The 115,343-nt window shown below is 52.6% G+C and carries 90 protein-coding genes, 1 tRNA gene, 3 rRNA genes, 1 other RNA gene, 2 pseudogenes and 1 other annotated feature (2 of these 98 running past the window's edge); of the genes and pseudogenes, 48 read left to right on the top strand and 49 right to left on the bottom strand.

Translation table 11 applies throughout. The features are described 5' to 3' along the window. From IB196_RS06130 to csiE, 5 genes are all read left to right on the top strand, one after another. Positions 1-977 carry the 3' portion of an ABC transporter permease gene (locus IB196_RS06130; protein WP_040233450.1) on the top strand. It extends 13 nt beyond the left edge of the window, so only the last 977 of its 990 coding nucleotides appear in the window; the start codon falls outside the window, past its left edge; the stop codon is at positions 975-977. A 1-nt stretch (position 978) separates the two neighbouring features. Continuing rightward, positions 979-1,932, top strand: coding sequence for an ABC transporter permease (locus IB196_RS06125; RefSeq protein WP_005130284.1), 954 nt, complete (start codon positions 979-981; stop codon positions 1,930-1,932). 17 nt (positions 1,933-1,949) lie between these two features. Further along, positions 1,950-3,587 (top strand): FGGY-family carbohydrate kinase, encoded by a 1,638-nt coding sequence (locus IB196_RS06120; protein ID WP_188232149.1) that lies wholly within the window; start codon positions 1,950-1,952, stop codon positions 3,585-3,587. Beyond that, positions 3,584-4,183, top strand: a complete 600-nt coding sequence (locus IB196_RS06115; RefSeq protein WP_005130287.1) for an SIS domain-containing protein — start codon at positions 3,584-3,586, stop codon at positions 4,181-4,183. Before IB196_RS06120 ends, IB196_RS06115 begins: the two co-directional genes overlap by 4 nt. A 747-nt stretch (positions 4,184-4,930) precedes the next feature. Then, positions 4,931-6,208: a stationary phase inducible protein CsiE gene (gene csiE, locus IB196_RS06110; protein WP_003037652.1), complete on the top strand. Its 1,278-nt coding sequence runs from the start codon at positions 4,931-4,933 to the stop codon at positions 6,206-6,208. Here the strand turns inward: csiE and IB196_RS06105 are convergent. The 4 genes from IB196_RS06105 to IB196_RS06090 all read right to left on the bottom strand — a co-directional run bounded on the left by IB196_RS06105 (position 6,203) and on the right by IB196_RS06090 (position 13,061). Next, complete coding sequence (locus IB196_RS06105) at positions 6,203-7,351, bottom strand: 3-phenylpropionate MFS transporter (protein WP_005130290.1); 1,149 nt, start codon at positions 7,349-7,351, stop codon at positions 6,203-6,205. The genes csiE and IB196_RS06105 overlap by 6 nt on opposite strands. Positions 7,352-7,439: 88 nt before the next feature. Then, a complete protein-coding gene (locus IB196_RS06100) occupies positions 7,440-8,282 on the bottom strand; it encodes an aldose 1-epimerase (protein ID WP_005130292.1) in 843 nt (280 codons plus the stop codon). After that, positions 8,282-9,721: a sugar porter family MFS transporter gene (locus tag IB196_RS06095; RefSeq protein WP_188232150.1), complete on the bottom strand. Its 1,440-nt coding sequence runs from the start codon at positions 9,719-9,721 to the stop codon at positions 8,282-8,284. Before IB196_RS06095 ends, IB196_RS06100 begins: the two co-directional genes overlap by 1 nt. Positions 9,722-9,794: 73 nt before the next feature. Then, positions 9,795-13,061, bottom strand: coding sequence for a DUF5107 domain-containing protein (locus tag IB196_RS06090; protein ID WP_188232151.1), 3,267 nt, complete (start codon positions 13,059-13,061; stop codon positions 9,795-9,797). 114 nt (positions 13,062-13,175) lie between these two features. Here IB196_RS06090 and IB196_RS06085 point away from each other — a divergent pair, with 114 nt between their 5' ends. After that, positions 13,176-14,369 (top strand): ROK family transcriptional regulator, encoded by a 1,194-nt coding sequence (locus IB196_RS06085; protein ID WP_040233445.1) that lies wholly within the window; start codon positions 13,176-13,178, stop codon positions 14,367-14,369. 3 nt (positions 14,370-14,372) lie between these two features. Here IB196_RS06085 and hcaR read toward each other — a convergent pair whose 3' ends face one another. Further along, positions 14,373-15,266: a DNA-binding transcriptional regulator HcaR gene (hcaR, locus tag IB196_RS06080; protein ID WP_188232152.1), complete on the bottom strand. Its 894-nt coding sequence runs from the start codon at positions 15,264-15,266 to the stop codon at positions 14,373-14,375. A gap of 135 nt (positions 15,267-15,401) precedes the next feature. Between hcaR and hcaE the strand changes: the two genes are divergently transcribed. The 5 genes from hcaE to hcaD are packed head-to-tail and all read left to right on the top strand — an operon-like array spanning position 15,402 to position 19,619. Further along, positions 15,402-16,763 (top strand): 3-phenylpropionate/cinnamic acid dioxygenase subunit alpha, encoded by a 1,362-nt coding sequence (gene hcaE / locus IB196_RS06075; protein ID WP_188232153.1) that lies wholly within the window; start codon positions 15,402-15,404, stop codon positions 16,761-16,763. Continuing rightward, positions 16,760-17,278, top strand: coding sequence for a 3-phenylpropionate/cinnamic acid dioxygenase subunit beta (gene hcaF, locus IB196_RS06070; RefSeq protein ID WP_188232154.1), 519 nt, complete (start codon positions 16,760-16,762; stop codon positions 17,276-17,278). The genes hcaE and hcaF overlap by 4 nt, the downstream gene beginning before the upstream one ends. Then, on the top strand, positions 17,278-17,598 hold the full coding sequence (gene hcaC, locus IB196_RS06065; protein WP_188232155.1) for a 3-phenylpropionate/cinnamic acid dioxygenase ferredoxin subunit: 321 nt from the start codon (positions 17,278-17,280) through the stop codon (positions 17,596-17,598). The genes hcaF and hcaC overlap by 1 nt, the downstream gene beginning before the upstream one ends. After that, entirely contained in the window at positions 17,595-18,407 is an 813-nt protein-coding gene (hcaB, locus tag IB196_RS06060) for a 3-phenylpropionate-dihydrodiol/cinnamic acid-dihydrodiol dehydrogenase (protein WP_188232156.1), read from the top strand. Before hcaC ends, hcaB begins: the two co-directional genes overlap by 4 nt. Before the next feature lie 9 nt (positions 18,408-18,416). Beyond that, positions 18,417-19,619, top strand: coding sequence for a phenylpropionate dioxygenase ferredoxin reductase subunit (gene hcaD, locus IB196_RS06055; protein ID WP_188232157.1), 1,203 nt, complete (start codon positions 18,417-18,419; stop codon positions 19,617-19,619). A gap of 72 nt (positions 19,620-19,691) precedes the next feature. Here the strand turns inward: hcaD and glyA are convergent, their stop codons facing one another. Next, the gene (gene glyA, locus IB196_RS06050) at positions 19,692-20,945 is read right to left on the bottom strand and encodes a serine hydroxymethyltransferase (protein ID WP_188232158.1); all 1,254 of its coding nucleotides are present in this window, start codon (positions 20,943-20,945) and stop codon (positions 19,692-19,694) included. A gap of 325 nt (positions 20,946-21,270) precedes the next feature. On the opposite strand from glyA, the gene hmpA reads away from it, so the two are divergent. Continuing rightward, a complete protein-coding gene (gene hmpA, locus IB196_RS06045) occupies positions 21,271-22,461 on the top strand; it encodes an NO-inducible flavohemoprotein (protein WP_188232159.1) in 1,191 nt (396 codons plus the stop codon). A 101-nt stretch (positions 22,462-22,562) separates the two neighbouring features. Here the strand turns inward: hmpA and glnB are convergent, their stop codons facing one another. From glnB to purL, 5 genes are all read right to left on the bottom strand, one after another. Then, a complete protein-coding gene (gene glnB / locus IB196_RS06040; protein WP_002914032.1) occupies positions 22,563-22,901 on the bottom strand; it encodes a nitrogen regulatory protein P-II in 339 nt (112 codons plus the stop codon). Positions 22,902-22,961: 60 nt separating this feature from the next. Next, the gene (glrR, locus tag IB196_RS06035) at positions 22,962-24,296 is read right to left on the bottom strand and encodes a two-component system response regulator GlrR (RefSeq protein WP_304502307.1); all 1,335 of its coding nucleotides are present in this window, start codon (positions 24,294-24,296) and stop codon (positions 22,962-22,964) included. Further along, positions 24,296-25,039, bottom strand: coding sequence for a two-component system QseEF-associated lipoprotein QseG (gene qseG, locus IB196_RS06030; RefSeq protein ID WP_040233432.1), 744 nt, complete (start codon positions 25,037-25,039; stop codon positions 24,296-24,298). Before qseG ends, glrR begins: the two co-directional genes overlap by 1 nt. A gap of 22 nt (positions 25,040-25,061) precedes the next feature. Beyond that, complete coding sequence (gene qseE / locus IB196_RS06025; RefSeq protein WP_188232167.1) at positions 25,062-26,492, bottom strand: two component system sensor histidine kinase QseE/GlrK; 1,431 nt, start codon at positions 26,490-26,492, stop codon at positions 25,062-25,064. 635 nt (positions 26,493-27,127) lie between these two features. Beyond that, positions 27,128-31,015 carry a phosphoribosylformylglycinamidine synthase gene (gene purL / locus IB196_RS06020; RefSeq protein WP_188232160.1) on the bottom strand — a complete coding sequence of 1,296 codons (3,888 nt, stop codon included), beginning with the start codon at positions 31,013-31,015 and terminating at the stop codon, positions 27,128-27,130. Positions 31,016-31,271: 256 nt separating this feature from the next. Between purL and mltF the strand changes: the two genes are divergently transcribed. Continuing rightward, on the top strand, positions 31,272-32,822 hold the full coding sequence (mltF, locus tag IB196_RS06015; protein WP_188232161.1) for a membrane-bound lytic murein transglycosylase MltF: 1,551 nt from the start codon (positions 31,272-31,274) through the stop codon (positions 32,820-32,822). 12 nt (positions 32,823-32,834) lie between these two features. On the opposite strand, the gene tadA is transcribed toward mltF, so the two are convergent. From tadA to murQ, 4 genes are all read right to left on the bottom strand, one after another. Further along, a complete protein-coding gene (tadA, locus tag IB196_RS06010) occupies positions 32,835-33,299 on the bottom strand; it encodes a tRNA adenosine(34) deaminase TadA (RefSeq protein ID WP_229235875.1) in 465 nt (154 codons plus the stop codon). A gap of 89 nt (positions 33,300-33,388) precedes the next feature. Then, the gene (yfhb, locus tag IB196_RS06005) at positions 33,389-34,024 is read right to left on the bottom strand and encodes a phosphatidylglycerophosphatase C (protein WP_040233423.1); all 636 of its coding nucleotides are present in this window, start codon (positions 34,022-34,024) and stop codon (positions 33,389-33,391) included. A gap of 3 nt (positions 34,025-34,027) precedes the next feature. Further along, positions 34,028-35,392, bottom strand: coding sequence for a PTS transporter subunit EIIC (locus tag IB196_RS06000; protein WP_005130314.1), 1,365 nt, complete (start codon positions 35,390-35,392; stop codon positions 34,028-34,030). A 9-nt stretch (positions 35,393-35,401) separates the two neighbouring features. Then, complete coding sequence (gene murQ / locus IB196_RS05995; RefSeq protein ID WP_040233419.1) at positions 35,402-36,295, bottom strand: N-acetylmuramic acid 6-phosphate etherase; 894 nt, start codon at positions 36,293-36,295, stop codon at positions 35,402-35,404. Positions 36,296-36,412: 117 nt separating this feature from the next. Between murQ and IB196_RS05990 the strand changes: the two genes are divergently transcribed. Together IB196_RS05990 and IB196_RS05985 are read left to right on the top strand one after the other, a co-directional pair. Further along, positions 36,413-37,261, top strand: a complete 849-nt coding sequence (locus IB196_RS05990) for a MurR/RpiR family transcriptional regulator (RefSeq protein ID WP_005130317.1) — start codon at positions 36,413-36,415, stop codon at positions 37,259-37,261. A 55-nt stretch (positions 37,262-37,316) separates the two neighbouring features. Further along, positions 37,317-37,577, top strand: a complete 261-nt coding sequence (locus IB196_RS05985) for a YfhL family 4Fe-4S dicluster ferredoxin (RefSeq protein ID WP_003037590.1) — start codon at positions 37,317-37,319, stop codon at positions 37,575-37,577. A gap of 129 nt (positions 37,578-37,706) precedes the next feature. Here the strand turns inward: IB196_RS05985 and acpS are convergent, their stop codons facing one another. From acpS to rseD, 12 genes are all read right to left on the bottom strand, one after another. Beyond that, positions 37,707-38,087: a holo-ACP synthase gene (gene acpS, locus IB196_RS05980; RefSeq protein ID WP_005130319.1), complete on the bottom strand. Its 381-nt coding sequence runs from the start codon at positions 38,085-38,087 to the stop codon at positions 37,707-37,709. Further along, on the bottom strand, positions 38,087-38,818 hold the full coding sequence (gene pdxJ, locus IB196_RS05975) for a pyridoxine 5'-phosphate synthase (RefSeq protein WP_005130320.1): 732 nt from the start codon (positions 38,816-38,818) through the stop codon (positions 38,087-38,089). Before pdxJ ends, acpS begins: the two co-directional genes overlap by 1 nt. 11 nt (positions 38,819-38,829) lie before the next feature. Then, entirely contained in the window at positions 38,830-39,558 is a 729-nt protein-coding gene (gene recO, locus IB196_RS05970; protein ID WP_003037583.1) for a DNA repair protein RecO, read from the bottom strand. A gap of 27 nt (positions 39,559-39,585) precedes the next feature. Further along, the gene (era, locus tag IB196_RS05965) at positions 39,586-40,491 is read right to left on the bottom strand and encodes a GTPase Era (protein ID WP_005130325.1); all 906 of its coding nucleotides are present in this window, start codon (positions 40,489-40,491) and stop codon (positions 39,586-39,588) included. After that, positions 40,488-41,168, bottom strand: coding sequence for a ribonuclease III (gene rnc / locus IB196_RS05960; RefSeq protein ID WP_003037579.1), 681 nt, complete (start codon positions 41,166-41,168; stop codon positions 40,488-40,490). The genes era and rnc overlap by 4 nt, the downstream gene beginning before the upstream one ends. Positions 41,169-41,406: 238 nt before the next feature. After that, the gene (gene lepB / locus IB196_RS05955) at positions 41,407-42,381 is read right to left on the bottom strand and encodes a signal peptidase I (RefSeq protein WP_005130326.1); all 975 of its coding nucleotides are present in this window, start codon (positions 42,379-42,381) and stop codon (positions 41,407-41,409) included. A gap of 15 nt (positions 42,382-42,396) precedes the next feature. Further along, positions 42,397-44,196, bottom strand: coding sequence for a translation elongation factor 4 (gene lepA, locus IB196_RS05950; RefSeq protein WP_005130327.1), 1,800 nt, complete (start codon positions 44,194-44,196; stop codon positions 42,397-42,399). A 270-nt stretch (positions 44,197-44,466) separates the two neighbouring features. Further along, positions 44,467-44,931, bottom strand: coding sequence for a SoxR-reducing system protein RseC (rseC, locus tag IB196_RS05945; protein WP_005130330.1), 465 nt, complete (start codon positions 44,929-44,931; stop codon positions 44,467-44,469). After that, positions 44,928-45,884, bottom strand: a complete 957-nt coding sequence (rseB, locus tag IB196_RS05940; protein ID WP_188232162.1) for a sigma-E factor regulatory protein RseB — start codon at positions 45,882-45,884, stop codon at positions 44,928-44,930. Before rseB ends, rseC begins: the two co-directional genes overlap by 4 nt. Then, positions 45,884-46,534, bottom strand: a complete 651-nt coding sequence (rseA, locus tag IB196_RS05935) for an anti-sigma-E factor RseA (protein ID WP_005130332.1) — start codon at positions 46,532-46,534, stop codon at positions 45,884-45,886. Before rseA ends, rseB begins: the two co-directional genes overlap by 1 nt. A 31-nt stretch (positions 46,535-46,565) precedes the next feature. Continuing rightward, positions 46,566-47,141: an RNA polymerase sigma factor RpoE gene (rpoE, locus tag IB196_RS05930; protein ID WP_003037573.1), complete on the bottom strand. Its 576-nt coding sequence runs from the start codon at positions 47,139-47,141 to the stop codon at positions 46,566-46,568. After that, on the bottom strand, positions 47,138-47,302 hold the full coding sequence (rseD, locus tag IB196_RS05925) for a rpoE leader peptide RseD (protein ID WP_124022090.1): 165 nt from the start codon (positions 47,300-47,302) through the stop codon (positions 47,138-47,140). Before rseD ends, rpoE begins: the two co-directional genes overlap by 4 nt. Before the next feature lie 263 nt (positions 47,303-47,565). On the opposite strand from rseD, the gene nadB reads away from it, so the two are divergent. After that, the gene (nadB, locus tag IB196_RS05920; protein ID WP_155021425.1) at positions 47,566-49,188 is read left to right on the top strand and encodes an L-aspartate oxidase; all 1,623 of its coding nucleotides are present in this window, start codon (positions 47,566-47,568) and stop codon (positions 49,186-49,188) included. Here nadB and trmN read toward each other — a convergent pair. Beyond that, a complete protein-coding gene (trmN, locus tag IB196_RS05915) occupies positions 49,173-49,910 on the bottom strand; it encodes a tRNA(1)(Val) (adenine(37)-N(6))-methyltransferase TrmN (protein ID WP_040233407.1) in 738 nt (245 codons plus the stop codon). The two genes, nadB and trmN, sit on opposite strands and share 16 nt — an antisense overlap. A 130-nt stretch (positions 49,911-50,040) precedes the next feature. On the opposite strand from trmN, the gene srmB reads away from it, so the two are divergent. Continuing rightward, positions 50,041-51,369 (top strand): ATP-dependent RNA helicase SrmB, encoded by a 1,329-nt coding sequence (gene srmB / locus IB196_RS05910; RefSeq protein ID WP_003037569.1) that lies wholly within the window; start codon positions 50,041-50,043, stop codon positions 51,367-51,369. Positions 51,370-51,386: 17 nt separating this feature from the next. Here the strand turns inward: srmB and IB196_RS05905 are convergent, their stop codons facing one another. Next, positions 51,387-52,283 (bottom strand): LysR family transcriptional regulator, encoded by an 897-nt coding sequence (locus IB196_RS05905; RefSeq protein ID WP_137378420.1) that lies wholly within the window; start codon positions 52,281-52,283, stop codon positions 51,387-51,389. A gap of 102 nt (positions 52,284-52,385) precedes the next feature. On the opposite strand from IB196_RS05905, the gene eamB reads away from it, so the two are divergent. Next, positions 52,386-52,973, top strand: coding sequence for a cysteine/O-acetylserine transporter (gene eamB, locus IB196_RS05900; RefSeq protein WP_188232163.1), 588 nt, complete (start codon positions 52,386-52,388; stop codon positions 52,971-52,973). A 79-nt stretch (positions 52,974-53,052) separates the two neighbouring features. On the opposite strand, the gene grcA is transcribed toward eamB, so the two are convergent. Then, positions 53,053-53,436: an autonomous glycyl radical cofactor GrcA gene (grcA, locus tag IB196_RS05895; protein WP_005121223.1), complete on the bottom strand. Its 384-nt coding sequence runs from the start codon at positions 53,434-53,436 to the stop codon at positions 53,053-53,055. Between the two features lie 317 nt (positions 53,437-53,753). Here grcA and ung point away from each other — a divergent pair, with 317 nt between their 5' ends. After that, complete coding sequence (ung, locus tag IB196_RS05890) at positions 53,754-54,443, top strand: uracil-DNA glycosylase (protein ID WP_188232164.1); 690 nt, start codon at positions 53,754-53,756, stop codon at positions 54,441-54,443. Between the two features lie 33 nt (positions 54,444-54,476). Here ung and IB196_RS05885 read toward each other — a convergent pair whose 3' ends face one another. Beyond that, positions 54,477-55,556 carry a tRNA/rRNA methyltransferase gene (locus IB196_RS05885; protein ID WP_188232165.1) on the bottom strand — a complete coding sequence of 360 codons (1,080 nt, stop codon included), beginning with the start codon at positions 55,554-55,556 and terminating at the stop codon, positions 54,477-54,479. Positions 55,557-55,763: 207 nt separating this feature from the next. On the opposite strand from IB196_RS05885, the gene trxC reads away from it, so the two are divergent. The 5 genes from trxC to IB196_RS05860 all read left to right on the top strand — a co-directional run bounded on the left by trxC (position 55,764) and on the right by IB196_RS05860 (position 61,486). Beyond that, positions 55,764-56,183 (top strand): thioredoxin TrxC, encoded by a 420-nt coding sequence (gene trxC / locus IB196_RS05880; protein WP_003037559.1) that lies wholly within the window; start codon positions 55,764-55,766, stop codon positions 56,181-56,183. A gap of 69 nt (positions 56,184-56,252) precedes the next feature. Next, a complete protein-coding gene (gene tapT, locus IB196_RS05875; RefSeq protein WP_005121220.1) occupies positions 56,253-56,951 on the top strand; it encodes a tRNA-uridine aminocarboxypropyltransferase in 699 nt (232 codons plus the stop codon). A gap of 36 nt (positions 56,952-56,987) precedes the next feature. Then, positions 56,988-59,648, top strand: coding sequence for a protein lysine acetyltransferase (pat, locus tag IB196_RS05870; RefSeq protein WP_188232166.1), 2,661 nt, complete (start codon positions 56,988-56,990; stop codon positions 59,646-59,648). A 114-nt stretch (positions 59,649-59,762) separates the two neighbouring features. Next, a complete protein-coding gene (gene pssA, locus IB196_RS05865; protein WP_005121216.1) occupies positions 59,763-61,118 on the top strand; it encodes a CDP-diacylglycerol--serine O-phosphatidyltransferase in 1,356 nt (451 codons plus the stop codon). Between the two features lie 44 nt (positions 61,119-61,162). Then, a complete protein-coding gene (locus tag IB196_RS05860) occupies positions 61,163-61,486 on the top strand; it encodes a YfiM family lipoprotein (protein WP_005121215.1) in 324 nt (107 codons plus the stop codon). Here IB196_RS05860 and IB196_RS05855 read toward each other — a convergent pair. From IB196_RS05855 to rluD, 8 genes are all read right to left on the bottom strand, one after another. Beyond that, positions 61,483-62,781, bottom strand: coding sequence for an MFS transporter (locus tag IB196_RS05855; RefSeq protein ID WP_149692211.1), 1,299 nt, complete (start codon positions 62,779-62,781; stop codon positions 61,483-61,485). The two genes, IB196_RS05860 and IB196_RS05855, sit on opposite strands and share 4 nt — an antisense overlap. 326 nt (positions 62,782-63,107) lie before the next feature. Next, positions 63,108-63,223 (bottom strand): 5S ribosomal RNA (gene rrf, locus IB196_RS05850). Positions 63,224-63,317: 94 nt separating this feature from the next. Further along, a 23S ribosomal RNA gene (locus IB196_RS05845) occupies positions 63,318-66,224 on the bottom strand. A gap of 221 nt (positions 66,225-66,445) precedes the next feature. After that, positions 66,446-66,521, bottom strand: a tRNA-Glu gene (locus IB196_RS05840). A gap of 85 nt (positions 66,522-66,606) precedes the next feature. Then, a 16S ribosomal RNA gene (locus tag IB196_RS05835) occupies positions 66,607-68,148 on the bottom strand. The 16S, 23S and 5S rRNA genes sit together here with 1 tRNA gene alongside, the layout of an rRNA operon. 438 nt (positions 68,149-68,586) lie before the next feature. Beyond that, the gene (gene clpB, locus IB196_RS05830; RefSeq protein WP_188232263.1) at positions 68,587-71,160 is read right to left on the bottom strand and encodes an ATP-dependent chaperone ClpB; all 2,574 of its coding nucleotides are present in this window, start codon (positions 71,158-71,160) and stop codon (positions 68,587-68,589) included. A gap of 129 nt (positions 71,161-71,289) precedes the next feature. Next, positions 71,290-72,021, bottom strand: coding sequence for a purine nucleoside phosphorylase YfiH (gene yfiH, locus IB196_RS05825; protein ID WP_188232264.1), 732 nt, complete (start codon positions 72,019-72,021; stop codon positions 71,290-71,292). Then, on the bottom strand, positions 72,018-72,998 hold the full coding sequence (rluD, locus tag IB196_RS05820) for a 23S rRNA pseudouridine(1911/1915/1917) synthase RluD (protein WP_005130415.1): 981 nt from the start codon (positions 72,996-72,998) through the stop codon (positions 72,018-72,020). The genes yfiH and rluD overlap by 4 nt, the downstream gene beginning before the upstream one ends. 131 nt (positions 72,999-73,129) lie before the next feature. Here rluD and bamD point away from each other — a divergent pair, with 131 nt between their 5' ends. The 4 genes from bamD to pheA all read left to right on the top strand — a co-directional run bounded on the left by bamD (position 73,130) and on the right by pheA (position 75,886). Further along, the gene (bamD, locus tag IB196_RS05815) at positions 73,130-73,867 is read left to right on the top strand and encodes an outer membrane protein assembly factor BamD (RefSeq protein ID WP_005130417.1); all 738 of its coding nucleotides are present in this window, start codon (positions 73,130-73,132) and stop codon (positions 73,865-73,867) included. A 269-nt stretch (positions 73,868-74,136) separates the two neighbouring features. Continuing rightward, positions 74,137-74,475, top strand: a complete 339-nt coding sequence (raiA, locus tag IB196_RS05810) for a ribosome-associated translation inhibitor RaiA (protein WP_005130418.1) — start codon at positions 74,137-74,139, stop codon at positions 74,473-74,475. Between the two features lie 102 nt (positions 74,476-74,577). Beyond that, positions 74,578-74,703: a sequence feature (Phe leader region), on the top strand. Next, a complete protein-coding gene (gene pheL, locus IB196_RS05805) occupies positions 74,579-74,626 on the top strand; it encodes a pheA operon leader peptide PheL (protein ID WP_100250063.1) in 48 nt (15 codons plus the stop codon). It overlaps the preceding feature by 48 nt. A 22-nt stretch (positions 74,704-74,725) precedes the next feature. Further along, positions 74,726-75,886, top strand: coding sequence for a bifunctional chorismate mutase/prephenate dehydratase (pheA, locus tag IB196_RS05800; RefSeq protein WP_005130419.1), 1,161 nt, complete (start codon positions 74,726-74,728; stop codon positions 75,884-75,886). A gap of 95 nt (positions 75,887-75,981) precedes the next feature. Here the strand turns inward: pheA and tyrA are convergent, their stop codons facing one another. After that, the gene (gene tyrA, locus IB196_RS05795) at positions 75,982-77,103 is read right to left on the bottom strand and encodes a bifunctional chorismate mutase/prephenate dehydrogenase (protein ID WP_005130421.1); all 1,122 of its coding nucleotides are present in this window, start codon (positions 77,101-77,103) and stop codon (positions 75,982-75,984) included. 10 nt (positions 77,104-77,113) lie between these two features. Next, positions 77,114-78,184: a 3-deoxy-7-phosphoheptulonate synthase AroF gene (gene aroF / locus IB196_RS05790; protein ID WP_005130422.1), complete on the bottom strand. Its 1,071-nt coding sequence runs from the start codon at positions 78,182-78,184 to the stop codon at positions 77,114-77,116. A gap of 214 nt (positions 78,185-78,398) precedes the next feature. Between aroF and IB196_RS05785 the strand changes: the two genes are divergently transcribed. The 4 genes from IB196_RS05785 (at position 78,399) to IB196_RS05770 (ending at position 81,164) form a co-directional block, all read left to right on the top strand. Then, on the top strand, positions 78,399-78,773 hold the full coding sequence (locus IB196_RS05785; RefSeq protein ID WP_188232265.1) for a DUF2799 domain-containing protein: 375 nt from the start codon (positions 78,399-78,401) through the stop codon (positions 78,771-78,773). 158 nt (positions 78,774-78,931) lie between these two features. After that, positions 78,932-79,450 carry a YfiR family protein gene (locus IB196_RS05780; protein ID WP_040234078.1) on the top strand — a complete coding sequence of 173 codons (519 nt, stop codon included), beginning with the start codon at positions 78,932-78,934 and terminating at the stop codon, positions 79,448-79,450. After that, entirely contained in the window at positions 79,443-80,669 is a 1,227-nt protein-coding gene (gene dgcN / locus IB196_RS05775; protein ID WP_188232266.1) for a diguanylate cyclase DgcN, read from the top strand. The genes IB196_RS05780 and dgcN overlap by 8 nt, the downstream gene beginning before the upstream one ends. A gap of 12 nt (positions 80,670-80,681) precedes the next feature. Then, on the top strand, positions 80,682-81,164 hold the full coding sequence (locus IB196_RS05770; protein WP_188232267.1) for an OmpA family protein: 483 nt from the start codon (positions 80,682-80,684) through the stop codon (positions 81,162-81,164). Positions 81,165-81,289: 125 nt separating this feature from the next. Here IB196_RS05770 and rplS read toward each other — a convergent pair whose 3' ends face one another. From rplS to ffh, 5 genes are all read right to left on the bottom strand, one after another. Next, entirely contained in the window at positions 81,290-81,637 is a 348-nt protein-coding gene (gene rplS / locus IB196_RS05765) for a 50S ribosomal protein L19 (RefSeq protein WP_002914145.1), read from the bottom strand. A gap of 39 nt (positions 81,638-81,676) precedes the next feature. Next, positions 81,677-82,444: a tRNA (guanosine(37)-N1)-methyltransferase TrmD gene (gene trmD / locus IB196_RS05760; RefSeq protein ID WP_003031232.1), complete on the bottom strand. Its 768-nt coding sequence runs from the start codon at positions 82,442-82,444 to the stop codon at positions 81,677-81,679. 44 nt (positions 82,445-82,488) lie between these two features. After that, positions 82,489-83,037, bottom strand: coding sequence for a ribosome maturation factor RimM (gene rimM, locus IB196_RS05755; protein ID WP_003031230.1), 549 nt, complete (start codon positions 83,035-83,037; stop codon positions 82,489-82,491). Positions 83,038-83,055: 18 nt separating this feature from the next. Next, the gene (gene rpsP / locus IB196_RS05750) at positions 83,056-83,304 is read right to left on the bottom strand and encodes a 30S ribosomal protein S16 (RefSeq protein ID WP_003031228.1); all 249 of its coding nucleotides are present in this window, start codon (positions 83,302-83,304) and stop codon (positions 83,056-83,058) included. Between the two features lie 268 nt (positions 83,305-83,572). Then, on the bottom strand, positions 83,573-84,934 hold the full coding sequence (gene ffh, locus IB196_RS05745) for a signal recognition particle protein (RefSeq protein ID WP_005130432.1): 1,362 nt from the start codon (positions 84,932-84,934) through the stop codon (positions 83,573-83,575). A 165-nt stretch (positions 84,935-85,099) separates the two neighbouring features. Between ffh and IB196_RS05740 the strand changes: the two genes are divergently transcribed. After that, positions 85,100-85,891, top strand: a complete 792-nt coding sequence (locus IB196_RS05740; RefSeq protein WP_040234068.1) for an inner membrane protein YpjD — start codon at positions 85,100-85,102, stop codon at positions 85,889-85,891. An 18-nt stretch (positions 85,892-85,909) separates the two neighbouring features. Next, on the top strand, positions 85,910-87,199 hold the full coding sequence (locus tag IB196_RS05735) for an HlyC/CorC family transporter (RefSeq protein ID WP_005130434.1): 1,290 nt from the start codon (positions 85,910-85,912) through the stop codon (positions 87,197-87,199). A gap of 49 nt (positions 87,200-87,248) precedes the next feature. Here the strand turns inward: IB196_RS05735 and grpE are convergent, their stop codons facing one another. Next, on the bottom strand, positions 87,249-87,842 hold the full coding sequence (gene grpE / locus IB196_RS05730; RefSeq protein WP_005130435.1) for a nucleotide exchange factor GrpE: 594 nt from the start codon (positions 87,840-87,842) through the stop codon (positions 87,249-87,251). 122 nt (positions 87,843-87,964) lie between these two features. Between grpE and nadK the strand changes: the two genes are divergently transcribed. The 3 genes from nadK to bamE all read left to right on the top strand — a co-directional run bounded on the left by nadK (position 87,965) and on the right by bamE (position 91,084). Next, positions 87,965-88,843 carry an NAD(+) kinase gene (gene nadK / locus IB196_RS05725; RefSeq protein WP_005130436.1) on the top strand — a complete coding sequence of 293 codons (879 nt, stop codon included), beginning with the start codon at positions 87,965-87,967 and terminating at the stop codon, positions 88,841-88,843. A gap of 85 nt (positions 88,844-88,928) precedes the next feature. After that, positions 88,929-90,590 carry a DNA repair protein RecN gene (gene recN / locus IB196_RS05720; protein ID WP_040234065.1) on the top strand — a complete coding sequence of 554 codons (1,662 nt, stop codon included), beginning with the start codon at positions 88,929-88,931 and terminating at the stop codon, positions 90,588-90,590. A gap of 149 nt (positions 90,591-90,739) precedes the next feature. Then, positions 90,740-91,084: an outer membrane protein assembly factor BamE gene (bamE, locus tag IB196_RS05715; RefSeq protein ID WP_003826401.1), complete on the top strand. Its 345-nt coding sequence runs from the start codon at positions 90,740-90,742 to the stop codon at positions 91,082-91,084. A gap of 50 nt (positions 91,085-91,134) precedes the next feature. Here the strand turns inward: bamE and IB196_RS05710 are convergent, their stop codons facing one another. Together IB196_RS05710 and ratA are read right to left on the bottom strand one after the other, a co-directional pair. Next, positions 91,135-91,431 (bottom strand): RnfH family protein, encoded by a 297-nt coding sequence (locus IB196_RS05710; protein ID WP_003839823.1) that lies wholly within the window; start codon positions 91,429-91,431, stop codon positions 91,135-91,137. After that, entirely contained in the window at positions 91,415-91,858 is a 444-nt protein-coding gene (ratA, locus tag IB196_RS05705) for a type II toxin-antitoxin system toxin RatA (protein ID WP_040234063.1), read from the bottom strand. The genes IB196_RS05710 and ratA overlap by 17 nt, the downstream gene beginning before the upstream one ends. A gap of 154 nt (positions 91,859-92,012) precedes the next feature. Between ratA and smpB the strand changes: the two genes are divergently transcribed. From smpB to IB196_RS05650, 11 genes and pseudogenes are all read left to right on the top strand, one after another. Then, on the top strand, positions 92,013-92,495 hold the full coding sequence (gene smpB, locus IB196_RS05700; protein WP_003031211.1) for an SsrA-binding protein SmpB: 483 nt from the start codon (positions 92,013-92,015) through the stop codon (positions 92,493-92,495). A 581-nt stretch (positions 92,496-93,076) separates the two neighbouring features. Beyond that, positions 93,077-104,053: a BapA/Bap/LapF family large adhesin gene (locus IB196_RS05695; protein WP_188232268.1), complete on the top strand. Its 10,977-nt coding sequence runs from the start codon at positions 93,077-93,079 to the stop codon at positions 104,051-104,053. 101 nt (positions 104,054-104,154) lie between these two features. After that, positions 104,155-105,564, top strand: a complete 1,410-nt coding sequence (locus tag IB196_RS05690) for a TolC family outer membrane protein (protein ID WP_149692445.1) — start codon at positions 104,155-104,157, stop codon at positions 105,562-105,564. After that, complete coding sequence (locus IB196_RS05685) at positions 105,561-107,747, top strand: type I secretion system permease/ATPase (RefSeq protein ID WP_149692446.1); 2,187 nt, start codon at positions 105,561-105,563, stop codon at positions 107,745-107,747. Before IB196_RS05690 ends, IB196_RS05685 begins: the two co-directional genes overlap by 4 nt. A gap of 7 nt (positions 107,748-107,754) precedes the next feature. Next, positions 107,755-108,918: an HlyD family efflux transporter periplasmic adaptor subunit gene (locus tag IB196_RS05680; RefSeq protein ID WP_149692480.1), complete on the top strand. Its 1,164-nt coding sequence runs from the start codon at positions 107,755-107,757 to the stop codon at positions 108,916-108,918. Positions 108,919-108,990: 72 nt separating this feature from the next. Beyond that, positions 108,991-109,354: a transfer-messenger RNA gene (gene ssrA, locus IB196_RS05675) on the top strand. Positions 109,355-109,519: 165 nt separating this feature from the next. Next, complete coding sequence (locus IB196_RS05670) at positions 109,520-110,749, top strand: integrase arm-type DNA-binding domain-containing protein (RefSeq protein ID WP_188232269.1); 1,230 nt, start codon at positions 109,520-109,522, stop codon at positions 110,747-110,749. A gap of 1,294 nt (positions 110,750-112,043) precedes the next feature. Continuing rightward, on the top strand, positions 112,044-113,282 hold the full coding sequence (locus IB196_RS05665; protein WP_188232359.1) for an ankyrin repeat domain-containing protein: 1,239 nt from the start codon (positions 112,044-112,046) through the stop codon (positions 113,280-113,282). 696 nt (positions 113,283-113,978) lie between these two features. Continuing rightward, a complete protein-coding gene (locus IB196_RS05660; protein WP_188232360.1) occupies positions 113,979-114,860 on the top strand; it encodes a hypothetical protein in 882 nt (293 codons plus the stop codon). 54 nt (positions 114,861-114,914) lie between these two features. After that, positions 114,915-115,154: pseudogene (locus tag IB196_RS05655) on the top strand (IS110 family transposase); the annotation flags it as partial. Between the two features lie 9 nt (positions 115,155-115,163). Beyond that, positions 115,164-115,343 (top strand): annotated as a pseudogene (locus IB196_RS05650) (IS3 family transposase) (its annotated part continues 99 nt past the right edge of the window); the annotation flags it as partial.

Raw genomic sequence — 115,343 nt, 5'->3', positions numbered from 1 at the left:
TTCTGTCCCGTTTAATCGGGCAACATGAATTCTGGCTGGGCCTGCTGGTCGTGGCGCTGGCGGTTGGGCTAAGTGTCAGCACCGATGAGTTCCTCTCGCTCGGCAATCTGACAGATGTGGCCACCAGCTACGCGATTCTCGGCATTCTCGCCTGCGGGTTGTTTGTGGTGCTGATTTCCGGTGGGATCGATATCTCATTTCCGGCGATGACCGCGATTGCCCAGTATGCGATGGCCAGTTGGGTGATCGGCCACGGCGGCAACTTCGCTCTGGCGTTAACCATTGCGATTGCGGTGGGCCTGCTGCTTGGACTTATTAATGGCTTCCTGGTCTACTGGCTGCGCGTTCCGGCAATCATCATTACCATCGCCACGCTGAACGTCTACTACGGCCTTCTGGTTTACGCCACCAAAGGCACCTGGCTGTACGGTTTCCCTGACTGGTTTATGAACGGCATTAACTGGTTCTCCTTCACCGCGGCAGATGGCTACGACTACGGCCTCACCCTGCCCCTGCTGTGCCTGGCGGCGGTGATCATCTTTACCGCTGTGCTGATGAACTATACCCGTCTTGGCCGACAGGTTTACGCTATGGGCGGTAACCGCGACGCGGCCTCGCGTCTGGGGTTAAATCTGCTGAAACTGCATTTCTACGTGTATGGCTATATGGGCATTCTGGCAGGTGTTGCCGCCGTGGTGCAGGCGCAAATCACTCAGTCAGTTGCGCCCAATTCGCTGCTCGGCTTTGAGCTGACGGTGCTGGCGGCGGTCGTACTCGGCGGAACCAGCATGAGCGGTGGGCGCGGAACGTTGACCGGAACCCTGCTCGGCGTTGTCCTGCTGGCCTTCTTACAAAATGGTCTGACGCTACTCAGCGTCTCCTCTTACTGGCACACCGTATTCAGCGGCGCCATTATCCTGGTCAGCATCAGTGCCACGGCCTGGAACGAAAAACGCAAACTGGCAAGGGAGCTTTGAGATGAAAACAATCGCCAGATTTTTACCCGGTGATGCCATCATTCGTCTGCAATGCGTCATTATTGTGGTCGTCGCCCTGGTCTTCTCAGCCCTGCTCGGCAGTCGTTTTTTCAGCGTCGCTAACTTCCAGTCGATAGGCTCACAGTTACCGATCCTCGGCATGCTGGCCCTCGGAATGGGTATGACCATGCTGACCGGCGGCATTAACCTGTCAATTATTGCCGGGGCGAACGCCTGCTCGCTGGTGATGGCGGCGATTATCGTCACCCATCCGGATAACCCGCTGTTTCTGGCGCTGGCGCTGCTGGCGGGCGCTGCCGTGGCGGTGGCTATCGGTACGCTCAACGGCGCGCTGATTGCCTGGGTCGGCGTCTCACCGATTCTCGCCACCCTCGGCACGATGACGCTTATCTCCGGGCTGAATATTCTGCTTTCCAACGGGACAGTGATTTCGGGTTTCCCGACCGCAATTCAGTACCTTGGCAACGCCACGATTGCGGGTATTCCGGTGGCGCTGTTGCTCTTTTTCCTGGTGGCAATCCTGCTGTGGGTACTGCTGGAGCACACCACACTGGGGCGCAGCCTGTATCTCGTCGGCTCCAATGAACAGGCTACCCGCTACAGTGGTGTGAATACCGTACGGGTGCAAATTTCCGTGTACGTGATTTCAGCCCTGCTCGGCTGGGTCGCCGCCATTCTGATGATGGCGAAATTCAACTCGGCAAAAGCCGGATACGGCGAGTCCTACCTGCTGGTCACCATCCTTGCTTCCGTACTCGGCGGCATCAATCCGGATGGCGGCTTCGGACGCATTATCGGCCTGGTACTGGCGCTGATTGTGCTGCAAATGCTGGAAAGCGGCCTTAACTTGCTGGGGGTCAGCAGCTATCTGACGATGGCGCTGTGGGGCGCGGTGCTGATCCTCTTTATCGCATTACAGAATCGTAAAGCCTGATTTCAGGAGAAAAAATTATGGCAAGTTACTTTATTGGTGTGGATGTCGGAACCGGAAGCGCCCGTGCTGGCGTGTTTGATCTCAACGGCAGAATGGTCGGACAGGCCAGTCGGGCCATCGAGATTTACCGTCCGCAGGCCGATTTTGTTGAGCAGTCTTCCGATAACATCTGGCAGGCGGTGTGTAACGCGGTTCGCGATGCGATTAACCAGTCGGATATCAACCCTATCCAGGTGAAAGGTCTGGGTTTTGACGCCACCTGTTCACTGGTGGTGCTGGATAAAGAAGGTAAACCGCTGACCATCAGTCCGTCCGGGCGCAGCGAACAGAACATCATTGTGTGGATGGATCACCGCGCCATTACCCAGGCCGAACGCATCAACGCCCTGCACCACCGGGTGCTGGACTACGTTGGCGGCATTATCTCACCGGAAATGCAAACGCCAAAGCTGCTGTGGCTGAAGCAACATATGCCTAACACCTGGGCCAATGCCGGTTATTACTTTGACCTGCCCGATTTCCTGACCTGGCGCGCAACGGGCGATGACACGCGCTCATTGTGCTCGACGGTGTGTAAATGGACTTATATGGGCCATGAAGACAAGTGGGATGCCAGCTATTTCCGCCAGATTGGGCTGGAAGATCTGCTGGAACACGATGCTGCCAAAATTGGCCGTTACGTGAAAACCATGGGCGAACCGCTTGGTCATGGTCTTTCTGCGCGCGCCGCCAGCGAAATGGGGCTGATTCCGGGAACCGCTGTCAGCGTCTCTATCATCGATGCCCATGCCGGTACGCTCGGCACGCTTGGCGCCTGCGGTGTCTCCGGCGAGGTGGCTGATTTCGATCGCCGCGTCGCACTAATTGGCGGCACCTCCACCGGTCATATGGCGATTTCCAAAGAGCCGCGCTTTATCGGCGGCGTCTGGGGGCCTTACTACTCCGCCGTGCTGCCGGAGTACTGGCTCAACGAAGGTGGGCAGTCGGCAACCGGGGCGTTAATCGACCACGTTATTCAGTCCCATCCATGTTACGAAACCTTGTTGACCCAGGCGAAATCTCAAGGGCAGACCATTTATGAAGTGCTGAATGCGCTGCTGCGTAAAATGGCCGGAGAGCCGGAAGATATCGCCTTTCTGACCCGCGATATGCACATCCTGCCCTATTTCCACGGCAACCGCTCGCCGCGCGCCAACCCAACGCTCACAGGCGCTATCACTGGACTGAAGCTGTCGCGCACGCCGGAAGATATGGCGTTACAGTACCTCGCGACCATTCAGGCCATTGCGCTGGGAACCCGTCATATCATTGAAACGATGAATCAAAGCGGCTACACCATCGATACCATTATGGCCAGCGGCGGCGGGACGAAAAACCCGATCTTCGTTCAGGAGCATGCCAACGCCACCGGCTGTGCGATGCTGCTGCCTGAAGAGAGCGAAGCCATGCTGCTGGGCGGCGCCATGATGGGAACTATCGCCGCGGGCGTGTTCGATACCTTCCCGGAAGCAATGTCAGCGATGAGCCGGATTGGTAAAACGGTTACCCCGCAGACTAATCGCATTAAGCAGTACTACGATCGCAAATATCGGGTGTTCCACGAGATGTATCAGGACCATATGAAATACCGCCAGTTGATGCAGGAGGACGCATGAGTGATTCATGGTCTCAGGCCAGCGGCGTATTCCAGCTCTATAGCGATGCCCTTGCTGGTCTGGGGCAGCATCTCACCGAACCTGTCTGGCAGTTGCTGATGGCGGAGCTGCGCGGTTGTCAGGGCAAAATCGTCGTCACCGGCGTCGGTACCTCTGGCATTGCAGCGCGTAAAGTCGCGCATATGCTTGCCTGCGTGGAACGTCCGGCGATTTACCTCAACGCGACTGACGCAGCACATGGCGATTTGGGCTTCTTACGCGCTAACGATCTGGTGATTATGCTGTCGCGCGGGGGCAATTCAGACGAACTCACCCGGCTGCTGCCAGGGCTGACAGCGAGAAATGTGCCAATCCTGAGCGTGACTGAAAACGCGGATTCGGCCATCGCGAAAGCGTCGAGGCTGGTGATTTCCACCGGCGTACAGCGAGAGGCTGACCCGCTGAACATGTTGGCTACCACCTCGATTTTACTGGTGCTGGCTATCTTTGACGCCGCCTGCGCCTGTCTGATGAGCGAGAGCGGCTACTCAAAGGAGACGCTGTTGTCTGTGCATCCGGGCGGCGATGTGGGATTAACGCTGAGTCGTGAGCAGTAACGCCATCCGGCGTATTGTTACGTTCACCTTATGTTTTTCACTTCTCTGAAACGATACTGCCTGTGAACGTGTTAAGGGTACTATCGCCGTACCCTTAACAATCCCGGCTCCCGGCCTTTCGGAAACACGTCGGCAATTTTCAGCCGGACCAGCCCGCACCTGACCACCTGTATTTTTATTTGAATATATCTGAACAGCAACGCAGATTTAACTGGAAGTCAGAGCGTTGCAGCGATGACCCCGGTCCGGCTGAAAATCGATGAGGCGTTGACGGCTGACCGGGTCTGCCCGCAGGGATGCGGGCAGAGGGGACGGCCTGCAGGGACGCAGGCTCGACCCCGACCCGACAGGCAGACGGAATAAGACGAATACATCGCGTAGCGACGATTTTCCCGCCGGGAGCCTGGGTTGCAAGGGAGGCGGCGGTGAGCCTCCCTTGCACGTTCACGGGTATCAGTGCTTCAGAGAAATGACGCTGCTGAGGTGAACGGAACCCTTTCTCTGCGATAGCATGTTCATACTTCCCTCCGCCAGCATTCCCCCCTCTGGCATTTTTTTATATCTCAACAAAAAGATAAAACAGTGAAAAAGCGGATTAACGCGCTGCGTTCCACTCCCGCTATCTGTTCCGCACGTTAAAAATTCTGTGACGCTCTCCAGCATTCCTGGTGGAAAGCATTCCATTCCTCAAATCTATGAGCAAACTTTAGCTATTCTTATCAAACATACTTACGGGAGACCCTACAGATGATGTCAACGCTTGCTCCGCCATCTGTACTTTCCGCTCCCCAGCGCCGTTGCCAGGTTCTGCTGACGCTTTTCCTGCCAGGGCAAATCGCGACTACACAAACCTTCAGCAGCCTCAATGGTGTCGATGATGCCACGGTTCAGGAAGATATTATTGGCGCAGGGCTCGAAATCCAGCGCTATCACCGGCTCACGATAGCCACCGCGCAGAATGGTGGCTATGCGATCGAAGGAACCCCGCTAAATCAGCGTCTGTGTCTGTTGCAGTGGCTGCGCCGTGGCCTGCGGATTTGCCCGACTTTTATCGCTCAGCATTTCACGCCCACTTTAAAAATTGCTCTTAAACAACAAGGTATCGCACGTACTCTGTATGACGACACCAATCTGCATGCGCTCATCAATCTGTGCTCCCGGCGCTTACAGAAGCCGTTTGAATGTCGTGACATCCAGTTCCTGCGCTTGTATTTACAATATTGTCTGCTACAGCACCACGCGGGGATCACCCCGGAGTTTAATCCACTCCAGCAACGGTGGGCGCAATCCTGCGCGGAGTATCCGCTCGCCGAGGAAATTGGCCGCCACTGGCAGCGCCACGTCATGCAAAGTGCGCCGCTGGGCGAATCGCTGTTTATGGCGTTGTTATTCTCCATGATCCGCATCCCCGACCCGATCCGCGATAATCACCAGCAGGATCGCCGCCTGCGCCTTGCTATTGCGCGGCTGGTGCTGCGTTTTCGCGAGTATGGCAACGTGCGCTTCAGCGACGAGCAAGGGCTGAATGACCAGTTGTATATCCACCTGGCCCAGGCACTGAACCGCAGCGTGTTTGCCATCGGCATTGATAACACGCTACCGGAGGAGTTCAGCCGACTTTATCCCCGGCTGGTTCGAACTACCCGCGAGGCGATTCACGGCTTTGAAGCGGAATACGATGTCCAGTTTTCCGAAGAAGAGATCGGCCTGGTCGCCGTTATTTTCGGCGCCTGGCTGATGCAGGAGAAGGATTTGCACGAAAAACAGATTATCCTGCTGACCGGTAGTAACGAACAACTTGAAGCGCATATAGAACAACAGCTGCGCGAACTGACGCTGCTGCCGCTCAACGTAAAACACATGCCGATGCAGGACTTTCAAAAAGAGGGAGCGCCGCGCGGAGTCACGCTGATTATTACACCGTACACCACGCCGCTACCGCTGTTTTCTCCCCCGCTGATTCATGCGGATCTGGCGCTTACGTCTCACCAGCAGCAGCAAATCCGCAAAATCCTCGAATCATAACGTTGCAGGCTGCGCCGCCACCTTCGGACGCAGAAAGATTGCCGGAAGTGCCACCAGCGCCATCACCCAGAATACGCCGCTGCCCAGGTTCTGGTACAGATAGCCGGCGAAAACGGTCATGATGGCGATACTGCCGCCCATCGCCACCGCAGAATATACCGCCTGGAGACGAATCACCTCACTGCCCTGTCGCGCAGCAATGTAACGCATCGCCGCCAGGTGGCAGACGGTAAACGTTCCGCAATGCAGGATTTGCACCACAATCAGCCATGGTAGCGCTGTGCTCCAGCCCATCAGACCCCAACGCGCCACGCCGCAAACGGCGGAAAGCAGCAGAAGATCGCGAGCGCTAAAGCGGCGGAACAGCTTGTGGCTAAGCGCAAAAATAATCACTTCCGCCACCACGCCTAAAGACCATAAATAACCCACCGCCGAAGCGGAATACCCGGCAGACTGCCAGTAAATAGCGCTGAAACCGTAATAAGCGGCATGCGCGCCTTGCAACAGACTCACGCAAGCCAGAAAACGCCAGCTTTGGGTTATTAGCGCGCGCCAGGCGGGCCATCCCGCGCTCTCCTGCTGACGGTTCTCCCCCGCTGGCTGTACGCTTGGGCGGATCATCATCCCCAGCAGCATTGATGCCACACCAAGCGACAGCAGGACCAGGATAATCCGATAGTCAAACAGGCTCACCAGCTTGCCGGTCAACGCAGAGCCGATCACAAAGGCCACGGATCCCCACAGCCGTACCCGACCGTAGTCCATGGTTATCTGTTTTTGCCAGGTGTTGGCCAGTGCGTCGGTCAGCGGCACCAGCGGCGAGAAAAACAGGTTAAAGCCGACCATCACCACCATCAGCCACGCCACGTTAGTCCCCGCCCAGAAGGCCAGCGCAAACATCAGCGTCAACAAGGCCAGAATACGTAACGCTGAGATCAGACGAGAGGGATCGCTTACGCGCGGCGCAATCAGTAAACTGCCGAGAAAACGGGCAATCAGCCCAGTCCCCAACAGTAAACCAATCGTTTCCGGCGTCAGCCCCAGCCCTTCGAGCCAAACGCTCCAGAAAGGCAGAAAAATACCGTAGCTAAAGAAGTAGGTGAAATAACCGAGCGCCAGCCAGCGCGTGGAATGCAAAGCCATGAATCCCTCCCGTTTGGTGGCGATAGTCTGGCGACAAACGCAGGCTGGCGCAAGAGAGCATTAACAGGCAGATAACATGATATTTGCCCTATTCGACGCAAATTTGCATCGCAAAATGACAGCGTTCACCCTGCGCTAAAACCTGCAACCCCGGCTGCCCCGGCATGTGGTGGGCATTCACCGGATGCGTCTGCGGCTCCAGACACAGGAACGGCTCACCCGACATTCTGAACAGCATCAACCATGGAGTTTGCGCTAAAATCGTGACTTTCATCACATCTCGCTGAATAACGGCCCGTCCGCTCCAGCCGGAATAGCCGACGTTCAGCCAGCTATCCTCACCGTATTGCGCACGCATGAAATCCGCCGCAGGTGGAATGACACGTTGCCATTCCTGCGGCAGATGCTGTTCTCCCTCCGGCCAAAAGCCGCTGGCGGTGAACTGCGCCGTACTGCGTTTATCAAAGGCGAAAAACGGATGAAATCCACAGCCATAGATCATCGGCTGCTCACCGCAATGGGTAAGCGTCAACGAGGCGTGCAGGCTGGACGCTTCCAGTTGATAACACAGCTGCGCCGTATAGTCGTAGCCGCAGGGGTGCCAACTACGCAACTGCAGCAAACAGCCGCTTTGGGTCGCGGTAACCACCTCCCAGCGCTTCAGCCAGCCGTCGCCGTGCAGGAAGAAGGTGTCGTCTGCATCATGCTGAGGTAAAACCACCTGTTCACCACGCAGCAGGAAGCGATTGCCCACCACCCGATTAGCCAGCGGCAGCATAGGGAACATACCGCAATCATCCGGTCGCTGCCCCAGGCCTTCGCGTAAAACGGCCTGTTGATGTTGTACCGACACCAGACTCAGTAGCGAACCGCCCTGCGGATCGACGCACATCCGCAGATGTGCGTTTTGTAGCGTTAACAGACCCTCCATTAGCGGGCGCTTCGCGGTTGGGCTGATGCGACAACTTTCGTATGCTGTGCCGCCAGCTGTTCCTCCAGCGCTTCCAGCGTCACGCCTTTGGTTTCCGGTACATTACGCAGAACATAGATGAAGCCCATCGCGCAAATCACACCGTACAGCAGGAAGCTTCCCGACGCGCCCAGGCTCGCATTGAGCAGCGGGAAGGTATAGGTCAACAGGAAGCAGGCAATCCACAGCGCCAGTGTACCGAGCGACATTGCCAGCCCGCGCACGCTGTTGGGAAAAATTTCTGATAGCAGCACCCAGGTCACCGGCGCCAGCGTCAGGGCATAAATCGCGATTGCCGCCAGCACCAGAACCAGAACCGGCCAGCCCATAATGCCCAACCCGTACGCCCCGGCAATCAGTACGTAGATAACCGTCAATCCTGACGCACCGAACATCATCAGTTTACGACGGCCAATTTTGTCCACTAACGGCAGAGCGGCAAGGGTAAAGACCAGATTGATGATCCCCGTCGCCACAATCGATTTTAAGGTACCGTTGATGTCGAATCCGGCAGAGGCGAAGATCTCTTGTGCATAGTTGAAAATAACGTTGATCCCACACCACTGCTGGAACACCGCCAGCACCATGCCAATAATCACAATCGGCTTGATCTGCGGTTGTAACAGCGTTGACCACGCGACCTTGTGGTTATCTTTTTGCAACGTATGTTCGATCTCTTTCAGCGTTTGCCCGGCATATTCCGTCGAACCAATGCGCTGCAGCATGGCACGAGCACGATCGACTTTGCCTGCTTTCACCAGCCAACGCGGCGATTCAGGCACAAAGAACATCAGCACCAGGAAAATTACCGCAGGCACCAATTCCGCACCAAACATCCAGCGCCAGCCCGTCTGACCGTTCCAGCTTTCCACAATCGCCTGCTGTGTGGCGCCTGTGGCGACAGGTTCAGCAATCATCAGGTTGATAAGCTGCGCCGCCAGTACGCCAATCACGATGGTGAGCTGGTTAACGGCAACAAAGCGACCACGCTTTTCCGCGGGGCTGACCTCGGCGATATACAGCGGACTTAGCGCAGACGCCAGACCAATCCCCACGCCGCCCACAATGCGATAAACAATAAACATATCGAAGTTACTGGCGACGGCGGTTCCCCAGGCGGAAGCGCTAAACAGGATCGCCGAGAGGATCAGCGGCATCTTTCGGCCAAACTTATCGGCGCACCAGCCGGAAATCAGCGCCCCAAAGATACAACCGACCAGCGCGGAACTCATCGCCCAGCCGGATTGCGCCGGATCGGTAATCGAGAAATACGCTTCATAGAAGGGTTTTGCCCCGCCGATCACCACCCAGTCATAGCCAAACAGTAAACCTCCGCAGGCCGCAACCAGGCAGATAGTCCAGACATAACCAATCTTTAAATGTGTCTGCGCGTTATTCATTATGATTCCTCTTTCAGGGAAACGCAGGGTACAGTAGGTTTCGGGTGAGGTTATCCCCCACCCGTTTCGGGTGTTACTGGAAAAGCCTTACGTTAATGGCGTGACGCAGCAGTAATGCCTTATCATGTGCCGGATTGAGTTGCAGGAGTTCATCAAGTTCACGCTGACAGGCGGCGCTATTTCCTAGCCCCAGATGCCCGAGCGCATTGATAAACAGGCAGTGTTGCTGGTGTTTTGCTTGTGCTGAGGTATCCAGCACCACCAGGTCGGGTAGCGATACGGCAAAGAAATCAACATCCGGCACGTTGTCGTGATGCGACTCAACCCATTGCAGGAAGCTATTGAACAGAGCGTCCGCCTCTGCATCATCGCCAAGTTTTCTCTGCGCCATACCCTGCCAGAAGAGATAGTCCACTGGCTGGTCGTTGTAGTAACGTCCGGCATCCAGTGAGCTTCCGCCGCGCGTCGCACGGGAGAAGTAGCGCTGAGATTCTTCGAAATGGCCTTGCAACTGCGCGCAATACCCCAGCAAATACCAGATGTCGTTATCCGTTTGCCCTGGCAAACGGCCCTCGCCGAGGTTTTGCGGATAGTGCAGCGCCTGTTGCAGTTGCGTAATAGCAGTTTGCGGGTCGCCGGACTGCACGGCAGCCAGCGCGCGATGTAATTGATTAAGCAGATATTGCCCGGTGGCTTTACCTTCACCGCCTTCCCACGGATGGAACACCCGCTCACGTAATACTGCGGCGGCATCGTCATAGCGCCCCAACCCATTCCACAAGCTGAGCAGTTCCACCGTCAGATCATCACGCAGGAAGACAATCTCTTTACTGGCTTCCAGCCGCTGCAGGCGCTGTTCAGCCGGTTGTGCCATCAGCTTGTTGAGATAGTCGAGTTCAAACAAGAAGCGGGCATTTTGCGGCTCCAGCGCTACGGCTTGCGACAGATACTGTTTCGCCTGCTGTGCATCGTGCAGTTTGTTCCAGGCGTAAATCCCCAGTAAACGATGCGCCGGAGCGAAATCCGCTTCCTGCGCAAGCGTGAACTGCCAGCAGGAAACCGCCTCGGCATAACGCCGTTTGCTGTACCAGAAACAGCCGAGTAAATAGCGGGCAAATGCGCTCTGCTCAAGGCTTTGCAGCATCTGCACTTCATCCAGCGTATTCGGGAAACGAACGCGGTTTTGCAGGCATGCACGGGCTCGCTCGATGAAAGGTTGTGGATCGTCGCTCAGCGAGGCGCGCCACAGCATCGGCAACGTTTCCTGGCTGTTGAGCAGTTCCAACACACCACGAGCAGCATCCTTTTGCCCCAAAGAGGTCAGCCAGCCTGCCAGCTCACACGCATTGGTCCCGCGACGCCCGGTAATTGCGATCAGCGCAAGCGCTGTCGCCTCGTCCTGGCAGATGGCCCAGCGAGCATAGTACAGGGTGTAGCTCAGCGGATAATCCACCAGCTGTTGGCGGATATAGTCCAGCGCTTGTTCACGACGATTAAGCCTGGCCAGCGCCAGCGCTTTCAGCCCCATCGCCAGGTTATTACTGCCGTTAAAGCGCAGGCTCTGCTCCACCTTTTCCAATGCGCCAGCGTAGTCCTGACGCTTCATCGCCAGACGCGCTAACGACCAGAAAGCCGCATCCCGGCAGTTGCCGCTCCAGCTGGCCTTATAATAATTATCCCACGCGCTGTCATCATCGCCCTGACGTTCCTGTGCGGCGGCCAGCAGCATACTCGCCTCGCCATCACGCGGGTTTTTATTGAGCTTATGCGCTCGCTCCAGCGCTTTGTCCGCGCAATGTTCTGCCAACGCCCAGTCTGCGCGGTTTAACGCCAGCGTTCCCAGCGCCACATTATTGCGGTAATCGAGCGGGTCAACCTCCAGCCCGCGGCGATAATAATCTTCGGCATAGCGGCTGGCGTGGTTGTACTGCTCCAGATGCTGGCCAATAAAATAGAGTTCGTCGGTATTAGACAGCGCTTCTGGTCGTGCTGGCGCGACGGCCGCTGAAGGCAGTGGTAACTCTTGCGCGATGTGCTCTTTGTACTGCAAAAGCGCAGTGCCATCGGCGCCAGTGACAGTCATCGTTACCCGCGCATGGTTATTGTCAGACACATCAGCCAGCCAGCTTTGTCCGGGCTCCAGGGTCAGCGTATGCTCATAGAATGGTTGCCCATCGGCAGAAAGCGTAATCTGCACGTCGCGCAGCGGCGCAATGGCATAAACGCCCACAGAAAGCTGGTTACTCTCACGTACCAGGCGCAGCGCCAGCTGCGTGCTGGCGTTTTGCACCATGCCCAGTTCGCTGTAGGGCAGGAAATTTTGTACGAAGACTTTCTCTTCATACGGCGCAAGCCAGGTGAAATCCGGCTGGTTATCGGTAAAGACCCCGGTCATCAGTTCAATATACGGACCGTTGTCATCGGTAAGGTTACGATCCCAGGCAACGCCAAAGTCGCCATAGCCCCAGGTCCACTGTTTTTTCCCCGGCGAAACGTGGTGATCGGCCACATGCAGCAGCCCGCCTCGCTCACCGTGATGCCATGCGCCAACAAAATCATAATCTGATTTTTCAGCCATGTAGGAGGTCGGTACCGGAACATTTTTGTAGCGCGAGATATCCACGCCAGCCGAGTAGTCCACTTTATAGTATGTGCCGGTGGCGATGGGAAACGCAGAAACATCGCGCTTACCGTGGTCGAATACTGCGGTCACATCTGGCGGAAACACGCTCTGGTGATCGTCGCCGCCCTTCACCGCTGGATTCGCCCACCATAAAAAATGGCGCGGCGTAGCGTTACCGTTAAACACCTTCCCGGTTATCTCGATCAGGGCGCGATCCGGATACAGCGTAAATCCGGTCATCACCTGTAAACCGCGCATAGGTTCTACCTCACCCATCCATACGGTATATTCGCCATGCTCACCCTGCTGCTGCGTAAAATCGACCGGCATAAAAGTGGTTGGGCGATGATGCTGCGGCCAGTTAAATTCAATGCCACCAGAGATCCACGGCCCAAGCAAACCAACCAGAGCGGGCTTCACCACTTCGTTGTAGTAGACAAAATCGCGCTGCTGAACTTTGTCATACGCTCGATGAATACGCCCGCCTAACTCCGGCAACAGCATGACGCGAATGAAGTCATTCTCCATCCACACCGCCTTGTAGTCGCGCATTTCACGTTTGCCGGTCAGCGTATCAATCACGCCATACGGGTACACCGCGCCAGAAGATCCCTGATAAACCCTTTTCTCCAGAAACATGGGGTTAGCGTCTTCTTCACCCGCCGTCCACGTTGGGAGGGTGATCGTTTCTTGCCAGACTTTAACTGAACCGTACATGCCGCTCTCCACTCAATAAACAAAAGTAAAAATTCAACTTGATGCTATTCTGCGGCAGTTAAGTGGCGTTAAAATGCGCAATGCTCACGCAATATAGTTAAGGGAGTTAAGTGAATGCAGCGTTCGGGGTTCAACAACGCCAGGGTTCGTCAGGCGAATAAGCAGATCTTTTTGTCGCACCTGTGGCGGGAAAAGCAGCTCAGCAAGTCACAGTTGGCGCAGCTCACCAGCCTGTCGATCCCGGCGGTCAGTAATATCCTCGAAGAGCTGATGGATGAAGGGAGAATCAGTCATTCGCGAGAAACCTTAAGCCAGCGCGGTTTGAGCAGCGGCAGCTATCATTTGCCAGAAAAAGGCGCATGGACGCTATGTATCAACGTCACCCCTACCAGTATCACCAGCCAACTGGCGGACGCGCGGCTGGTTGCCATCGGCGACTGGCGTCATGAGGTCATTAAACCGGAAACCCCCAAAGCGCTGCTGTCGGCCCTGGCTGCACACTGGCGGGAATACCGTCGACAATTTCCCGAGGTCACGATTAATCTGGCGCTCGGGGTTCACGGTCAGGTTGATCCGATCACCGGCGCATCAAAAACCATGCCCCAGGCTCCATGGAAAACACCGGTGGAGATAAAATATCTGCTGGAAGAGATGCTCGGCGTACAGGTCCGCCTGGACAATGACTGCGTAATGCTGGCGCTGGCCGAAAAATGGCAAAACCCAGCGGCTAACGGTGATTTTTGCGTGATTAACGTTGATTACGGCATTGGTTCATCGTTTGTGATTAACGACAATATCTGGCGCGGTAGTCTGTATGGCAGCGGTCAGATTGGACACACCATCATTCATCCCGATGGAGTTGCCTGTGACTGCGGTCGCTATGGCTGTCTGGAAACGGTAGCGTCATTAAGCGCGTTGAAAAAGCAGGCTCGCGTGTGGATGAAATCGCAGCCGACGCCCCTTTACGATCCGGAAACGCTCACCACCGACCAGCTTATTACTGCCTGGCAGAACGGTGATGTTCGTATTCAGGCCTGGGCCGAGCATGCCGCCAGCGCCATCGGGCTTAGTTTATATAACTTTCTGAATATACTGAATATTAATCAGATATGGTTGTACGGTCGTAGCTGTGCTTTTGGCGATAGCTGGCTCAATACCTTGGTGCAGCAAACTGGGTTTAACCCGTTTGATCACGGTGATAACCCGCGCGCCAGAGCGACTCAGATAAGCTTCGGCCAGCTCAATCGCGCCCAACAACTCATGGGAATTGGCTATCTGTATGTCGAGTCACAGCTCAGCGAGTTGTAACCATTACGCCGTCAGACTCACGGCCAAACGTTCATGTACCGTGGCGATAAAATCGGTCAGTGCCGGTTTGAGCGGTCCTTTTTTCCACGCCATCAGCAACGCAATGGTTGGAGCATCGCCAACAATAGGGCGAAAAACCACCTGTCCGGTATTAAAATTATTCATATAACCGGGTATCAAAGTCACCCCCAGCCCCATACCAACCAGGTTCATGGTCACCAGAATATTGGTCGCCACCTGCACAATATTGGGCTGGCTTTTCTGCTGCTGAAACCAGTTTTTGACAATCTTCGCTAATGCGCCGGAATACGCGGGATCGGTGCTGACAAAGTTCACTCCGTGCAGTTGCTCTGCGGAGATCGCTGGCTCATTGGCTAACGGATGATTCACCGGCAATACCACCACCAACGGCTCATGAATGAGCTCCAGATAGTCCAACTCCGGGCTGTATACCGGGTGGCGCATTAAGCCAACGTCCAGCTCACCGCGCAGGATCCTCTCCTCCTGCTCGGTGGTTATCAAACTCACCAGTTCAATGTGCGTATCCGGCTGCTTTAAACGAAACAAAGGCAGCACCTTCGGTAGCAAATTCACCTCTGCGGAAGGGACAAAACCAATCGCAAAATGGTTATCTTCCTGCACCGTTTTACGGGCGCGAACTTTGGCGTTTTCCGCCTGTTCGAGGATCGCCAGCGCATCCTGTAAAAAGCATTCTCCCGCCGCCGTCAGCGCAACTTTTCGCTTATCCCGCACCAGTAACGAAACGCCTACGCAAGTTTCCAGATCGCGGATCTGGCTGCTTAACGACGGCTGAGAGGTATGCAGCTTTTCTGCCGCTCGGGTGAAATTCAGCGCCTGCGCCACCGCTACGAAATAGCGTAAGTGCCTCAGTTCCATGCCCTTCTCCTTGTTATCGAAAAAATGTCTCAACTGGTAGAAATTTACTATTTCACAGATTGATAACTAACCAGCAACATCCTTAGGGCACAAAAAATGAAGGTCAATACATCTTAGCTTTCAGGATTAAAAAATATGACCACACCCTCAAATTTAGACATCTACCAACTGATCGACACGCAAAACGGTCGCGTTACCCCACGAATTTATACCGACCCTGAAATTTACCAACTGGAGCTGGAACGCATCTTCGGGCGCTGCTGGCTGTTTCTCGCCCACGAAAGCCAAATCCCCAAACCCGGTGATTTTTTTAACACTTACATGGGCGAAGATGCCGTGGTAGTCGTCCGCCAGAAAGACGGCAGCATCAAAGCGTTTCTCAACCAGTGCCGCCACCGCGCGATGCGCGTCAGCTACGCCGACTGCGGCAATACCCGCGCCTTTACCTGCCCGTATCACGGCTGGTCGTACGGCATTAATGGCGAGCTGATCGACGTCCCGCTGGAGCCGCGCGCTTATCCGCAAGGTTTATGCAAATCCCACTGGGGGCTGAACGAAGTGCCTGGCGTCGAGAGCTACAAGGGACTGATTTTCGGTAACTGGGATACCTCCGCGCCAACGCTGCGTGATTATCTCGGCGACATCGCCTGGTATCTCGACGGCGTACTCGATCGTCGTGAAGGCGGCACCGAAATCGTCGGCGGCGTCCAGAAATGGACCATCGACTGCAACTGGAAATTCCCCGCCGAACAGTTTGCCAGCGACCAGTATCACGCGCTGTTCAGCCATGCCTCCGCCGTGCAGGTGCTGGGGGCGAAAGACGACGGGAGCGATAAGCGCCTCGGCGACGGCCAGACCGCCCGCCCGGTGTGGGAAACCGCCAAAGACGCGCTACAGTTCGGCCAGGACGGCCACGGCAGCGGTTTCTTCTTTACTGAAAAACCAGATGCTAACGTCTGGGTCGACGGTGAAGTCTCCAGCTACTACCGCGACACCTATGCGGAAGCCGAACAACGTCTGGGCAAGGTTCGCGCCCTGCGTCTGGCCGGTCACAACAACATTTTCCCCACGCTTTCCTGGCTGAACGGCACCGCCACGCTGCGCGTCTGGCATCCACGTGGACCCGACCAAGTAGAGGTGTGGGCGTTCTGTATTACCGATAAAGCCGCCTCTGATGAAGTGAAAGCCGCGTTTGAAAACAGCGCCACCCGCGCCTTCGGGCCAGCCGGATTCCTTGAGCAGGACGACTCGGAAAACTGGTGCGAGATTCAAAAGCTACTCAAAGGCCACCGGGCGCGCAACACCAAACTGTGTCTGGAGATGGGCTTAGGCCAGGAAAAACGCCGTGAAGATGGCATTCCGGGGATCACCAACTACATCTTCTCGGAAACCGCCGCGCGTGGCATGTACCAACGCTGGGCCGATCTGCTCAGCAGCGAAAGCTGGCAGGACGTACACGAGAAAACCGCCGCTTACCAGCAGGAGGTGATGAAATGAGCACGTTAGTTTCTCTTGAGCTTCATCATCGCATCAGCCAGTTTCTGTATGAAGAAGCGCGTCTGCTCGACGACTGGCAGTTTCGCGACTGGCTGGCGCTGCTGGATGACGACATTCGCTACACCATGCGTACCACAGTCAATGCCCAGACGCGCGACCGTCGCAAAGGCGTGCAGCCACCGACCACCTGGATTTTCAACGACAACAAAGACCAGCTTGAGCGCCGCATCGCGCGGCTGGAAACCGGCATGGCCTGGGCGGAGGAGCCGCCTTCCCGCACCCGTCATCTGATCGGCAACTTACAAATCAGCGAAACCGACGTGCCCGACGTCTTCGCCGTGCGCCTCAACTATCTGCTGTATCGCGCGCAAAAAGAGCGGGACGAGACGTTTTACGTCGGCACGCGCGTGGACAAAGTCCGTCGTTTGCCCGGCGATGAGTGGCGCTTACTGGCGCGTGAGATCGTGCTGGATCAAGCGGTGATCACCTCCCATAACCTGAGTGTACTGTTCTGATGAGCCGTGTATTTGCCTGCCCTGTAGGGGATTTGCTGGAGGGTGAAGCGCTCCGGCTTGATACCTCGCCCGTCATCGCGCTGTTCAACGTTGGCGGCGAGTTCTATGCCATTAACGATCGCTGTAGCCACGGTAACGCCTCGATGTCAGAAGGTTATCTGGAAGACGATGCCACGGTGGAATGCCCGCTGCATGCGGCCAGCTTCTGCCTGAAAACCGGTAAAGCGCTGTGCTTACCTGCCACCGATCCGCTGACCACCTACGCGGTTTACGTGGAAGGTAGCGATGTATTTGTTGATATTCCAGAGGACACCCGATGAGCGATTTACGCGATAACGTGGTTTTTATTACCGGCGGCGGCTCCGGCCTCGGCCTGGCGCTGGTCGAACGCTTTATTGAAGAAGGCGCGAAGGTCGCCACGCTGGAACTGTCGCCAGCCAAAGTCGCCAGCCTGCGCCAGCGTTTTGGCGAACACGTACTGGCGGTAGAGGGCAACGTCACCTGCTACGCCGACTATCAGCGTGCGGTCGATCAGATCCTCACCGCGTTTGGCAAGCTGGACTGTTTTATTGGCAATGCGGGCATCTGGGATCACAACGCAACGCTGGTGAACACCTCTGTTGAGGCGCTGGAGAGCGGCTTTCATGAGTTGTTCAACGTTAACGTGCTGGGCTATCTGCTGGGCGCGAAAGCCTGTGCCCCGGCGCTGATCGCCAGCGAAGGCAGCATCATCTTTACTCTGTCCAACGCCGCATGGTATCCCGGCGGCGGCGGGCCGTTGTATACCGCCAGTAAGCACGCGGCCACCGGGCTGATTCGCCAGTTAGCCTACGAACTGGCGCCGAAAGTGCGGGTGAACGGCGTCGGTCCATGCGGCATGGCGACCGATCTGCGCGGCCCACAGGCGCTGGGGCAAAGCGATACCTCAATTATGCAGTCACTGACGCCTGAAAAAATCGCCGCTATTTTGCCGCTACAGTTCTTCCCTGAACCTGCGGATTTTACCGGCCCGTATGTGATGCTGGCGTCAAAACACAACAACCGCACATTAAGTGGCGTGATGATCAATGCCGATGCCGGGCTGGGTATTCGCGGTATTCGCCACGTCGCCGCTGGTCTGGATCTCTGAGGAGGCGTTATGAACAAAAAAACTATCGCTATCGTCGGCGGCGGTCAGGCTGCTGCTATGGCTGCCGCCGCACTGCGCCAGCAGGGATTTGACGGCGAATTACACCTGTTTTCCGATGAGCCGCATCAGCCGTACGAACGCCCGCCATTGTCCAAAGCTATGCTGCTGGACGACGCCCCGCAGCTACAGCCGGTGCTAAACACGGCCTGGTGGCAGGAAAATAATGTTCATCTGCATCTGAACGTGACTATCCAGACGCTCGGTCGCCAGACACATCAGCTAGTGCTGGCTGACGGCCAGGTTTATCCGTGGGATCAGCTACTGATTGCCACGGGAGCGGCTGCTCGTCCTCTTCCACTGCTGGATAAACTGGGCGATCGCTGCTTTACTCTGCGCCATGCTGGAGACGCCGAACGCCTGCGCGATGTGCTACAGCCGGGTAAGGCTATCGTGATCGTCGGTGCGGGCACCATTGGCCTGGAACTGGCGGCCAGTGCGACCCAGCGCGCCTGCCGGGTAACCGTGGTCGAGATGGCGTCGTCGGTGATGGGCCGCAACGCCCCTGCTCCTGTGCGCGATTACCTGCTTGCCCGCCACCAGCAGGCGGGCGTGCGGGTGTTACTCAACAGCGCCATTGAACACGCCGAAGCGGGAGAGTTTCTCTCGCTGACGCTGCAAAACGGCGAGACGCTGCTGGCCGATGCCGTAGTTTACGGCATCGGTATCGTGGCGAATGATGTACTGGCTTGCGAAGCAGGGCTGGAGACGGCGAACGGCATTATCGTTGATACCGCCTGCACCACGACCGACCCGGACATTTTCGCCGCCGGTGACGTGGCGCTCACTCGCCAACCGGACGGTTCGTTAGTCCGTGTGGAAAGTTGGGAAAATGCTAACTTCCAGGCACAGGTTGCTGCCGCGGCGATGCTCGGCTTGCCGCTGCCCACTGCCACGCCAGGTTGGTTTTGGACCGATCAGTACAGCGATAACCTACAGTTTGTCGGTGAGATGCAGGGAGAACGCTGGCTCATACGCGGCAATTCAGATGCGCATAAAGCAATATGGTTTAACCTGCAGGATGGCGTGATTGTCGGCGCAGTAACGTTGAATCAGGGACGAGAAATACGTTTATTGAGAAAATGGATTCAGGCAAAGAAAAAGCCACCAATGGCGGCTTTAGTCGATGAAACAATGTTGCTTAAGTCAATATAACTGCCGGATAGCACTTCGTTTATCCGGCCTACATGTGAGTTACCTGTAGGCCGGATAAGGTGTTTGTATGGCTTACGCGTAAACCGGGAAGCGTGCGCAGATATCCAGAACTTTACCTTTGACGCGCTCGATTATGGCTTCGTCATTGATGTTGTCCAGCACGTCACACATCCAGCCAGCCAGCTCTTTCGCTTCCGCTTCTTTGAAGCCACGGCGAGTGATTGCCGGAGAACCGATACGGATACCGGAAGTCACAAACGGGCTCTTCGGATCGTTCGGCACGCTGTTTTTGTTGACGGTGATGTTGGCACGGCCCAGCGCAGCGTCAGCTTCTTTACCGGTCAGGTTTTTATCAACCAGATCCAGCAGGAACAGGTGGTTTTCAGTCCCGCCAGAAACCACTTTGTAGCCACGGTTCAGGAACACTTCCACCATCGCTTTGGCGTTTTTAGCAACCTGCTGCTGGTAAACCTTGAACTCAGGCTCCATTGCTTCTTTCAGCGCCACGGCTTTCGCCGCGATCACGTGCATCAACGGGCCGCCCTGCGCGCTTGGGAACACCGCAGAGTTGAGTTTTTTGTACAGCTCTTCATCACCGCCTTTCGCCAGGATCAGGCCGCCGCGCGGACCCGCCAGCGTTTTGTGGGTGGTGGTGGTGACAACGTGTGCGTGTGGAACCGGGTTCGGGTAAACGCCTGCGGCAATCAGACCCGCAACGTGCGCCATATCGACGAACAGGTATGCGCCGATGCTGTCAGCGATTTCACGCATTTTTGCCCAGTCAACAACGCCGGAATAAGCAGAGAAGCCGCCGATGATCATCTTCGGTTTGTGCTCTTTGGCCTGCTTCGCCATGTCTTCGTAGTCAATTTTGCCGGACTCATCAATACCGTAAGGGATGATGTTGTACAGTTTGCCGGAGAAGTTAACCGGGGAGCCGTGAGTCAGGTGGCCGCCTTGTGCCAGGTTCATACCCAGAACGGTATCGCCCGGTTGCAGCAGAGCGGTGTAAACAGCGAAGTTAGCCTGAGAACCAGAGTGCGGCTGTACGTTAGCGTAGTCAGCGCCAAACAGCTCTTTGGCACGATCGATAGCCAGTTGCTCAACGATATCAACGTACTCGCAACCGCCGTAGTAGCGCTTGCCCGGATAACCTTCAGCATATTTGTTGGTCAGCTGAGAACCCTGCGCCTGCATAACACGCGGGCTGGTGTAGTTTTCGGAGGCGATCAGTTCGATGTGCTCTTCCTGACGTACTTTTTCCTGCTCCATAGCCTGCCACAGTTCGGCATCATAATCGGCAATGTTCATTTCACGCTTTAACATCCGCATCTCCTGACTCAGCTAACAATAGAATTTCGGCCTAAAAAGGCAGTCCCTAGGACTTCGGCCAACAGTATAACCGAATCATTCTTCGATAACAGGTCTTGACAAAGGATTTTACGCAAACGATTACCTTCACGGCACGCAAGGCTTTGGAGAACAAAGGTCTGCTGAATTTCAACGGATTTCTTTTCAGGTTTGTGATGCAGATTTTTCACGATGTAACCTTTACAACGCAAAGTTACAAAGAACCATTTACAATGCAGGGGTATTTTTTATAAGATGTATTTGACATACATCATTAAAGTCTCAGATAAAGGAAGACCGTATGCTTGACGCACAAACCATCGCTACAGTGAAAGCCACCATTCCCCTGCTGGTTGAAACAGGTCCGAAGCTGACCGCCCATTTCTACGATCGCATGTTTACGCATAACCCAGAGCTGAAAGAAATTTTCAACATGAGTAACCAGCGTAATGGCGATCAGCGCGAGGCGCTGTTTAACGCGATTGCCGCGTATGCCAGCAATATCGAAAACCTGGCGGCGCTGTTGCCAGCGGTTGAGAAAATCGCGCAGAAGCATACCAGCTTCCAGATTAAACCAGAGCAGTACAACATCGTGGGTGGTCATTTGCTGGCAACGCTGGACGAAATGTTCAGCCCAGGCCAGGAAGTGCTGGATGCGTGGGGTAAAGCGTATGGTGTGCTGGCGAACGTTTTCATCAACCGTGAAGCGCAAATCTATAGCGAAAATGCCAATAAAAATGGCGGCTGGGAAGGTACCCGTCCTTTCCGTATCGTGGCAAAAACGCCGCAAAGCGCACTGATTACCAGCTTTGAGTTTGAGCCTGTCGACGGTGGCGCAGTAGCTGAATATCATCCGGGGCAATACCTGGGCGTTTGGCTGAAACCGGAAGGTTTCCCGCATCAGGAAATTCGTCAGTACTCACTGACCCGTAAACCTGATGGCAAAGGCTATCGTATTGCCGTTAAGCGTGAAGACGGTGGTCAGGTTTCCACCTGGCTGCACAACCATGCGAATGTTGGCGACGTTGTTCACCTGGCCGCACCTGCGGGCGATTTCTTTATGGACGTTGCGACCGACACCCCGGTATCTCTGATCTCCGCGGGCGTGGGACAAACCCCAATGCTGGCGATGCTGGACACGTTGGCAAAAGCGAAGCATACGGCGCAGGTTAACTGGTTCCACGCGGCAGAAAATGGCGATGTACATGCCTTCGCTGATGAAGTAAATGAACTCGGCAAAACGCTGCCACGCTTTAGTGCACACACCTGGTATCGTGAGCCAACCGAAGCCGATCGCGCGAAAGGTGCGTTTGATAGCGTAGGTCTGATGGATTTGAACAAGCTGGAAAGCGCAATCAGCGATCCGGCGATGCAGTTTTATCTGTGCGGTCCGGTTAGCTTTATGCAGTTTGCCGCAAAGCAGCTGGTTGGTCTGGGCGTAAAAAACGAGAACATTCATTACGAATGCTTCGGCCCGCATAAAGTCTTGTAATGTATTACGCGAGTAGGCCGGATAAGGCGTTTATGCCGCCATCCGGCAACCACCCTGCCTGATGCGTTACGCTTATCAGGCCTACAAATTAACGGCGTGGCTTAGATTGCCGCGTCGTCTTCTTCGCCGGTACGGATACGAATAACACGCGCCACATCGAAGACAAAAATCTTACCATCGCCGATCTTGCCGGTCTGGGCAGTACGAATAATGGTGTCGACGCAAGTATCGACAATATCGTCGGTAACCACAATTTCAATTTTTACCTTCGGCAGAAAATCCACCATATATTCCGCGCCACGGTACAGCTCGGTATGGCCTTTCTGACGGCCAAAGCCTTTCACTTCCGTTACCGTCATACCGGTAATGCCGACTTCGGCCAGAGCTTCGCGGACGTCGTCCAGCTTGAAGGGTTTAATAATCGCATCAATCTTTTTCATGCTATTCCTTGAAAAGGTCGCCTGTCTTTTGATCGAATAAAGCTAACATAATCCGCAGATTTATTCTTTGAAATCGTTTGCATCCAGCTCATGACGAGAGAGCAGCTTGTAGAACTCGGTGCGGTTGCGTCCCGCCATTCGCGCCGCATGGGTTACATTGCCCTTGGTGATTTGCAGCAGCTTACGCAGGTAGTTGAGTTCAAACTGGTTGCGCGCCTCAACAAAGGTCGGCAGCGCGGTGTTTTCCCCTTCCAGCGCCTGCTCCACCAGCGCGTCGCTGATCACTGGCGAAGAGGTCAACGCCACGCACTGCTCAATTACGTTGACCAGCTGACGCACATTGCCCGGCCAGCTGGCGGTCATTAACCGCTTCATGGCATCGGTTGAAAAGGCGCGTACGAACGGTTTGTGCCGTTCAGCAGACTGGCGTAGCAGATGGTTTGCCAGCAGCGGAATATCTTCCGTACGTTCAGCCAGCGCCGGGATCTTCAGGCTCACTACGTTGAGGCGATAGTACAAATCCTCACGAAATTCCCCCCGCGCCATTGCTTTGGGTAAATCGCGGTGGGTCGCGGAAACGATCCGTACATCAATGTCGATATCGCGGTTACTTCCCAGCGGTCTGACTTTTCGCTCCTGCAATACGCGCAGCAATTTAACCTGCAACGGTGCTGGCATATCGCCAATCTCATCGAGAAACAGCGTCCCGCCTTCCGCAGCCTGAAACAGCCCTTCACGATTGCTCACCGCGCCGGTAAAAGCGCCGCGCGCATGACCAAATAGTTCAGACTCAAGCAGTTGTTCCGGCAACGCGCCACAGTTAATGGCAATAAAGGGCTTGTGGCTGCGCGGGCTGGCGTTGTGAATCGCCTGGGCAAAAACCTCTTTTCCGGTCCCACTTTGGCCGTTGATGAGTACGCTAACATCCGATTGCGCCACCATTCGCGCCTGTTCCAGCAAACGCAGCATCAGCGGACTGCGGGTGACAATGGACTCACGCCAGCTGTCATCAGTAGCAGGCGCAGACTGTTCCAGCGCTCCGTCAATCGCGTGATATAACGCATCCTTGTCGACTGGCTTAGTGAGAAAACTGAACACCCCTTGCTGGGTCGCCGCAACGGCGTCCGGTATGGAGCCGTGAGCGGTCAGGATAATAACCGGCATTCCCGGCTGCACTTTCTGGATTTCAGTAAACAGCTGCATGCCGTCCATTTCATCCATGCGCAGATCGCTAATAACCAGATCCACTTTTTCGCGATTCAGCACCCGTAGCCCTTCCTGCCCGCTTTCCGCGGTCACGACGCTGTAGCCTTCACTGGTCAGTCGCATTCCAAGTAATTTCAACAGACCCGGGTCATCATCCACCAGCAGCAGATGCGCAGGCTTACGGCTTATCATGGCGTTACCTCATCGGCTGGCGGCGTGGCGCCATTCTCGTCATCGGGCGTGGTGAGTTTATCGTTCCCGTGCGGCGCATCAGGATTGTAGCTCCCGGCGGGTTTGCGCGTGGAAAGCTGGCGCTCAATATCGGTCAGATTCTCCAGCTTGCGGGTCGTGAGATCGAGCTGGGACTGCAAATGCTGTTGCTGTTGACGCAGCGTATCGAGATCGCTGTCTGACGACTGCTGGAGCTTACTGTAGCGCAGGCGCTCTTCGGCAAGCTGTAACTGCAACATTTGATTACGGAACCAGGCCTGATAAAGCGGTCGAACCTGAGTCGGAATTTGTGGGTTTAACGCGTCGAGACGCGTAACTACCTCCCGCCGTTCAGGCGGGGTAATACGGGCGTTATCAAGCAGGATCCCGCGTTTGAAAGCGCCCTGCCAGGAATCCGTGAGTTGAGCACTGGCTTCACTGCGCGCCTGCACCGGCATCATGCGATCGGCACAGTCCATCGCCCGCAGCCAGTACAGCGGGTTGGTTTCTGTGGACTGGCCAGACAGCGACCAGATATCCGTACAGTCGGTTGCAAGGTAGTCCGCCAGTTGATGCGGCGGAATTTTCTCCTGAGAAGGATCGCCGATGATATGATTCACCGCGTTCGGAACGCAGCCAACCAGCGCCAGACACGGCAGGCTTGCGAGGATAACGCGACGGAAAAAATGTCGTTTAAGCATTCGAACAACAACGTAAGGCATACTCACCAGACTTAGGTTTATTTTAGTGATTTTTCGCAGCAGCTAGCGGCAGCTCTATGCGAAAACAAACGTTTTGCGCATGGTCATCAACCAGATACAGTTTGCCCCGCATACGGCGGATGCAATCTCTGGCAATGCTCAGCCCCAATCCGCTTCCTTTTACCGCCCCTTTTCGCTGATGGCTTCCCTGGAAAAAAGGCTCGAAGATCATGGTCTGTTCCGCTTCTGGAATCGGTGTGCCGGTATTCATTACATCAATATATACCGTTGAGCCATGCAAACTGCTGCGGATCCAAATGTTACCGGATTCAGCGCCGTAGTGCACCGCATTGGAATAAAGATTGTCCAGCACGCTCATTAATAGCATCGGCTCAGCCAGGCAGGCGTTCACCGCAAGCGCAACATCAGTATGGATCATTTTGGCGCGGGCGGGCAGGCTATGCGCAGAAACCACGCTTTCCACCAGCGGCACGATTTCTACACTTTCAAGCTCAACCTCATCATCCGCCAGCTTGCGGTTGTAATCGAGAAGCTGCTCAATCAGTTTTTGCAAGTTGCGGCTGCTGTCATCGAGGATGCCGACCACCTCTTTTTGCTCCGGTGTTAACGGGCCCACTACCTGATCGGCCAGCAATTCGGTACCTTCGCGCATACTCGCCAGCGGTGTTTTCAGCTCATGAGAAAGATGGCGTAAAAACTGATGCCGCTGCGACTCAAGCCAGGAAAGACGTTCGCTCAGCCAGATAATGCGCTGCCCCACGGATCGCAGCTCACGGGGCCCGGTAAATAATACGCTATCGCCCAGTGAGCGCCCTTCCCCCAGACGGTTGATCATCCGCTCGATGCCCTTCACCGGGCCGATAATCATGCGGGTAAACAGCAGCACCATCGCCAGGCTAACGAGAAACAGCAGCAGCGCCTGCCAGCCAAAGAACTGACCACGTTCGGCAATTTCTTGTTGTAACTGCTGACCACGCGAGAAAACCACGGTACGTGTGGCCTGCACCATGTCGGTATTCGCATTAGCGAAGGCTTCCAGGCGGGCTGCCGCCACGCTGTCAGGGCCGCTGTTACGACACTGCAATTGAGCGAGATCGTTGAGATCCTGCCGCAACGCCTGGTAGAGCTTGTTGTCCGGCAACACGCCCGCATGTGCATCCAGCATGTCGCTATAACGTTTACGCTGGCTCTGGTAAACCTTTGCCAGCGTCGGATCATCCAGCACACAATACTGTCGGTAGCTACGCTCCATCTCGAGGGCAGCATTGGTCATCGCTTCACTGCGTCGGGCGTCAATCAACGTAGTTCGGTTAGTCAGCGCTGCCTGCGCGCTCAGGGCATTCAGACTTTGCCACGCCTGCCAGGCCAAAACTAACAACGGCAGCAGGATCAGCAAAAATGCCAGCGTCACCAATTGACGTAAAGATCGGGGGAAAACAGACCAGCGCTTCAAGGCGTTACTCTCAATGGACGGAAATAGATTGATGCTAACTGAGGGGAACGTCAGATACAACAAAGCCGGGATTAACCCGGCTTTGTTATGGAATAAGGCGGTGCCTAACTCGACGTTTCGCCCGAAGGTTGATATGAGCTTCGCTAATATCAGATGTTGGACGGCAGGCACCTTGTTGTGCGTCATTCGAAGTTTATGTAGCACGTCCCGAAGGGGCTGACATAAGAAGGTGAATGAGCCACTGGTTAATATTATGCAGCATCTGTGCCAATATTCAAAACACTTTATTAACACAATGATAAATATAGAAAATATGATTATTTATTTGAGAAATGATTTTGACCATTTTTCACCCACACCGTCGCCAATCAGCAACACCTGTAGCATTTAAAAACAAATCATTTATAAATCAAAAAATTAAATGTCTCTTTTTGACGACAACGCCACCTCACCTATGTCGGCATTTCCCGACACTTTACTTTTAGGTGCAAGCGCTGAGTTTATTGCCGGATAGCGGCGTGAACGCCTTATCCGGCCTACAACCGCATTTCCCCGTAAGCCTGATAAGCGTAGCGTCATCAGACGGCAGACAAAAAAAAGCCCCTCACGAGAGGGGCCTGATGATCATAGGCTAATTATCCAAGCTGTTTACGCGCGTTGCGGAAGATACGCATCCACGGGCTATCCTCGCCCCAGTTTTCCGGGTGCCAGGAGTTGCTCACGGTACGGAACACGCGTTCCGGGTGTGGCATCATAATGGTGACGCGACCATTTTCAGTGGTCACAGCAGTAATACCGTTCGGCGAACCGTTCGGGTTAGCCGGGTAAGCCTCGGTCACCTTACCGAAGTTATCAACGTAGCGCAGTGCCACCAGACCTTTGCTCTCAAGCTGAGCCAGATGCGCACCGTCACGCACTTCCACACGACCTTCACCGTGAGAAACGGCAATCGGCATCATCGACCCCACCATATCGGCAAGCAGTAAAGATGGGCTTTGCGTCACTTCGACCAGGCTGAAGCGGGCTTCAAAGCGGTCGGAGTGGTTACGCACAAAGCGCGGCCACAGGTCGCTTCCGGGGATTAGCTCACGCAGGTTAGACATCATCTGGCAACCGTTACACACGCCGAGTGCCAGCGTTTGCGGGCGATGGAAGAAGGTTTCGAACTCATCACGCACACGGTTGTTGAACAGAATTGACTTCGCCCAACCTTCGCCTGCGCCAAGCACATCGCCGTAAGAGAAGCCACCACAAGCCACCAGCGCCTGGAAGTTACCCAGGCCGATGCGTCCGCCCAGCAGGTCGCTCATGTGTACATCGATGGCGTCAAAGCCCGCACGGTGGAAAGCCGCCGCCATTTCGACGTGGGAGTTAACGCCCTGCTCGCGCAGCACGGCCACTTTCGGACGCGCGCCAGTGGCGATGTACGGCGCGGCAATATCTTCGTTGATATCAAACGACAGTTTAACGTTAAGGCCTGGGTCGGCATCGTTGGTTTTAGCATCGTGTTCCTGATCGGCACACTCTGGGTTGTCGCGCAGACGCTGCATCTGCCAGGTGGTTTCCGCCCACCACATACGCATCGTGGTACGACTTTCGCTGAACACCGCATGACCATCTGCTTCAACCACAAAGCGGTCGCCCTGCACGGCTTGACCCAGATAGTGCACGCAATCGGCCAGGCCATGTTGAGCCAGCAACGCCTCAACCGCGTCACGATCGGCTGCCCGAACCTGAATCACCGCGCCCAGCTCTTCGTTAAACAGCGCCGCCAGACGATCGTCACCCAGAGAGTGAATATCAGCTTCAATACCGCAGTGACCGGTGAAAGCCATTTCCGCCAGCGTAACCAGCAGTCCGCCGTCGGAACGGTCATGGTAGGCCAGCAGCTTACGCTGTGCGACCAGCGCCTGAATGGCGTCGTAGAAGCCTTTCAGCTGCTCTACGTTACGCACATCGGCAGGCTTATCCCCCAGTTGACGGTAAACCTGCGCCAGCGCCGTCGCGCCCAACGCGTTGTGACCAAGACCAAGGTCAATCAGCAACAGGGCGTTGTCTTCAGTAGAAAGCTGCGGGGTAATCGTGTGGCGCACGTCTTCCACGCGGGCAAAGGCGGTGATCACCAGCGACAGCGGCGAGGTCATTTCACGCTGTTCGTTGCCTTCCTGCCAGCGGGTTTTCATCGACATAGAGTCTTTGCCCACCGGAATGGTCAGGCCAAGCGCCGGACATAATTCTTCCCCAACGGCTTTTACCGCTTCGTACAGTCCGGCGTCTTCGCCAGGGTGACCTGCAGCCGCCATCCAGTTGGCCGACAGTTTAATACGTTTGATATCGCCAATCTGCGTTGCCGCAATGTTGGTCAGCGCCTCACCTACAGCCAGACGCGCAGAGGCTGAGAAGTCGAGCAATGCGACTGGCGCGCGCTCGCCGAGAGACATCGCTTCGCCGTAGTAGCTATCGAGGCTTGCGGTAGTGACCGCGCAGTTGGCGACCGGGATCTGCCATGGACCAACCATCTGGTCACGCGCCACCATACCGGTAACGGTACGGTCACCGATAGTCACGAGGAACGTTTTCTCCGCGACAGTTGGCAGATGCAGCACGCGGTTAACCGCATCTGCAATCGAGATTTCACTACGATTCAGTGCATCGCCTTTGGCTTTCAGCGTCTGCACATCGCGGGTCATTTTCGGTGTTTTACCCAGTAGCACATCGAGTGGCATGTCGATCGGCTGGTTGTCGAAGTGGCTGTCGCTCAAGGTCAGATGCTGTTCTTCGGTGGCTTCACCGATCACCGCGTACGGCGCGCGCTCGCGCTTACACAGTTCGTCAAACAGCGGTAGCTGATCGGCAGCAACCGCCAGCACGTAGCGCTCCTGGGATTCGTTACACCAGATTTCCAGCGGGCTCATGCCCGGCTCGTCGCTGAGGATGTCACGCAGCTGGAACTTACCGCCGCGGCCGCCATCGCTGACCAGCTCCGGCATGGCGTTAGACAGGCCACCCGCGCCAACGTCATGGATAAACAGGATCGGGTTGGCATCGCCCATCTGCCAGCAGCGGTCGATAACTTCCTGGCAACGACGTTCCATTTCCGGGTTATCACGCTGTACAGAAGCGAAATCAAGATCGGCATCAGACTGGCCAGAAGCCATAGAGGAGGCTGCCCCGCCGCCAAGGCCAATGTTCATCGCCGGGCCGCCGAGGACGATCAGCTTGGCGCCAACGACGATCTCGCCCTTCTGCACGTGATCGGCACGGATGTTACCGATCCCGCCTGCCAGCATGATCGGTTTATGGTAACCGCGCAGCTCTTCGCCGTTATGGCTGTTGACCTTTTCTTCATAGGTACGGAAGTAGCCGGTCAGCGCCGGGCGACCAAATTCGTTGTTAAACGCCGCGCCGCCCAGCGGGCCTTCGGTCATGATGTCGAGCGCGGTGACAATACGATCCGGCTTACCAAAGTCCTCTTCCCAAGGCTGTTCAAAGCCAGGAATACGCAGGTTGGAGACGGAGAAGCCTACCAGCCCGGCTTTCGGTTTTGCACCACGCCCGGTTGCACCCTCATCGCGGATTTCTCCGCCGGAGCCGGTTGCCGCACCTGGCCACGGAGAGATAGCCGTCGGGTGGTTATGAGTTTCTACCTTCATCAGGATGTGGGCTGGTTCCTGATGGAAATCGTAGCGGCCGGTTTTGTGATCGGCAAAATAGCGACCCACTTCAGAACCTTCCATTACCGCGGCGTTGTCTTTATAGGCAGACAACACGTGGTTCGGCGTGGTTTCGAAGGTATTCTTGATCATCTTGAACAGCGACTTAGGCTGTTGTTTACCGTCGATAATCCAGTCAGCGTTAAAAATCTTGTGGCGGCAGTGCTCGGAGTTAGCCTGCGCAAACATATACAGCTCAATGTCGTTCGGGTTGCGTCCCAGTTTGGTGAACGCATCCTGCAGATAGTCGATTTCGTCTTCCGCCAGCGCCAGACCCAGACGCAGGTTAGCGTCGATCAGCGCCTGACGTCCCTCACCCAGTAGATCAACGCTGGAGACCGGTGCTGGCTGGTGATGAACAAACAGTTTTTCGGCATCGTTCAGCGCAGAGAAAACCGTTTCCATCATGCGGTCGTGCAGTTCGTCGGCCACCATCTGCCATTGCTCAGCGGTCAGTGTAGAGGCTTCTACATACCAGGCAATGCCACGTTCCAGGCGGCTAATCTGGTGCAGACCGCAGTTGTGGGCAATATCAGTCGCTTTAGAAGACCACGGGGAGATGGTGCCAGGGCGAGGCGTAACCAGCAGCAGTTTTCCTTCCGGGGCGTGGCTGTGAAGAGCAGGGCCATATTTCAGCAGACGTGCTAGCTGCGCGTGCTCATCCTCATTCAACGGTGCATTCAGATCGGCAAAATGGACGTACTCGGCGTAAATATTGTGGACCTGGAGGTTGGCAGCCTGAAAACGTGCCAGCAGTTTGTTAATACGGAATGCAGACAGTGCAGGTGAACCACGCAGAATTTCCATCATAAGTCTCTCGTCTTCTAAGCTTTCGGTGTGCCCAAGTGGGGAAACGGGCGTCATTATAAAGAATCTACCGCGCCGACGAAACCGTTTGCGTCGAAATAAAATCACGACCGTCACTTATCATCAAATGCGGTCAGATTTCTGAATAAGTTGCCAACTGACGCAAGTTTAAGCAAAATGCCGCTCATTAATGACAACTTCACTTCTTAATCAGCACCACAGCAGGCAGAGAAAACGTACGGTTCAGAGAATTAACTAATTGAAAAAATTAAAGATTAATTATCTGTTCATCGGCATATTAACGCTGTTGTTGGCAGCGGCCCTTTGGCCATCTATTCCCTGGTTCGGTAAAGCCGAAAATCGTATCGCCGCCATTCAGTCGCGGGGAGAGCTGCGCGTCAGTACCATCGACTCGCCGTTAACTTACGCGACCCTCAACGGCAAAAAATTCGGCCTGGATTATGAACTGGCCCAGGAATTTGCCGACTACTTAGGCGTGAAGTTAAAAGTTACCGTACGCCAGAACATCAGCCAGCTTTTTGACGACCTGGATAACGGCAATGCCGACCTGTTAGCCGCAGGCCTGGTCTATAACAGCGAGCGGGTGAAAAATTACCAGCCAGGCCCGACCTATTATTCGGTTTCACAACAGCTGGTGTACCGGGTTGGGCAATATCGCCCGCGCACGCTTGCCACCGTGAACGAAAGCCAACTGACTATCGCCCCGGGGCACGTGGTAGTTAACGACCTCCAGCAGCTAAAAGAGAAAAAATTTCCCGATCTGAGCTGGAAAGTTGATGACAAAAAGGGCACCACCGAATTGCTCGATGATGTAATCGCCGGAAAGCTGGATTACACCATTGCAGATTCTGTCGCCATCAGCTTATACCAACGCGTGCATCCTGAGCTGGCCGTGGCGCTGGACGTCTCTGACGAACAGCCGGTGACCTGGTTTAGTCGTCTGGACGATGACAACACGCTGTCTGCCGCCTTGTTGGATTTCTTTAACACCATGAATGAAGACGGTTCTCTGGCACGGCTGGAAGAGAAATATCTCGGGCATGGCGATGATTTTGACTATGTCGATACCCGCACCTTTTTGCGCGCCGTAGACAGCGTATTACCGGACCTCAAGCCGCTCTTTGAGAAGTATGCGCAGGAGATAGACTGGCGACTGCTCGCGGCAATATCCTATCAGGAGTCACACTGGGACGCGCAGGCGACTTCCCCGACCGGTGTACGCGGGCTGATGATGCTGACCAAAAATACCGCCCAGAGTCTCGGGCTAACTGATCGTACCGACGCCGAACAAAGCATCAGCGGCGGCGCGCGGTATTTGCAGGACATGATGAGTAAAGTGCCGGATACTGTCCCCGAAGGAGAACGCATCTGGTTTGCACTTGCGGCCTACAACATGGGGTATGCGCACATGCTGGATGCCCGGGCGCTGACAGTGAAAACCAAAGGCAATCCGAACAGTTGGTCCGACGTAAAACAGCGTCTGCCGCTACTCAGCCAAAAGCCGTATTACAACAAGCTGACCTATGGCTATGCGCGCGGTCACGAGGCCTACGCCTATGTGGAAAACATCCGTAAATACCAGATTAGCCTGGTGGGGTATCTGCAGGAGAAAGAAAAACAGGCGCAGGAAACGCAGCAACTGGCTCAGAATTACCCTGCGGTGTCACCGACTGAGCTGTTGGGTAAAGATAAATTTCCACTTTCAGCCTTTCTGACTCAGACGTCGTCAAACTATCTGTCGCACTCCCCTTCTCTGCTGTTTTCAGCACAGAAGAAAGAGGACAAGTAGTCTGGTTGGTATTTACTGATTGGCGGATTTTTTCAGCGCTTTGATTTCCTGCCGACGCATGCGGAAAAAATCACTGAGCAGCGTGGCGCATTCATCCCGTAACACCCCTTCGGTCACCTCAACCCGATGATTCATTCCAGGGTGATGCAGCACATCCATTAATGACCCGGCAGCGCCCGTTTTCGCATCGCGTGCGCCAAAAACCACCCGGCCAATACGACTATGGACCATCGCGCCTGCACACATCACGCACGGCTCCAGAGTGACGTACAGCGTGGCATCTAACAGACGGTAGTTTTGTAGTACCAGGCCGCCCTGACGCAGCGCCATAATCTCAGCGTGAGCAGTCGGATCATGGTGGCCGATCGGACGGTTCCAGCCTTCGCCAATCACGCGGTTGTTATGCACTAATACTGCACCCACCGGGACTTCACGCTCATCCCAGGCGCGTTTAGCCAGCGTTAAGGCGTGACGCATCCAGTATTCGTGGCTAAATTCAACTTCAGACAAAGGGGTTACTCCACCAATAAAAGCGGGCGCATTATACACAGACGCTATCGTTTACTCTATTCGAGTTGTTGCAGCTCTCCGCGCGGCGTGACGCGCCAGCGATGCTGGCAAAAAGAGAGCAACGGATTGTCCTGCTTACTGTCGCTATAGCCGCTGTAAAGAGACAGCGGTGCGCCAATCTGCCGCTCCAGTTGAGTGACTTTCTCATGGCCCAGGCAGCGCAGCGTCAGTACCCACCCGCCGTATCCCCGCGCCATTTTGCTGGCGATCAAATTGACACGCGGTAGCCACGGCGTGTCGAAGTAAACCTGCTCGACCAGCGACTGCGGAGAGCCGGTGATAAGCCAAATGTCAGCGTCAGAGCTTAACAGGTAGGTTGTCAGCCGCTGCTGCACGAGCGGAAAGGCCGTCACGTTACTGCGAAACCAGCGCACAAAGTTAGACTGATGCGCTTTCAGACGCGCCTCGCTGCGGCCAAAAGTGCATCCCCACAACAGCAGACTCATTGGCCAGCGGGCGGCGCGCCCTTGTATCAGCAGCGCCAGCGCAATCACCGGTAGCAGAGGCAGCACCAGCAACGCGTTCAGCGGCTGGCGGCGCAGCAGATAACGTATAAAACTACCGAACATATCCTGCTGGTGTAACGTGCCATCCAAATCAAAAAAGACAACGCGGCGCTGGTGATTGGTCAAACCTTAGTCCTCTGGATCGTTGAACCCCAATAGCCAGGTAAACAGGAACCCGGCGATAACTGCTACCAGATAGCCTAACAGATAGAACATCACTTTTCCGGCAACAATCGTCAGTGCCAGCGGTAATCCAGAGATGCCAAAGGTGATAACCGTCGCCACCTTCCAGTAGCTAATCAGCGCCCCACCTACCGCTCCGCCAAGGCAGGCACCGATAAACGGTCTACCTAACGGCAGCGTGACGCCAAAAATCAGCGGCTCGCCAATGCCCAGCAACCCAACCGGCAGCGCACCTTTGATCACTTTTTTAAGCCGTGCGTTACGGGTTTTCATCAGTACGGCAATGGAAGCACCAATTTGTCCGACGCCTGCCATCGCCAGGATAGGAAAGAGCGCGTTATAACCGTGTGCCTGTACCAGTTCAACGTGGATCGGCACCAACCCCTGATGAAGTCCGGTGAGCACCAACGGCAGGAAGGTTCCTGCCAGCACGGCACCGACCAGAAAACCGCCGCGATCGATAGCCCAGGATGCGCCGTGAGCAATAGACTCAGAAATCCAGCCGCCAAGCGGTTGCAGCGCCACAATCGCGATTACGCCGGTAATGATGGTAGTCAGCAGCGGATTAAGGATAAGCTCCAGTGATTCTGGCAACAGCTCGCGGAATTTGCGTTCGATCCAACACATCAACGCCACCACCAGCAGCACCGCGATCACCCCGCCGCGCCCCGGCTGCAACGCTTCGCCAAACAGCGTGATTTGCGCCAGTTGCGGACTGGAGAGGATCCCCGCCATCACCCCGCCCATCGCCAGCGAACCGCCGAAGACTTTGGCGGTATTTACCCCGACCAGAATATTCATGATGGCAAACACGGCGCTGCCAAATATTCCCATCAGCCCAAGCATATTTGGATAGTGGGTCGCAAAATCCCCCACGATATCCGGTCGCTTAAGGATGTTAATAATGCCGGTAATCAAACCGGAGGCGATAAATGCCGGAATAAGAGGGATAAAGACGTTCGCCAGCTTGCGCAGCGCATCGCTCATGGGCGCTTTGTACTTCGCTTTGGCCTCTGACTTCGTGCGCTCGATATCATTCGTATCTGCACCTTCGCCACTATCGGCAATCAGAGAGCGCATAGCATCCACCACCTTGGCCGCTTTACCGGGGCCGACAATGATCTGGTGCTGCGCGCCCTGCTTCACGTAGCCGCTGACACCGGGCAGTTGCCTGAGACGAGGGATATCGAGCTGTCCATCATCCTGAACTTCCACCCTGACGCGGGTCATACAGTTTTCCAGGCGCAGAATATTTTTCTCTCCGCCAACGCCCAGCAGAATATCGCTGGCCAGCACCGCCGTCTTATCCATATACACCTCTTAGTGTTCTAACGCCGCGCGTAAAAAACCCTGGTGAGCGGCAAGCTTTTCGCGGGCGGCAGCGGCATCCAGGCCTGTGAGCGCCATTAAAATAGCCGGCTTGACGTCAAAATCAGTCTGCTTTAGCAGCGCTTGCGCCTGTTCACGCGCAATGCCCGTGGCTTCAACCACCATACGGCACGCCCGATCGACCAGTTTGACGTTGGTTGCCTGCATGTCCACCATCAGGTTCTGATAAACCTTGCCAAACTTCACCATCGCCCCGGTGGAGATCATATTGAGCACCAGCTTTTGCGCGGTACCGGATTTCAGTCGCGTTGAGCCCGTCAGCGCCTCCGGCCCCACCACCGGGGAGATGGCAATATCCGCTTCATGCGCGATAGGGGAATCCGGATTGCAGGAAATAGCCGCCGTCGTACAACCTACCGAACGCGCATATTTCAGCCCGCCAATCACATACGGCGTACGACCTGAAGCCGCCAGTCCCACCACCAGATCCTGTGCGGTAAGATTGAGCGCACGCAGATCGTCTTCACCTAGCTGTGGGTTATCTTCCGCACCCTCAACCGCCTTCAGCAGCGCGCCCGGCCCACCGGCAATCAGCCCAACCACCAGACCGTGTGGAACGCCGAAGGTCGGTGGGCATTCAGACGCATCCAGTACCCCGAGACGCCCGCTGGTCCCCGCTCCCATGTAAATAATGCGGCCACCTGCTTTTAGCGCGTTAGCTGCCGCATCGACCGCGCACGCAACTTGAGGCAGAGTTGCTTTTACTGCTTCGGCTACCAGCGTATCCTGTTGATTAAAACGATGAACCAACTCCAGCGTGGAGAGCGCATCCAGGTCCATGGTCTGTGGATTGCGGGTTTCTGAAACTAATGCACCGAGATTCATTTTTTGTTCCTTAGGAATTTTTAATTCATAATAATCTGCCATAATGGAATATTATATTCATCCAGGCGAATGAAATTTTGTTCTGTAATCGCCATCACGTTTTCGCCAGGAGACAGCATGAACTGTTTAATTCGCATTCGTCAGCGTTACCCGGACCTCGCGCAAAGCGATAAAAAATTGGCGGATTATCTCCTTGCCCAGCCGGATACTGCGCGTCATCTCAGTTCGCAGCAGTTGGCCGCGGAGGCGGGTGTCAGTCAGTCCAGCGTGGTGAAGTTCGCGCAAAAGATGGGTTTTAAAGGATTTCCGGCACTCAAACTGGCGATCAGCGAAGCGCTGGCCAGCAATCCCAACCCCCATTCCATTCCGGTACATAATCAGATTCGCGGTGACGATCCTATGCGTCTGGTGGGGGAAAAGTTGATTCAGGAGAACGTGGCGGCGATGCATGCGACGCTGGACGTCAACAGCGAAGAGAAACTGATGGAGAGCGTCACAATGCTGCGTTCAGCCCGGCGCATTATCGTGACCGGGATTGGCGCATCGGGTCTGGTGGCGCAGAATTTTGCCTGGAAACTGCTAAAGATTGGTTTTAACGCGGTGGTTGAACGCGATATGCATGCCCTGTTGGCGGCAGTGCAGGCGCTTTCGCCCAACGATCTGCTGCTGGCCATTTCGTATACCGGCGAACGCCGTGAGCTCAACCTGGCTGCGGATGAAACGTTGCGCGCCGGAGCCAAAATTCTCGCCATCACCGGATTTACACCGAACGCCCTGCAGCAGCGCGCAAGCCATTGTCTGTACACGATTGCCGAGGAGCAGGCCACGCGTAGCGCAGCGATTTCCTCCACCCACGCGCAAATGATGCTGACTGATTTACTGTTTATGGCGCTGGTGCAGCAGGATCTTGAGCACGCCCCGGAACGCATTCGCCACAGCGAAGCTCTGGTAAAAAAACTGGTCTGAGCAAAGAATGCGCGTATAATGCCCGCCCGATTTGTGATGTTTTGAGAGTTTCCTGATGGCCCTGTTAATCACTAAAAAGTGTATCAATTGCGATATGTGCGAGCCCGAATGCCCGAATGAGGCAATCTCGATGGGTGACAGCATTTACGAGATTAACAGCGACAAATGTACGGAATGCGTAGGCCATTACGACACGCCAACCTGCCAGAAAGTGTGCCCGATCCCCAATACTATTTTGAAAGATCCGGCACATGTCGAAACGGAAGAGCAGTTGTGGGATAAGTTTGTGCTGATGCACCACGCCGATAAACTTTAACCGCGTCGCCATCCGACGATGAAGCCTGATGGCGCTAATGCTTATCAGGCCTACCCAGCCCCCGCAATAATCGTATTACCCGTAGGCCGGATAAGACGCTACGCGTCGCCATCCGGCAACGTGCAGAATCTAACTCTCGATAATCACCGTAGCGCAGGCGTAGTGACGCTCATCGGCCAGCGTCACATGCATATGCGCGACACCCAGTTTTTCCGCCAGTTTTAACGCCTCGCCCCATAACCGCAAACGCGGCTTACCAAGTTCATCGTTAAAAACTTCAAACTGATTAAACGCCAGACCGTTGCGAATACCCGTCCCGAAGGCTTTTGCTGCGGCCTCTTTTACCGCAAAGCGCTTTGCCAGAAAACGCACCGGTTGCTGATGCGTTTCCCAGATGGCCCATTCATTGTCACTCAGGACCCGTCTGGCCAGGCGTTCACCGGAGCGGGAGATCACCGCCTCGATCCGCGCAATCTCTACGATATCCGTGCCTAAACCCAGAATCGCCATTAGCCACGCGCTTCCAGCATCAGGCGTTTCATTTCCACCACGGCATCTTTCAGACCGCTCATCACCGCGCGTCCGATAATGGCATGGCCAATGTTCAACTCATGCATTTCCGGGATCCGCGCAATGGCTTTAACGTTGTGGTATGTCAGGCCGTGACCCGCATTCACCTTCAGGCCAAGGCTGGCGGCAAAAGTTGCCGCTTTGGCGATACGCGCCAGTTCGCTGGCCTGTTCAGCGTCGGTTTTCGCATCGGCGTAACAGCCGGTGTGAATTTCGATATACGGCGCGCCGACTTCGGCTGCGGCCTTAATCTGCTCTTCATCGGCATCGATAAACAGCGAAACCAGAATGCCAGCGTCCGCCAGGCGCTTGCAGGCATCGCGCATCTTGTCTCGCTGGCCGGCGACGTCCAGACCACCTTCCGTCGTGACTTCCTGACGTTTTTCCGGCACCAGGCAGCAAAAATGCGGCTTAGTCTCAACGGCAATCGCCAGCATCTCTTCGGTGACAGCCATTTCCAGATTCATACGTGTATCCAGCGTCTGGCGCAAAATACGTACGTCGCGGTCGGTGATATGACGACGGTCTTCACGCAGGTGTACGGTAATACCGTCCGCGCCCGCCTGTTCAACGATAAACGCCGCCTGAACCGGATCCGGGTATGCGGTACCGCGTGCATTACGTAACGTGGCAATGTGGTCAATATTGACGCCTAACAGTAATTCAGCCATGACAATCCTCATTAATCATTATTTGTTTTTACTGCGCGTTTTGGCATAAATTGCCGGAACAGTTCCCGGCTTTTTAACGGCTTACCACCAAGATACGGCTTTAACGCCATGCGGGTAAAGCGTTTCGCGGCGCGTAACGTATCGACATCGGGAAATTCACGCGACTCAAGCGCTTTGAGATGGCGTCCGGTAAACGTGTTGTTATCAATAACAACGCTGGCAATAAACCCTTTTTCTTCCCGGTAACGATAGGTCATGGTGTCGTCTACCGGCTCGCCGCTGCCCGCACAGTGGGTAAAATCGACGCCGTATCCCAGATGTCCAAGTAAGGCCAGCTCAAAGCGACGCAGCGCAGGCTCTGGCGAACCTGTCGCACCAGCCAGCGCCTGAATACAGTTCAGATAATCGAAAAAGAGTTCAGAAAAGCGGGTCTCGTATTCAAGGACGCGCGAGACAAGCTCGTTGATATACAAGCCGCTGTACAGCGTGATACCGCTAAGAGGGAGTGCCAGAGAAACGGCTTCAGCACTACGTAGAGTTTTGACCTCACCACGTCCACCAAAGCGAAGCAACAACGGGGTAAAAGGCTGGAGTGCGCCTTTCAGATTGGAACGTTTAGAACGTGCGCCTTTGGCGACAAGGCGCACGCGACCCGACTCTTCCGTGAAGACGTCCAGCACGAGACTGGTTTCGCTCCAGGGGCGACTATGCAAGACAAAGGCTCGTTGCCATCCTTCCATATACTCGCCGTGTTTCAGAAGATGGGTTTAGACGTCGTCGCCGTAACCGAGGCTACGCAGCGCGCGTTCGTCATCGGCCCAGCCAGATTTTACTTTCACCCACAGTTCGAGGTGAACGGGCGCTTCGAACATCTCCTGCATGTCTTTACGCGCTTCGATGCCGATGGTTTTAATTTTGGCCCCTTTGTTGCCAATAACCATCTTCTTCTGCCCTTCACGTTCAACGAGGATCAGACCGTTAATATCGTAGCCACCACGCTCGTTGGAGATAAAACGCTCAATCTCAACGGTTACGGAATACGGCAATTCAGCGCCGAGGAAACGCATCAGCTTTTCGCGGATGATTTCAGAAGCCATAAACCGCTGAGAACGGTCAGTGATGTAATCTTCCGGGAAGTGATGAATAGCTTCCGGCAGATGCTTACGTACGATGCCCGCAACGGTATCAACATTCAGGCCAGTCTCGGCAGAGATCGGGACGATATCGAGGAAGTTCATCTGGCTTGCCAGGAACTGCAGGTGCGGTAGCAGATCGGCTTTTTCCTGAACGTTGTCAACTTTGTTCACGGCCAGAATTACCGGCGCTTTACCGTCGCGCAGCTTGTTAAGCACCATTTCGTCGTCCGGCGTCCAGCGCGTGCCTTCGACAACGAAAATAACCAGTTCAACATCACCAATCGAGCTGCTCGCCGCTTTATTCATCAGGCGGTTGATGGCGCGCTTTTCTTCCATGTGCAGGCCCGGGGTATCAACATAAATCGCCTGATACGCACCTTCGGTATGAATACCGACAATGCGGTGACGTGTTGTCTGCGCCTTACGTGAGGTGATGGAAATCTTCTGCCCAAGCAGATTATTCAACAGGGTGGATTTGCCGACGTTCGGGCGACCGACGATGGCAATAAATCCGCAGTAAGTTGTATCGATGCTCATTCCAGCTCCAGTTTTTTCAACGCCTGTTCGGCGGCAGCCTGCTCAGCCTTACGACGGCTCGAACCTGTGCCAACCACCGGTTCACTCAGGCCGCTGACCTGGCAGTGGATAGTAAATTCTTGATCGTGTGCTTCACCACGAACCTGCACCACCAGATAAGACGGCAGCGGCAAGTGGCGACCCTGCAAATATTCCTGCAGGCGCGTTTTCGGATCTTTTTGTTTATCGCCAGGGCTAATTTCATCCAGACGAGTCTGATACCAGTTCAGGATCAGCTGTTCAACGGTTTGAATATCGCTGTCGAGGAAGACGCCGCCGATCAACGCTTCGACGGTATCGGCCAGAATTGATTCGCGACGAAAACCGCCGCTTTTCAGCTCGCCCGGTCCCAGGCGTAAACATTCACCGAGGTCAAATTCACGGGCTAATTCAGCCAGCGTATTTCCACGCACCAGCGTGGCGCGCATGCGGCTCATGTCACCTTCGTCCACACGCGGGAAACGGTGATACAGCGCATTCGCAATAACAAAGCTCAAAATAGAGTCGCCCAGAAATTCTAAACGCTCGTTATGTTTGCTGCTGGCACTACGGTGAGTTAATGCCTGCTGCAACAGCTCCTGATGATTAAAAGTGTAGCCCAGCTTCCGTTGAAGCCGATTAATTACGATGGGATTCATGCGATACCAATAAATGAATGCGTCAACAATTCAGCACACGAAACAGACCTGATATACATCCGTCATTAGAGAAACCAACGCTGTTTCGTGTGCCGTGGCAACCTGACGGTGCCAACCTAAAACTTCGGGGGAATATTCTATACACAACGACAAGGGATGTCGTTAGTCTGAGGGAATTAATCCGAGAAATAATTCACGCTGTTGTTATTAAGACAACAGCGTGAACCATTATCAGCAATTAGTGGATGCCACCAATGCGGCTCAAACGAACGCCTGTTGGCCACTCACCTTCTTGTTTGTCGAAACTCATCCAGATAGCGGTCGCTTTACCCACCAGATTTGCTTCCGGTACAAATCCCCAATAACGGCTGTCCGCGCTGTTGTCACGGTTATCGCCCATCATGAAGTAATGCCCCGGAGGAACGATCCAGGTGGCTAACTGCTGACCCGGCTGACGGTAATACATCCCCACCTGATCCTGCGCGATTGGCACCATCAGAATGCGGTGTGTTACCTCACCCAGCGTTTCTTTACGCTCGGTCAGGCGAATACCGTTGTCTTTCGTTTCATTCAGCGGAACGTCAAAGAAACCGCTGGTCGCTTCCCCGCCGTTGCGGCGAGCAAACGTCTGTACAAAATCACTTGGCTGAACATCAGAGTACGTTACCGGCAGCGCGTTTTCACACGCCTGACCAGAACTGCATCCAGGCTGAATCGTCACCTCTTTCGCCACCGGATCATACGTCACTTTGTCTCCCGGTAAACCGACAGCGCGTTTGATGTAGTCCAGGCGCGGATCTTCCGGGTATTTAAATACCACGATATCGCCGCGTTTCGGATGGCCGGTTTCGATCAGCGTTTTCTGATAAATAGGATCTTTAATTCCGTAGGCAAATTTCTCTACCAGAATAAAATCACCAATCAACAGTGTTGGCATCATCGAACCCGACGGGATCTGGAACGGCTCATAAATAAATGAACGCACCACCAGCACAATAGCCAGTACCGGGAAAACAGACGCACCGGTTTCCAGCCAGCCCGGCTTAGGGGCAACTTTTTTCAGCGTTGCTTTATCCAGTGAATCGCCTGCAGCGGCCTGTGCCGCAGCCTGGCGCTCCCGGCGTTTTGGCGCGAAGACAAACTTATCTACACACCATAAAATGCCCGTCACCAGTGTGGCAATCACCAGAATCAGGGCAAACATGTTCGCCATGCCAACTCCTTAAGATTATTTGCTGTCTTTACCGACATGCAGAATAGCGAGGAAGGCTTCCTGCGGCAGTTCGACGTTACCGATCTGCTTCATTCGCTTTTTACCCTCTTTCTGTTTTTGCAGCAGCTTTTTCTTACGGCTGATATCGCCACCGTAGCACTTAGCCAGAACGTTTTTACGCAGCTGCTTCACCGTTGAACGCGCAATGATGTGCGTACCAATGGCCGCCTGAATTGCGATATCAAACTGCTGGCGAGGGATCAGATCTTTCATCTTCTCGACCAGTTCACGGCCACGGCTCTGGGAGTTATCGCGGTGGGTAATCAGTGCCAGTGCATCGACGCGTTCGTTGTTGATGAGAACATCAACGCGCACCATGTCAGACGCCTGGAAGCGTTTGAAGTTATAATCCAGCGACGCGTAACCACGAGAGGTCGACTTCAGACGATCGAAGAAGTCGAGCACCACTTCCGCCATCGGGATTTCATAGGTCAACGCAACCTGGTTACCGTGGTAAACCATGTTGGTCTGTACACCACGCTTCTCGATACACAGCGTAATAACGTTGCCGAGGTACGCCTGCGGCAGCAGCATATGACATTCAGCAATCGGCTCGCGCAGTTCGTAAATGTTATTCAGCGGCGGCAGCTTGGACGGGCTATCGACGTAGATAGTCTCTTTCGCGGTGGTTTCCACTTCGTAAACTACGGTCGGCGCAGTGGTGATCAGATCCAGATCGTATTCACGTTCCAGACGCTCCTGAATGATCTCCATGTGCAGCAGCCCCAGGAAGCCACAGCGGAAGCCGAAGCCCAGCGCGGTAGAACTTTCCGGCTCGTAGAACAGGGAAGCATCGTTGAGGCTCAGCTTACCAAGCGCATCACGGAAGTTTTCGTAGTCGTCGGAGCTGACCGGGAACAGACCCGCATATACCTGCGGCTTCACTTTTTTAAAGCCAGGCAGGGGTTTATCTGCCGGGTTACGAGCCAGCGTCAGGGTATCGCCTACCGGTGCGCCGAGGATGTCTTTAATAGCGCAAACTAACCAACCTACCTCGCCACACTTCAGTTCTGTACGGTCAACCTGCTTCGGCGTAAAGATCCCCAGGCGGTCGGCGTTGTAAACCTGCCCGGTGCTCATCACTTTAATTTTGTCGCCTTTACGCATGGTGCCGTTTTTAATACGCACCAGCGAGACCACACCGAGATAGTTGTCGAACCAGGAGTCGATAATCAGCGCTTGTAACGGGCCTTCCGGGTCGCCTTCCGGCGGCGGAATATCACGCACCAGACGTTCAAGAACGTCGGTCACGCCAACGCCGGTTTTCGCCGAGCAACGGACAGCGTCAGCCGCATCGATACCGACGATATCTTCAATCTCTTCCGCCACACGCTCTGGATCGGCGGCTGGCAGGTCAATTTTGTTCAGTACCGGCACCACTTCCAGATCCATTTCCATGGCGGTATAGCAGTTAGCCAGTGTTTGCGCTTCAACACCCTGCCCGGCATCAACGACCAACAGTGCGCCTTCACAGGCGGCAAGCGAGCGTGAAACTTCATAAGAGAAGTCAACGTGGCCCGGGGTGTCGATAAAGTTAAGCTGGTAGGTTTCACCATCAGATGCTTTAAAATCGAGCGTCACGCTCTGCGCTTTGATAGTAATACCGCGCTCACGCTCAAGATCCATCGAGTCGAGAACCTGCGCTTCCATTTCACGGTCAGACAGGCCACCGCAGATCTGGATAATACGGTCAGACAGCGTCGATTTACCGTGGTCGATGTGAGCTATGATTGAAAAGTTACGTATGTTCTTCATATAGTGTAATTATTGTGCCTTACGCCTGCCTGGGCAGGCTCTGAGAAGTCGCTGTTCTGAGCTTAACGTCTGTTTTAGTGAAACGCCGCATTCTACACTACATCGCTGAGGCGAGGAAATGTTCATAGAGCAAGGATAGCGGGAACTGGAAACAACTTTGCAAAGTCAGTGAAACTTTTGCCGGATGGCGGCATAAACGCCTTATCCGGCCTACCTCTGCATCTGAGGACGCTGTCGGCCTGATAAGCGCAGCGCCATCAGGCAAAGATATCACTGCTGGGTTTCAACACGAATCAGATCAGGCGGGAGAGCTACGTTGAGAATAACCGGTTGCCAGGCTTTGCGCTCAGCAAGCTTACGGGAATATCCTCGCGCAATCAGGAATCCCCCCACGCCGCCCAGTATCGCCCCGCTGAGTGCGGCGATATCACTGCCAAACAGCACCTGAAACAGCGCAGCAAAAATAAAGAGTCCCGCCAGCGGAGACATATAAACCAGCATCGCCGAGCCTAACAGGCTCCCTTCGGCAATACCCAGTTCAACTTTCTGCCCTGGCGTCAGCGGTTCATCGCTGGGTACCACGATAGTATGCGTTGTTTGCGGCCCCAGTTTGTTCAGCACTCGACTGCCGCATCCAGCCCGCGAGGCGCAGCTGCTACACGATGCTTTAACATCGCAGCTGACCGTTGCCAGACCATTTTGCCAGGAAACAACCGTTGCCCATTCTTTAATCATTGCGCGGCCCTGAACTTGATATTGTCTGCAATACGCTTCGCCGTTTGCGGCGGAAGCTCACCGACGATAGTGATTTCGGCATTATCCCGCACGGTAGTACTGACCGTTCGACGTCCGGTACGCAGCAGCTGATCGGCGCTGTTTTGCGACGCACGGTTTACGTTTACGGAGAAACTGAACAGACCATCGGAATAAAGCCGTGATTCGATCGGCATGTTATCCATCGTCGGCAGCGGGCGTCGACTGCTGGAAACCTCGCTGAAGCCCTGCGGCAACCACGACGGACTCCAGTTAAAGTTGGTTTTCTCACCCGCAGGAACTGACAGTAACGGCGGCAGATTGGCTTTCGCCAGCGTCTGCATGCTATCGCTGACACCGTTGTTAACAGTAAAGGCGATAACGCGGAACTGTTCCAGCGTTTCGCCATCCCGATCGAGGAGATCGACACGCATTGGCAGCTTGGTTTCGGTGTCCATCCAGACGATGTAGCTGTAACGCGTACCGTCACGGGCTACCACGCGGATCACTTCACAGAGTCGGTCGGCAATACGGGTGCGGCCTACAGAGATAAAATCATAGTAGGGAGCAAGACGTTTGAAGTCGGTGTAAATCAGGGATGGCAGAGAGTCAACGATATAGTCGCCGTTCAGCGTGAACGGTTCGAGACCTGGCTCAAAATAGCTGATTTCGTTGCCACGTTGCACCACTTCCCGGCGCGGGCCATCCATTTGCAACAGTTGCGCGAGCGGACGGTTATCCAGGCGGGCATGGCGATAACGTAGGGATTCAACACCCTGCTTATTGATGCTGACAAATGACAGCTCATAGGTGAGCGACTGGCTGGCCAGATTCATCTGCTGCAACAACGCCCCGGACGCAGGATTGGCCGAGGCGTTTACAGAGAAGAACAGGCTACCAGCCACAAGTGACATGGCAAACCAAAGTTGCTTCATTACTGCGATTGCGTTCCTAAAGTTTGAATTCCTGGCACCTGGACAGCGGCTTGCTGTGTTTGCGCCTGCTCAAACTGAAGCTGTTCGGAGTGCAGTCGACGTTGCAGTTCGTAATCCTGCAACATGGCATTAATACGACGACGCTGCTCCTGTACCTGCTGTTGCTGACCGCCGCTGGCCGTCGCGTCAGAAGGTACACCCAGGCTCACCGGACTGGCTTTACCCATCATCGGTAATGTATTAAATACCGGCGTTTCGGGCTGCTGGGACGTTTCAGATTGTCCATTATAGTGCTGGACGCCAACAATAACTGCAAGTGATACACACGCGGCCACACCCATTTGGGTAAGCTGCGCGGCCCACGGACGCATTTTCTTCCAGAATGGCATCTTCTGCCACTGATGCGGTGCTGGCTGGGCCTCAGGAATCAATGGCACCGCCTGACGTACTGGCTCATCTGCGATAGCAGCCATTACGCGGTCGGAAATATCGAAATGGAGAACGTCGGCGGTATCACCTCGCATGGAATCGCGAATCAGGTGATAACTCTCCCAGGTTTTTTGCATTTCCGGGTCATGAGCCAGCTCTTTGAGTAACTCAGTGTCCAGCGTTTCGCCATCCATTAAAGCGGAAAGTTTTTCTTTCTGCATGCCTAATACCTTTTCCAGTATCCCGCTATCGTCAACGCCTGATAAGCGGTTGAACTTTATTATCAATAGCTTCCCTCGCTCGGAAGATACGTGAACGCACCGTACCCACCGGACAATCCATGATAGCGGCTATCTCTTCATAGCTCAGGCCATCCAGCTCCCGCAAGGTTATTGCCATGCGTAAATCTTCCGGGAGGGACTCAATAGTTCGGAAAACTATCTGTCTCAGTTCTTCTGACAACATTAAGTTCTCAGGGTTCGAAATTTCTTTCAGCGCACCGCCACTTTCGTAATTTTCTGCTTCAATCGCATCTATATCACTGGAAGGTGGACGACGCCCCTGAGCGACCAGGTAATTCTTCGCTGTATTGACTGCAATACGATACAGCCAGGTATAAAAAGCACTATCTCCCCGGAACGAGTCCAGCGCACGATAGGCCTTAATAAATGCTTCTTGTACAACATCGGGAACATCGCCCGATGGTACATAGCGGGAAACCAGACTCGCCACTTTATGCTGGTAGCGAACCACCAGTAAGTTAAAGGCTTTCTGATCTCCCTTCTGGACCCGTTCAACCAGGACCTGGTCCGTTAACTGCTCGCTCATCCGAGGTAAAGTCTCCCCAAACCAAATTTCCACGCGCTTTCGAAACGCCACTCCATAAGCTTCACTATGAGCAAGCAAAAGCTTAGAGTGCTCAAGTTTCGTAAAGTTCCGTTACGCATTTGTTTTTGTTTGTCATGTTGTAGACAGGTCTTATCTCTCATTATAAGTCTACATAACCCGATCAACGCACTATCTGTATAGAAATGCCCATTTCACCGCCTGCAGAGTAACCCAACAGCCACTTTATTTCACCTCATAATCTGATGCTAACGGCCTGCTTCACAAAATATTTTTGCTCTTTCACTCATCCACATGCCTTTCCTCTGTGTTTAGCCATTGCAACACGATTAAAAATAAAACGTGCAGTATCGCGCAATGTGGTGCTATGGTGATCAAACACTGTTTAGTAAATTAAACAAAAATCATGAATACGACTCCTGAATTATCCTGTGACGTGCTGATTATTGGCAGCGGGGCTGCCGGACTCTCACTGGCTCTGCGGCTGGCTGAAAAACATCAGGTTATTGTTCTGAGCAAGGGGCCTGTCAGTGAAGGCTCGACATTTTATGCTCAGGGCGGTATTGCCGCTGTTTTCGATGAAACCGACAGCATTGACTCCCACGTTGAAGATACGCTGATTGCCGGGGCCGGGCTGTGCGATCGTCATGCCGTTGAGTTTGTTGCCAGTAACGCCCGTTCATGTGTCCAGTGGCTAATTGATCAAGGCGTCTTATTTGATACGCAGGTTCAGCCCAATGGTGAAGAGAGTTACCATCTGACCCGTGAAGGCGGTCATAGCCATCGACGCATCCTGCACGCTGCGGATGCCACCGGCAAAGAAGTTGAAACCACCCTCGTCAGCCAGGCACAAAATCATCCCAACATCCGGGTTCTCGAACGCAGTAATGCTGTCGACCTGATTGTCTCCGATAAAATCGGTCTGCCGGGAACGCGTCGGGTTGTCGGCGCATGGATCTGGAATCGTAATAAAGAAGCCGTCGAAACCTGCCATGCGAAGTCGGTAGTGCTGGCAACCGGCGGCGCGTCAAAGGTGTATCAATACACCACCAATCCGGATATTTCTTCGGGTGACGGAATTGCAATGGCCTGGCGCGCAGGGTGCCGTGTCGCCAATCTGGAATTTAACCAGTTTCACCCGACGGCGCTGTATCATCCGCAGGCACGCAATTTTCTGCTGACCGAGGCGCTACGTGGCGAAGGCGCACACCTGAAGCGCCCGGACGGTTCACGCTTTATGCCCGACTTTGACAAACGCGGCGAGCTTGCCCCACGTGATATTGTCGCCCGTGCCATCGACCATGAGATGAAGCGTTTGGGTGCTGACTGCATGTTCCTCGACATCAGCCATAAGCCAGAAGAATTTGTTCGTCAGCATTTCCCGATGATTTACGAAAAATTGCTGGGACTGGGCATCGATCTGACCAAAGAGCCGGTCCCTATCGTTCCTGCCGCGCACTATACCTGCGGCGGCGTGATGGTTGATGACTTTGGTCGTACAGATGTCGACGGGCTGTATGCGATCGGCGAAGTGAGTTATACCGGCCTGCATGGCGCCAACCGCATGGCGTCGAACTCATTGCTGGAGTGCCTGGTTTACGGCTGGTCCGCGGCCGAAGATATCGACAGGCGTATGCCTTATGCACGCGGCGTCAGCACGCTCCCGGGCTGGGATGAAAGCCGGGTAGAAAACCCGGATGAGTTGGTTGTCATTCAGCATAACTGGCATGAGCTGCGGCTGTTTATGTGGGATTACGTCGGTATTGTGCGCACCACTAAACGTCTGGAACGCGCCCTGCGTCGTATCACCATGCTGCAACAGGAAATCGACGAGTATTACGCCCATTTCCGTGTGTCGAACAACCTATTGGAGCTGCGCAATCTGGTGCAGGTTGCCGAGCTGATTGTCCGCTGCGCGATGATGCGCAAAGAGAGTCGGGGCCTGCACTACACGCTGGATTATCCAGAACAACTTCCAGAGGCGGGCCCGTCAATTCTCTCGCCGCTCAGTCATCACATAAACAGATAGAACGCCTGGGTCAGCGCCGTGTAGCCTTCAGAATAACGCTGGTCTGACCCACGGATAACCAACCTGTCACTAAAGCACTCCCCGGCCTGCGGGGAGAATGCCAGCAAAACCCGATGTGGTAGACGAGCCTCGGTTTCTGCTACATCCGTGCGCAATCGCAGATGCCAGCCCATGCTAAGTGCCTGCTGGGTAAACGCGTTACCAATCTGCTCCGGTAGCACCACACAAAAAAAACCTTCTTCCGTAATGCTGTCAGCCGCCAGGGTGAGCAATGCTTCGTGATCGAGCGTGGTCGTGTAGCGCGCCTGTTCACGTTGCGGGGTTGCGCATTCCACACCCTGTTCATAATAGGGTGGATTGCTGATAATCAGGTCAAAACGTACGGTCTGGCGCGGTACCCATTGCTGAGCATCCTCTGAATGTACCCTCACACGATGCATCCACGGAGATTGCGCGATGTTATCCTGTGCCTGCTGCGCGGCGTCAACATCAAGCTCAACAGCATCAATGATGACGTTTTTATCTGTACGTTGGGCCAACATCAGCGCCAGCAGACCGCTCCCGGTACCAATATCAAGGATCCGTTTTACACCAGCCACAGGAGCCCAGGCACCCAATAAAATGCCGTCCGTTCCGACTTTCATTGCACAACGATCATGTGCCACAAAAAACTGCTTAAAAGTAAATCCATTACGCCGAAGTACGGATGTAGACTGGGGCATGAAGAACAACCTTCCTGGAAAAAAAACGATAACATAGGATAAAAACAATACCTGAGAAGGTATATCCATACAAACAGATGAAGATTGCAGCCGTAACGTCTATAATCAGCGCCCCACTCAGAGGTAGAACATGACTGTAACGACTTTTTCCGAACTTGAACTCGATGAAAGCCTTCTGGATGCCCTCCAGGAAAAAGGTTTCACTCGCCCGACCGCCATTCAGGCTGCCGCCATTCCGCCTGCGCTCGATGGCCGTGATGTACTCGGTTCTGCGCCGACAGGCACCGGTAAAACGGCGGCATATTTGCTGCCAGCGTTGCAGCACCTGCTCGACTTCCCGCGCAAGAAATCCGGTCCACCGCGCATTTTAATCCTGACACCGACGCGCGAACTGGCGATGCAGGTTGCCGAACACGCCCGTGAATTGGCCAAAAATACGCATCTGGATATCGCCACCATTACCGGTGGCGTGGCTTACATGAACCACATGGAAGTCTTTAGCGAAAACCAGGACATCGTGGTCGCCACCACTGGTCGTCTGCTGCAATACATTAAAGAAGAGAACTTCGACTGCCATGCAGTTGAAACGCTGATCCTCGATGAAGCAGACCGTATGCTGGATATGGGCTTTGCCCAGGACATCGAGCATATTGCCGGTGAAACCCGTTGGCGTAAGCAAACCATGCTGTTCTCCGCCACGCTGGAAGGCGATGCGATCAAAGATTTTGCCGAGCGTCTGCTGGAAGATCCTGTCGAAGTCTCGGCGGATCCGTCCACCCGCGAACGCAAGAAGATCCATCAGTTTTACTACCGTGCCGATGATATCGAGCACAAAACTGCCCTGCTGATCCATCTGTTAAAACAGCCGGAAGCGACCCGCTCAATTGTCTTTGTACGCAAACGCGAACGTGTGCACGAGCTGGCAGGCTGGCTGCGCCAGGCAGGCATTAATAACTGCTATCTCGAAGGCGAGATGGTGCAGAACAAACGTAACGAAGCGATCAAGCGCCTGACCGATGGTCGCGTGAACGTGCTGGTAGCAACTGACGTTGCCGCACGCGGGATCGATATTCCTGACGTCAGCCACGTATTTAACTTCGACATGCCGCGCAGTGGCGATGCCTATCTGCACCGCATTGGTCGTACCGGTCGTGCCGGGCGTAAAGGTACTGCAATCTCTTTGGTTGAAGCGCATGACCACCTGCTGCTCGGCAAAGCGAGCCGCTATATTGACGAGCCGCTGAAAGCACGCGTCATCGACGAACTGCGTCCAACCACGCGCGCGCCAAGTGAGAAATCCAACGGTAAGCCATCCAAGAAAGTGCTGGCGAAGCGCGCCGAGAAAAAAGCGAAAGAGAAAGAGAAGCCACGGGTGAAAAAACGTCACCGCGACGCCAAAAATATCGGCAAACGTCGTAAGCCAAGTGGAGCTGCTACCCAGCAGTCCGACAAAGAGTAAACCGAGTGCCGGGCCGTTTAGCCCGGCATTTTTTCATGCGCAACAAAGCTCTCTGTAATACATTCCATAAAAACCCGCATCGCCGGGCTAACGACTTTTCCGGCATGATGTGCGCACAATGCGGTAATCAGTTCCGGCTTTTCACTGAACGGCAACTCGATTAATTCTCCTGAGTGTAATTCCTTCTCAACGGTAAACCGCGGTAAAAAACTGACACCAAGATTCGCAGAGACACACTGCTTGATGCTTTCGATACTCCATAGCTCAATAGTATTTTCCAGCGTTATCTGCCGCTTACGCAGCAGACTTTCAAAACGCTGTCTAAAAATACATTGCGGTTCATTAATGATAAAACTGCAGGGAATATGCTGATTATGCTGAGTGAAATCAACATTCTGAAGAGCCGGAGAGGCGACCAGCGCCAGTGACTGTTCACCCAGTGACAGCATCTCAAGCGCCTCATCATTCCCAACCCGATAAAATACCCCCAGATCAACCTCATCACCCAGCAGAGCATCACGAATGACATAACAATTGAGCGACTGTAGGGACAACCGAACATTGGGAGCGCGCTGTTTAAAGCGCTGTAAAACCTGCGGCATTTTATAGGCCAGCAACGTTTCTCCGGTGGCGACGCGGAGATCACCGCTTGGCTGTGCATCTTGTTGCGCCGTCTGACGGATCGATGCCATCACACGAGTCAGGTCATGTATATGCGGCATCAGCCGTTTGCCCTCACTGGTGAGACACATCCGCCGGCCAATTTTTTCAAACAGCTGCACCGAGAGCTCTTGCTCAAGCTGTTGAATATGAAAGGTAACCGTTGACTGCGTACAGCAAAGTTTCTGCGACGCCCGCAGGAATGAACCTTCTTCCACCACCGTTTTTAGCGTAATAAACCGACGTAAATCCATCCGCACTAACCCATCGAAAATATCGAACTTAGAATGCAAAAACATTCATTTTTTTAAATGTTTTGTCTCGAGTACTGTCTGCTAAAACAGAGGAGATAACAAGTGACCCCCATGCTTTTAAGTGCATTCTGGATCTATACACTGATTACTGCGCTAACACCCGGCCCGAATAATATCCTCGCGCTCAGTGCCGCAACGTCACATGGCTTACGTCAAAGCACGCGTGTTCTGGCCGGAATGAGTCTGGGCTTTTTAATCGTCATGCTGCTGTGCGCCGGGATCTCGTTTTCGCTGGTCGTCCTGGATCCGGCTATTATTCATTGGCTGAGTTGGGCAGGGGCAGCCTACATTTTATGGCTGGCGCTGAAAATCGCCACCAGCCCAGCCTCAAACGATAGCCTGCAGGCGGAACCGATTAGCTTTTGGGCGAGTTTTGGTTTGCAGTTTGTGAACGTCAAAATCATTTTGTACGGCATTACCGCGTTATCCACATTTGTATTGCCGTATACCCAGGACGCGCACTGGTTGATTGGAGTGAGTATTCTGCTGGCGTTGATTGGAACCTTTGGCAATGCCTGTTGGGCGCTGGCAGGCCATCTTTTTCAGCGCGTTTTTCGTCGTTACGGTCGGCAGTTGAATATCATTCTGGCATTACTGTTGGTGTATTGTGCGGTGAGGATTTTTTACTAACGGATATAAAAAAGCGGAAGACGCACTGGCATCTTCCGCTTTTAGATTCTCTGCTGGGCGGGGTTATTCCCCGCGAGCCTTACAGGCTCTCAGTAAAGGTACGAGCAATAACGTCGCGCTGCTGTTCTGGAGTCAGAGAGTTAAAGCGCACTGCATAACCAGAAACACGGATGGTCAGTTGCGGATATTTTTCCGGGTGCTTAACTGCATCTTCCAGTGTTTCACGACGCAGAACGTTAACGTTCAGGTGCTGACCACCTTCTACACGAACTTCTGGCTGTACATCTACCGGTACTTCACGGTATTCGATTTCGCCCAGTTTGCTGACGGCAACGACGTCATCAGCATTGAAACCTGCTTTCGCAACGATGCAGCGTGCTTCGCCTTTTTCGCTGTCCAGCAGCCAGAAAGAGTTCAGCAGGTCGTCGTTTGCAGCTTTAGTAATCTGGATACCTGTAATCATGTTGATGCCTCCCCGGCAAAATTATTTGATTTCGGTTGGCCGCATCCGGCCAATTGGTAAAACCATTGTTGCTTGAGTGTATATATACCCCTCACCCACCCTTGAATCTTTGATTTAAATCAATAAAAACCACACATCAAAAGTGGTGATAGGTGGATTTTATTGTTTTACATCAACTTACGCCATGCAAACAGATAAACTTTTTACATAAATTTTCAACTATCTTTAAGGGGTAGCCCCTTGAGAAACGTACAGAATTTTGCGACGTCGAAAGAAGCAGTTAAGCTAGGGGGATTGAAAATTCGCAGGAGAGCGAGATGGCCACCGAATTAACCTGGCACGATGTGCTGGCTGAAGAAAAACAGCAGCCTTATTTTGTTAACACACTGCATACTGTTGCCGGCGAGCGTCAGTCAGGAATGACAATTTATCCGCCGCAAAAAGATGTATTTAACGCGTTTCGCTTTACCGAACTTGGCGACGTGAAAGTCGTCATTCTGGGACAAGATCCCTATCACGGTCCAGGCCAGGCACACGGTCTCGCGTTCTCTGTTCGTCCGGGGGTTGCCACTCCACCTTCGTTGCTGAACATGTACAAAGAGCTGGAAGCAACAATTCCCGGCTTCACCCGCCCAACGCACGGATATCTGGAAAGCTGGGCACGCCAGGGCGTATTGTTACTCAACACCGTGCTTACCGTCCGCGCCGGTCAGGCTCATTCGCACGCTAGTCTGGGATGGGAAACGTTTACTGATAAAGTCATCAGCCTGATTAACCAACATCGGGAAGGCGTGGTTTTCCTGCTTTGGGGTTCACATGCTCAGAAGAAAGGCGCGATTATTGATGCGCAGCGTCACCATGTGTTGAAAGCGCCACACCCATCACCGCTCTCTGCGCATCGCGGTTTCTTTGGTTGCAATCACTTTGTACTGGCTAATGAATGGCTGGAACAACGAGGTGAAAAACCGGTTGACTGGATGCCGGTATTACCCGCAGAAAGCGAGTAAAAAAATGCCAGCGATTCGCTGGCATTTTTATTATCAGGCTTTGTTCTGACGCCACCACTCCGCGAGCAGCACGCCGGTCGCGACAGAAACGTTGAGCGTTTCTACCTTGCCGGTACCATCAATCGCCACGCACAGGTCGTCGGCTGAGCATGCGGCTTCTGGGAGAGCTTCACGCTCACGCCCTAATACCAGCACCATTTTTTCTGGCAGCGTGGTTGTAAACAGCGGTTTGCCTTTCACGCTTGAGGTCATCACTACCGTGTAACCCGCGTTACGGAAATCATCCAGCACGTCGACAATACTGTCACCGGTAATCGGCTGAACGTGCTCTGCTCCACCTTCAGCGGTACGGATAGCCGCACCCGATTCCAGTAATGCTGCGTCCTGTACCACTACGCCTTTCACGCCGAAGTGCGCACAGCTACGCATCATACCGCCCAGGTTATGCGGGTTGGCGATATCTTCCAGCGCCAGCACACAATCCTGCGCTCCGGCCTGACCAACCCACTGCTTAACGGTGGTACCGTTACGCTTTTTGATCAGGAAGCAGACACCACCATGGTGCTCGGTACCAGATGCTTTCGCCAGTTCGGCCTCATCAACCACGTGATAGGCTTTGCGGTTTGCCGCCATCCAGCGTAATGCTTCTTTAAAGCGCGGGGTGACGCTCTGAACAAACCAGGCGCGGACAATGGCGTCCGGGCGGCTCTGGAACAACGCCTGGCACGCATTTTCGCCATAAACGCGGGTTTCTTCCGCGCGCTGACGACGCAGTACTTCAGGATCGATAAAGCTCTTACCGCTGATGCCACCATGATCGGCTTTATCCGCAGTATCATCACTCGGTGCGCGGGATACGGTACGCCACGGTGAATCTTCACGTTTACGGTCGCGTTCAACATCGCGGTCACGACCACGTTCACGACCGCGTTCGCTGTTCGGCCCCTTTCTGTCATCACGGGCAGGGCGACGACCGCCTTCGGCTCGGGAAGTACCGGGGCGACCGCCGCCTTTACCAGTACGTGGATTTTGGGTGCGTTTATCCGAGTCATCGTCACTGCGGACGTACATCACTTTGACCTTGCCGTTTTTGTTCTTCAGTTCGTCGCTCATGTTTTTCTCCACCTGCTCTGCGCGAAGCGCGCAGATTACCCGATGTGCACGTCGTTAGCCATTATTTCATTTAAAAGCTAAGGACTATTGTACTCATTGAATAAAACGCATTGTTGTTTAGAACAGACTCCCCGATAATATGTAACATAATAGAAACATACTGGCGTTACTGCCGTGAAGTCCACTCCATTCATCCAGAGGTTAGTTATGAATACCGTTTGTACCAGCTGCCAGGCTATCAACCGCATCCCCGACGATCGTGTCCAGGAAGCGGCTAAATGCGGACGCTGTGGTCACGACCTGTTTGATGGGGAGGTGATCAATGCGACCGGTGAAACACTGGATAAACTGTTAAAAGACGATCTCCCAGTGGTGGTTGATTTTTGGGCCCCCTGGTGTGGCCCATGCCGCAACTTCGCGCCAATTTTTGAAGATGTCGCGGAAGAACGTAGCGGTAAAGTACGTTTTGTTAAAGTGAATACGGAAGCCGAACGTGAGCTCAGCGCCCGCTTCGGTATCCGCAGCATCCCGACCATCATGATCTTCAGAAAAGGTGAAATCGTCGACATGCTTAATGGCGCCGTACCTAAGGCCCCGTTTGATAGCTGGCTTAACGAATCATTATAAACTCTGCGGGGCACATCTTGTGCCCCGTTTTGTCCTCTGAGACAATAGCATTTTTCAACGTGCTTCCCGATGACCAATAACGCCGTTCTCCAGTTACGTGCCGAGCGTCTTGCGCGCGCCACGCGCCCTTTTCTTGCCCGAGGTAACCGCATTCGTCGCTGTCAGCGCTGCCTGCTACCGCTGAAACTGTGCCTGTGTGAAACGCTGACGCCAGCTCAGGCGAAAAGTCGTTTTTGCCTGGTGATGTTTGATACCGAACCGATGAAACCCAGCAATACCGGGCGTTTAATTGCCGATATACTGCCTGATACCGCTGCGTTTCAGTGGTCACGTACCGAACCGCCGTCAGCATTGCTTGAGCTGGTGAAAAATCCGGATTATCAGCCGATGGTCGTATTCCCGGCATCTTATGCCGACGAGGGGCGTGAGGTCATTTTCACACCACCGGCGGGTAAACCACCGCTGTTCATTATGCTTGATGGCACCTGGCCGGAAGCACGCAAAATGTTCCGCAAAAGCCCGTACCTTGATAACCTGCCGGTGATCTCCGTCGATCTATCACGCCTCTCCGCTTACCATCTGCGCGAAGTCCATGCCGAGGGGCAATATTGCACTGCCGAAGTGGCAATCGCTTTACTGGATCTGGCAGGCGATAAGCAGGCAGCCGAAGGATTAGGTGAACACTTCACGCGCTTTAAAACACGCTACCTGGCAGGAAAAACGCAACATCAGGGAAGCGTCACAGCAGACTCGCCAGAAAGCGTGTAAAATCATTCGGTCACTGGAGTCATTAAGGAAGCCGATATGAGTCAGCGTGGTCTGGAAGCACTACTGCGACCGAAATCCATTGCTGTGATTGGGGCGTCAATGAAGCCCAATCGAGCAGGATACCTGATGATGCGTAACCTGCTGGCAGGAGGGTTCAACGGCCCCGTTTTACCAGTGACCCCCGCCTGGAAAGCGGTGTTGGGCGTACTGGCCTGGCCCAATATCAGCAGCCTGCCTTTTAGCCCCGATCTCGCCGTATTGTGCACCAATGCCAGCCGCAACCTGACGTTGCTCGAAGCGCTTGGCGAGAAAGGTTGTAAAACCTGCATTATTCTCTCGGCTCCTACGGCGCAACACGCGGAGCTGTTGGCCTGCGCATCACGCTACAACATACGTCTGCTGGGTCCCAACAGTCTGGGGCTTCTCGCTCCCTGGCAGGGGCTTAACGCCAGCTTTTCCCCCGTCCCGATTAAGCGCGGCAAGCTGGCTTTCATCTCTCAATCCGCAGCCGTATCCAATACCATACTCGACTGGGCACAGCAGAGAGAAATGGGCTTTTCTTACTTTATCGCGCTGGGTGACAGCCTGGATATCGACGTTGATGAGCTACTGGATTACCTGGCACGCGACAGTAAAACCAGCGCGATATTGCTGTATCTCGAACATTTAAGCGATGCCCGCCGCTTTGTCTCCGCCGCCCGTAGCGCCTCACGCAATAAACCTATTCTGGTGATTAAGAGCGGTCGCAGCCCTGCAGCGCAGCGTTTACTGCATACCAGCGCCGGGATGGACCCTGCGTGGGATGCAGCTATTCAGCGCGCCGGTTTACTGCGCGTACAAGACACTCACGAGCTGTTCTCAGCGGTGGAAACCCTGAGCCACATGCGCCCGCTGCGTGGCGACAGGCTGATGATCATTAGCAATGGAGCCGCGCCTGCCGCACTGGCATTAGATGAGCTGTGGTCAAAAAATGGCAAGCTGGCGGCATTGAGTGAAGATACCTGCCAGAAATTACGCGATGCGCTACCTGAACACGTTGATATCGCCAACCCGCTGGATCTGCGGGACGACGCCAGCAGCGAGCACTATGTTAAGACACTGGATATTTTGCTCGCCAGCCAGGATTTCGACGCGCTAATGGTGATTCACTCACCCAGCGCAGCCGCCCCCGGAACCGAAAGCGCGCAAGCATTGATCGAAGCGGTAAAGCGTCATCCGCGCGGCAAGTTCGTCTCGTTGCTGACCAACTGGTGCGGCGAGTTTTCATCCCAGGAAGCACGCAGACTGTTTAGCGAAGCCGGATTACCGACTTACCGCACACCTGAAGGCACCATCACCGCCTTTATGCATATGGTGGAATATCGACGTAACCAGAAGCAACTACGGGAAACGCCTGCGCTGCCCGACTCTCTGACCACCAACACCGCCGAGGCGCATAATCTGTTACAGCAGGCGATTGCCGAAGGCGCAACGTCGCTGGATACCCATGAAGTACAGCCGATTTTACACGCCTATGGCTTACACACGCTGCCGACATGGATCGCCAGCGACAGTGCAGAAGCCGTACACATCGCAGAACAAATCGGTTACCCGGTAGCACTGAAGCTGCGCTCTCCTGATATTCCGCATAAGTCGGAAGTTCAGGGGGTTATGTTGTACCTGCGTACGGCAACAGAAGTGCAGCAGGCAGCCAATGCGATTTTTGATCGGGTAAAAATGGCCTGGCCACAGGCACGTATCCACGGTTTGTTAGTACAAAGTATGGCGAATCGCGCTGGTGCTCAAGAACTTCGCGTCGTCGTTGAACACGACCCGGTATTTGGTCCGTTGATTATGCTGGGTGAAGGTGGTGTTGAGTGGCGACCGGAAGAGCAAGCCGTGGTGGCCTTGCCGCCACTGAACATGAATCTGGCGCGTTATCTGGTGATCCAGGGGATCAAAAACAAAAAGATCCGCGCTCGCAGCGCACTACGTCCCTTAGATATTGCAGGCTTAAGCCAACTGTTGGTCCAGGTCTCCAACCTGATCGTCGATTGTCCGGAAATTCAGCGCCTGGATATCCACCCTCTACTGGCCTCTGCTGGGGAATTTACTGCACTGGACGTCACACTGGATATTGCCCCTTTCACGGGCGATAACGAAAGCAGGCTGGCGGTACGCCCTTATCCCCATCAGCTTGAAGAGTGGGTGGAGTTGAAAAACGGGGAGCGCTGCCTGTTCCGTCCCATTTTGCCAGAGGATGAACCTCATCTGCAGCAGTTCATATCTCAGGTAACGAAAGAAGATCTTTATTATCGCTATTTCAGTGAGATCAACGAATTCACCCATGAAGATTTAGCCAATATGACGCAGATCGACTACGATCGGGAAATGGCCTTTGTGGCGGTACGCTGTAAAGATAATCAGCAAGAGATCCTCGGCGTAACGCGAGCAATCTCGGATCCTGATAACGTTGATGCCGAGTTTGCCGTGCTGGTTCGTTCCGATCTCAAAGGGCTTGGATTGGGTCGCCGGTTGATGGAAAAATTAATCGCATATACGCGAGATCACGGACTTATACGTTTGAATGGTATTACGATGCCAAACAATCGTGGGATGGTCGCCCTGGCCCGAAAACTCGGGTTTGTCGTTGACGTCCAGCTCGAAGAGGGAATTGTTGGGCTATCGCTTAATCTGGCCCAATTCGAGGAATCGTGAGTAAGGTACTGGAAATGTTGACCACATTAATGGGGACTGGTGGTATCATTGCCCGCTTATGTCGTCTGCAAAGCACAGAGGACCCTTCAATGAACAGAGAAGAAATGCACTGTGATGTTGTCAAAATTTAAGCGTAATAAACATCAACAACACCTTGCCCAACTACCTAAGATTTCTCAGTCAGTTGATGATGTAGATTTCTTTTATGCTCCCGCTAATTTCAGGGAGACTCTGCTGGAAAAAATAGCCAGCGCGACGCGACGGATCTGCATCATTGCACTGTACCTGGAACAGGATGACGGTGGCAAAGGCATTCTCGATGCGCTCTATGCGGCAAAACGGCAGCGTCCAGAGCTAGATGTACGGGTGCTTGTCGACTGGCACCGAGCCCAGCGTGGACGTATTGGCGCCGCGGCATCGAATACCAACGCTGACTGGTATTGTCGAATGGCGCAGGAAAACCCGGGTATCGATATCCCTGTCTACGGCGTGCCAATTAACACCCGCGAAGCGCTTGGTGTTCTGCATTTTAAAGGCTTTATCATTGATGATAGCGTCCTGTATAGCGGGGCCAGTCTGAACGATGTTTACTTACACCAACATGATAAATACCGCTATGACCGCTATCAGCTGATTCGCAACGCGAAGATGGCCGATATCATGTACGATTGGGTTACGCAGAACCTGATGAATGGGCGCGGCGTTAATCGTCTCGATGATATCCATCGTCCTAAAAGTCCGGAAATTAAAAACGATATCCGCCTGTACCGTCAGGAATTGCGCGATGCATCCTTCCATTTTCAGGGTGATGCGGATAATGAACAGCTTTCGGTCACGCCGCTGGTTGGGCTCGGAAAATCCAGTCTGTTAAATAAGACTATTTTCCACCTCATGCCCTGCGCGGAGCACAAACTCACCATTTGTACGCCTTATTTCAACCTACCTGCCATCCTGGTGCGCAATATCATTCAACTACTGCGTGAAGGGAAAAAGGTCGAAATCATTGTCGGTGATAAAACCGCCAACGACTTCTTCATTCCAGAAGATGAGCCATTCAAGATCATCGGTGCGTTGCCTTATCTGTATGAAATAAATCTGCGCCGTTTCCTGAGCAGACTGCAGTATTACGTGAATACCGACCAGTTGGTAGTGCGCTTATGGAAAGATGATGACAACACCTATCATCTGAAAGGCATGTGGGTTGATGATAAATGGATGCTGCTGACTGGCAACAACCTTAACCCTCGCGCCTGGCGTCTGGATCTGGAAAACGCCATCCTTATCCACGATCCTCAGCAAGAGCTGACTCCCCAGCGCGATAAAGAGCTGGAGCTCATCCGCACGCATACCACCGTCGTGAAGCACTATCGCGACCTACAGAGCATTGCCGACTATCCAGTCAAAGTACGTAAGCTTATCCGTCGATTACGCCGTATTCGTATCGACAGATTAATTAGCCGTATTCTGTAACCAAGACCCCGTCCAGTGACGGGGTTTTTCCTATGGAGGCCACGGTGCGTCTGTTTATTCTTACCAGTGTTTTGCTTCTTTCCGGTTGTAGCCACATGGCTAACGACAGCTGGAGTGGGCAAGACAAAGCTCAACACTTTATCGCCTCCGCCATGCTTGCCGCAGCCGGAAACGAATATGCCCAACATCAGGGCAACAGCCGCGATCGTAGCGCAGCTATCGGTTTGATGTTCTCAGTCAGCCTGGGCGCGTCAAAAGAGCTGTGGGACAGCCGCCCCGCCGGGAGCGGCTGGAGCTGGAAGGACTTCGCCTGGGATGTGGCTGGCGCGTCTACCGGCTATGCGGTCTGGCAATTGGCACATTATTAGAGGCGCAGGCCTTTCCCCTTCCCATGCAGCATCAGTGATACCAAAAATGCGACGACTGCCAGCGCTGTAACGTACCAGAAGAATGTCGTTTCCATACCGACAGACTTCAGGGATAACGCAACATATTCGGCTGAACCACCAAACAAAGCATTAGCCACCGCATAAGATAACCCAACCCCCAGAGCACGCACCTGCGCCGGGAACATTTCGGCCTTCAGAATACCGCTAATTGACGTATAGAAACTCACGATCAACAAGGCACACATCACCAGAGCAAACGCCATGTAAGGAGACGTCACGCTTTGCAACGCGGTCAAAATGGGAACAGTGAAAATCGCGGCTAACGCGCCAAAACACAGCATTGAAGTCCGTCGGCCTATTTTATCTGACAACGCACCGAACAGCGGTTGCACTAGCATAAACACGCACAATGCAGCTGTCATAATGCCGCTGGCCACGTTGGCATGCATACCAGCCGTATTAACCAGATATTTCTGCATGTAGGTCGTAAACGTATAAAAACACAGCGAGCCAGCAGCGGTGAATCCCAGTACCATAAGAAAGGCTTTGCGGTTACGCCACAGCCCTTTCAGAGAACCCGCTTCTTTCAACGCACGGACATCCTGTTTCGAGGTTTCATCCAACTGGCGACGCAACCATAGCGCAACAATAGCCAGCACGGCTCCCAGCGCAAAGGGAATACGCCAACCCCACGCTCTTAGCGCCGAGTCTTCTAACGTTTGCTGTAATATGACCACAACCAGCAATGCCAGTAACTGCCCGCCGATTAACGTCACATACTGGAATGAGGCATAAAAACCTTTCTTACCTTCAACGGCTACTTCACTCATATAGGTAGCGCTGGTTCCGTATTCCCCACCAACAGATAACCCTTGGAATAATCTGGCCAGCAGTAATAGCGCGGGAGCCCAGGTGCCGATGGTTTCATATCCCGGAAGACAAGCGATCACCAACGATCCCATGCACATCATACAAACGGACAGCAGCATAGACTTTTTACGCCCGTGTTTATCCGCAATACGACCAAAAAGCCATCCCCCGATTGGCCGCATCAGAAAGCCTGCAGCAAAAACGCCGGCAGTTTGTAAGAGTTGCGTGGTGGTGTTTCCAGATGGAAAAAAGATATGAGCAAAGTAGAGAGAGCAGAAAGAGTAAATATAGAAATCAAACCATTCGACCAGGTTCCCTGACGATGCTCCGACAATCGCCCATATACGACGACGGGTGTCGCCATCTGCCAGCGCCCCGTTCTCAGTTACACTGCTATCAGCCATTAAAATTGTACCCCTGCCAGGATCTTATGAATCTATCAATGATGTTTCGTGTCTGTTTTGGTAAATTAAATGTTATATAATTGTTATAATTTATTATGGGAGATAGATCACGATTTTAATTAGCAGGAAAAGGATTAAGAAATGTTCGAAGGAAGAGAACCAGGTTGGCTGTCAGAATTGCCTGATGCGCTGCGCTTATCAGGCCTACAAAATACGTTCAGCCCGGCGCAGGCCGGATAAGGCGGGACGCTGCATCCGGCGGTTTTTACCCCGCACAGACGCAAAAAAGCCCATCCGTCAGGATGGGCTTCTTCACTTTAATTAATGCCTGGCAGTTCCCTACTCTCGCATGGGGAGACCCCACACTACCATCGGCGCTACGGCGTTTCACTTCTGAGTTCGGCATGGGGTCAGGTGGGACCACCGCGCTACAGCCGCCAGGCAAATTCTGTTTATCAACACGCCCTGGCATGTCGATGTCATCTGTAATCAGGCTGAAAATCGTCTCAATTCCGCCAAAACATCTTCGGCGTTGTAAGGTTAAGCCTCACGGTTCATTAGTATCGGTTAGCTCAATGTATCGCTACACTTACACACCCGACCTATCAACGTCGTCGTCTTCAACGTTCCTTCAGGAGACTTACAGTCTCAGGGAGAACTCATCTCGGGGCAAGTTTCGTGCTTAGATGCTTTCAGCACTTATCTCTTCCGCATTTAGCTACCGGGCAATGCCATTGGCATGACAACCCGAACACCAGTGATGCGTCCACTCCGGTCCTCTCGTACTAGGAGCAGCCCCCCTCAATTCTCCAGCGCCCACGGCAGATAGGGACCGAACTGTCTCACGACGTTCTAAACCCAGCTCGCGTACCACTTTAAATGGCGAACAGCCATACCCTTGGGACCTACTTCAGCCCCAGGATGTGATGAGCCGACATCGAGGTGCCAAACACCGCCGTCGATATGAACTCTTGGGCGGTATCAGCCTGTTATCCCCGGAGTACCTTTTATCCGTTGAGCGATGGCCCTTCCATTCAGAACCACCGGATCACTAAGACCTGCTTTCGCACCTGCTCGAGCCGTCACTCTCGCAGTCAAGCTAGCTTATGCCTTTGCACTAACCTCCTGATGTCCGACCAGGATTAGCTAACCTTCGTGCTCCTCCGTTACTCTTTAGGAGGAGACCGCCCCAGTCAAACTACCCACCAGACACTGTCCGCAACCCGGATTACGGGCCCACGTTAGAACACCAGCCATTAAAGGGTGGTATTTCAAGGTTGGCTCCATGCAGACTGGCGTCCACACTTCAAAGCCTCCCACCTATCCTACACATCAAGGACCAGTGTTCAGTGTCAAGCTATAGTAAAGGTTCACGGGGTCTTTCCGTCTTGCCGCGGGTACACTGCATCTTCACAGCGAGTTCAATTTCACTGAGTCTCGGGTGGAGACAGCCTGGCCATCATTACGCCATTCGTGCAGGTCGGAACTTACCCGACAAGGAATTTCGCTACCTTAGGACCGTTATAGTTACGGCCGCCGTTTACCGGGGCTTCGATCAAGAGCTTCTCCTTACGGATAACCCCATCAATTAACCTTCCGGCACCGGGCAGGCGTCACACCGTATACGTCCACTTTCGTGTTTGCACAGTGCTGTGTTTTTAATAAACAGTTGCAGCCAGCTGGTATCTTCGACTGATTTCAGCTCCACGGGTAAACCGCTTCACCTACATATCAGCGTGCCTTCTCCCGAAGTTACGGCACCATTTTGCCTAGTTCCTTCACCCGAGTTCTCTCAAGCGCCTTGGTATTCTCTACCTGACCACCTGTGTCGGTTTGGGGTACGATTTCGTGTTACCTGATGCTTAGAGGCTTTTCCTGGAAGCAGGGCATTTGTTACTTCAGCACCGTAGTGCCTCGTCATCACACCTCAGCGTTAAAAAGGTACCGGATTTACCTGGAACCTCCGCCTACATGCTTGAACCGGGACAACCGTCGCCCGGCTAACATAGCCTTCTCCGTCCCCCCTTCGCAGTAACACCAAGTACAGGAATATTAACCTGTTTCCCATCGACTACGCCTTTCGGCCTCGCCTTAGGGGTCGACTCACCCTGCCCCGATTAACGTTGGACAGGAACCCTTGGTCTTCCGGCGTGCGGGTTTTTCACCCGCATTATCGTTACTTATGTCAGCATTCGCACTTCTGATACCTCCAGCAACCCTCACAGGCCACCTTCAACGGCTTACAGAACGCTCCCCTACCCAACAACACATAGTGTCGCTGCCGCAGCTTCGGTGCACAGTTTAGCCCCGTTACATCTTCCGCGCAGGCCGACTCGACCAGTGAGCTATTACGCTTTCTTTAAATGATGGCTGCTTCTAAGCCAACATCCTGGCTGTCTGTGCCTTCCCACATCGTTTCCCACTTAACTGTGACTTTGGGACCTTAGCTGGCGGTCTGGGTTGTTTCCCTCTTCACGACGGACGTTAGCACCCGCCGTGTGTCTCCCGTGATAACATTCTTCGGTATTCGCAGTTTGCATCGGGTTGGTAAGTCGGGATGACCCCCTAGCCGAAACAGTGCTCTACCCCCGAAGATGAATTCACGAGGCGCTACCTAAATAGCTTTCGGGGAGAACCAGCTATCTCCCGGTTTGATTGGCCTTTCACCCCCAGCCACAAGTCATCCGCTAATTTTTCAACATTAGTCGGTTCGGTCCTCCAGTTAGTGTTACCCAACCTTCAACCTGCCCATGGCTAGATCACCGGGTTTCGGGTCTATACCCTGCAACTTAACGCCCAGTTAAGACTCGGTTTCCCTTCGGCTCCCCTATGCGGTTAACCTTGCTACAGAATATAAGTCGCTGACCCATTATACAAAAGGTACGCAGTCACCCCATTAAGAGGCTCCCACTGCTTGTACGTACACGGTTTCAGGTTCTTTTTCACTCCCCTCGCCGGGGTTCTTTTCGCCTTTCCCTCACGGTACTGGTTCACTATCGGTCAGTCAGGAGTATTTAGCCTTGGAGGATGGTCCCCCCATATTCAGACAGGATACCACGTGTCCCGCCCTACTCTTCGAGTTCACAACCTGTGCATTTTGGTGTACGGGACTATCACCCTGTACCGTCGGACTTTCCAGACCGTTCCACTAACACACAAGCTGATTCAGACTCTGGGCTGCTCCCCGTTCGCTCGCCGCTACTGGGGGAATCTCGGTTGATTTCTTTTCCTCGGGGTACTTAGATGTTTCAGTTCCCCCGGTTCGCTTCATTACGCTATGTATTCACGTAATGATAGTGTGACGAATCACACTGGGTTTCCCCATTCGGAAATCGCCGGTTATAACGGTTCATATCACCTTACCGACGCTTATCGCAGATTAGCACGTCCTTCATCGCCTCTGACTGCCAGGGCATCCACCGTGTACGCTTAGTCGCTTAACCTCACAACCCGAAGATGTTTCTTTCGATTCATCATCGACTTGCAAAAATTTGAGAGACTCGAACACACCGCTTTTCATTTCTTATTACGGAGAAATGAAACAGTGTGTCGTTTCAATTTTCAGCTTGATCCAGATTTTTAAAGAGCAAATATCTCAAACGTCACCCGAAGGTAAGTTTTGAGATATTGGGGTCGGCGACTTTCACTCACACATACCAGCAAGTGGCGTCCCCTAGGGGATTCGAACCCCTGTTACCGCCGTGAAAGGGCGGTGTCCTGGGCCTCTAGACGAAGGGGACACTGAAGTCTCAATCGCAAGACGCCTTGCTATTTACTTTTCATCAGACAATCTGTGTGAGCACTACAAAGGCAGGTTCTTTAAGGTAAGGAGGTGATCCAACCGCAGGTTCCCCTACGGTTACCTTGTTACGACTTCACCCCAGTCATGAATCACAAAGTGGTAAGCGCCCTCCCGAAGGTTAAGCTACCTACTTCTTTTGCAACCCACTCCCATGGTGTGACGGGCGGTGTGTACAAGGCCCGGGAACGTATTCACCGTGGCATTCTGATCCACGATTACTAGCGATTCCGACTTCATGGAGTCGAGTTGCAGACTCCAATCCGGACTACGACGCACTTTATGAGGTCCGCTTGCTCTCGCGAGGTCGCTTCTCTTTGTATGCGCCATTGTAGCACGTGTGTAGCCCTACTCGTAAGGGCCATGATGACTTGACGTCATCCCCACCTTCCTCCAGTTTATCACTGGCAGTCTCCTTTGAGTTCCCGACCGAATCGCTGGCAACAAAGGATAAGGGTTGCGCTCGTTGCGGGACTTAACCCAACATTTCACAACACGAGCTGACGACAGCCATGCAGCACCTGTCTCACGGTTCCCGAAGGCACTAAAGCATCTCTGCTAAATTCCGTGGATGTCAAGAGTAGGTAAGGTTCTTCGCGTTGCATCGAATTAAACCACATGCTCCACCGCTTGTGCGGGCCCCCGTCAATTCATTTGAGTTTTAACCTTGCGGCCGTACTCCCCAGGCGGTCGACTTAACGCGTTAGCTCCGGAAGCCACGCCTCAAGGGCACAACCTCCAAGTCGACATCGTTTACGGCGTGGACTACCAGGGTATCTAATCCTGTTTGCTCCCCACGCTTTCGCACCTGAGCGTCAGTCTTTGTCCAGGGGGCCGCCTTCGCCACCGGTATTCCTCCAGATCTCTACGCATTTCACCGCTACACCTGGAATTCTACCCCCCTCTACAAGACTCTAGCCTGCCAGTTTCGGATGCAGTTCCCAGGTTGAGCCCGGGGATTTCACATCCGACTTGACAGACCGCCTGCGTGCGCTTTACGCCCAGTAATTCCGATTAACGCTTGCACCCTCCGTATTACCGCGGCTGCTGGCACGGAGTTAGCCGGTGCTTCTTCTGCGAGTAACGTCAATCGTTGCGGTTATTAACCACAACGCCTTCCTCCTCGCTGAAAGTACTTTACAACCCGAAGGCCTTCTTCATACACGCGGCATGGCTGCATCAGGCTTGCGCCCATTGTGCAATATTCCCCACTGCTGCCTCCCGTAGGAGTCTGGACCGTGTCTCAGTTCCAGTGTGGCTGGTCATCCTCTCAGACCAGCTAGGGATCGTCGCCTAGGTGAGCCGTTACCCCACCTACTAGCTAATCCCATCTGGGCACATCCGATGGCAAGAGGCCCGAAGGTCCCCCTCTTTGGTCTTGCGACGTTATGCGGTATTAGCTACCGTTTCCAGTAGTTATCCCCCTCCATCGGGCAGTTTCCCAGACATTACTCACCCGTCCGCCACTCGTCACCCAAGGAGCAAGCTCCTCTGTGCTACCGTTCGACTTGCATGTGTTAGGCCTGCCGCCAGCGTTCAATCTGAGCCATGATCAAACTCTTCAATTTAAGTTTGATGCTCGTGAATTAAACTTCGTAATGAATTACGTGTTCACTCAGAGACTTGGTATTCATTTTTCGTCTTACGACGTTAAGAATCCGTATCTTCGAGTGCCCACACAGATTGTCTGATAAATTGTTAAAGAGCAGTGCCGCTTCGCTTTTTCTCAGCGGCGCGGGGTGTGCATAATACGCCATCCCACTACGAAGTCAAGCATTTAATTTCGCTTTCTTCGCCGGGGTTCTCAGTGGAACCCCGCTGACCCGGCGGCTTGCGTGCCGTTGTTCCGTGTCAGTGGAGGCGCATTATAGGGAGTTATTTCAGGCTGACAAGTTAAAAATACAAAAAACTTATCAAGCGATTATTTTTCAATCAATAACGCTATTCTTGCCTGGTTATTAAACAAAAACGAGCCCCGCAGGGCCCGTTTATTGAGGTTTTGTGACTTACTGCACTGCCACAATGCGATCGTCATTCACTTCCAGACGAATCGTTTTGCCTGGAATCAGCTCACCAGACAAGATTTGCTGTGCCAGTGGGTTTTCGATCTGCTGCTGGATAGCACGTTTCAATGGACGTGCACCATATACAGGATCATAACCATTCACACTCAGCAATTTAAGCGCTTCGTCAGAGATGTGGATTTCATAACCACGCTCTTCCAGACGTTTGTACAGACGCTGCAGCTGAATTTTGGCAATAGAGGCAATGTGTTTCTCACCCAATGGATGGAATACAACAACCTCATCTATACGGTTGATGAATTCCGGGCGGAAGTTCTGGCTCACGACACCCAGCACCATATCTTTCATATGGCTGTAATCCAGCTCACCGAAACGCTCCTGAATCAGATCAGAGCCCAGATTCGAGGTCATGATGACAACCGTATTACGGAAATCGACCGTTCTCCCCTGCCCGTCAGTCAGACGACCATCGTCAAGCACCTGCAACAGAATGTTGAAGACATCCGGATGTGCTTTTTCCACTTCATCCAGCAGAATGACCGAATAAGGACGACGACGCACCGCTTCCGTCAGGTACCCACCTTCTTCATAACCGACATATCCCGGAGGCGCACCTACCAGGCGAGATACCGAGTGTTTCTCCATAAACTCGGACATATCGATACGGACCATCGCATCGTCACTGTCGAACATAAAGTTCGCCAGTGCTTTGCACAGCTCGGTTTTACCGACACCGGTTGGCCCCAGGAACAGGAATGAACCAATCGGACGATTCGGATCAGACAATCCTGCACGGCTACGACGGATGGCGTTAGATACCGCTTCTACCGCTTCGTTCTGGCCAATCACGCGGCTGTGCAGATCCTGCTCCATCCGCAATAATTTTTCCCGCTCGCCTTCCAGCATACGAGCCACCGGGATACCGGTCCAGCGCGCCAGCACTTCAGCGATTTCTGCATCCGTCACTTTATTACGCAGCAGACGCATAGTTTTACCTTCAGACTGGGTCGCTGCTTCCAGCTGTTTTTCCAGTTCCGGAATTTTGCCGTACTGCAGTTCAGACATGCGCGCCAGATCACCGACACGACGTGCCTGTTCGATAGCGATTTTTGCCTGTTCCAGCTCTGCCTTGATGGTTTGCGTGCCGGAGAGAGAAGCTTTTTCAGCTTTCCACTCTTCTTCTAACTCTGAATACTGGCGCTCTTTGTCGTCCAGTTCTTCATTAAGCATATCAAGACGTTTTTTACTTGCCTCATCAGACTCTTTCATTAACGCCTGCTGTTCCAGCTTGAGCTGGATAATACGGCGATCGAGTCTGTCGAGCTCTTCCGGCTTAGAGTCAATCTGCATACGGATACTGGACGCAGCTTCATCGATAAGGTCGATAGCTTTATCCGGCAACTGACGGTCAGCAATGTAGCGGTGAGACAGCGTGGCAGCCGCAACAATTGCCGGGTCAGTAATCTGCACGTGGTGGTGCAGCTCATAACGCTCTTTCAGCCCACGCAAAATCGCGATGGTATCTTCTACTGAAGGTTCGGCCACAAACACTTTCTGGAAACGACGTTCCAGCGCCGCATCTTTTTCGATGTACTGGCGGTATTCATCAAGCGTGGTCGCCCCTACGCAGTGCAGCTCCCCGCGCGCCAGCGCCGGTTTCAACATGTTGCCGGCGTCCATCGCACCATCGGCTTTACCTGCACCGACCATAGTATGCAACTCATCGATAAACAGGATGACATTGCCTTCCTGTTTAGAAAGATCGTTGAGCACTCCTTTTAAACGTTCTTCAAACTCACCACGATATTTGGCTCCAGCCACCAGCGCGCCCATATCCAGCGCCAGCACGCGACGACCTTTTAAGCCTTCCGGCACTTCACCATTGATGATACGTTGAGCCAGTCCTTCAACAATCGCGGTTTTACCAACACCTGGCTCACCGATCAAAACCGGGTTGTTTTTAGTACGACGTTGCAGCACCTGAATAGTGCGGCGAATTTCTTCATCACGACCGATAACCGGATCGAGCTTGCCTTGTTCGGCGCGTTCGGTCAGGTCGACGGTATATTTTTTCAAGGCCTGACGTTGGTCTTCAGCCCCCTGGTCATTCACGCTTTCACCTCCACGCATTTGTTCAATTGCCTGAGTGACATTGGCGGTCGTCGCGCCAGCTGATTTTAATAAATCGGTCAGCGTACCGCGTGACTCAAGCGCCGCCAGAACGAACAGTTCTGACGAAATAAAGTTGTCCCCACGTTTTTGCGCCAGCTTGTCGCAAAGATTCAGTACGCGCACCAGATCCTGAGAAGGCTGCACATCACCACCGGTACCTTCTACCTGCGGCAAGCGGCTCAACGCCTGGTCAATCGCTGTGCGTAACTGGCCAGCATTAATGCCAGCGGACGTTAACAAAGGACGAACCGATCCCCCTTCCTGATTCAGCAAGGCGCTCATTAGATGAAGTGGTTCGATGAATTGATTGTCGTGCCCCAATGCGAGTGACTGGGCATCGGCAAGAGCAAGCTGGAATTTATTGGTAAGACGATCCAGACGCATAACTCCTCCCATAACAGGTCAAAATTGCTACTGGAGATTAAATGAGGTCATCCCTCAATTATTCAAGGTTAATGACCTGAATTATGTGAAAAGAAAATTACACGTACCGGATCGTCTTGATTCTTTAGGTTATATCAGCCAAATAAAACTTGCCATACGACCCGTGGTATTGTCGCGACGATAAGAGAAGAACGTCTCACTTTCGCTGAAGGTGCAATGGTCACCACCGTAGACGTTCTCAACCCCCACATTTGCCAGACGCTGGCGCGCAAGCTGGTAGATATCCGCCAGATATTTTTCACCACGCGGCACAAATGCACTGTCAGCGTGCGGATCTTTTGCCATAAACGCTTCGCGGACTTCTGCTCCCACTTCAAACGCGTCCGGGCCAATCGCCGGTCCTAACCAGGCAATAATGTTTTCCGGTTTATCGGCAAAGCACGCCACCGTTTCTTCCAGCACACCTTCACATAACCCGCGCCAGCCCGCATGGGCCGCCGCCACTTCAGTTCCTGCACGATTACAAAACAGCACCGGCAGACAGTCCGCCGTCATCACCGCACATACGGTGCCTGGCGTATTACTGTAGGACGCATCTGCACGTTTAGATAAGTATGGCCCGCCGCTCAATTTCAGGACGTCTTTACCGTGTACCTGTTCAAGCCAGACGGGTGTCGAAGGCAGATTGCCCGCAGCAAACAGCCGCTTGCGGTTCTCTTCCACATGCTCCGGGTTATCACCACAATGGGCACCCAGGTTAAGCGAATCATAGGGCGACAGACTGACGCCGCCAATGCGGGTAGAACTACAGGCCGCGACACCCTGAGGTATCGGCCACTGCGGGACAATTAGCTTACTCATAGCCAGGCAACATCATCCTTATGCTCTTCGAAATCAGCGCGCATCACTTCGATAAGCTCCACCATATCTTGCGGAATCGGCGCATGCCATTCCATCTCAATACCGGAAATCGGGTGATACAAACGCAACATGGTCGCGTGCAGCGCCTGACGGTCAAACTTACGCAGCACGGAGATAAACTCGTCAGAAGCGCCTTTCGGTGGACGCGGACGACCACCGTAGACCTGGTCGCCCACCAGCGGATGGGTGATATGCGCCATGTGCACGCGGATCTGGTGCGTACGTCCGGTTTCCAGACGCAACCGCAGACGCGTGTGCACACGGAAATGCTCCATAATGCGATAGTGCGTTACCGCAGGTTTCCCCATTGGATGCACTGACATATGCGTACGTTTGGTTGGATGACGGCTGATCGGTTCTTCGACTGTACCGCCCGCTGTCATATGGCCAATCGCCACGGCTTCATACTCACGAGTGATTTCGCGCAGCTGCAATGACTCGACCAGGCGCGTTTGCGCCGGGACAGTTTTTGCCACAACCATAAGTCCGGTTGTGTCTTTATCCAGACGGTGTACGATACCGGCACGAGGAACATCCGCGATTGGCGGGTAGTAATGCAGTAACGCATTCAATACCGTACCATCAGGATTACCTGCGCCCGGATGTACCACCAGGTCACGAGGTTTGTTGATGACAAGAATGTCGTCATCTTCATAAACGATATCCAGCGGGATATCCTGAGCTTCAAAACGAACCTCTTCATCAATTTCAGCATTGATGGAGACACGCTCTCCACCTAACACTTTTTCTTTCGGCTTATCGCAAAGATTGCCATTTACCAGTACGCGCTGGTCGAGGATCCATTCTTTTATGCGCGATCGCGAATAATCAGGGAACAATTCGGCCAAAGCCTGATCTAAGCGTTGACCAAGCTGATTTTCGGAGACTGTTGCGGTGAGTTCTACTCGTTGTGCCATAAACTGCTTCTTCGTTTAACGTTGGGTTTTACGGCTTTGCCGTTTAATATAGTGTGCTATTGTAGCTGGTCTTAACCGGGAGCAGGAACAGAGAATCTCCCGTATTACATTTTGAGGAAAGTCAAAACGTCATGACGCGCATGAAATATCTGGTGGCAGCAGCCACGTTGAGCCTGTTTTTGGCGGGTTGCTCTGGTTCAAAGGAAGAGGTGCCCGATAATCCGCCAAATGAAATCTACGCGACTGCTCAGCAAAAGCTGCAGGACGGTAACTGGAAACAGGCAATAACGCAATTGGAAGCGTTGGATAACCGCTATCCATTTGGACCGTATTCTCAGCAGGTGCAATTAGATCTCATCTACGCCTACTACAAAAACGCCGATCTGCCACTTGCTCAGGCTGCCATCGATCGTTTTATCCGTCTTAATCCGACACACCCTAATATTGATTATGTCATGTATATGCGTGGCCTGACCAATATGGCGTTGGACGATAGCGCGCTGCAAGGATTCTTTGGCGTCGATCGTAGCGATCGCGATCCACAGCATGCCCGAGCTGCGTTTAATGACTTTTCCAAACTGGTACGTGGCTATCCGAACAGCCAGTACACAACCGATGCTACGAAGCGTCTGGTGTTCCTGAAAGATCGTCTGGCGAAGTATGAATACTCTGTTGCTGAGTACTATACCGCCCGTGGCGCATGGGTTGCAGTCGTGAACCGTGTGGAAGGTATGCTGCGTGACTATCCGGATACCCAGGCAACGCGTGATGCCCTGCCGTTGATGGAAAACGCTTATCGCCAAATGCAGATGAATGCCCAGGCAGAAAAAGTAGCGAAAATCATTGCCGCTAACAGCAGCAACACCTGATTGACCTCAGAATGCAAAACGGCAGCCCAAGGGCTGCCGTTTTTTTATCCGTTAACACCACAACTGAAGCGGTTTAGCTGCGACGCATCCTATCAAATATGGCCTGCTTTCAGGTATTCCTCAAGTAAAAAATCGCCTGTTCCTGCGGTGCCTCACAAAAAGGTTTTCTTGACAAAAAGCGACAAAAATATGTGATTTAGATCACATATTTTGACATTAGGAACGGTATGCTGGAATCACCAAGACGGGAAAGACAAGAGGTAAAATTTATGACAATGAACATTACCAGTAAACAAATGGAAATTACTCCGGCAATTCGCCAGCATGTCGCAGACCGTCTCGCCAAACTGGATAAATGGCAAACTCATCTGATTAATCCACATATCATTCTGTCTAAGGAGCCACAGGGTTTCATTGCTGATGCCACCATCAATACACCGAACGGACATCTGGTCGCCAGCGCAAAACACGAGGATATGTACACCGCCATTAACGATTTGATCAACAAGCTGGAACGGCAGCTCAATAAAGTGCAGCACAAAGGCGAAGCCCGTCGTGCAACAACTTCAGTAAAAGACGCCAACTTCGTCGAAGCAGAAGAAGAGTAGTCCCTTACATTGAGTGTATCGCCAACGCGCCTTCGGGCGCGTTTTTTGTTGACAGGGTGAAAACAGTACGGGTACTTTACTGATATAGCCTAAGGAAAATTACATGAAACTTGTCCCGTTCTTCTTCGCATTCTTTTTTACCTTCCCCTGAATGGGAGGCGTTTCGTCGTGTGATAAAGAATGCGAAGACGAACAATAAGGCCTCCCACAACGGGGGGCCTTTTTTATTGATAACAAGAAAGGCAACACTATGACATCGGAAAACCCATTGCTGGCGCTGCGCGATAAGATAAGCACGCTGGATGAAAAATTACTGGCCCTGCTGGCAGAACGACGTGGTCTGGCGGTAGAGGTCGGCAAAGCCAAGTTGCTGTCTCATCGCCCAGTACGCGATATTGATCGGGAACGCGATCTGCTGGACCGTTTAATTCAGCTTGGTAAAGCGCATCACCTCGATGCCCACTACATCACGCGCCTGTTCCAACTAATTATCGAAGACTCCGTCCTGACGCAACAGGCACTGCTGCAGCAGCACCTGAACAAAATCAATCCGCACTCTGCACGCGTAGCCTTCCTGGGACCAAAAGGCTCTTACTCACACCTCGCCGCCCGTCAGTACGCCGCACGTCATTTTGAGCAGTTTATTGAAAGCGGCTGCGCGAAATTTGCCGATATCTTTAATCAGGTTGAGACCGGACAGGCAGACTACGCGGTAGTGCCTATTGAAAACACCAGCTCCGGCGGGATCAACGACGTTTACGACCTGCTACAACACACCAGCCTGTCTATCGTTGGCGAGATGACTATCACGATTGACCACTGTGTACTGGTGTCCGGCACAACAGATCTCGAGACTATTGAAACGGTTTACAGCCATCCGCAGCCGTTCCAGCAGTGCAGCAAATTCCTGAATCGCCATCCACACTGGAAGATTGAGTACACCGAAAGCACCTCAGCAGCAATGGAAAAAGTTGCGCAGGCTAACTCGCCGCGCGTGGCGGCTCTTGGGAGCGAAGCCGGAGGCGTGCTGTATGGTTTGCAGGTTCTTGAGCACATTGAAGCTAACCAGACGCAAAACATTACCCGCTTCGTGGTACTGGCACGTAAAGCAATCAATGTTTCTGACCAGGTGCCAGCGAAAACCACGCTGCTAATGGCGACAGGACAACAGGCCGGCGCGTTGGTTGAAGCGCTGCTGGTACTGCGTAACCATAATCTGATTATGACCAAGCTGGAATCACGCCCGATTCACGGCAATCCGTGGGAAGAGATGTTTTATCTTGATATCCAGGCCAATCTGGAATCGCCCCAAATGCAAAAAGCATTGAAAGAGCTGGGTGAGATTACGCGTTCGATGAAAGTATTGGGATGTTATCCGAGTGAAAACGTGGTGCCGGTCGATCCAAGCTAACGTTTGACAATACCGGAGGCACTACGCTTATCCGGCCTACAATTCATGCGATTTTTGTAGGCCGAATAACGCGAAGCCGCCATCCGGCATCTTAATTAAGGACGGCTGTCATTCGCCTGGCGTAACAAAGTACGGCTTTCACTCTGGAAGCGCTGCGCATAGTCGCCAAACCAGTGTTCCACCTTACGGAAACTGTCGATAAAAGCCTGCTTATCGCCCTGCTCCAGTAAACCGATCGCCTCACCAAAACGTTGGTAGTAGCGCTTGATCAGCGCAAGGTTGCTCTCAGACGACATAATAATATCGGCATAGAGCTGAGGATCCTGGGCAAACAGACGGCCAACCATTGCCAGTTCAAGACGGTAAATAGGTGAAGAAAGAGCCAGCAACTGCTCCAGTTGCACATTCTCCTCCGCTAAATGCAGCCCATAAGCAAATGTCGCAAAGTGGCGTAGCGCCTGAATGAACGCCATATTCTGGTCGTGTTCAACGGCGCTGATCCGATGCAGCCGCGCCCCCCATACCTGAATCTGTTCCAGAAACCACTGATAGGCTTCCGGCTGCCGCCCATCACACCAGACGACGACCTGCTTGGCCAGACTGCCGCTGTCCGGACCAAACATCGGATGCAATCCCACCACCGGGCCATCGTGTGCCGCCAGCATCGCCTGTAAAGGACCGTTTTTCACCGATGCCAAATCGACCAGGATACAGTCAGAAGGCAAACGCGGTAATTTGGCGATCACCTGCTCGGTGACGTGGATCGGCACACTGACGATCACCATGCCGGCATCAGAGACGATCTCCGGCGCACGCTCCCAGTCCTGTTGTTCCAGGATCCGCACCTGGTAACCTGACAGGGTGAGCATTTTCTCAAACAGGCGCCCCATCTGACCACCGCCACCGACGATCACCACCGGGCGCAGAGAAGGACAAAGCGTTTTAAACCCTTTGTCATTTTCACTGGAGTAGGACTCGCGCATCACCCGACGCAACACATCCTCAATCAGATCCGGCGGTACGCCCAGGGCTTCCGCCTCTGCCCTGCGGGAGGCCAGCATAGAGGCTTCCCGCTCCGGCACGTAGATCGGCAACCCAAAACGGCTTTTTACTTCACCAACTTCGGCAACCAGCTCCAGACGGCGTGCCAGTAAATCCAGCAACGCCTTGTCGACTTCATCAATTTGATCGCGTAATGCGGTCAATTCAGCAACCATAACCAACCTCTTATGCTACACGCGCCGTCAGCTGGCCGTTTAAATCCTGGCTAATTTCACGCAGTAGCGCATCCGTCATTTCCCAGCTAATGCAGGCATCAGTTACGGAGACGCCGTATTTCATTTCGCTACGCGGCTGTTCGGAGGACTGGTTGCCTTCGTGAATATTACTTTCAATCATCAAGCCAATGATCGAGCGATTGCCATCTTTGATTTGTGCAATCACGGATTCAGCCACGGCTGGCTGGCGACGGTAATCTTTATTGGAATTACCATGACTGCAATCTACCATCAGAGAAGGTCGTAGTCCTGCCTGCTCCATCTCTTTTTCACACTGGGCGACATCCGCCGGGCTGTAGTTCGGCGCTTTACCGCCACGCAGGATCACGTGACCATCTGGATTACCCTGCGTTTGCAGCAGTGCAACCTGCCCGGCCTGGTTAATACCAACAAAGCGGTGCGACTGTGCCGCCGCTCGCATGGCATTAATGGCGGTTGCCAGACTCCCATCTGTACCATTCTTAAAACCAACCGGCATGGAAAGACCAGAAGCCATTTCACGATGCGTCTGTGATTCAGTGGTACGCGCACCGATAGCAGACCAGCTAAACAGATCGCCCAGGTATTGCGGGCTGTTTGGATCTAACGCTTCTGTTGCCAGCGGTAGCCCCATATTCACCAATTCAAGCAGCAACTGACGCGCAATTTTCAGACCCGCTTCAACATCAAAAGAGCCATCCATATGAGGATCGTTAATCAACCCTTTCCAGCCGACGGTGGTACGGGGCTTTTCAAAGTAGACGCGCATCACCAGGTAGAGGCTATCGCTGACCTCTGCGGCAAGGGCTTTAAATCGACGAGCGTACTCAATAGCCGCTTCAGGATCGTGAATCGAGCATGGACCACACACCACCAGCAGTCGCGGGTCGCGCCCAGAGATAATGTCTGAAATGGTTTTACGCGACTGAGCGATTTGCGCCTCCTGTGCGAGGCTCAGCGGAAATTCCGCTTTAAGCTGCTCTGGGGTCATCAGAACCTGTTCGTCGGTAATGTGTACGTTGTTCAGCGCGTCTTTTTGCATGATGGTGATCCTGTTTAGCTCGTTTGCGATAGTTTTCCTCAGCGAGGAGGTAATCACGATAACACAACGGGTAAAGATTTCAATCCACATTCCGTAAATTTTTATTTACGTAATGCCATTTTACAGCAAAAACACCGCAAAATTCCGTACAATTAAATTTACACTCTTCTATATATGAATCCGCTATGCTTTAAAAAAACGGGGAGAACAGGCAATGAAGCAACTCATCTGTACCTTATTTGTATTATTTTTCAGCGGATGTCAGATAGATCCCTATACTTTTACTCCTACCTGGACAGGCACCGACTGGTTTGATGCCGGGATACAGGATGCCATTTCAGGCCATGTCGTTAAAGATAACGAGACACTTGCCGACAACTACAATGACCCAGAAGTCGATCGTGCCCAATATCTTAAGGGGTACGCCGAAGGACAAAGGAAAACCTGTCAGCAGGACTTTGTTTACGCGAGAGGATTGACCGGCAAAACCTTCCCCGCCAGTTGTGACACGGTAGACAATGTCAGTCGGTTACATGAGGCATGGCAAAAAGGAGCAAACGAAGGAGCGGCCTCAACAAGGTTAAATTAAACAAGAGCTTAAATTTTATAAATTAATGAGATTTAACTTAAATACTCAATACGCTCATTCCAGGAATAATGACGCCCTGGGAAAATAATGTTATTTTGTTGCAAACAATCTTGAATGTATATCGACGCAATACGGCAAACGCTGGTAGGTACCTATTCATGAGCTTTTCTTACCGACTCATACTTCTACTGGCACTGCTTCTGACCGGATTACCTCTGTACGCTCACAGCGTCACGGAAGAGGCAAAATCTGTGCGCTCTATGGTTTCCGGTATCGTCAGTTATACACGCTGGCCAGCACTTTCAGGGCCACCAAAACTGTGTATATTCTCTTCTTCGCGCTTTTCCAGCGTGCTGGAAGATACCCGAGCAGGAGCACTACCCTATCTTCCTGTCATCATTCATACGGAACAAGAAGTTTTAGTTGCGCAGTGTGATGGTTTTTATTTTGGAAAAGAAAGCCCCACATATCAGGCTGAACTAAAGAATAAATATCCTACTAAGGCATTGTTATTAATTGCCGAACAGAATCCCGAATGCGTTATTGGCAGCGCTTTTTGCCTCATAATTAAAGATGAAGACGTGAGATTTTCCGTAAATATGGATTCCCTGTCACGCAGCGGTGTAAGGGTGAGTCCAGACGTATTGATGCTTGCGCGGAATAAAAAGCATGAATAAGGGTCCTTCTCCCATAAAACGCCCAACGTTCAAGCGGACGCTGCGGCGTATCAGCATCGTCAGCGTACTGGTAACCATGACGCTGATTTGGCTGCTGCTTAGCATTTCGTCTGTGCTGGCTTTGAAGCAATACGCACAAAAGAACCTGGATCTCACAGCAGCAACCATGACCCGCACGCTCGAAGCAGCATTAGTCTTTTCGGATAGCGTTGCAGCGTCGGAAACGCTGGCGGCACTGGGACAGCAAGGGCAATTTTCAGTTGCAGAAGTCCGCAATCAAAAGCAGAAAGTGATCGCCACCTGGCGCTATGACGCGCAGGATACTACTGACAAAATCAGCGGTATCATCAGCCACTGGCTATTCCCGCAACCGGTAACTCAGCCCATTTTGCACAATGGCGACATTATTGGTGAAGTGCGCCTGATTGCTCGCGACAGCGTTATTAGCCATTTCATTTATTTGTCGCTGGCCGTTCTTACCGGATGCATTTTACTGGCATCGGGTATTGCATTAATGCTTACTCGTTATTTACACAATGGTGTCGTGGACGCCCTGCAAAATATTACTGAGGTGGTACATGATGTTCGTACCAATCGTAATTTCTCACGGCGCGTATCTGAAGAACGGATTGAAGAATTTCATCTGTTTGCGCAGGACTTTAATAGCCTGCTGGATGAGATGGAAGAGTGGCAACTACGTCTCCAGGCAAAGAATGCCCAACTGTTGCGTACCGCGCTACATGACCCTTTGACTGGTCTTGCGAACCGTGCCGCATTTCGTAGCAGTATTAACGCACTGATGAACGACGACGCGGCCCACAGCAGCTCTGCGTTGTTATTCCTTGATGGCGATAATTTTAAATTTATTAATGATACCTGGGGACACGCTGCGGGCGATCGAGTCCTGATTGAAGTCGCAAAAAGGCTGGCCGAATTTGGTGGTAATCGGCATCACCCATACCGACTTGGCGGCGATGAATTTGCCATGGTGCTTTACAGCGTCCATTCTGAATACGAAGTTCAACGTATTTGCACGGCGTTGTCGCAAGAGTTTAATCGACCTTTTGACCTGCATAACGGTCATCTGGCAAGCATGACACTCAGTATTGGTTTTGCGCTGACGTGGGAACATGCCTCTGCCGAGAAATTACAAGAACTTGCCGATCACAATATGTATCAGGCTAAAAATTTGCGCGCTGAGCGCATTATTAAAAAATAAGGAATTACACACATGCTAAAACGTTTATTATCCCCGTTTATTCTCATCATGCTGATTCTGGCCGGTTGTCAGGCACCTCAGGGGAAATTTACCCCAGAGCAAATTGCAGCGATGAAATCGTACGGATTCACTGAAGCTTCAGGAGACTGGTCGCTGGGTTTGTCTGACACTATCCTGTTTGACAAAAACGACTATAAACTCCGCCCTGAAAGTGAAAAGCAAATCCAGGAAATGGCGTCCAAACTGGCTGCTACCGGGTTAAACCATGCTCGTCTGGATGGTCACACCGATAACTATGGTGAGGACAGCTACAACGAAGCTCTGTCACTCAAACGCGCCAATGTGGTTGCAGACGCCTGGGCTCAGGGTGCCAATATTCCACGTACTAACCTGACAACCCGAGGGCTCGGGAAGAAATACCCGCTTGCCAGCAACCAGACTTCAAAAGGCCGTGCCGAAAACCGCCGCGTTGCAGTCGTGATCTCGACACCGTAATCAATATCCAACTGGCTGCGCGTCGCGCAGTCATCTAATAAAAAAACAAAAAATAAAGGTCGGAATAAAAAAAGGGCCAGCCTTTCGGCCAGCCCTTTTCTAACAGGATGTCGCTTGCGCGAATCTTAGTTAAGACGCTCTTTGATACGAGCAGACTTACCAGTGCGCTCACGCAGGTAGTACAGTTTAGCTTTACGAACAGCACCACGACGTTTAACAGCAATGCTGTCAACTACCGGAGAGTGAGTCTGGAAGACACGCTCAACGCCTTCGCCGTTGGAAATTTTACGAACAGTGAATGCAGAGTGCAGACCGCGGTTACGAATAGCGATAACCACGCCCTCGAATGCCTGCAGACGTTTTTTGGAACCTTCAACAACCCATACTTTCACTTCCACGGTATCACCCGGACGGAAGGAAGGTACGTCCTGCTTCATCTGTTCTTGTTCAAGTTGCTTAATAATGTTGCTCATAATTTAATCTCTTATCCTGGGTAAACTGATATTGGGGGCTTACGCCTGCCCATCATGTTTATGTTGCTGTTGTGCGTGTTCCTTTTTGAACTCCGCCAGCAACCTTGCTTGCTCTTCAGTCAGAGCCAGGTTTTCCAGAAGTTCAGGTCTTCTAAGCCAGGTCCGGCCCAGCGACTGTTTCAAACGCCAGCGACGTATCTCAGCGTGGTTCCCCGACAGTAACACCGCCGGTACTTCCATCTGCTCTAACACTTCAGGTCGGGTATAGTGCGGGCAATCCAGCAATCCATCAGCAAACGAATCTTCGATTGCCGAAGCTTCATGACCCAGAACGCCCGGAATAAACCGGGAAACGGAGTCGATCAGCGTCATTGCCGGTAACTCACCACCGCTGAGTACGTAATCGCCGATTGACCATTCTTCGTCAATTTCGGTTTGAATCACGCGCTCATCTATTCCTTCATAGCGACCACATACCAGAATCAGCTTTTGATTCGTGGCCAGTTCGCTAACGCCCGCTTGATCAAGCTTGCGTCCCTGAGGTGACAGATAAATCACCTTTGCGCCTTCACCAGCCGCAGCTTTTGCTGCATGAATGGCGTCCCGTAAAGGTTGCACCATCATTAACATCCCCGGTCCGCCGCCGTAAGGACGATCGTCCACGGTACGGTGCCGGTCATGAGTAAAGTCACGAGGACTCCAGCTCTGAATGTTCAGCAGGCCATTTTTTACTGCCCGGCCAGTTACCCCGTAATCGGTAATTGCGCGGAACATTTCTGGAAACAGGCTAACGATACCTATAAACACAAGCCAATCCCCATAACGCCGACTTTTACCGTTTATCCGGTGGTTTAAAAACCAGGATCCCAATCTACTTCAATAGTACGAGTAGCGAGATCGACTTTCTTGATAACCTGCCCATCGAGGAACGGCACAAGACGTTCCTTGATACCAAACGCATCTTTCAGGTTTGCCTTGATGACGATAACGTCATTCGAACCGGTTTCCATCATATCGACGACTTTACCGAGATCGTAGCCCTCAGTGGTCACTACCTGGCAGCCCATAAGGTCTTTCCAGTAGTAGGAACCATCTTCCAGCGCTGGCAACTGCGAGGAATCCACGACAATTTCACAATTAGTCAGTAGATTCGCCGAATCACGATCGTCAACGCCTTTCAGCTTGATGATCAGATCCTGATTGTGGTGCTTCCAGCTTTCCAGCTGTACTTGCTGCCACTGACCCGCCTTCTGGATAAACCAGGGCTGATAGTCAAAAATGCTTTCGGCGTCTTCAGTGGAAGAAAACACTCTGAGCCAACCACGGATACCGTAAGAAGACCCCATTTTCCCCAAAACAATGGGTTCCACAGGAGCCTGTGCGGCGAGTTGCTTGCTCATCATGACCACCGTGACAGATTAAGCTGCTTTGTTTGCTGCTTTGATCAGCGTAGCTACGCGATCAGAAATAGTCGCGCCCTGGCCAACCCAGTGAGCGATGCGATCCAGATCCAGGCGAGTGCCTTCTTCTTTTTCGCTAGCGATTGGGTTAAAGAAGCCAACGCGCTCGATGAAGCGACCGTTGCGTGCATTACGGCTGTCGGTAACAACAACCTGGTAGAACGGACGCTTTTTAGCGCCGTGACGAGCTAAACGAATAGTAACCATAACATCCTCTTGTGTGAATAAAACACCGGGCCCCATCGAGGGAAGGGACCCGGTGTCATATTAAAAGCCCGAAAATTTTACTGATTTCTGGGGAAAATGCAATCAGCATCTTGATACTGAGCATTAAACAAGGGACAGAAGGCGTATATCGGTGCAGCCAGTTTAGTTCCGGCGTGCGCACAGAAAGCGGAACGTACACGTAGTACGTGAGCATTTCGAGCACACCCCGGGGCTAAAATGGCAAACAAGATAGCCTTATACCCTTGTTTTAGCGGCCAGGGAATCCTGGGGGCATCATCCCCTTCATACCACGCATCATCTTCGCCATACCGCCCTTCTTCATTTTCTTCATCATGCGCTGCATGTCGTCGAACTGTTTCAGAAGACGGTTAACGTCCTGTACCTGCATCCCGCAGCCCAGTGCGATACGACGTTTGCGGGAGCCTTTGATGATTTCCGGCTTAGCGCGTTCTTTCATCGTCATCGAGTTGATGATGGCTTCCATACGCACCAGCACTTTATCGTCCATCTGCGATTTCACGTTGTCAGGGATTTGCCCCATGCCCGGCAGCTTGCCCATCAGGCTGGCCATGCCGCCCATGTTTTTCATCTGCTTAAGCTGTTCAAGGAAATCGTTCAGATCGAAGCCGTCGCCTTTTTTCAGCTTGCTGGCTAATTTCTCTGCCTGTGCACGGTCAACTTTGCTTTCGATATCTTCGATCAGCGACAGCACATCACCCATGCCGAGAATACGTGAGGCAATCCTGTCCGGGTGGAACGGCTCCAGCGCTTCCGTTTTCTCACCAACACCGAGGAACTTAATCGGCTTACCGGTGATATGACGAATAGACAATGCTGCACCGCCACGGGCGTCACCGTCGACTTTAGTCAGTACCACACCGGTCAGCGGCAGTGCTTCGTTAAACGCTTTCGCAGTATTCGCAGCATCCTGACCGGTCATGGCATCGACAACAAACAGCGTTTCTACCGGATTGATAGACGCGTGGACCTGTTTGATTTCGTCCATCATCGCTTCATCAACGTGCAGACGACCGGCGGTATCCACCAGTAGCACGTCGTAGAATTTGAGCTTAGCTTCTTTCAGCGCGGCATTAACGATATCAATCGGCTTCTGACCGACGTCAGAAGGGAAGAAGTCCACACCGACCTGTTCGGCCAACGTTTCCAACTGTTTGATCGCCGCCGGGCGATAGACGTCCGCAGAAACCACCAGTACTTTCTTCTTGTGCTTCTCGCGCAGGAATTTACCCAGCTTACCGACGCTCGTGGTTTTACCCGCACCCTGCAGGCCCGCCATCAGCACCACGGCCGGTGGCTGTGCCGCCAGGTTTAGCGTCTGGTTCTCTTCGCCCATCGCCGAAACCAGTTCGCTACGAACGATTTTGACGAACTCCTGACCCGGGGTCAGGCTCTTGTTAACTTCGTGACCAACCGCTTTCTCTTTTACGCGATTGATAAACTCACGCACTACCGGCAGCGCTACGTCAGCCTCCAGCAGCGCCATGCGCACTTCGCGCAGCGTCTCTTTAACGTTGTCTTCAGTAAGGCGTCCACGGCCACTGATATTGCGCAGCGTGCGCGACAAACGATCGGTTAAATTATCAAACATTGTCTCTCGCCTGGGGTGGAAACGGTCGGTCGCAACAGCGACACATCAACAGAAATTTGTCGCAGTATAACATGAAGCCGCCTTTGTTGTTATGCAACGGTTGGAGCAGCGGTCACGTAACGCTATACTGCTTTTCTTTATTACTGGCCAACTGTCGACACCCATATGCCCGTTTTTGCTCTGTTAGCCCTTGTCGCCTATTCCATCAGCCTTGCGCTGATCGTTCCCGCCCTGCTGCAAAAAAACAGCGGCTGGCGGCGTATGGCTATTCTTTCTGCGGTTATCGCGCTGGTCTGTCACGCGTTTGCCCTGGAAGCACGTATTCTGCCAGGTGGTGAAAGCGGGCAAAACCTGAGCCTGTTGAACGTCGGTTCTCTGGTTAGCCTGATGATCTGTACCGTCATGACCATTGTGGCCTCGCGTAACCGCGGCTGGCTATTGCTACCGATCGTCTATGCGTTTGCATTAATCAATCTGGCATGCGCTACGTTTATGCCCAACGAATACATCACCCACCTTGAAGCCACACCGGGCATGATGATTCACATCGGGCTATCGCTCTTATCCTATGCCACCTTGATTATTGCCGCGCTGTATGCGCTGCAGTTGGCATGGATCGATTATCAGCTCAAAAATAAAAGACTGGCGTTCAACAATGAAATGCCGCCATTGATGAGCATTGAGCGCAAAATGTTTCATATCACCCAGATAGGCGTGGTTCTGCTGACGCTGACGCTGTGTACTGGCCTGTTTTATATGCACAACCTGTTCAGCACAGAAAATATTGATAAAGCCGTTCTGTCTATTGTGGCATGGTTTGTCTATATCGTTCTGCTGTGGGGACATTACCATGAAGGCTGGCGCGGACGTCGTGTCGTCTGGTTTAACGTCGCAGGCGCAGGCATTCTGACGCTGGCCTATTTCGGTAGCCGCATCCTGCAGCAGTTTGTGAGTTAAGTCTTTTAAGGAACCTACGTGGAACACATCTCCACCACCACGCTTATTGTTACGCTTCTCATCATGGTGGTTATTTCCGCCTATTTTTCCGGTTCCGAAACCGGAATGATGACCCTGAACCGCTACCGTCTGCGACACCGGGCAAAACAGGGAAATCGTCAGGCAAAACGCGTTGAGAAATTACTCCGTAAGCCTGACCGTCTGATAAGCCTGGTCCTCATTGGCAACAACCTGGTGAATATACTGGCCTCCGCGCTCGGTACCATTGTCGGTATGCGCCTGTATGGCGATGCGGGCGTCGCTATTGCCACCGGGGTATTGACGTTTGTGGTGCTGGTTTTTGCGGAAGTGCTGCCAAAAACCATCGCCGCGCTGTATCCGGAAAAAGTCGCCTATCCAAGCAGCGTCCTGCTGGCCCCGCTGCAGATTCTGATGATGCCGCTTGTCTGGTTACTGAATACCATCACGCGTCTGCTGATGCGTATGATGGGCATCAAAACGGATATCGTGGTGAGCGGTTCGCTGAGTAAAGATGAACTACGAACGCTGGTGAATGAATCGCGCTCGCAAATCTCTCGCCGTAACCAGGATATGCTGCTGTCAGTGCTGGATCTGGAAAAAGTCAGCGTCGATGACATCATGATCCCGCGTAATGAAATTATCGGCATTGATATTAACGATGACTGGAAATCAATCGTGCGTCAGCTTTCGCACTCTCCGCACGGTCGTATTGTGCTGTATCGTGACTCGCTGGACGACGCTATCAGTATGCTACGCGTCCGTGAAGCGTGGCGACTCATGGCCGAGAAAAAGGAGTTCACCAAAGAGACCATGCTACGCGCCGCCGACGAGATCTACTTTGTCCCGGAAGGTACCCCACTCAGCACTCAGTTGATCAAATTTCAGCGTAATAAGAAGAAGGTCGGCCTGGTGGTCAACGAATATGGCGATATTCAGGGGTTGGTCACCGTTGAAGATATTCTGGAGGAGATTGTCGGTGACTTCACCACGTCAATGTCCCCGACGCTTGCCGAAGAAGTCACGCCCCAGAATGACGGCTCAGTGATTATTGATGGCAGCGCCAACGTTCGTGAAATCAATAAGGCGTTTAACTGGCATTTGCCGGAAGATGATGCGCGAACGGTAAACGGAATAATTCTTGAAGCACTGGAAGAGATCCCCGTTGCCGGCACGCGAGTGCGCATTGGTCAGTACGATATCGATATTCTCGACGTACAGGACAATATGATTAAGCAGGTACAGGTATTGCCGGTCAAACCACTTCGCGAGAGCGTATCTGACCAGTGAGGATAATCCAGACCGGGTAACGCATCAGCACTACCCGGTCTGAAGCTGATTAGCTTTTTGCTTTCGCCACAGACACCATTGCGGCGCGAATGGTACGTCCGTTCAGGGTATAACCTTTCTGCATGACCATCAGCACATTACCGGCAGCAACTTCATCAGACTCAACCATGGCAATCGCCTGGTGCACGTTCGGGTCCATCGGCACATCAATATCCGCAACCACCTGCACGCCAAACTTCGCCACGACATCCAGCATCGACTTGCGGGTCAGCTCAATACCCTCAACCATCGCCGCCATCGCGTCATTATCTTTGTCCGCCACTTCCAGCGCGCGGTCCAGGCTATCCAGCACCGGCAGCAGTTCGTTGACGAATTTTTCCAGCGCGAACTTATGCGCTTTTTCTACGTCCAGTTCGGTACGACGACGCAGGTTTTCCATTTCCGCTTTGATACGCAACACGCTGTCGCGCTCGCGAGTTTCGGCTTCAGCAAGCTGAGCTTCCAGATTCGCAATTTTTTCATCGCGCGGATCCACCTGCTCAGCAGAAGCGTCTGATTCAACCGCCTCAACTTCTTCGTGCTGATCCATGATAATTTCTTCCGGGGCTTGCCCCTCAGGCGTTTTCTGTTCTTTACTACTCATGAATTTCTCCGCGTTTTTTTCGCATTCATCTCGCTAACCTGGATTATTATGGGGATAAGATTCAGGGTTTCAAGGGAAGTACTCACATTGTCACTAATCTTCATTACAAGGACCTCGAGAAAATGAACAAACATTTCAAGTGTATTGGCATTGTGGGGCATCCACGTCACCCCACTGCACTGACCACACATGAAATGCTCTACCGCTGGCTGTGCGTCAAAGGTTATGAGGTTATCGTTGAGCAACAAATCGCCCACGAGCTGCAGTTGAAAAATGTGAAAACCGGTACGCTCGCAGAAATTGGTCAGCAGGCAGACCTCGCCGTGGTAGTCGGCGGCGATGGTAATATGCTGGGAGCTGCACGCACCCTGGCACGTTATGACATCAAAGTTATCGGGATTAACCGCGGCAATCTCGGTTTCCTGACCGATTTAGATCCGGACAATGCCCAACAGCAATTAGCTGACGTACTGGAAGGCCACTACATCAGCGAAAAGCGCTTTTTACTCGAAGCCCAGGTGTGCCAGCAGGATTGCCAGAAGCGCATTAGCACGGCCATCAATGAAGTTGTGCTGCACCCTGGTAAAGTGGCGCACATGATTGAATTTGAAGTCTATATCGATGAAATCTTTGCCTTCTCCCAGCGTTCAGACGGGCTAATCATCTCCACCCCGACCGGCTCTACCGCCTATTCGCTCTCTGCCGGAGGCCCGATTCTGACACCTTCTCTGGATGCTATTACGCTGGTACCGATGTTCCCGCATACGCTTTCCGCGCGACCGCTGGTGATCAACAGTAGCAGCACCATTCGCCTGCGCTTTTCTCATCGCCGCAACGATCTTGAGATCAGCTGTGACAGCCAGATCGCCCTGCCTATCCAGGAAGGTGAAGACGTATTGATTCGCCGCTGTGATTATCATCTGAACCTGATACACCCCAAAGATTACAGCTATTTCAATACATTAAGCACTAAATTAGGCTGGTCAAAAAAATTATTCTAATTTAACGCCAACCTCTTTACTGTATAAAAAACCAGTTTATACTGTATGCAATTACAGTTATGGTTTTTCATACAGGAAAACAGCTATGTTGGCACAACTGACCATCAGCAATTTTGCTATCGTTCGTGAACTTGAGATCGATTTTCAGAGCGGAATGACCGTTATTACCGGTGAGACCGGTGCGGGTAAGTCCATTGCCATTGATGCTCTCGGTTTATGCCTGGGCGGCAGAGCCGATGCCGACATGGTGCGTACAGATGCCACACGCGCCGATTTGTGTGCGCGTTTCTCTTTAAAAGACACCCCTGCGGCGCTACGCTGGCTGGAAGAAAACCAGCTTGAGGAAGGTCGTGAGTGTTTGCTGCGTCGCGTTATCAGCAGCGACGGCCGCACCCGAGGCTTTATTAACGGTACCGCCGTTCCGCTGTCGCAACTGCGCGAGCTGGGACAGTTGCTTATTCAAATCCACGGCCAGCACGCGCACCAACTCCTGACGAAATCTGAACACCAAAAATCGCTGCTTGATGGTTATGCCAATGAAGTGACCCTGACTCAGGAAATGGCCGCGCGCTACCGGCTTTGGCACCAAAGCTGCCGCGACCTGGCGCATCATCAGCAACAAAGCCAGGAACGTGCGGCCCGGGCGGAACTGTTGCAATATCAGTTAAAAGAGCTGAACGAATTCAACCCCCAGGCGGGCGAGTTTGAGCAAATTGATGAAGAGTACAAGCGCCTGGCTAACAGCGGGCAGTTGCTCACCACCAGCCAGCAAGCGCTGGCTATCATGGCAGACGGCGAAGACATTAACCTGCAAAGCCAGCTGTACACCGCAAAACAGCTGGTTAGTGAACTGGCGGGAATGGACGGTAAGCTCTCCGGTATTCTGGACATGCTGGAAGAGGCGACCATCCAGCTCAGTGAAGCCAGCGACGAGCTGCGCCACTATTGCGATCGTCTGGATTTAGACCCTAACCGCTTGTTCGAACTGGAACAGCGAATTTCTAAGCAAATCTCGCTGGCGCGTAAACATCATGTTGCCCCTGAAGTACTACCACAGTTCTATCAGTCATTGCTGGATGAACAACAGCAACTGGACGATCAGGCCGACTCACTCGAAACGTTAACCCTGGCGGTGAACAATCATCACCAGCAGGCGCTGGAAACGGCAAAAATGCTGCACCAGCAGCGCTGGCATTACGCTCAGGAATTGGGGAAACTCATCACAGAAAGTATGCATGCACTCTCAATGCCGCACGGTCTCTTTTGCATCGATGTGAAGTTTGATGAACACCATCTGGGCATGGACGGAGCCGATCGCGTGGAATTCAAAGTTACCACTAACCCGGGGCAGCCGTTACAACCCATTGCGAAAGTCGCTTCCGGCGGCGAGCTGTCGCGCATTGCGCTGGCTATTCAGGTTATTACCGCACGTAAAATGGAAACCCCGGCGCTGATTTTCGATGAAGTGGATGTCGGCATCAGCGGCCCGACGGCAGCGGTTGTGGGTAAACTACTGCGCCAGTTGGGTGAATCAACCCAGGTGATGTGCGTCACCCACCTGCCGCAGGTTGCTGGCTGCGGCCATCAGCATTTCTATGTCAGCAAAGAAACTGACGGTGCGATGACTGAAACACACATGCAGCCGCTTGATAAACGCGCTCGCCTGCAGGAATTAGCCCGCCTGCTTGGCGGTAGCGAAGTGACGCGCAATACCCTCGCAAATGCAAAAGAACTGCTGGCGGCATAAACTTTTTTACCTTGTGAAGGTCTGAGTTCAACATAAAATCGCCGACCGACCCGACAGCAAAAGGTTTTAAAGTGGTGAAAGGTCTATTATCATCGGCATATTACATATGAGCCGCGTACTGCTCGGGCCCGAAAAGGAATCAAATCACTATGCGCTGTAAAACGCTGACTGCTGCTGCAGCAGTACTACTGATGTTGACTGCAGGCTGTTCCACTCTGGAGCGAGTGGTTTACCGCCCTGACATCAACCAGGGAAACTATCTGACACCTACCGATGTCGCCAAAGTGCGTACAGGTATGACGCAACAGCAAGTTGCTTATGCACTGGGTACACCAATGATGTCCGATCCTTTTGGTACTAACACCTGGTTTTATGTGTTCCGTCAGCAGCCAGGGCATGAAGGCGTTACTCAGCAAACGCTGACGCTGACCTTTAACAGCAGCGGCGTATTGACCAACATTGATAACAAACCCGCTCTGACCGACAACAAGTAGGTCTAAAAGATCAAAAAAAGGTGCTCAATGAGCACCTTTTTTATTGTCTGTTATTTTTTAGCGGATTTCTCTGCTCGCTGCCTACGCAGTTCTTTCGGATCGGCAATCAGCGGCCGATAAATTTCCACCCGATCGCCGTCATGCAGAACATCAGCAAGCTTAACCGGACGGCTGTAGATGCCTACTTTATTTTTACTGAGATCGATATCGGTACGTAATTCCAGCAGCCCGGAAGCGCGGATAGCCTCTTCAACGGTTGCACCCTGCTGCAGCGTGACGCGCTGTAAATACTGTTTCTCGGGCAGCGCGTATGCTACTTCAACGACAATTTTAGCCGACGCTGACACTGTAAACCTCTTTTGCACGAACCGTGAAAGCCTGCACCATATTCGACGCCAGCTCTTTAAATATACGGCCAAATGCCAGTTCGATCAGTTTATTCGTGAACTCAAAATCAAGATGAAATTCAATGCGACACGCTTCCTGGCTCAGCGGCGTAAACTTCCAGCCGCCAATGAGTTTTTTGAACGGTCCATCGACCAGATGCATGAGGATGCTCTGGTTACTGGTCAGTTGATTACGTGTGGTGAACGTTTTGCTAATCCCTGCTTTAGAAACATCCACAGCCGCTGTCATCTGCCCCGGAGTCGACTCCAGGACACGGCTTCCGGTGCAACCCGGTAAAAACTGAGGATAGGATTTAACATCATTCACTAACTGATACATCTGTTCCGCACTGTAAGGTACTAAAGCGGTCCGGCTAATCTGAGGCATAACAATTTCCATCAATATCAATCGTGCAAATAATACCATTTATCATCCGCTAAAAAAAACGCTAAAGCCCAACTCGTGCTAAGATAGCGCCTTGCGCCCCGCTGGATGAAATGGGGTGTTTTTCAATTCCAGATTACCTATACTGAGCGGCATTATGACGAAGAAAAAAGCACACAAACCTGGCTCAGCCACAATCGCGCTCAACAAGCGCGCACGACACGAATACTTTATTGAAGAAGAGTTCGAAGCTGGGCTCGCATTACAAGGCTGGGAAGTCAAATCCCTGCGCGCAGGAAAGGCCAATATTGGCGATAGCTATGTCATTCTCAAAGACGGCGAAGCGTTCCTGTTTGGCGCCAACTTCACGCCGATGGCCGTTGCCTCAACGCACGTCGTGTGTGACCCTACTCGCACCCGTAAGCTTCTGTTAAACCAACGCGAACTTGACTCCTTATATGGACGCATGAATCGTGACGGTTACACCGTCGTGGCACTTTCGCTGTACTGGAAGAATGCCTGGTGCAAAGTCAAAATTGGCGTTGCAAAAGGGAAGAAACAGCACGACAAGCGTTCCGATGTAAAAGAACGTGAGTGGCAGTTGGACAAAGCTCGTATTATGAAAAATGCAGGCCGTTAAACACAATTTCCCTGTGACCAGTCTCTCCTCCTGAGGCTGGTTCTTATTTTTTAGTTATTGAAACCCACACAATACATTCACCAGATTTATAATTTATTTGTGCTGAATCGTTCAGGTATGAAATAAACCTCTCTAACGTTACCATAGCAGTCCATAGTCTAATAAAATAAAATCTCAAGACTATGTCGCTCATATTTTTCACTTATTTAATAACACTATTGTTACTGGTGTTTATTATATCAACGTGCATTTACAGTAAAACAAAGACATTAATATACAACAAGTTACAACAACATCAATTGTTAAAAGCATACTGAAAAGTATCTTTTTCAAATGACTAAGTATTTTTTAATATGGATAAGTTGCAGAATGCTTTCTTTCTGACTATATCATCTAATACGAAAGAACTATTCAATCCAAAGGACCCGAGCGTAATTAATCAATAAAATAACATCTGCTTGATCTAATCAATGAAATTACAAGTATAAATTCATTTTTATGATGAACGGCCCCCTGTCTGCTCATTTTCCCAACGCGCTGTTGCGGATTAATACTCCCGGCATGCCATCAGGAGTGAACATATGCGTCTACTCGCCGTTGTATCAAAATTAACTGGCGTTTCCACAAATGTTGAATCCTCTGAAGTAACGCTAAGTTCGCCTTCTATCGTGAAACTGTCGGTATCGCGTGAGGAGATGAGCCAACTCGCACGCGTTAATCAGGATTTGGTTGTCACACTCCGCTCAGGTGAAACCATCACCATTAAAAACTTCTATGTCGGAAAAGGTGATGCGCAAAACCAGCTTGTCCTGGAAGACAGCAATGGCGCGCTATGGTGGGTTCAGGATACTGATGGGGCATTCCACTATCAGCATCTGGACGATCTCACCCCATTAATGGCGAGCGAAGGCAGTCATGAAGGCGGCGCAGTTTGGCCCTGGGTTCTTGGCGGGATCGCCGTGGCTGGGGGAATCGGCCTCGCCGCCGGTGGTGGTGGCGGTGGCGGTGGCGGTGGCGGTGGCGGTGGCGGTGGTAGCAGTAGTGGCGAAAATGGTAATAATGCTGGCAATGGCAATGGCAATGGCAATGGCAATGGCAATGGCAATGGCAATGGCAATGGCAATGAAGGAAATGGTGCTGGCGACGGAAATGGCAACGAAGTAAATGGTGATGACGGCTCGCCACCCACGACAACGCCCACGATGCCAAGCGTACCAATTATTACCAGCGTCACTGACAATCAGGCTCCCATTACTGGCATTGTCAATCAACAGATATCCACTAATGATAATACGCCAGAACTTCAGGGCACTGGTCCCGCAAATGCCACCTTACATATTTTCGATAATGGTACCGAAATAGGTCAGGTCCCTATCGATGCTAACGGGAACTGGACGTTTACTCCATCTTCCCCGCTCGCGGAAGGCACTCACCAGTTTACGGTCAGCGCATCAAACAATGCGGGCAGCAGCGCAATCTCAGACAGTTGGGTCATTACCGTCGATACCACCCCACCTGCCGCCGCAGTAATTTCTTCAGTGAATCAGGAAGGCACCACGGTGACGGGTAGTGCAGAGCCCGGAAGCACTGTCACCATCATTGGCAGTAACAACCAGGTTCTGGGTTCAGCCATCGCCGGTTCAGGCGGCACCTTCACTATTAGCATATCGCCCTCGCAAACACATGGTGAAACGCTGACAGCAAAGATTCAGGATGAAGCAGGCAATATCGGGCCAGATACCTCATTCAGTGCCTCAGATTCCGGTTTTCCAGGCGTACCCGTGATTGTCAGCGTTATAGATGATGTCGCGCCCTCCGTTGGGTCATTGACCAACAATCAGTCCACTAATGATGCGACCCCAACGCTTTCCGGGACAGCTGACGCTCACAGTACGGTTAAAATTTACAATTACGGGGTATATGTCGACAGCATTGTCGCCGACAGCAACGGTAGTTGGGACTGGACCTCCAGCACAAACTTGCGGGATGACTCATACGCTTTCACCGCTACGGCAACCAACCACCTGGGTACGGGGGGAATATCGACGGTATTCAATATCAATATCGATACTCAGCCGCCGTTATCACCAGACGATCTGAATGTATCTGCCGATGGCGCTGTCGTCACTGGTACGGCTGAACCCGGCAGTACCGTGACTATAACCGACAATAATAATCATTTAATCGGCAGTGGTGTTACCGGGCCAGATGGCTCGTTTACCATCACCATAAACCCACCACAAACCAATGGCGAAACCATAACCGCTATCGCTACCGATCCAGCAGGAAACCCGAGTTTGCCAGAAACAGCACTCGCTCCCGATATCACCGCCCCGCAACCGCCCACAAACCTGACAATCAATAACGCGGGCGATCAGGTTTCCGGCATGGCAGAGCCCAACAGTACCGTACATATTCTCAATCCTGGTGGCACTATCATTGGCACGACCACCGCTGATGCAGACGGAGATTTCACCGCCACACTGGTTCCGCCACAAACGAACGGCGAACATCTTGTCGCCAACGCAACGGATGCAGCAGGTAATACCAGCGATAACACAGCAGTCACCGCGCCAGACAGCACCGCACCTGACGCACCAACAGGGGTGATTGTCGCCGGGGATGGTGGTTCAGTCAGTGGACATGCTGAAATCGGCAGCACTATCACCGTAAAAGACGGCAACGGGAATACGATTGGCGTGGGTCAGGCAGACAGCGGTGGCCACTTTGCCGTGTCGATCACCCCGTCACAAAACAAGGGTGAAACGGTAAAAGTGACTGCAACGGACAGCGCAGGCAACGAAAGTCTGCCCGCTTCCGCGCTGGCTCCGGATATTACCGCACCAGACCAACCGATTATTATTGCCGTCTTAGACGATGTTCCCGACGTCATCGGAAAAATTGATAACAACACGCTGACAAACGACGATAAACCGGAAATTAAAGGCACCGCCGAAGCGGGCTCGCAGGTAAAAATTTATGATAATGGCACCCTGCTTACCACCGTTACCGCCGATATCAATGGTAACTGGGACTACACGCCGACCACCGCGCTGAGCCAGGGCGCACACGTATTTACGGTTACGGCAACCGATGCCGCCAACAACACCAGTAGCGCCGCCAACTGGAAAATCATTGTCGATAGCGTCGCGCCGACCGTCCCGGTCATTACTCTGATTAACGATGACGTAGGAACCATCACGGGTAACATCGCGAATAACAACTGGATAACCAACGACAACACGCCGACCCTCTCCGGGACCGGCGAGCCAGGCTCGCTGGTGAACCTGTATGATAACGGTTTGCTGATAACGGTGATGCTCATCGACAAGTCAGGTACCTGGAGCTATACCGTCCCGGACAACAAGCAGCTCGCCGATCGCGACCATCATTTTACAGTATCCGCAACGGATGCCGCCGGTAACGTCGTCACCTCCCCCGTCGCGGTCACCATTACCGTTGACACCCAGCCTCCAGCGACTCCTGTCATTTCAGCCGCCACAGATGACATCGGCAATGCGCCCGTTGACTTGCCTTCTGGTAGAAGCTCAAACGATAACCTGCCGTCACTGAAGGGGACCGGAGAAGTTGGCTCCACCATCACTATCTACGATGGTGCCACACCGATTGGAACGACCACCGTTGTGGCCGGAGGAAGCTGGAGTTTCCCGGTCGCCCAGCCACTTAGTGAAGGTTCGCACACATTGTCAGCTATCGCGACAGATGCGGCGGGTAACGCCAGTACCGCCGGAAGTTTCATGCTGACTGTCGACACAACGCCCCCCGCGGCCCCGATCATCACCTCTGCGGAAGGACTTATTGGCATTGAAACTAAAGCACTGAGTAATGGCGGCAGCACGAAAAGCGACAACCCTAAACTATCCGGAACAGGTGAACCGGGTGCGACAATTACGATTTATGAGAATGGCGGCCTCGCCGGCATCACTACCGTACAGCCAGACGGCACCTGGACATTTACCCCGACCTCACTTGCCGATGGGCCGCATAAATTCACCGCCACGGCGACCGACGCTGCGGGCAACACAGGGATCCCATCGGCGGGCTTTACGTTGACGGTGGATAATCTGCCGCCAACGCAACCGCTCCCCCCCACCATTACGGACGACGTCAATCCGATAACCGGGGTCGTGACAAACGGCATGACTAACGACACCACGCCAACGTTCAGCGGCACGGGGAGTGTCGGCGATCTCATTACCCTCTATCTTAATGGCAACTCTTCGTCGCAGGGTACCGCGACGGTTGGGGCAGACGGTAGCTGGAGCTTTACACCATCAGTGCCACTTCCCCAGGATGTTTATCAGGTGACCATTACGGCGACCGATCCTGCTGGCAACGTCAGCCCGCCATCAAATGCCATCCTCCTGGAGATCGATACAACGCCCTCTGTCCCCCCTGTTATTCTTGTCGTCAATGATAATGTCGGTGGTTTCCAGGGCGATCTTGCGCCTGGCGCAATAACAGATGATACGACGCCAACTATTCACGGAACCGGCACTGACGGCGACACGATCACGCTGTACAACGGCAGTACGATTATCGGTACCACAACGGTGGTTGGCACCACCTGGAGTATTACTCCAGGGACGGCACTGGCAAACGGAAGTTATACGCTAACAGCCATTGCAACCGATGCGGCGGGGAACGCCAGTGCCCCATCAAACAGCGTCGCGTTTACGGTTAGCAGCACCGTGCTGACCTTACCGCAGGTTACGGATATTGAAGATGACGCTGGCGTCATTATCGGTTCATTGACCAACGGTAGCGTTACGGATGATACCACCCCAACAATCAGCGGAACCGGTGCGCCGGGCAGTACGGTCGTCATTTTCGATGGTGGCAATCCTATTGCCGAAACCCTCGTTGCGGCGAATGGTAGCTGGAGTATTGAGATTACGCTGACGGGAGATGGCCCGCACACGCTGACGTTCGGCGCCAGGGATGCCGCGGGCAATTCCCTGGCGGCAGGAAACCCTGTAATGTTGATACTCGATACGCAGCCTCCCGCCGCGCCAATCGTCACCAATGTTGACCCGAACGGCACGCTGGTGAGCGGGACAGCCGAGCCCGGCAGCACCGTCATCATCAGAAATGGTACCACGGTACTGGGTCAGGGTATTGCGAATAGCGTTACAGGTGTCTACACCGTCTCGATTTCACCCGCACAAACTACGGGGCAGAATCTGAATGCAATCGCCCTGGATCAGGCGGGCAATAGCAGCGACTCTACGCCGTTTAACGCGGCTACTTCCAGCATTCCGCATCCGCCAACTCTCGAAATCATTGATGATGTCTCGCCCGTTACAGGAGTGATTGGCAACGGTAAAACCACCAATGACACCTTACCGCTGTTACAAGGAACCGCCACGGCAGGAGCAACGGTTAAAATTTATCAGGATGGGAATGTAATCGGTACGGTCACCGCCGATGCAGTCTCCGGCGCATGGAGCTATCCATTATTCACCCCGCTGACAAACGGCACGACCTACAATTTCACCGTATCGCAAACTGTAAACACAGAACCCAGTGGGTTGTCGCCCAATTACGCCATTACTATCGATACTAGCGCCCCACCAGCACCCGCGATCATCAGCGTGATTGACGACCTATTACCGGGCACAGGATCGTTAGATACCGGACAAATTACCAACGATGCACGCCCGACCTTCAATGGAACCGGCGAAGTGGGTGCGACTATCACCCTTTACGATAAAGGTATCGCGATTGGCACAACAACCGTGAGTGGCAGCGGATACTGGAGCTATACCCCGACAAATGGGTTGGGAGAAGGCGAGCATATCTTTACCGCACGCGCAACGGATGCGGCTGGCAACCAGGGCGATCCCTCCAACAGCTTCCGGATTATTGTCGATACGTTAATCCCAGGCGCGCCCTCTATTGTGACGGTAACGGACGACGTCGGTACCCCGCAGTCCCTTACATCCGGACAGCTAACCAACGACAACACCCCAACGCTTGCTGGTGTCACCGAGGCCGATTCAGTGGTTACCATTAGCGATAATGGCGCAGTAATTGGCACAACCACCAGTGATGAAAACGGCAACTGGAGCTTTACGCCAACTCCAGCACTTAGTGAAGGCAATCATTCGTTAACCGCAACCATCATGGACGGTGCTGGCAATATCAGCCCGGCAAGCCCACCTTTCGTTCTGGTAGTTGATACGCTGCCGCCCGCGGCGCCGAGCATTACCTCGGTGATTGACGATCAACCCGGCAACACATCGCTGACTAACGGACAATTGACTAACGATGCACAACCCACGCTGAACGGCAAAGGAGAGATCGGCGCATCTATCACCATCCGCGATAAAGGCGTTGATATTGGTACAACCCAGGTTGATGAATCCGGCAACTGGAGCTTCACGCCAGATGCCCCACTGACTCAGGGGCAACACATCTTTACCGCCGTTGCCACCGACCAGGCGGGCAATATGGGTGGGGTATCTTCATCCTTTACCCTCGAACTGGATTCCATCGCCCCGCAGCCCCCCATCATTAGCACGGTGCTGGACAATACGGCTCCCACAACAGGCGCGATATCCAATGGGCAGACGACAAACGAAACACGCCCGGCACTGAGCGGCACGGGCGAAGTGGGAGCGACCATTACTGTTCTGAGCGATGGTCAACCCATTGGCACCACCACCGTGGGTGCGGGAGGTATCTGGAACTTTACCCCAACGGATGCACTGAGCAACGGCCCGCATACATTGACCGTCACCGCGACCGACAGTGCAGGTAACACCAGCCTTGCGTCGAACGGCTTTGGGCTCATCGTTGATACGGTATCGCCGGGTATACCCATCATTTCTCAGGTCGCAGATGATATCGGCCCGCTGACGGGCAGTCTGAACAACGGCCAGACCACAAATGATGCGCAACCCACGCTCAGTGGTAGGGCAGAAGCCAATTCCACGATCATAATTTATGACAATGGCACCTATCTCGGTACCGCTCCGGTAGACGCCAATGGAGCCTGGAACTTCACGCCAACAGGCGGACTTGGAAATGGTAACCATGCGCTCACGGTGACCGCCACGGACGCAGCCGGAAACGTCAGTCAACCATCCGCCACATTTAACATCATTGTGGATACCGTTGCCCCGCTTGCCCCCACCATTATCCAGGCCGTCGATGATGTACAGCCCGGCACCGGGACTCTGTCCAGTGGAGCCTGGACCAATGACACCCGTCCGCTGCTCAGTGGCTCAACGGAAGCGAATGCCCGGGTCGCGATTTACGATAACGGCACGCTACTGGGGACGGTAACAGCCACAATAGATGGGACGTGGGAATATCTGCCACCCACACTGAGCAACGGTCAACATACATTCACTGCCATCGCCACAGACGCCGCAGGCAATATCGGTGCCACCTCAAGCGGATTTATTATTAATGTCGATACGAACCCACCGCCAATCCCACAACTGATCTCGGTCATAGATGACATCGCAGGGGGAGTTTTCAATGCAGCGCTGAACAATGGGCAGCTAACCAACGATGCCCGCCCAACGCTCAACGGTACCGCCGAAGCCGGTAGCACTGTCAGTATCTATGACGGGAACACTCTGCTTGGTACTGCGCTGGTGCAAAGCAATAATAGCTGGACATTTACCCCGACCACGCCGCTCGCGATCGGATCCCATACCTTCACTGTGACCGCTACCGATGCGGCAGGTAATACCAGCGGCGCAACAACAGGTTTTACCGTGGTGGTGGACACCGCTGCTCCGGCACAGCCTTCAATAAGTAGCATTATTGATGATGTTGGCCCCAACACCGGTGCGATTGGCAGCAACCAGCCCACCAATGACTCACGCCCAACCCTGAACGGATCCACAGAGGCCAACGCGCGAGTCGATATTTATGATAATGGCAGTTTTGTCATCAGCGTAACGGCTGACAGCACCGGCAACTGGAGTTACACGCCGTCCTCTGCTCTGGCTCAAGGGGCACATTCTTTTACCATCACGGCGACAGATGCAGCGGGGAATACCAGTGGATTATCGTCTGCAGCAGCCATTGTGGTCGATACCATCGCCCCCGGTGTTCCAACCGGGCTGGCGGTCAATGCCAATGGAACGGCGTTAACCGGCGTGGCCGAAGCGAACAGCACGGTCATTATCACCTCCGGTAGCGGAACGGTACTCGGCACCACAACAGCGAATGCTTCCGGTAACTTCACCTTTACCCTGAATCCACCGCAAATTAGTGGGCAAACGCTGCTGGTCAGCGCACAGGATGCCGCTGGCAATACCGGCATCACAGGAAACGTGCTGGCCCCATTTACCGGTGTTCCTCCCGCACCAGTGATCTCCAGCGTATTCGATGATGTCGGCACCATCACGGGTCTGGTCACCGCCGGGAAAACCACGAATGATACCCGCCCAACACTGAGCGGAACTGCGCAGGCAAACGCCGTTATCAACCTGTATAACAACGGCACGTTGATGGGTAGCACAACCGCTGACGGGAATGGGATCTGGAGTTTTACGCCAGGCAGCGCCCTGAGCGAAGGCAACCACGCGTTTACCGCCAACGCCACAAATGCCAACGGCTCGAGCGTTTTGTCTGGCTCGTTCAGCGTCATTGTGGATACCACGCCACCGCCACCCCCTACGATTTTGATCAGCGCCGATGGCGGAACAGTGAGCGGCATCGCCGAAGCCGGCAGTACGGTTACGATATCCCTGCCTGGTGGCAGCAGCGTGACAGCGGTCGCCAACAGCAGTGGGGTCTACAGTGCCACCTTGCCTGTACGCCAGATTGAAGGTCAGTCGTTATCTGCAACGGCAACCGACGCGGCAGGCAACACGTCATCGCCTGCCAGCATCATCGCGCCGGTACTCCCCCTGCTGGCAGAAGATAATGTCACCCGTTTGCCGCTACAGACTGACGTGACAATCAGCACTGAGCATCAAAGCGATTACGGTTTCCTGCTGGTGAACGCACTGGGTAATGTCGCCAACGTGCTGGGTAACAACACAGCAAGTGTTAATTTCAGCATCCAGTCTGGCGGTAGTGGCTCCATCACCATCAACGCCGCGGCGACCGGCATTGTGCTGTCACTATTAAGCTCAATGGAGATTGTTATCCAGCGCTATGACACCTTGCTCAACACCTGGATAACCGTGGTCGATACCTCGAAACCCAATTTTGCCAGTTTGCTAACCATCGGAGCCTCTGGAGTGACGCTCAATTATGATGGGCTGACAGGTGGGGATTATCGCGTGGTTAGCTTCAACACTAACCTGCTGGCGACCGGCGCTTACACCAGCCTGGACGTTGCCGTGGTGAAAACCAACGGCGGAACCATCACCGGGGGAACCACAGAATCCGGTAACATCATCACCGATACCGATCCAACTCACGGTCAAGATAACGCCCCTTCCGGCACGCTGGTCACCACTATCACTGACGGTAACGGCAACGTCGTGAACGTCCCGGCGGGCGGCATTGATGTGCAGGGGAAATACGGCATTCTGCATATCAATCAGAATGGTAGCTACACCTATACCCTGACCAATACGTCAATCTCAGTGTATGGCCGTTCCGAAAGTTTCACTTACACGCTGACGCATGGTAGCGATCATTCCTCGGCAAAACTGGTGGTCACGCTGGGTCAGGCCCCAACCACCAGCACGGTAACGGCAGCAGACGATGTGGCTGCGCTGACTTACGGGACGCAGGCCATCGCAGTCGACAACCATCCATCACAACAAACCGGCTTCACGCTCGCCAGTGTTGGTTTGGGACAATTGCTGGATGTCAGCCTGGTCAACGGTTTGACCAACCCGATTAAATTCAACGTTGATGACGGCGCGACCCGAACGATAACGGTTCAGGCCAGCGTACTTGGCGTAACGCTGGGCGGCTTTGATCTCTATGTCTACCGCTTCAACGAGTCTATTCAGCAGTATGAGCAGTACCGGGTACAGCCGAACTGGGTAACCGCCCTACTGAGCGGCAATTCACCGGCGTATACCATTACGCTGCCGGGCGGTGACTATCTGTTCCTACTAAACGCTTCCGGCGGCCTGACGCTGCTGACCAGCTATACCCTGAATATTCAGGCCGATCACACCTACGCCGTCGACAGCCTGAGCGCGGTAACCAACGGTAATATTCTGGTCAATGACTCGGCTCCGATAAACAGCGTCATCACCGAAGTGAATGGTGTTGCGATTAACGGGACGGGCACCACCAGTATTAACGGACAATACGGCACCCTGACTATTGATGCGAAGGGGAACTATACCTACACCCTGAAAAGCGGACTGGGCGCAGACGGTATCAGCACACCGGACAGTTTCGTCTATACGGTCAAAGCCCCCAATGGCGATACAGGAAGCGCCTCGCTGAACATTACGGCGACCCCGCAGGCGCTGGACGCAGTAAATGACGTCAGCAGCATGATGGCGGTAAGTACCGTTCAGGACTCTGCGGCATACGGAAGCGGCGCGCTGGGCACAGCGACGATTCCGACGCTGGGGAGCAAAGCAACTGGTTCAGGTTCGTTTGATATCGCAACAAATGACGTACTGAAAGGCGCCACGCTCAACTTCAGCATCGGCACACTTATCACCGTCGGTACGCTGGGCGTAACCTGGACAATCACCGGTCCTGACGGATTCTCGCTTTCAGGCTCTGTACCCGCCAGCTCTATCAGCCTGTTAGGCAGTTCAATTGCCGTCTCGCTGGGTAATGCCGAGCTAGCCGCTGGTCATTACAGCATCAGTTTCACAGGAACGATGGGGGGACTGGCCGTTGGCAACGTCAGCATTACGCCGAACGTCACGGGCACGACATGGCACCTCAATACCTGGGACGTTAACACCACGACGATGAATGGCAATATTTTTGATGGCAGTGATGCCGCTGGCACGCACGATCAGCTCTCAACCGTCCATACCCAGCTCACTATCACCGGCTTTAACGGCAGTACCGCCACACTCAATCCGACCGGCAGCATCAGTAGCACAACAATCCAGGGTCATTATGGTTCACTGACCATGAATCTGGATGGCTCATACATCTATACGCTGAAACCGGGTACAACCGTGGCATCGATGACCAGCAAAGAGACATTCACCTACACGCTTAACGACCAAAACGGGCATACGGACACCGCGACGCTGACCATCAATATGAATCCGCAGATGGCAAGCACCGCACAGCATGACGTGATCACCGGATCGGTCTACGGCGATACGCTGATTTATCACCTGCTCAATGCCAACGACGCTACCGGCGGTAACGGGACAGCGGACAACTGGACCAACTTTTCACTGGCTCAGGGCGACAAAATCGACATCGGCGACCTGCTGGTAGGCTGGAACGGACAAAACGCCACGCTCGGCAACTACCTCACAGTGACCACCAGCGGTAACAACACCATCGTTTCCATTGATCGCGACGGTACAGGCAGCACGTACCACACCACTAACCTCGTAACACTGGAGAACGTCCACACCACGCTCGATGAGCTGGTGCAACAAAATCACATTGTGACCTGAAACGAACGCCATACCGCTATAACGATATAACAACAGCCCCGGATGCCATGACGTCCGGGGCAATAACAGTCGTCACGGCCCTATTTTGCAAGGGATAAACTATGAGAAATGTCGCCCCTGTCGCTGTAATGCTGGCATTAACGTTTTGTTCCGTTCGTGCGAATGCCGAAGATGAACCGCAAGTTATTACGCCGGAAGGGCTGGCAGCCAGTCAGATGCTTCCCTCTCTGGATGGTTCTGTGGCCGATCTACCGTTGAGCGTTGCCGCTCCCGGAAGCCTGACGCTTAACGACGCGGTGAGCCGCGCCGTGAGCTGGCATCCTTCTATTCGTGAATCCATTGGCAAACTGCTCTCGCAAAATGAGCAGATAGACGTGGCGAAAGCGAAATATTATCCGCAAGTTACAGCCGGAATGAACAACGGCTACAGCAATACCTACACTGACCATGGCTTCAGCCCTGCACTGGTCATTTCGGTGTCACAAATGCTGTATGACTTCGGCAAAGTCGCCAGCCAGGTGCGCGCCGAAACTGCCGGCTCGGCGCAGCAACAGGCAAACGTATTACTCAGCATCGATACTGTCGCCCACGCCACCGCCAATGCCATCGTCCAGGTTCAGACATGGCAACAGATGGTGGATGCCGCCGAAGAGCAACTGGTCGCGCTAAACGGTATTGGTCGGCTGACCAGAGAACGTAATGATGAAGGGGCGACCTCGCTGTCAGACGTAGTGCAAACCGATGCGCGTATTGAGTCTGCTCGTTCACAGCTGGCGCAATATCAGGCCAATCTCGACAGTAGCAAAGCGACATTGATGAGCTATCTCGGCTGGAACTCGCTTAACGGCATCAGCAATGAGTTTCCGGTAAAACTGGATAGCAGTTGCGATGTGGTAAAACCGGAGGATAAGTTAGTTCCCGCGGTGCTGGCGGCATGGGCGCAGGCGAACGTCGCGCAGGCCAACCTGGATTACGCCAACGCACAGATGACGCCAACCATCTCTCTGGAGCCATCGGTTCAACACTATCTCAACGACAAATACCCCAGTCATGAGGTGCTCGACAAAACGCAGTACTCAGCGTGGGTAAAAGTCGAAATGCCGCTGTATCAGGGCGGCGGTCTCACCGCCCGACGCAACGCCGCCAGCCACGCGGTAGAGTCCGCACAGTACTCTATTCAGCGCACTCGACTCGAAGTACGACAGAAATTACTGGAATCCCGCAGTCAGGCGATGAGTCTCGCGACTGCCCTGCAGATCCTGCGCCGCCAGCAGCGGCTGAGCGAACGCACTCGTGAACTGTATCAACAGCAGTATCTGGATCTCGGCTCACGCCCATTACTTGATGTTCTTAACGCCGAACAGGAGGTGTACCAGGCCCGTTTTGCCGAACTTCAGACCCAAAGCCAGCTTCGCCAGTTACAACTGAACTGCCTCTACAACACCGGAGCGTTGCGCCAGGCGTTCGCCTTAAATAACCGCAGTATTCAATCGGTGGAGATCCAGCTATGAGCGACGTCGAGCCGGTTATTGAAGATGCTATTGGCGAACCCGCCCTGAGGCAGTGGGCACAGGCAGTTACCCACATTGCCGGTCACTATCGCCTCACTTGCTCGCCTGGTGCTATTCAGGCTAACGCCCCATGGTTCGAGGGGAAAAACAGAACCCTTGCTTTGACGCAATTAGCACGCCAGGCGGGACTTTCCTTTCATACGCTGGATACCGCAAAGCAGGTACTTAACCAATGGCGTTTGCCGGTGGTGGCGGAACTGCACGACGGCCAAATCATGGTGTTAGAACATTTCAACGGTGAAGACGCACTGGATGTCTTTATTATTACCGACGAGGGACAACGCAACCGGCTGGCGGTGGCTGAGCTTCTGCCAGAAATCCATACTATCACCGCACTGCGCCCGTTATCGGCGTTAAAAGACAGTCGGGTTGATCGCTATATTTCGCGCTTTAGACCCGACTGGATACGCGAGCTGGTTTTACAAGATATCCGCCCTTACCTGCCCGTCATGATTGCCGCCTTTCTGATTAATGTCCTGTCGCTTGCCGGGATTATTTTTTCGATGCAGGTTTACGACCGGGTGATCCCCGCCCAGTCGTATCCGACACTCTATGTTCTCTCGACCGGCGTCCTGGTCGCGGTATTGTTTGGCTTTTTGCTTCGCGAAGCGCGTACCCACATTATGGATCTGCTCGGCAAACGCGCCGATATGCGCATTTCCGATCGCGTGTTTAGCCACGCATTGCGGCTGCGCAACAGCGCCGTCCCCCGCTCAACGGGGAGTTTTATTTCCCAACTCCGCGAGCTGGAGCAAATCCGGGAGATGATCACATCCTCAACCATGTCGACCATCGTCGACCTGCCGTTTTTCTTTCTGTTTATCGTGGTGCTGGCCTGTATTGCCCCGCCATTGGCGTGGATAGCCCCCGTCGCCGCCCTGCTGATGATCCTGCCTGGCTTGCTGTTACAGAAGAAGCTAGCGGTACTTGCTAACCAGGCCACGCATGAATCCACTCTGCGCAACGCGGTGCTGGTCGAAAGCGTTCAGGGGCTGGAAGACATCAAGCTGATGCAGGCGGAAAACCGCTTTTTACAGCAGTGGAACAGCTACATCCGTATTACTGGCGAGTCAGGGCTGCGCACGCGCAGGCTGACTCAAGGGCTAATTGGTTGGGGCATGTCAGTGCAAAGCCTGGTCTACGCCGCCATCATTATGTTCGGCGCGCCGATGGTTATTGAAGGCACGATGACCACCGGGGCCGTGGTGGCGGCATCGATGCTCGGTTCCAGAATGATTGCCCCAATGGCTAACCTGTGTGGTGTGCTGGCTCGCTGGCAGCAGGTCAAAGCGGCCAAAATGGGGCTGGACAGCATTATGCAACTTCCCACCGAGACGCAGCACGATGAAGACCGGGTACACCAGGAGATCTTCCGTGGCCACTATCTGTTTGAAAATGCGCACTTTCGCTACCACAGTGACGACCAGCGCGTACCGTTACGCATCTCGCGTCTGGAAGTGATGCCCGGAGAGCGGATTGCTATTCTCGGGCGTAATGGCGCGGGTAAATCAACCCTGCTACAGGCTATGGCGGGCGGCGTGGAGATTATTCAGGGAGATGTCCGACTCGATAACCTGAGCCTGGCGCAAATCGATATGGCTGATTTACGCCGTAATATCGGCTTTCTCAGCCAGAACGCACGGCTTTTTTTCGGTACGTTACGCGAGAACCTGACACTCGGCGCACCGCATGCCAGCGACACGCAGATATTCGACGCGCTGGAGGTCAGTGGCGCGTCAGCATTCGTCAAACAGCTCGCCAAAGGGTTGGCGCACCCCATTATGGAAGGCGGTAATGGACTTTCCGGCGGGCAGCGTCAGTCAATTCTGCTCGCAAGAATGTTACTGCGATCGCCCAATATCGTACTGCTCGACGAACCCAGTGCCGCGTTGGATGAACACACCGAACGGGAATTTATACAACGGTTAAACCAGTGGCTGGGCAACCGCACACTGGTTGTCGCCACGCATCGCGTTCCGGTTCTGGAGCTGGTCGAGCGCGTGGTGGTGCTCAAAGAAGGTCAACTGGTCATGGATGCCCCAAAAGCGCAGGCGCTAAATGCAAATCGGGCACCTGCACAGACTCACGGTCGGGAGTGGAAAAATGAAAACCAATCCGCATGACGCCGCCATGGACGACCTCGATATCCGCCAGGAACACCGTTTTTCCGGCGCCAGTCGCATTATTCTGCTCAGCACACTGCTGTTTGCTGTCCTGGGGATCTGGGCGTATTTCGGCAAGCTGGATGAAGTCTCTACCGGCAGTGGGAAAGTCATCCCCAGCTCTCGCGAACAGGTATTGCAGTCGCTTGACGGAGGGATCCTCGCCGAACTCAGCGTGCACGAAGGTGATAAAGTTCAGGCCAACCAGATTGTCGCCCGCCTCGACCCAACGCGTTCTGAATCCAACGTTGGGGAAAGCGCCGCCCGATACCGTGCATCTTTAGCGTCAAGCGCCAGACTGAATGCCGAAGTCAACGATTTGCAGCTAACGTTCCCCAGCTCGCTGCAAGCCTGGCCGGATCTTATCGCCTCTGAAACGCGGCTGTATAAAAGCCGTCGCGCGCAGGTTGCTGATTCTATGGCGGAACTGCAGGATGCGCTGGTCTCGGTAAATAAAGAACTGGCCATTACCCAACGGCTGGAGAAGAGTGGTGCCGCCAGCCATGTGGAAGTGCTGCGCCTGCAACGCCAAAAAAGCGATCTGGGATTAAAAATCACCGATCTGCGCTCGCAATATTACGTGCAGGCGCGTGAAGCGCTGTCGAAGGCCAACGCCGAGGTAGATATGCTGGCGGCCATCTTAAAAGGTCGCGAAGATTCCGTCACCCGCCTGACCGTTCGCGCCCCGATGCGCGGTATCGTAAAAAACATCCAGGTCACCACGATTGGCGGCGTTATCCCTCCTAACGGCGAAATGATGGAGATTGTCCCGGTAGACGATCATTTGCTGATTGAAACCCGCCTGTCACCGCGCGATATCGCGTTTATCCACCCCGGACAGCGGGCACTGGTAAAGATTACTGCCTATGACTACGCCATTTACGGAGGGCTGGAGGGCGTGGTCGAAACCATCTCCCCAGATACCATTCAGGACAAAGTGAAGCCGGAGATCTTTTACTATCGCGTTTTCATACGAACCCATCAGGACTTTTTGCAGAACAAGCTGGGACGCCATTTTTCTATCGTACCGGGCATGATTGCTACTGTGGATATAAAAACAGGTGAAAAAACCATCGTCGACTATTTAATCAAACCATTTAATCGTGCAAAAGAAGCACTGCGCGAGCGGTAAATCCTTGCGGTTAAGGGGTTGTGGGGGCTGGTCACGCGTGTCACAAGTCTGTTATACTTGCTCTAACACATTGGGGCTGATTCTGGATTCGACGGGATTCGCGAAACCCAAGGTGCATGCCGAGGGGCGGTTGGCCTCGTAAAAAGCCGCAAAAAAATAGTCGCAAACGACGAAAACTACGCTTTAGCAGCTTAATAACCTGCTCTGAGCCCTCTCTCCCTAGCTTCCGCTCTTAAGACGGGGAGCAAAGAGAGGTCAAACCCAAAAGAGATCGCGTGGATGCCCTGCCTGGGGTTGAAGCGTTAAAACTAATCAGGCTAGTCTGGTAGTGGCGTGTCTGTCCGCAGGTGCCAGGCGAATGTAAAGACTGACTAAGCATGTAGTACCGAGGATGTAGGAATTTCGGACGCGGGTTCAACTCCCGCCAGCTCCACCAAATATTGATGTACCCAAGTTCAGTAAAGTCTACTAAGCCCGCACAGCACAAGCTCTGCGGGCTTTTTTACGTCCATTGTCGTCTAGTGAGAATTGCTGAGAACCACGAGTTATGGCACCCTAAATGGGACCCAAGACAAAGGGTCCAAAAATCGAGGGTCCCAAAATGGCAAAGATCGCGAAGAAACTCACCGACACTGAAATCAAAAACACCAAGCCAGCAGACAAAGAAATCAACTTGTTTGACGGGGATGGCTTGATTCTACGAATCTCTCCCCTCTCAACAGGTGGGAAAAAGAATTGGTATTTCAGGTATTCAGTGCCAGTGAGCAAGAAAAGAACCAAGATGAGCCTTGGGACCTACCCTCACCTTACCCTGGCAAGAGCAAGAGCCTTACGTGATGAATACCTCTCCTTGCTTGCGAATGGCACGGACCCTCAAGTCCATAACAACGATAAAGTTAATGCATTAAAGAATGCCACAGAACACACATTACAAGCCGTGGCGAGAAAATGGTTGGATGAGAAGGTAAAGACCTCTGGCATCTCACAAGACCATGCAGAAGACATCTGGCGGAGTCTTGAACGAAATATTTTCCCCGGTCTGGGTAATGTGCCAATCAATGAGATCCGTCCCAAGCTCTTAAAACAGCATCTTGATCCAATTGAACAACGGGGAGTACTGGAAACTTTGCGGCGGCTAATTTCCAGGTTGAATGAAATCTTCCGTTGGGCGGCTACAGAAGAGCTGATTGAATTTAACCCCGCAGATAATCTAGGCCAACGTTTCAGTAAGCCTAAAAAACAGAATATGCCTGCCTTACCCCCCTCTGAACTCCCTCGTTTTCTGGCAGCACTGAACAATGCTTCTGTCCGTTTAGAAACAAGACTACTGATTGAATGGCAACTTCTCACATGGGTTCGCCCTGGTGAAGCTGTCCGCGCAAGATGGTCTGATATAGATATGGATAACAGCATGTGGAACATCCCAGCTGAATTTATGAAGATGAAAAAACCTCATAAGGTCCCATTAAGCAAAGAATCTCTTCGGATACTCAAGTCTATGGAATCAATCAGTGGGCACCGCGAGTGGGTATTTCCCAGCATAAAGGCTCCCTTAAATCATATGCATGAACAAACAGCCAATGCAGCAATTATCCGTATGGGCTTGGGAGGTGAACTTGTTGCCCACGGGATGCGATCTATTGCAAGAACGGCAGCGGAAGAGTCAGGTAAGTTCAGGACAGATGCCCTTGAAGCGGCCCTTGCCCACTCAAAAAAAGACGAAATTATCGCTGCATATAATCGTGCGGAATATATTACCGAACGAGTAGCTCTCATGCAGTGGTGGGGAGATTATGTCCAGGCGCAACAGCTTAAAATTTTTGCTGCTTAAAGGGACGAAAGGCTACTAATCAGTAGCCTTTCCAGTATCCCCATACATGGGGCAAATAACAAACTGTACATAGTACAGGATACAGGATACAGGATACAGGATACAGGATACAGGATACAGGATACAGGATACAGGATACAGGATACAGGATACAGGATACAGGATACAGGATACAGGATACAGGATACAGGATACAGGATACAGGATACAGGATACAGGATACAGGATACAGGATACAGGATACAGGATACAGGATACAGGATACAGGATACAGGATACATATCAGCAAAAACACTTGATGACATACATTATTAATAAATCATTTTTAAATAATGTCAACGTCTGTGATGTGATTTATTTCTATAATTAATGTTAGATCTGGCAATGCCATTATACTTTTAAAAAAAATAAAATCCATACTATTCACCCCGTTACTTATAATCAAATGAAAATATAACTCATCCTAATCCTGTAAAATAAAATTTATTTTTCACTTACAAACAATCAGCCTTTAAAAAAACAACTAATAAAAATTCAATACACGATAATAATTTCACACCTACACATTTACCATTCACTGTTATAGCCCATTATAATCTTGAGCTAAAGAAATGTATTACCGGGTTTCACTTGCATAATCGAAGATGTATATTAGAAGCACTACCTGCGCTGCAAGAGAAGCCTTTAAAATCAATACAAGCGAAGCATTTAAACAGCCTTTTCATATAACTTCCTTTAAGCTACCGAAGCGATGCCTTCGGAGCTTCTCCTGAACTGCAAGAGAAGCTTTAAAATCAATGCAAGCGAAGCTGTATATATTTACATAAGAATATCCGTTACTACGTTTTTTATTATTATAACTAAAGCAAGGGCTAACCCTACGAAGCCGCTGCGCTTGCTTCTCCGGATTGCCCTTGCTTTTCTTCCCTTCGGTCAGAAAAGAAAAGCAGGCCGGAGCTACCTATCTGCAATGCTGTTCATTCTACTGATACGTTTATACTGTGCACGTTCTTCTGCATGCTGTGTAAAGTCACCATAAAAGTTTCCCCGACATTATTGCGGACTTCAAACTAACATCTGAGACGCATGCCAAATCACAATCGATTAGAATACCAACCTGTGGTCGATTTAGACACTATTTTATTATTATTATTATATTCTAAAACTCGATAATTAACTCTTATATTCATAGAAAATGGCATTGCATTAGTCAATTAAAAAAATTAAAAATAAATTTGAAAAACAAAAATTCATTGATTATTGTTATTTTACATTATAATAAAGGAGAAATAACATGAACCAAAAATCACAAAACAATAACACCCTTAACCTTTTTAAAATAAAATCACCAGCAGAGCTCAAAAAACTATTAAAGACAGGGATAGATATAAATACCCTCAATTCCTCGAACCAGAATGCTTTGTTCGGCTGCAGATACCCGGAACTTATGAAAGCAATGATTAGCTCCGGAATAAATATCAATCAGACTGACATACTGAATAAAAACGCACTTTTCTATACGCCCTCTCCTGAAACCCTGAGCGTGCTGGCTGAACACGAGATTGATATCAACCATACGGATACCTTGGGCAGAAATGCGCTTTTCTACACCAGTGACGCTGAATCAGTTCAGTTACTGGTAAAAAATGGTATCAGCATAAACCACCCTGAACTTGAAGATAAAAATGCGCTTTTCTTTGCAACCAACGAAAGCTCAGCCAGAGAACTCATCGACAGTGGTATTGATATTAACCACACTGACAGCTATGGAAGAAATGCCCTTTTCTACGTCTGTGAGGCTGACGTTAAGCGTCTGCTGATTAAGAAAGGTATCAATGTTAACCAAAGGGATATATATGGTCATAATTCCATTAACATTATCGGCATAGATGCTGACTTACTGGATGTTTATTTCGCTGCGGGCCTTGATCCTGACATACAGGATCGAAATGGGAACAGTTTAATTTTTTACCCTTATAAAAAACCAATCACGGACATTTTAATCAAAAATGGCTGTGATATAAACCAGGTTAATAACAATGGGGAAACCGTCTTTGAATACATACAGACCATGATATTCAGCAACTCTCAACTTGATCAGTGTCTCAGCGTGCTTACGCCTTTCATTAACCTTATTAAATCCAGACTATTAACTTTTAATCGTCTTACTTTTGGCTGCCTTGAGTTTATTAAAATATTGCAAAGTCAGAATATTGATTACAAAATTAATGAGCGGTGCGTAGTAAAATACCCTAACAAAGACATTAAAAAATTCATTACTGAAGCACAGAAAGTCATTGATATCCGCCATGTCACTCTGTGTTCATGGTATGACACCCCGCTTGTCAGTTTAAAAAACAAGGAAATTATTAAATGGTTTATAAGAAACAATGTTAAGGTAAACATTAATGATATTGAAGAACAGGACATACGTACTGAAATCCTTGCCTATCTTGCACTGAGGGAAAATAAAGAACTCAAAACCTTTATTAATCAGGATATAAAACATACTGCCTGTAAAAGAAGGCTGTGAGGATTATTTTCCCATACGCAGATTTGCTCCACCCATGGTACTTACATAAATACATTATACACCGGCGCTGTACAACGTGATAAAGCTGTCAGCGCCCACCTTTACATGCTATGTTAGAATAAAGGCTGTGTGATTGGCATCCTGATGCTCTGACAGAAATAAACAATACCACAGTTGAAGGCGGTACAGGAAAACTTTTGCACCCGCTAAATAGACTTAAGCCCTGATTTAATAAGCGACTACAGGATGGCGCGAATAAATAGAGAAACTAACCTTTATTTTTACGCCACATAAAAACCAATAATAATAAAAATTGTTTATTTTAATCCATTATTTTTCACAATCCTTGACAGCAATTTGTAGTAAAGAGCGAATAAACACAACCGCCAGATACTAAAAACTTCCCTATCAATATTTTCACTATACAAACAGGCATTGGAGCTATACCACATGCCCCCAACAAAGCTCAATATATTTGTTATAAGGAGGCCTGCTAGAACTGATGCTTCATTTATCCTGACAAAAAATTCCATACCTGCCTTACAATATGATTTGAATTTTACTATTCCCTCTGATATTTATGACCTTCCTTTTTAATCTATGTTGCACCTTCATATAAAATAATTCAAAATAAATTTGAAAAATAAGAAATCATTTATTATTGTTATTTTGTATATTAACCACAGGAGATACATAATGAAAAACAAAAATAAGATAAGCAATGATAGTCTGTTCAACGCCAAATCAAAAAAAGATGTTATTCGTTTATTAAAAATGGGCGTAGATATCAATACACTTAACGAACATGGACAAAATGCATTATTCCATTGCCACTCTGCTGAAGCTATGCAGGCCATGATTGACGCAGGAATAAACATTCACCACCTGGATAACAGGTCGGAAAATGCACTATTCCATATTAATGATATAAAAATTATTAATATGCTTATTCGAAATGGAATTAATATCAATCACAAAAATCAGTCTGGACAGTTAGCCTTTCCGAACTTTTCCGTCACTCCAGAAGTAATGACACTACTTATCGAGTCAGGTCTGGATATCCATTCTCTCGATAATAATGGGCGCACACTCCTTTTCACCCCCTTGCTAGCTGATATTTATATTTTATTAATTGAGGCAGGCTGTAATATAAATCACAGAGATCATAATGGCCAGACTGCTTTCGATTTTCTGCAATCAAGCCAGTACAATCTCGCGTTAGCTTATTCTATTCATTTAAAGGACCGTTCACCCGTCATTTTTAAACATTTAACACATACCAGTGTAGAACTGATGTTTGAACTGAATGAGCAAGGAATAGATTTTAACATAGACAACCAATGTAGATTATCTATCGATGAAAGCGAGACTAAAGAAATCATTACGGTAGCCATGAAAATCACAGACCTCAGCCATGTAACATTTTGTCTTGGTCACTCTGAATTACCTATTATAAAATACGCAAGTCAATCTTTTATAAAGTTCCTTATCGACTGCAATATAACAGTAGATACAGATTTACTGAAAAATAGGAATATTTACGATGAAATCATTCATTACAAAAACCTTAAAGCCTGAACATTTACTTACAGGATCACACTTCGCCCTCTGGGTTGAACAGTTAAACAAAGGAGATACAGACTTAACCGTGGTGGTGTTCGTGCGGCCAATAGTGCCTTGCATATTATTGTCATTGGCCGATCACGCACGAACACGAGGACACAGGAGTATGTGGCAAAAAGGGTAAGTGAAGGACACTCGAAAATGGAAGCACTGCGTTGCCTTAAACGTTATATCTCACGTGAAGTCTATACGCATCTACATAATCGAAACCGATTAATCAACAGTACTCAAATAACTACTTGCTCTTAGAAGGGCGTCCAGGGTAGTCAGTACACGAGCCATGAGTGGCAGTCGTTCCTGAAATCACACAGACTGGAGGGTAGTATGAGTCGTCGCGGTAATTGCCACGATAATACGGTGGCCGAATCGTTCTTCAGTTCACTGAAAAAAGAACGCATCAGGAAGATAATCTACAAAATCCGGGATCTGGCCCGGGCG

Origin of the sequence: Citrobacter sp. C6_1, assembly GCF_014596835.2 — a bacterium.
Lineage (GTDB): Bacteria > Pseudomonadota > Gammaproteobacteria > Enterobacterales > Enterobacteriaceae > Citrobacter > Citrobacter pasteurii.
The sequence above is the reverse complement of the archived record's forward strand: the minus strand, read 5'-3'. Positions and strand labels throughout refer to the sequence as shown.

Bases quoted from the DNA above. Each gene is read 5' to 3' on its own strand.
- hcaE (WP_188232153.1), top strand. From the start codon at position 15,402: ATGACCACACCCTCAAATTTAGACATCTACCAACTGATCGACACGCAA.
- aroF (WP_005130422.1), bottom strand. From the start codon at position 78,184: ATGCAAAAAGACGCGCTGAACAACGTACACATTACCGACGAACAGGTT.
- recN (WP_040234065.1), top strand. From the start codon at position 88,929: ATGTTGGCACAACTGACCATCAGCAATTTTGCTATCGTTCGTGAACTT.
- era (WP_005130325.1), bottom strand. From the start codon at position 40,491: ATGAGCATCGATACAACTTACTGCGGATTTATTGCCATCGTCGGTCGC.
- ffh (WP_005130432.1), bottom strand. From the start codon at position 84,934: ATGTTTGATAATTTAACCGATCGTTTGTCGCGCACGCTGCGCAATATC.
- yfiH (WP_188232264.1), bottom strand. From the start codon at position 72,021: ATGAGTAAGCTAATTGTCCCGCAGTGGCCGATACCTCAGGGTGTCGCG.
- rseB (WP_188232162.1), bottom strand. From the start codon at position 45,884: ATGAAGCAACTTTGGTTTGCCATGTCACTTGTGGCTGGTAGCCTGTTC.
- srmB (WP_003037569.1), top strand. From the start codon at position 50,041: ATGACTGTAACGACTTTTTCCGAACTTGAACTCGATGAAAGCCTTCTG.
- IB196_RS05680 (WP_149692480.1), top strand. From the start codon at position 107,755: ATGGACGACCTCGATATCCGCCAGGAACACCGTTTTTCCGGCGCCAGT.
- hcaR (WP_188232152.1), bottom strand. From the start codon at position 15,266: ATGGAACTGAGGCACTTACGCTATTTCGTAGCGGTGGCGCAGGCGCTG.
- IB196_RS05690 (WP_149692445.1), top strand. From the start codon at position 104,155: ATGAGAAATGTCGCCCCTGTCGCTGTAATGCTGGCATTAACGTTTTGT.
- IB196_RS06100 (WP_005130292.1), bottom strand. From the start codon at position 8,282: ATGGAGGGTCTGTTAACGCTACAAAACGCACATCTGCGGATGTGCGTC.
- rpsP (WP_003031228.1), bottom strand. From the start codon at position 83,304: ATGGTTACTATTCGTTTAGCTCGTCACGGCGCTAAAAAGCGTCCGTTC.
- rnc (WP_003037579.1), bottom strand. From the start codon at position 41,168: ATGAATCCCATCGTAATTAATCGGCTTCAACGGAAGCTGGGCTACACT.
- murQ (WP_040233419.1), bottom strand. From the start codon at position 36,295: ATGAATCTCGGTGCATTAGTTTCAGAAACCCGCAATCCACAGACCATG.
- IB196_RS05685 (WP_149692446.1), top strand. From the start codon at position 105,561: ATGAGCGACGTCGAGCCGGTTATTGAAGATGCTATTGGCGAACCCGCC.
- purL (WP_188232160.1), bottom strand. From the start codon at position 31,015: ATGATGGAAATTCTGCGTGGTTCACCTGCACTGTCTGCATTCCGTATT.
- nadK (WP_005130436.1), top strand. From the start codon at position 87,965: ATGAACAAACATTTCAAGTGTATTGGCATTGTGGGGCATCCACGTCAC.
- IB196_RS06085 (WP_040233445.1), top strand. From the start codon at position 13,176: ATGCAGCGTTCGGGGTTCAACAACGCCAGGGTTCGTCAGGCGAATAAG.
- IB196_RS06090 (WP_188232151.1), bottom strand. From the start codon at position 13,061: ATGTACGGTTCAGTTAAAGTCTGGCAAGAAACGATCACCCTCCCAACG.
- ung (WP_188232164.1), top strand. From the start codon at position 53,754: ATGGCCACCGAATTAACCTGGCACGATGTGCTGGCTGAAGAAAAACAG.
- IB196_RS05770 (WP_188232267.1), top strand. From the start codon at position 80,682: ATGCTAAAACGTTTATTATCCCCGTTTATTCTCATCATGCTGATTCTG.
- dgcN (WP_188232266.1), top strand. From the start codon at position 79,443: ATGAATAAGGGTCCTTCTCCCATAAAACGCCCAACGTTCAAGCGGACG.
- IB196_RS06000 (WP_005130314.1), bottom strand. From the start codon at position 35,392: ATGGATAAGACGGCGGTGCTGGCCAGCGATATTCTGCTGGGCGTTGGC.
- tadA (WP_229235875.1), bottom strand. From the start codon at position 33,299: ATGCGTCACGCCTTAACGCTGGCTAAACGCGCCTGGGATGAGCGTGAA.
- clpB (WP_188232263.1), bottom strand. From the start codon at position 71,160: ATGCGTCTGGATCGTCTTACCAATAAATTCCAGCTTGCTCTTGCCGAT.
- rplS (WP_002914145.1), bottom strand. From the start codon at position 81,637: ATGAGCAACATTATTAAGCAACTTGAACAAGAACAGATGAAGCAGGAC.
- pssA (WP_005121216.1), top strand. From the start codon at position 59,763: ATGTTGTCAAAATTTAAGCGTAATAAACATCAACAACACCTTGCCCAA.
- grcA (WP_005121223.1), bottom strand. From the start codon at position 53,436: ATGATTACAGGTATCCAGATTACTAAAGCTGCAAACGACGACCTGCTG.
- qseG (WP_040233432.1), bottom strand. From the start codon at position 25,039: ATGCCTTACGTTGTTGTTCGAATGCTTAAACGACATTTTTTCCGTCGC.
- pdxJ (WP_005130320.1), bottom strand. From the start codon at position 38,818: ATGGCTGAATTACTGTTAGGCGTCAATATTGACCACATTGCCACGTTA.
- lepB (WP_005130326.1), bottom strand. From the start codon at position 42,381: ATGGCGAACATGTTTGCCCTGATTCTGGTGATTGCCACACTGGTGACG.
- hcaF (WP_188232154.1), top strand. From the start codon at position 16,760: ATGAGCACGTTAGTTTCTCTTGAGCTTCATCATCGCATCAGCCAGTTT.
- IB196_RS05660 (WP_188232360.1), top strand. From the start codon at position 113,979: ATGAAAAACAAAAATAAGATAAGCAATGATAGTCTGTTCAACGCCAAA.
- hcaD (WP_188232157.1), top strand. From the start codon at position 18,417: ATGAACAAAAAAACTATCGCTATCGTCGGCGGCGGTCAGGCTGCTGCT.
- tyrA (WP_005130421.1), bottom strand. From the start codon at position 77,103: ATGGTTGCTGAATTGACCGCATTACGCGATCAAATTGATGAAGTCGAC.
- smpB (WP_003031211.1), top strand. From the start codon at position 92,013: ATGACGAAGAAAAAAGCACACAAACCTGGCTCAGCCACAATCGCGCTC.
- glyA (WP_188232158.1), bottom strand. From the start codon at position 20,945: ATGTTAAAGCGTGAAATGAACATTGCCGATTATGATGCCGAACTGTGG.
- IB196_RS05665 (WP_188232359.1), top strand. From the start codon at position 112,044: ATGAACCAAAAATCACAAAACAATAACACCCTTAACCTTTTTAAAATA.
- IB196_RS06120 (WP_188232149.1), top strand. From the start codon at position 1,950: ATGGCAAGTTACTTTATTGGTGTGGATGTCGGAACCGGAAGCGCCCGT.
- csiE (WP_003037652.1), top strand. From the start codon at position 4,931: ATGATGTCAACGCTTGCTCCGCCATCTGTACTTTCCGCTCCCCAGCGC.
- grpE (WP_005130435.1), bottom strand. From the start codon at position 87,842: ATGAGTAGTAAAGAACAGAAAACGCCTGAGGGGCAAGCCCCGGAAGAA.
- tapT (WP_005121220.1), top strand. From the start codon at position 56,253: ATGACCAATAACGCCGTTCTCCAGTTACGTGCCGAGCGTCTTGCGCGC.
- IB196_RS05990 (WP_005130317.1), top strand. From the start codon at position 36,413: ATGAACTGTTTAATTCGCATTCGTCAGCGTTACCCGGACCTCGCGCAA.
- hcaC (WP_188232155.1), top strand. From the start codon at position 17,278: ATGAGCCGTGTATTTGCCTGCCCTGTAGGGGATTTGCTGGAGGGTGAA.
- trmN (WP_040233407.1), bottom strand. From the start codon at position 49,910: ATGCCCCAGTCTACATCCGTACTTCGGCGTAATGGATTTACTTTTAAG.
- IB196_RS06115 (WP_005130287.1), top strand. From the start codon at position 3,584: ATGAGTGATTCATGGTCTCAGGCCAGCGGCGTATTCCAGCTCTATAGC.
- nadB (WP_155021425.1), top strand. From the start codon at position 47,566: ATGAATACGACTCCTGAATTATCCTGTGACGTGCTGATTATTGGCAGC.
- IB196_RS05855 (WP_149692211.1), bottom strand. From the start codon at position 62,781: ATGGCTGATAGCAGTGTAACTGAGAACGGGGCGCTGGCAGATGGCGAC.
- bamD (WP_005130417.1), top strand. From the start codon at position 73,130: ATGACGCGCATGAAATATCTGGTGGCAGCAGCCACGTTGAGCCTGTTT.
- glnB (WP_002914032.1), bottom strand. From the start codon at position 22,901: ATGAAAAAGATTGATGCGATTATTAAACCCTTCAAGCTGGACGACGTC.
- raiA (WP_005130418.1), top strand. From the start codon at position 74,137: ATGACAATGAACATTACCAGTAAACAAATGGAAATTACTCCGGCAATT.
- IB196_RS06105 (WP_005130290.1), bottom strand. From the start codon at position 7,351: ATGGCTTTGCATTCCACGCGCTGGCTGGCGCTCGGTTATTTCACCTAC.
- lepA (WP_005130327.1), bottom strand. From the start codon at position 44,196: ATGAAGAACATACGTAACTTTTCAATCATAGCTCACATCGACCACGGT.
- IB196_RS05780 (WP_040234078.1), top strand. From the start codon at position 78,932: ATGAGCTTTTCTTACCGACTCATACTTCTACTGGCACTGCTTCTGACC.
- rimM (WP_003031230.1), bottom strand. From the start codon at position 83,037: ATGAGCAAGCAACTCGCCGCACAGGCTCCTGTGGAACCCATTGTTTTG.
- trxC (WP_003037559.1), top strand. From the start codon at position 55,764: ATGAATACCGTTTGTACCAGCTGCCAGGCTATCAACCGCATCCCCGAC.
- bamE (WP_003826401.1), top strand. From the start codon at position 90,740: ATGCGCTGTAAAACGCTGACTGCTGCTGCAGCAGTACTACTGATGTTG.
- IB196_RS05985 (WP_003037590.1), top strand. From the start codon at position 37,317: ATGGCCCTGTTAATCACTAAAAAGTGTATCAATTGCGATATGTGCGAG.
- IB196_RS05885 (WP_188232165.1), bottom strand. From the start codon at position 55,556: ATGAGCGACGAACTGAAGAACAAAAACGGCAAGGTCAAAGTGATGTAC.
- rseC (WP_005130330.1), bottom strand. From the start codon at position 44,931: ATGATTAAAGAATGGGCAACGGTTGTTTCCTGGCAAAATGGTCTGGCA.
- rluD (WP_005130415.1), bottom strand. From the start codon at position 72,998: ATGGCACAACGAGTAGAACTCACCGCAACAGTCTCCGAAAATCAGCTT.
- IB196_RS05905 (WP_137378420.1), bottom strand. From the start codon at position 52,283: ATGGATTTACGTCGGTTTATTACGCTAAAAACGGTGGTGGAAGAAGGT.
- hcaB (WP_188232156.1), top strand. From the start codon at position 17,595: ATGAGCGATTTACGCGATAACGTGGTTTTTATTACCGGCGGCGGCTCC.
- IB196_RS05785 (WP_188232265.1), top strand. From the start codon at position 78,399: ATGAAGCAACTCATCTGTACCTTATTTGTATTATTTTTCAGCGGATGT.
- IB196_RS05695 (WP_188232268.1), top strand. From the start codon at position 93,077: ATGCGTCTACTCGCCGTTGTATCAAAATTAACTGGCGTTTCCACAAAT.
- hmpA (WP_188232159.1), top strand. From the start codon at position 21,271: ATGCTTGACGCACAAACCATCGCTACAGTGAAAGCCACCATTCCCCTG.
- IB196_RS05670 (WP_188232269.1), top strand. From the start codon at position 109,520: ATGGCAAAGATCGCGAAGAAACTCACCGACACTGAAATCAAAAACACC.
- IB196_RS06095 (WP_188232150.1), bottom strand. From the start codon at position 9,721: ATGAATAACGCGCAGACACATTTAAAGATTGGTTATGTCTGGACTATC.
- pat (WP_188232166.1), top strand. From the start codon at position 56,988: ATGAGTCAGCGTGGTCTGGAAGCACTACTGCGACCGAAATCCATTGCT.
- IB196_RS06125 (WP_005130284.1), top strand. From the start codon at position 979: ATGAAAACAATCGCCAGATTTTTACCCGGTGATGCCATCATTCGTCTG.
- recO (WP_003037583.1), bottom strand. From the start codon at position 39,558: ATGGAAGGATGGCAACGAGCCTTTGTCTTGCATAGTCGCCCCTGGAGC.
- ratA (WP_040234063.1), bottom strand. From the start codon at position 91,858: ATGCCTCAGATTAGCCGGACCGCTTTAGTACCTTACAGTGCGGAACAG.
- rpoE (WP_003037573.1), bottom strand. From the start codon at position 47,141: ATGAGCGAGCAGTTAACGGACCAGGTCCTGGTTGAACGGGTCCAGAAG.
- pheA (WP_005130419.1), top strand. From the start codon at position 74,726: ATGACATCGGAAAACCCATTGCTGGCGCTGCGCGATAAGATAAGCACG.
- IB196_RS05740 (WP_040234068.1), top strand. From the start codon at position 85,100: ATGCCCGTTTTTGCTCTGTTAGCCCTTGTCGCCTATTCCATCAGCCTT.
- acpS (WP_005130319.1), bottom strand. From the start codon at position 38,087: ATGGCGATTCTGGGTTTAGGCACGGATATCGTAGAGATTGCGCGGATC.
- rseA (WP_005130332.1), bottom strand. From the start codon at position 46,534: ATGCAGAAAGAAAAACTTTCCGCTTTAATGGATGGCGAAACGCTGGAC.
- rseD (WP_124022090.1), bottom strand. From the start codon at position 47,302: ATGAGAGATAAGACCTGTCTACAACATGACAAACAAAAACAAATGCGT.